Origin of the sequence: Rhodanobacter sp. FW102-FHT14D06, assembly GCF_043950705.1 — a bacterium.
GTDB lineage: Bacteria > Pseudomonadota > Gammaproteobacteria > Xanthomonadales > Rhodanobacteraceae > Rhodanobacter.
Map to the genome: position 1 here is coordinate 276,941 of NZ_CP170722.1, position 109,586 is coordinate 386,526.

Below are 109,586 nucleotides of genomic sequence, written 5' to 3' on the forward strand. Positions count from 1 at the left end.
CGCGCCCGGGGAGCCTTTTGCGCGCGGCCATGTCCGCAACCTCAAACCGTCCAGATCCACCCATCGAGGGATATCCATGACCAAGCAGTACCTGAAGCCCCTGGCCCTTGCGGTCAGCCTGGCCCTGACCGTGAGCGCCTGCGGCAAGCAGGATGCCACCCCGGCCGATGCACCGGCGCCGACCGCCAGCACCGCACCGGCCGCCGCGGGCAGCACCGCGGCCGTCGACAGCAAGAGCATCTTCGACGTCAGCGAGCTGGGTGCGCCGGCCGAGGCGTGCACGGACTTCGACCAGTTCGTCAATGCCAAGTGGGTCGCCGCCAACCCGATCCCGAACGACCGCACCCGCTGGGGCGCGTTCGACAAGCTGGCCGAGGACAGCCTCAACACCCAGCACACGATCGTCGAGAACGCCGCCAAGGGCGCCGACCAGGCTGCCGCCGGCTCGATCGAGCAGAAGATCGGCAACCTGTACAAGTCGGGCATGGACGAAGCCGCCATCGACAAGGCCGGCTTCGACCCGATCAAGCCCAAGCTGGCCGAGATCGATCAGCTGAAGAACGGCAACGACGTGGCCGCCTTCCTCGACAAGAGCTTCGCCCAGGGCGACATGCTGGTGTTCCAGTTCGGCGCCGGCGCCGACTTCAAGCACGCCGAAACGCAGATCGGCTACACCTTCCAGGATGGCCTGGGCCTGCCCACCAAGGACTACTACACCGACCCGAAGCATGCCGACCTGCGCAAGGCCTACCTCGACTACATCGCCAAGACGCTGGAGCTGACCGGCGTGTCCGCCGCCGACGCCAAGAAGCAGGCCGATGAAGTGATGGCATTCGAGACCAGCCTGGCCGCCGCCTCGCTGGCGCCGGTCGAGCTGCGCACGCCGGAAAACCAGTACCACTTCGTGAGCGTGGCCGAAGCGGACAAGATCACCCCGCACTTCAGCTGGGAGAACTTCTTCAAGGCCCAGGGCGTGACCATCGACAAGGGCTTCTCGCTGTCGCAGCCGAAGTTCTTCGCCGAGTTCGACAAGCTGCTGGCCAGCGCGCCGGCCAGCCAGTGGCAGGCGTACCTGCGCTTCCACACCATCGACGGCGCCGCCGATGCGCTGAGCAAGCCGTTCCGCGACAACCGCTTCGCCTTCTACGGCAAGACCCTCTCCGGCCAGCCGGAGCAGAAGCCGCGCTGGAAGCAGGTGCTGAATGCGGTCAACAGCTCGATGGGCATGGCGCTGGGCGAGCTGTACGTCAAGCAGGAGTTCACCCCCGAGGCCAAGCAGCGCGCCGAGGAACTGGTCACCAACATCCGCAACGCGCTGAAGGCGCGCATCCAGAACCTCGACTGGATGAGCGACGAAACCAAGGCCAAGGCGATCGCCAAGTGGGACACCTTCCTGCCCAAGATCGGCTACCCGGACAAGTTCCGCAGCTGGGACGGCCTGACCATCGTGCCGGACAACTACTACGCCAACCTCGAAGCAGCGTCGAAGTTCAACTACGACTACGACATCGCCAAGATCGGCAAGCCGACCGACCGCAAGGAATGGGGCATGACGCCGCAGACGGTCAACGCGTACTACAACCCCACCGACAACACGATCAACTTCCCGGCCGCGATCCTGCAGCCGCCGTTCTTCGATGCCAAGGCCGACGACGCGATCAATTACGGCGGCATCGGCGCGGTGATCGGTCACGAAGCCAGCCACGGCTTCGACGACGAAGGCAGCCAGTTCGACGGCGCCGGCAACAACGTGAACTGGTGGAGCAAGGCCGACCGCGCCAAGTTCGACGCCCGCACGGCCAAGCTGGTGCAGCAGTTCAACGACTACACGCCGATCAAGGACAAACCCGACGCGCACGTCAACGGCAAGCTGACCCTGGGCGAGAACATCGCCGACCTGGGCGGCCTCAACGTCGCCTACGACGCCTTGCAGGTGGCGCTGAAGCAGCACCCGGCCGAAGCCACGCAGAAGATCGACGGCTACACCCAGGACCAGCGCTTCTTCCTCAACTGGGCGCGCGTGTGGCGCGGCAACATCCGCGAGCAGCAGGCGCTGCTGCGGCTGAACACCGACCCGCACGCCCCGGCCCCGCTGCGCGCGATCGGTGCGCCGTCCAACATGCCGGCGTTCGCGGCGGCGTTCCAGTGCAAGCCGGGCGACGCGATGGTGCGTCCGGCCGACAAGCAGGTGAAGATCTGGTAACCGCGCTCGTCGCAGCCGTTTGAGAACCGGGGCCCCGCATGCGAATGCGGGGCCCTTTTGCATGCCGGCCCCTGACCTTTGACACTGTTTGACCCATGACGTTTGGCCTAGCGTGAATCGGCATGGCCACGGCCTTGCCGGCCGTCGAACACCGGCCATCCGGACACCCACGCAACGCCTGCGGGCGAACCATCCATGGAGGCAATCCGCATGACCAAGACCCTTCTGAAACCGCTCGCGCTCGCCGTCAGCGCCGCGCTGGCGCTCACCGCGTGCGGCAAGCAGGAACCTGCCAGCACGCCGGCGACTCCGGCCGACGCAGCCAGCGCGGCCCCCGCATCCAGCAGCGCCGTCACGGCGGCAGCACCCAGCGTGTTCGACATCAGCGAGCTGGGCCAGGCCGCCGAGGCGTGCGCCGACTTCAACCAGTTCGTCAACGCCAAGTGGATCGCCGCCAACCCGATCCCGGCCGACCAGACCGTGTGGGGCTCGTTCAACCTGCTGCGCGAGAAGAGCCTGTCCGACCAGCACGCGCTGGTCGACGCGGCCGACAAGAACGCCGACAGCGCCGCGCCCGGTTCGATCGAGCAGAAGATCGGCTGGCTGTACCGCTCCAGCATGAACATGGACGCGCGCAACAAGGCCGGCTTCGAGCCGCTCAAGCCCTACCTGGCGAAGATCGACGCGCTGAAGTCGAACAAGGACATCCCCGCCTGGCTCAACCAGTCCTTCGCCAAGGGCGACAGCGCGGTGTTCCGCTTCGGCGCGCGCGCGGATTACAAGAACGCCAGCATGCAGATCGCCTACGCGGTGCAGGGCGGCCTGGGCCTGCCCACCCCGGACTACTACACCGATGCCAAGTACAAGGACGTGCGCGCCGAGTACGTGAAATACCTGGCCAAGCTGTTCGAGCTCACCGGCACGCCGGCCAAGGACGCGGCCAACCAGGCCGACCTGGCCATGAAGTTCGAGACCGAGCTGGCCAGGCACTCCATCCCGCGGGTGGAGATGCGCAAGCCGGAGAACCAGTACCACTTCGTCACCGTGGCCGAGGCGAACAAGGTCACTCCGCATTTCGACTGGAACGATTTCTTCAAGGCGCAGGGCGTCACCATCGACAAGGGCTTCTCGCTTTCGCAGCCGAAGTTCTTCGCCGAAATGGACAAGCTGCTGGCCAGCGCGCCATTGGCCCAGTGGAAGGCCTATCTGACCGCCCACACGATCTCCGGCGCGGCCGACGTGTTGTCCGAGCCGTTCGTCGACGCCCGTTTCGATTTCTACGACAAGACCCTGCGCGGCCAGCCCGAGCAGAAACCGCAGTGGAAGCGCTCGCTGAGCGCGGTCAACGATGCCATGGGGCAGGCGCTGGGCCAGTTGTACGTGGCCAAGTATTTCCCGCCGGAAGCCAAGCAGCGTGCCGAGGAACTGGTCACCAACATCCGCAACGCGTTGAAGGCGCGCATCCAGAACCTCGACTGGATGAGCGACGAAACCAAGGCCAAGGCGATCGCCAAGTGGGAAACCTTCCTGCCCAAGATCGGCTATCCCGAAAAGTGGCGCAGCTGGGACGGCCTGAAGATCACCGCGGACAACTACTTCGCCAACATGGAGGCGGCGCAGCAGTTCGACCATGACTACGACATCGCCAAGATCGGCCAGCCGACCGACCGCCAGGAATGGTTCATGACGCCGCAGACGGTCAACGCGTACTACAACCCCACCGACAACACGATCAACTTCCCGGCCGCGATCCTGCAGCCGCCGTTCTTCTATGCCAAGGGCGACGACGCGATCAACTACGGCGGCATCGGCGCGGTGATCGGCCACGAGGCCAGCCACGGCTTCGACGACCAGGGCAGCCAGTTCGACGGCAGCGGCAACCTGGACAACTGGTGGACGGACGCCGACAAGAAGCAGTTCGACGAGCGCGCGCAGAAGCTGGTCGACCAGTTCGACAACTACGCGCCACTGCCCGACCACCCGGACCTGCACGTCAACGGCAAGCTGACCCTGGGCGAGAACATCGCCGACCTGGGTGGCCTCAACATCGCCTACGACGCGCTGCAGACCGCGCTGAAGAATCAGCCGGCCGAGGCCACGCAGAAGATCGACGGCTACACCGAGGATCAGCGCTTCTTCCTCAACTGGGCGCGCGTGTGGCGTGGCAGCATCCGCGACAAGGCGCAGATGGTCTACCTCAACGCCGATCCGCACTCGCCGATGAAGTTCCGCGCGATCGGCGCGCCGTCCAACATGCCGGCGTTCGCCCAGGCGTTCCAGTGCAAGACCGGCGACGCGATGGTTCGCCCGGCCGACAAGCAGGTGAAGATCTGGTAACCGCCGGCGCGGCGGCAGGCGCAACGCCTCGCCGCCGCAGCCGAACATCGACAAGCAGGAAACACGAGGCCCCGCACGCTGCTGCGGGGCCTCTTGCTGTGTGATGCCTGTCGTTGGCGAATGGGCCTTGTTGCCTCGATGAGTTATTGCAAATCATTCTCATTGGCAATATCGTGTGCGCCTTCACGGCCATCGCCGTCACTCCATTCGATCGACGGCGATGGCTGTCGCGCGTGCGGGACGGGGACCGGCCTGATTCCACACGACGCACAGGACCCCGCATGAGCCCGATCAAGAGCAGGAAACACCCCACCCGCCGCGCCCTCCCCGCGATGGCGCCCGGGTTGCTGACCACCGCCCTCCTCGGCAGCCTGGCCCTCGCCCCCGCGCATGCCGCCACGCCCGCCGACGCGGCTGCCGCGGACGCCCCGCTGGTCGCGCAGGCGCGCAACCTGCCGCGCGTGCAGGTGCGAGGCAGCGCCGGCGTCGACTACCGCATCGACGAGCTCTCATCGCACAAGTTCACCCAGCCGCTGCTGGACACCACGCAGACCATCAGCGTCATCGGCCGCGACCTGATCCAGCAGTAAGGCGCCACCACGCTTTCCGAGGCGTTGCGCAACAGCCCCGGCGTGGGCACCTTCTACGCCGGCGAAAACGGCGCCACCAGCACCGGCGACACGATGTACATGCGCGGCTTCGACAGCTCAGGGAGCATCTTCGTCGACGGCGTGCGTGACCTCGGCTCGGTCTCGCGCGACGTGTTCAACATCGAGCAGATCGAAGTCACCAAGGGCCCGGACGGAACCGAATACGGCCGCACCGCGCCGACCGGCGCGATCAACATGGTCAGCAAGCGCCCGCAGCTGGACAACGCCATCTCCGGCTCGCTGGGTTACGGCAGCGCCAGCCAGCAACGTGCCACCGCGGACTGGAACCAGGCGATCGGCGAAGACGCTGCCTTCCGCCTCAACGTGATGGGCCAGGACAGCGGCGTGCCGGGGCGCGACCGGGTGCAGAACAACCGCTGGGGCGTGGCGCCGTCGCTGGGCCTCGGCCTGGGCAGCGCCACCCGGATCTATCTCGACTACCTGCACGTGAAGCACGACAACGTGCCCGATGGCGGCGTCTCCACCATCGGCCTGCCCGGCTACGCCAGTCCCGATCCGACGCGGCCGTTCCTGTCCGACGCCGCTGCGGTCGACCCGCACAACTTCTACGGCACCCGGCAGGACCACGATGACGTGCAGGTCGACATGTTCACCGCGATCGTCGAACACGATTTCTCCGACCACCTCGCCGTGCACGACACCTTGCGCTGGGGCCGCACGCACCAGGATTACCTGCTCACCTCGTTCACGGCCACCGCGGCGCACCTGTCGACGCCGGACCCGGATGACCCCTCGACCTGGACGGTGGCGCGCAGCAACCCGACCTTCAAGCACCAGACCAACCGCATCCTCACCAACCAGACCAACCTCACCGCCAGCTTCGACACCGGCGCGGTCGGCCACGACCTCAGCGCCGGCATCGAGCTCAGCCGCGAGCAAGCCGCGACGCAGGGCATTGCCCCGCTCTCCGGCAGCACCTGGCCCCCGGCGAACCTGTACCGGCCCGACCCCGACCAGGGCGGCCTGGCCTACGCCCGCAACGGCGCCCACGGCAACGGCAAGACCGATACCGTCGCGGCCTACCTGTTCGACACGCTCAAATTCGGCGAGCGCTGGCAACTCAACGCCGGCGCGCGGCTGGACCATTACCGCACCCGGTTTGTCAGCACCGACGTCTGCGGCGGCCGGCGCGGCCCGGCCTGCGGCAGTCACCCGGCCGGCACGGTGCTGCCCAGCGTGGACGCGCGCCTCTCCGGCAACCTGCCCAATTACAAACTCGGCGTGCTGTTCAAGCCCGTCGCCGCCGGCAGCATCTACGCCAACTTCGCCATGTCGCAGGAGCCACCGGGCGGCAACACGCTTACCCTCAGCAACGCGTCGAACAGTGCCGACAATCCCGACCTCGACCCCCAGCGCGCGCGCACCGTCGAGCTGGGCACGAAGTGGAGCGTGCTGGGCGACAGGCTGCTGCTGACCGGTGCGCTGTACCGCACCACGGTCAGCAACGACCTGGTGCAGGACCCGACCGATGGCCTGTACTACCAGGTCGGCAGGAAGCGCGTGCAAGGCGTGGAGATCGGCGCGGTCGGCAGGATCACCGACCGCTGGGCGGTGAGCACCGGCTATACCCGCATGGACGCCAAGGTCATCCGCGGCAGCGCGGTGACCAGCGACGGCTCCGCCGACCTGCCGTACACGCCGACCAGCGCGTTCACCGCGTGGACCACATACCGGCTGCCGTTCAACCTCACCCTCGGCGGCGGCGCACGCCATGCCGGCGGGATGAAGCGCGGCAGCGACGGCGCGGTCGGCACGCCGGCCTTCACCCGCGGCTACTGGGTATTCGACGCGATGGCCAGCCTCGAGGTGAACACGCACCTCGACCTGCAGCTCAATGTCTACAATGTCTTCGACAAGCACTACATCGCGGCGATCAACAAGAGCGGCTACCGCTACACGCCGGCCATGCCGCGCTCGGCGATGCTCACCGCGCAGTTGCGCTTTTGACCCGCCGACCCACGCCACCACTTCCCGCGGGTGACCCATGCTGCTGCACATTCCCGGTGTACTGAGCGCCGAACAGATCAGGCGGATGCGCGAGTCGCTCGACGCGGCGCCGTGGGTCGACGGCCGCGAAACGGTGGGTGCGCAGGGCGCGCGGGTCAAGCACAACCAGCAACTGCCTGACGCCTCGCCGCTGCGTCGGCAACTGGGCGAAACGGTGCTGGCGGCGCTGGCCGCGCAACCGCTGTTCCACGCCGCCACGCTGCCGCTGCGCATCCTGCCGCCACGCTTCAACCGCTATGCCGACGGCGGCCAGTACGGCTTCCACGTCGACGGCGCGGTGATGGCCCTCCCCGATGGCGGCGGGCAAATGCGCAGCGACGTCTCGTGCACGCTGTTCCTCGGCGAACCGGACGAGTACGAGGGCGGCGAACTGATCGTCAGCGACACCTACGGCGAGCACGAGGTGAAACTGCCGGCCGGCGACCTGATCGTCTACCCGTCCAGCAGCCTGCACCGGGTGGCCCCGGTGACTCGCGGCGCGCGGGTGGCCTCGTTCTTCTGGGTGCAAAGCCTGGTGCGTGACGACAGCCAGCGCCGGCTGTTGTTCGAGCTGGACACCTCGGTCCAGGCATTGACCCGCACCGGCGCCGACCACGCCGCCGTGCTGCAACTCACCGGCGTCTACCACAACCTGCTGCGGCAGTGGTCCGTCACCTGATCGTCGCAGCGGTTCCCTCGGCGCGGCGCACGGCGGATAATCGTCGACCCCCGACGCCGATGGCTGCACGATGTTCGTACCCGGTCAACGCTGGATCTCCTCCGCCGAACCCGAGCTTGGCCTCGGCACCGTGCTGCGCGTCGAAGGACGCGGCGTGCAGGTGCTGTTCGCCAAGGCCGGCGTGCTGCGCCCTTACGCGATCGACTCGGCGCCGCTGCTGCGCGCCGAGTTCCGCGCCGGCCAGCGCGTCGCCGGCAAGGGCATCGCGTTCCTGGTCGAGCGCGTCGAGATCAAGGACGAGCTGCTGATCTACCGCGGCGAAGGCCGCGAACTGCACGAAGGCCAGCTCGACGACGAACAGAGCGTGAGCCAGGCCGACGACCGCCTGATCGGTGGGCGCACCGACAGCGTGGCGCAGTTCGAGCTGCGCCTGGAGGGTCTGAAGCGGCGCGCCGAGGCGCGCCGTTCGCCGATGTGGGGCCTGGGTGCCGCGCGCATCGGACTGGTGCCGCACCAGCTGCGCGTGGCCGGCATCGCCTCGGCGCGCCGCCCGCCGCGCGTGCTGCTGGCCGACGAAGTGGGACTGGGCAAGACCATCGAGGCGGGCATGATCGTCGCGCGCCAGCTCGCCACCGGCCGCGCCTCGCGCGTGCTGCTGCTGTTGCCCGACACGCTGGTCTACCAGTGGTTCGTCGAGATGCTGCGCCGCTTCAACTTGAGCTTCGCGATCTACGACGAGGAACGCTGCGAAGCCCTGGAGCAATCCGGCGACGCCGGCAACCCGTTCGAGGACGAGCAACTGGTGATCGCCGACTTCGGCTTCCTGGAAAGCTCGCCGAAATACACGCAGCAACTGCTGGACGCGCCGTGGGACCTGCTGGTGGTGGACGAAGCGCATCACCTGGCCTGGTCGCCGGAAGCCGCCAGCCCGCGCTACACCATGGTGGAGCAACTGGCCGCGGCGATCCCCGGCGTCATCCTTCTCACCGCCACCCCGGAACAGCTCGGACGCAGCGGCCACTTCGCCCGCCTGCGCCTGCTCGATCCGCAGCGCTACCACGATCTGGACGGCTATCTGGCCGAGGCCGACACCTATCAGGCGCTATCGAAGATCGCCGACCGCCTGCTCGACGGCCAGCCGTTGGATGCCGGCCAGCACGCCGCGCTCACCGAGGCCTTCCACGGCGATGCGACGCTCACCGCACTGCTGGCCGATTCCACCAGGCCGGCCCATGCGCGCGAACTGCTGGCCGCGCTGATCGACCGCCATGGCACCGGTCGCGTGATGTTCCGCAACAACCGCGCCGGCGTCGGCGGCTTTCCCAAACGCCTGCCCGAATGGCACCTGCTGGACGCCGACACGGTCGACGACAGCACACGGCAGGCGCTGCTGGCCGAGTTCCACGCCGACATCCAGCAGCCGCCGGCGCTGATCGAGGTCGACTACGCCACCGACCCGCGCATCGATACCCTGATCGCCCTGCTGGAGAAACATCCGCAGGACAAGTTCCTGCTGATCTGCCGCAGCCAGGCCAAGGTGCTGGCGCTGGAAGAAGCGCTGCGCACGAAGAGCGGCGTCGGCGTGGCGCGTTTCCACGAAGGTCTCAGCATCGTGCAGCGCGACCGCAACGCCGCCTATTTCGCCCAGCCCGACGGCGCGCGTTTGCTGCTGTGCTCGGAGATCGGTTCGGAAGGCCGCAACTTTCAGTTTGCGCACCGGCTGGTGCTGTGGGATCTGCCGCTGGATCCGGACCTGCTCGAACAGCGCATCGGTCGGCTCGACCGCATCGGCCAGAAGCACGACATCGCCATCCACATCCTCGCCGTGGCCGACAGCGCCCAGCACGTGCTGGCGCGCTGGTACGACGAAGGCGTCGACGCGTTCCGCCTCAGCCCGGCCGACGGCCGCGAACTGTTGCGCCGCTACGGCGAGCCGCTGACCCGCCTGGCGGACGAGCACGCCCGCGGCGACGACAACCGCGATCAGGAACTCGACGCCCTGCTCGCCGAAACCCGCGCCAGCCACGAGCAGATGGCGGCACTCATCCGCGGCGGCCGCGACCACCTGCTGGAACTCGCTTCCAGCCGCGACCCGCACGCCGACGAATTGCAGCAGGCCTTCCGCCGCGACGACCATGATCCGGGCCGCGACGCCTTCGTGCAGCGCCTGCTGGAGGCATTCGGCATCCACGCCGAGGAGCTCGGCGCGCAAGTGCTGCTGCTCGACCCGCAATACCTCTCCACCGACGCCCTGCCCGGCTTCGCCGAAGGCCCGCAGTCGGTCACGTTCTCGCGTGAGGTGGCGCTGTCGCGCGAGGAGCTGCCGCTGCTGCGGCTGGACCTCCCGCTGGTAGCCGGTGCGCTGGATCTGGCGCTGTCCGGCGAACAGGGCAATGCCGCCTTCATGGTCGACGACGTGCTGGCTCCGCGGACCGCACTGCTGCAGGCGGTTTACGTGCTCGAATGCGTGGCCGATCGCCGGCTCGACGCCGAGCGTTTCCTGCCGCCCTCGCCGCTGGTGGTGACCGTGGACACCCGCCTGGTCGAACGCGCCGACTTCACGCCCAGCGACACGGCGCTGCGCAAGGCCAACGACCGCCACATCGAGGTGGCACGCTACCGCAAGTTCCTCGGCAAGCTGGTGCCGCCGATGCTGGAACGCGCCGAAGCGCTGGCCAGTACGCGCGCGCAAGCGCACATCGACGACGCCGTGGCCGCCGCCACCGAATCGCTGGACAACGAACTCTCGCGGCTGCTCGCCCTGCGCACAGTGAACCCATCGATCAGCGACACCGAAATCGCCGCCGTCACCGACGAGCGCCACGCCCTGCTCGGTGCACTGCCGCAAGCGCGGCTGCGACTGGACGCCGTGCGTTTCGTCGTCAGCGCCGACTTCCTCGCCCTGCGCTGACCCGCCTGCGACGCCGGGCGGGCACCGCCAGCCCGGCGCGTCCGCCTTTGCGATCCCCGATTCCCGGATCTACAGCATCAGCCGCCGCTGCGGCTTGATCGGCAGCTTGCCACGCCAGTACTGGATCAGCACGATGCCGCCGACCATGCCGCCGAGATGGGCGAAATGGGCCACGCCGGCCTGGGTGCCGGTCACGCCCAGCACCAGCTCCACCGCCGCATAGCCGATCACGAAGATCCATGCGGGGATCGGCACCGGCAGGAAGATCAGCATCATCTTCTCGTGCGGATACAGCATGCCGAAGGCCAGCAACAGGCCGAAAATCGCGCCCGACGCGCCCAGCGTGGGATAGAAGCCATGGGTGAACCAGTGCACCACGATCAGCTGGGCCACCGCCGCCACGACTGCGCAGACAAAGTAGTAGATGATGAAATTGCGCGCGCCGAAGGTGCGCTCGATGGTGCCGCCGAACATGAACAGCGCGAACATGTTGAACGCGATGTGGGTCAGGCCGCCGTGCATGAAGGCGTAGGTCACCAGCTGCCACGGGCGAAAGCCGATCGAGGCCAGGCCCTGCGTGGTCTGGAACACCTGGTCGCCCCCCCACGGCCACAGCGCGAAATACTGCAGAAAGACCTCGCCGAAGAACTGTTGCAGCAGGTAGACGACGATGTTGGCGATCAGCAGGTTGCGCGTGACCGGCGGCAGATCAAGAGGCATCAGGCGGTTCCGGGGGAAGGGGCTCGACCCCAAGCGTAACGGCGCGCGCGCCCGGCCGCCATGCAGGCGATGTCGCGGGGGTCCGATCGGCCCATGGCGCCGGCCATAAAAAAGCCGCCTTGCGGCGGCTGCAGAACGCACCTGTGCAGGTACTCAACCCTTGTTGTTGGCAGCCAGCGCCATCGCCTCCGGCCGCTTGGCACCGGCGAAACGCTTGGCCCAGTAACCGTCGTCCAGGCTGGAGATTTCCACCGACTTGCCGGCGCTCGGCGAATGGATGAAACGTCCGCCGGAAATGTAGATGCCCACATGCGAGATGCGGTGACGGCCATGGGTGCGGAAGAACACCAAGTCGCCCGGCTTGATGTCGGCGCGATTGATCTTGACCCCGGCCAGGAACTGGCTGGCGGAGGTGCTCGGCAACTGCAGGCCGATCGCGTGCGAGAACACGTAGCGCACGAAGCCGCTGCAATCGAAACCGGTGGCCGGATTGCGGCCGCCGCGCACGTAGCGGATGTCGCGCAGACCCATCGCCGCGGCCAGCAATGCCTTGCGCAGGTCGGTGATGTTCTGCGTGGCGACGCGGGCTTCCGGAGTCCGGGCAGTCGTGATCGCCGGCTCGGCCGCAGCCGCCTGCGTGTCCGCCGCCTGGGGCAGCAGGTCGCTGGCGTTGTCGGGCAGTACCGACTGGCTCAGGCGAACGGCCGGGCTGAAGCTGGGGAGCGGCTGCAGCAGCGGCGCGGCCACGCTAACGGAAGCCGATGCGCTGAAGGCAGTGTCGAGATTGGCGGCGCGAAGGGTTCCGGAAAACAGCAGCGCAGGCACAAGCGCAGCAAGCACGATCAATCGCTGGGTTGGCATGCAGGAAAATCCCGGATATTCACGGAGTTGGCCATCACCGCAAAGCGGCAACGACGTGACTGAGCCGTGAAAATACCAAGCCGGGGCCCCTCGTATGTTGGATTGAGGTTAAGTGAACCCTGCCGTTTCGGTATTTCGGGACGCACCGCACATTTGACACAAGTTACTGATAATAAAAGGATTTACTTGCCATCTGACGACTCGGGCCAGTAGTGCGAGTCCGGATAGGGTCGCCGGCCGAAGATCGCGGTGCCGATCCGCACCTCGGTCGCTCCCTCGGCGATGGCGAGCGGAAAATCACCGCTCATGCCCATGGAAAGTTTTGGCAAATCATGCCCTTGCAAAACCGCCTGGTCGCGCAGCTCGCGCAACCGACGAAAGCAGCCGCGCACCTCGACCGGATCGGTGGAGTGGATCGCCAGGGTCATCAGGCCGCGTACGCGCAAGGTGGCGTAGCCGCGCAGGGTGTCAAGGAAGCCGGGCAGCTGTTCAGGCGGCAGTCCGTATTTGCTGGGCTCGGTGGAGGTCTTCACCTGCACCAGCACGTCGATCGCCCGACCCTCGTGCTGCAGGCGGCGATCCAGCGCCTCGGCCAGTTCCAGGCGATCCAGCGACTGCACTTCGCTGGCCAGCCGCGCCACGTCTTTTGCCTTGTTGGTCTGCAGGTGGCCGATCATCACCCAGGCGATGCCGCAGTCGACCAGCAGCGGTGCCTTGTCGCGGATCTCCTGCATCTTGTTCTCGCCGAAGCGATGCATGCCCAGCGCCACGCCCTCGCGGATCAGCTCCGGACCGAAGGTCTTGCTGACCGGCAGGATGGATACCTCGGCCGGGTCGCGGCCGGCGGCCCGGCAGGCCTCGTCCACCCGGCGCCGGATATCGGACCAGTTGGCGGCGAGGTGGGAAGGGGTGGTCATCTTGCGGACTCCGCGGGAGAAATAAGGAGTGAGAAATGAGGAGTGAGAGATGAGCGGACGCGTGCGATGCGGCTATCTCTCACTCCTCACTCCTCACTACTCACTACTCACTCCTCGCCCTCAGCCTTGCGCGAAGTGCTTCGCCACCACCTCGGCCACCACCATGCTGACCTTCTTGCCGGTGGGGATGTGCAGGAACTCGTTCGGGCCGTGCGCGTTGGAATGCGGACCGAGCACGCCGGTGATCAGGAACTGCGCCTTGGGGAATTTCTCGCCCAGCATGCCCATGAACGGGATGCTGCCGCCTTCGCCCATGTAGGTGGCCGGCGCGCCGAAGTAGTGCTGCGAGGCATCGCTGACCGCCTGCTCCAGCCACGGCGACAGTGCGGGCGCGTTCCAGCCCGAGCCGTCCTTTTCCAGGGTGAACGTGACCTTGGCGCCGTACGGCGGGTCCTTCTCCAGCAACTGCTTGACGAACTCGCCGGCCTTGGCGCCGTTGAGCGTGGGCGGCACGCGCAGGCTCAGCTTCACCGCGGTGAACGGGCGCAGCACGTTGCCGGCGCTTTCCAGCGGCGGAATGCCGCCGATGCCGGTCACCGCCAGCTGCGGGCGCCAGGTGCGGTTGAGCACCAGCTCGGCAAGGTTCTTGGTGACCGGCTGCATGCCCTCGGCCCACGGGAACTTGCTGTAGATGTCCTCGCCCAGCACCTCGGCCGACAGTTTGGCCTGGTCGATGCGCTGCGCCGGAATGTCGACGTACAGCTCCTTCGGCTTGATCGTGCCGGTGACCGGGTCCTCCAGCCGCGACAGCAGCTCGCGCAGGATGCGGAAGCTCGACGGCACCACGCCGGACGCATCGCCCGAATGCACGCCCTCTTCCAGCACCTGCACGGTGAGGTTGCCGCCGGTCATGCCGCGCAGGGACGTGGTCAGCCACAGCTGGTCGTAGTTGCCGCAGCCCGAATCCAGGCACACCACCAGCGACGGGCTGCCGATGCGCGCAGCCAGGTGGTCGACATAGAACGGCAGGTCGTAGCTGCCCGATTCCTCGCAGGCCTCGATCATCACCACGCAGCGCGCATGCGGAATGCCCTGCTCGTGCAGCGCCAGCAGCGCGGCCAGCGAGCCGAAAATCGCATAGCCGTCGTCGGCGCCGCCACGGCCGTACAGCTTGTCGCCCTTGAGCACCGGCGTCCACGGACCGAGGCCGTCGGCCCAGCCGGTCATCTCCGGCTGCTTGTCCAGGTGGCCGTACAGCATGACGGTGTCGTCGCCCTGGCCGGGAACTTCGATGTAGATGAGCGGCGTGCGCCCTTCCAGCCGCACCACTTCCAGCGAGGCACCCGGCAACTGGCTGAGCTTGGAGCGCGCCCAGGTTTCCATCAGCTTCACGGCCGCATCCATGTAGCCGTGCGCCACCCAGTCCTTGTCAAACATCGGCGACTTGTTGGGAATGCGGATGTATTCGACCAGTTGCGGCACGATCTCCGCATCCCACAAATCGCTGACGAAACGGGACAGGCGGCTGGTATCCATGGGCAACTCCAACGTGGCGAACAATCGCTCATTGTAGCAGCGCACCCGCGGCGGCACCGACGTCGCGGGCGGCCGTCGCCCACACGAGCGGGGGCGCAAGCCGCACGTCGGGGCAACCCGGGGTCCGGCTGCGCGGCCATGCGGTGGCGCGCATGGTGAGGGCGCGGCGTCGACCGCCGCGACCCACCCGCCAACCCGCCATTTCACGGAGGAAAGACCATGTTCCACAAGCTCGCCGCCATCGCCCTCGCGCTGGGCCTCGCCGCCCCGGGGCTGCTGTTCGCCGCCACGCCGGTCAACATCAACAAGGCCGATGCCAAGGTCATCGCCAAATCGCTCGACGGGATCGGCGCGACCCGCGCCGAGGCCATCGTGGCCTGGCGCGAGGCGCACGGCCCGTTCAAGAAGGCCGACGACCTGAAACATGTCAAGGGCATCGGCAAGGCCACGATCGAGCGCAACCGCAGCGCGATCCTGTTCGCCGACGACGGCGCCGCCGGCAGCGACACCGCCGCCGTACCCAAGCCGCGACGCGGCAAGACGGCCGCCAGCGAGTAATCCCGGCGGCGACGGGCGCAAGCGGTGCGCGCCCTGCACCGCTTGCGCTACACTCGCGCGCCGCATCCGCCGCCACGCCGACATGATCCTCCCGCGTTACCACATTGCCGCCTCCGCCATCGCCGGTGCCGGCAAGGGTCTGTTCCTCGACGAGGCGGTGGCCGCGGGCCGCATCCTTACAGCACCTGACGGCATCGAACAGACCTACCGGCAGGCCGACATCGCGGCCTCCGACGCGCTGCGCAGCTTGTGGCACGCCAGCGCACGCTGGTTCGAGGACCGCTACACGCTGTCGCCGGAATGGCCCGACGAGTGCTTCATCAACCACAGCTTCACGCCGAACGGACTGTGGCACCTGGGTTTCGTGTTCGCCTTGGCGGACCTGCCCGCCGGCAGCGAAATCACCGTGGATTACCGCCACGTGCTGCCTCCCGGCCAGGCCGAGGACTTTGTCGATGCGGCCACGGGTGAGACAATAACGGGGTTGTCCTGGCAAGAGAGCCTCGTCAGCAGTACCCGCGCCCTGGCCGAACTGCTGGCTCCCGCTCGATCCGGGTCGTGATGGTTGATGGTGATGGTTGAGATTCCTACCCTTGAGACGCCGCGGTTGCGCCTGACCGCGTTGAGCGAACGACACTTCAACGACTACGCCGCGATGCTGGCCGATCCGGAGAGCACCCGCTGGGTGGGCGACGGCCAACCGCTGGACCGCACCAACGCCTGGCGCTCGCTGGCGATGCTGTTGGGCCACTGGCAGTTGCGGGGTTTCGGCATGTGGGCGCTGGAGCTGAAGGAGACCGGCGAGTTCGTCGGCCGCGCCGGCCTGATGTATCCGGACGGCTGGCCGGACCTGGAGCTTGGCTGGATGCTCAAGCCGACGCATCGCCACCAAGGCTATGCCACCGAGGCGGGCAATGCGACGCTGGATTTCGCCTGGACCCAGTTGCGCGCGCCGCGCGTGATCAGCCTGGTGCGCATCGGCAACGAGGCCTCCGACCGGCTGGCCGAGCGGCTCGGCGGCGAACACATCGAGAACATCGACTTCTACGGCAGCAACAGCCACGTGTTCGCCTACTACCCGCCGCATCGCGAACGCCACCGCGCCTACGCCTGAGCGGACGTCAGTAGACGTCGCGGCGATAACGCCCCTGCTCACGCAACTGCGCGACCTGTCCCGCCCCCAGCACGTCGCACAACGCCGCATCGACGCCGGGGGCCAGCCCGTCGAGGCTGCCGCAGACGTAGATCGCCGCCCCCTCGTCGACCCAGCGCCGCAGCTCGTCGCCGGCTTCGCGCAGACGCTGCTGCACATGGATGCGCTCGCCCTGGTCGCGCGACCAGGCAAAATCGGCGCGCTCGACGGCGCCTTCGCCGATCCAGCGCTCGATGTCTTCCCGGTGGAGGAAGTCGTGCGCACGATGACGCTCGCCGAACAGCAGCCAGTTGCGCGTCCGGCCGACGGCGATGCGCTGCTTGAGCAGGGCGCGCAAGGCGGCCAGGCCCGTGCCATTGCCGATCAGCACCAGCGGGCGCGCATCGCGAGGCGCATGGAAGTTGACGTTGCTGCGCACGCGCAGCGCGATCTCCGCGCCGATCGGCGCGTGCTCGGTAAGCCAGCCCGAGCCCAATCCGGGATAGCCACCACGCGCACGCATCCGGCGCACGATCAACTGCAGCGCGCCGTCCTGCGGCAGCGTGGCGATCGAGTACGCGCGATGCGGCAGCTGTTGCAATATCGCGGCGACGCCTTCCTCGTCCAGGCCGTCGACCTCGCCCGGCTCGGGCAGGCGACAGCGCGCCAGCAAGGTCGCCAATGGCAGCCGCTCCCGGTGCCCGAACGGCACCACGACGCGGCCATCCAGCCCCCGCGCCGCCAGCCATGCCGCCACCGCTTCGGCAGCATGGCAAGGACCGATCTCGGCCAGGTCGCCGGCCTGCCAATCGGCACGACCTTCCAGCGGCTTCATCGCCAGATGGAAGCAGGGTTCACCCACGCTGCCCGGATTGAGCAGGCGGCGCTCGACCAGTTGCCAGCGCTGGTATTTCGGCGCCTGCCAGTCCGGCAGATCAGGCGCGCCGCCGAGCATGGCCAGGTGATGCTGCCAGTGGCGCAGGCTGGCGTCGTCCTCGCTGTCCACCTCCACCGGATCGAACAGCGCCTGCGCGCCGCTGGCCTGCAGCCAGCGTTGGAGCTGGCGGCCGAAGCCGCAGAAGTCCTCGTAGTCGCTGTCGCCCAGGGCCAGCAGGCCGTAATGCAGGCCGGCCAGTGACGCCGGCTGTTGCATCAGCTTGCGGCTGAACATCTGTGCCATGTCCGGTGGCTCGCCATCGCCGGTGGTGCTGACCACGAACAGCACGCGGCCGGCCTGGCGCAGGTCGTCCAGTGCCAGATCGCCGATGCCGATCATGCGAGTGGGCAGACCGGCCAGTTGCAGGCTCTGCGAGGTCTGCCGCGCCAGTTGTTCGGCAAAACCGGTCTGGCTGGCGTACACCACGCGCAACACCGCGTCCGCGGGCCGAGCCTCGATGCTGCGGATGTCGCCCGCATCGCGCGTGGCGGGCGACTCTGAGGCCGCCATGTCCTTCACGGCGACCGGCCGGCGTGGCGCGGCATGGCGCCGAAAGCGCAACAGGCCGAACAGATCCAGCGCCGAATTGATCCAGTGCCACGGGTACAACTGGCGCGTGCAGAAGGTACCGCGCTGCAGTTGTGCGTTACCGACGGAAGAGGTGGGTTGATTCATGGCGATCCGTGTTCCGCGCGCCAGCCCTTCCCGCGGCAACTTGCGTGGGCGCGAAAGACGGAACCGGCGCGGTGCCGGGCAAATGATCCGGTCGCATCATTAGACAGTAAACAAGAATCAATCGCAATACGGCACGTCAGGGAACGCGGCATTCCCCATGGGCAAAATGGCTGCCCCGACCGATGAGCAATGCACCACGGACGCGGCGCCACACACGCCAGCGCTATCGTCCGGCGAGGTACAAACGGGTACCGCGCGCCCCCTCGCAACCGCCGAGCCCGCGCCGGCAGTCAGCTCAACCCGATCTGCTTCATCGCCTTGCTCTTGATGCCCGCGAAGAAACCCTTCTTCGCATGCGTCCCCTTGTTGCTGCTCAGCCCCTCCAACTGCAGGCGGGAACCCATGATGTTCTTGTTGGCGATCTTCAGCAGCGGGTCCATCTGCTTCTTCTTCATCAGCTCGACCTTGTCCATCCAGCCCGGCAGGCCGATGTCGGCGACGAACATGTTGGCGACCGCCGAGGTGTCGGCGCAGGTGAGCAGGTAGCAGCCGAGGATCGGGCACTCGCCGAACACCGTGAGATCCAGCGTGTTGGGCGCCGCCAACCGCTTGTTGCCGGCACGCATGTCCTTGATGTCCAGGCCCAGCGAGAACAGTTGGAGGCCCAGGCTGGCCAGCGTGTTGGCCACGCCGATCGCCGCGGTAGTGGCCGTGCCGAAGTCGGCGAACAGACCGCCGATCTTCGCTCCCGTCGCCACCGTCTGCTGGCCCAGTTTCACCGAGTGCTGGGCCAGGTCGCGCTTGATGATCGCCTGGATCGCTTCGGCCGCCGCACTCGGGTCGCCCATGCGGAAGCCATTCTTGTATTCGTCGCTCTTGTAGAGGTTGTAGCCGTCCTGCGCCACCGCCTTGCCCGCCTTGGCCAGCTTCACCGTGCTGGTGACCACGCCGAGGTAGGGCGTCACCTCCGACACCAGTTCGTGCAGCACCTCGCCGCCGATCGCCTCGATCACGTCGTGGATGTTCTCCACGTCGGCGCATTCCACCATGAAGTTCTCGAACGCCTCCTTCATGCCCGGCACGCTGGCGACCTTGCTTGCCGTGCTGCCGCCCTTGGCAAGCTTGTCGACGCCCGACTTCAGCTTCTTGCCGGACGACAGCAGCGACTTGCCCGACGACAGCATGCTGGCACTGCCGAACTTGAGCTTGGTGCCCCCGAACATGTTGACGACGAGCTGGCGGCGTGCCTTGGCGAGCTCGCCCATGGCGATGAATTCGGCGCGGCTCAAAGGTGTGGAAGGCATGATCGCTGTCCCCTCAAGTAATGTCTCATGACTCGTGGCGCCCCGTGCTTCTCCGTGCCCATCGAACAGGCGGAGATGCCACCGGCATCAAAAAAAGCGTGAACCCGGCCCCGCGATTGCTTATTCAGCAAGGCGAACCTGATCCCGTTACTGACCACAGAACCAAACTAGATCAACCCCCCACGATAGAGCTCCGTATTCACCGCCACGCCACCCGTAGCCCCATACCGATTCGTGATGACTAGTTGAGACCCGCTGAAGTCGTAAATGAGCTTTCCATAATTGGAGGTCTGATTTCTGTCGGGAAACAGATTCATCATCCATTGCGCGCGTACCGGTGAATATGGAATATAACGAAGCGCAAAACGCTCCACCTCGTTGGTGGGAGCGGCATTAGGATTGTTTGCAAACTTCATCATTACGTTGTTTCCAAAGTCCGCGTTGCTCATTTTCAGTCTCTGGAGCAGCGCCGCCTTTTCAATCTCAATCTGCTGCTTTTGCGGGCTGTTCTGCAACGCTGCCACCTCCTGCTTCTTGTCGACGTACAGCACTTGATCCTCGTTTTCGCATGTGTGCTTGAGGTCGCCATCGTTGGAAACCGCCCCGGTCCAAGCCACCATCCGAATGTTTCTTGCGCCACACAATTCGCGGAAGAACTTGTAAGCAAAGCTGCTGGCCAACTCGCCGGAGGGAATCATGCCTTCATGATTCAGACGGACGTTCCTACAACGCGCGCCGTAGCACATCACGAGGCTGATTCTGTATTTCTCGTCTCGTATTGGCATGAGAAGCTTGGCCAGGCGCCCGAGTTGCTTGAACGTACAGACAGAACCCCCGCTTGTGGAAAACCCTTCATCGGTGTCATCCGGCTTGCCGTGCAACACGAAAACGACCGTCCGCGACTTCTCGATATGCTTGCGGATGTCCTTGACGTCATCCTTGGATAAGGTGCCAGCCGCGTCCCTTGCAATGAGTTCCTGGCATGGATAGAAGACCATCCTTGCTCGCCCTTTTGTAACCTCTCGCTTGGCATAGACCTGCGCCGTGCCCGCGGCAGCCGCACCTGCACCAAACTTGGAAGGATCTCGCCCCCCTTTCACCTTGCCAGTCGTCACTTGCGGACTGCTGTCTTCGAAATTGAGAATCGTGTAGTAATTCATGATGGCTGAATCCCTCTAAACATTGGCTGCCTTCCGCAAGTCGAGAGGTGGGGCGCAGGTCGGTCCCATGCAGATGTTCGATCAGTGCGAGCGAGATGAGTTCTGGCCAGTCGGGCACTTTTACCCAAACCCGTAAGAGAACTCCCCATCCGTCACACCGACCTGCACTTTCGCCACTTCCTCGCCCGCAATCATCCTGGTGAGAAACGCCCGCGAGATATCCGGCAACATGGAGTTGGTCAAGATCGCATCGATCATGCGGCCGCCCGACTCGGTCTCGGTGCAGCGCTCGACCACCAGCTTCACCACGTCCTCGCTGTACTCGAACGGGATCTTGTAGCGGGCCTCGACGCGCTTCTTGATGCGGTTGATCTGCAGCTTGACGATCTTGCCCAGCATCTCCGGGCTCAGCGGGTAGTAAGGGATCGTCACCAGGCGGCCCAGCAGCGCTGGCGGGAAGATCTTCAGCAGCGGCTCGCGCAGCGCCTTGGCCATGCCCTCGTGATCGGGCATCAGCTCCGGGTCCTTGCACAAGCCGGCGATCATGTCGGTGCCGGCGTTGGTGGTGAGCAGGATCAGGGTGTTCTTGAAGTCGATCTGGCGGCCCTCGCCGTCTTCCATCACGCCCTTGTCGAACACCTGGAAGAAGATTTCATGGACGTCCGGATGGGCCTTTTCCACCTCGTCCAGCAACACTACCGAATACGGCTTTCGACGCACCGCTTCGGTAAGCACGCCACCCTCGCCATAACCGACATAGCCCGGAGGCGCGCCCTTGAGCGTGGAGACGGTGTGCGCCTCCTGGAACTCGCTCATGTTGATGGTGATGATGTTCTGCTCGCCGCCGTACAGCGCCTCGGCCAGCGCGAGCGCGGTTTCGGTCTTGCCCACGCCGGAGGTGCCGGCGAGCATGAACACGCCGATCGGCTTGTTCGGGTCGACCAGGCCGGCACGCGAGGTCTGGATGCGCTTGGCGATCATCTCCATCGCGTGGTCCTGGCCGATGACGCGCTGGCCCATCAGCTTGGCCAGGTTCATCACGGTCTCGACTTCGCTCTTGACCATGCGACCGACCGGGATGCCGGTCCAGTCCGAGACCACCGAACCCACCGCCTGCTGGTCGACCGAGGCCAGGATCAGCGGATGCTCGCCCTGCAGCTCGGCCAGCTGGCCCTGCAACTCCTGCAGTTCCTTCAATGCAGCAGCGCGATCGTCGCCCGCAAGGGCAGCCTCTCCCGCCGATGCCTCCTTTGCTTCGGCAACCTGGTTGGCCGACTCTTCCAGCGCACTGCCGGTGCCTTCTACCGGCGCCGAAGAACCGCGCAACTTCGAGCGGATGTCGAGGATCTTCTCGACCAGATCCTTCTCCTTGATCCAGTTCGCCTCCAGCGTTTCCAGTCGTGCCTTCTGCGTGGCCAGCTTCTCGTTGGCGGCTTCTTCGCGGGCGGTGACGTTCACGCCGACGTTCTTTTCGCGGGCGATGATGCCCAGCTCGGTCTCCAGTGCCTGGATGCGCTTGCGGGTGTCGTCCACCTCGGCCGGCACGGCGTGCTGGCTGATCGCCACGCGGGCGCAGGCGGTATCGAGCAGGCTGACCGACTTGTCCGGCAGCTGCCGCGCGGGGATATAGCGGTGTGACAGCTTCACCGCTGCCTCCAGCGCCTCGTCGAGGATCTGCACCTTGTGGTGCTTCTCCATCACGCTGGCGACGCCGCGCATCATCAGGATCGCCTTCTCCTCGCTGGGCTCGTCGATCTGCACGGTCTGGAAGCGGCGGGTCAGCGCGGGGTCTTTCTCGATGTGCTTCTTGTACTCCGCCCAGGTGGTGGCGCCGATCGTGCGCAGGTTGCCGCGCGCCAGTGCGGGCTTGAGCAGGTTCGCCGCGTCGCCGGTGCCGGCCGCACCGCCGGCGCCGACCAGGGTGTGCGCCTCGTCGATGAACAGGATGATCGGCTTGGTGGACGACTGCACCTCCTCGATCACCTGCTTCAGGCGGTTCTCGAACTCGCCCTTCATGCTGGCGCCGGCCTGCAGCAGACCCACGTCGAGCACGCGCAGTTGCACGTCCTTCAGCGGCGGCGGCACGTCGCCGATGGCGATGCGCATGGCAAAGCCCTCGATCACCGCGGTCTTGCCCACGCCGGCTTCGCCGACCAGCATCGGGTTGTTCTGGCGACGGCGCATGAGGATGTCGACCAGCTGGCGGATCTCGTCGTCGCGACCGACGATCGGGTCCATCTTGCCGTCGCGCGCCTGCGCGGTGAGGTCGATGGTGAACTGTGCCAGCGCCTCCTGCTTGCCCATCTGTGCCGGCGACATCGCACCGCTGGCCTCGCCGGGCGCGCTGCCGCCGCCCATCCTGAAGCCGTCGTTGGCGCTCTGCCCGTCCTCGGGCGAGCCGCCGACCACCTCGGCGAACTTCTCCACCAATGCCTCGGGCTTGATCTTGTCGAACTCGGCCGAGATGTTGACCAGCGCGTTGCGCAGATTGCGCGTGCGCAGGCAGCCGACGATCAGGTAACCGGTGCGCACCTGCGCCTCGCCGAACATCAGCGTGGCGAACACCCAGCCGCGCTCGACCGCTTCCTCGACGTTGCTGGACAGATCGGAGATGGACGAGGAGCCACGCGGCAGCCGGTCCAGCGCATCGGTGATGTCGCGCGCCAGGTTCGACGGGTTGAGGTTGAACTGCTTGACGATGCGGTGCAGGTCCGAATCCTGCAATTGCAGGATCTGGTGGATCCAGTGCACCAGTTCCACGTACGGATTGCCGCGCAGCTTGCAGAACACCGTCGCGCTTTCGATGCACCGGAAAGCGAGCTTGTTGAGTTTCCCGAACAGCGCGCCGCGACTGATCTCGGCCATGTCATTGATCCTCTGAGTTGATTGCCAATCCCATCATGTCTGTTGCCACGTCGACCCGGCCGCCAGCGGCTATCCCACCGGTTGCAGCACGACCTCGTCGACGTCGTCGTCGTGCCGGGGCGAACCCATCCACGTCGTCAGGCCCATCCGTCCTTCGCGCCCCAGGCGCGTCACCGGGACGTCGGCCTTCTTCAGTACCAACTGCACATCCCAGGCTTTTTCCTCGCCGACGTAGGTTTTCACCGCGGCCACCAGTTGCCGCAGCGCTTCGCCGCCGGGCAGGAAGTTGTTGAACTGGGCGCGGGTGAGCGGCCCCAGGCGCAGGCGGAAACGCTGCTGGCTGCCGCGCACGTATTCGCCGGTGACCGTGGTCAGGCCCAGTGCTGCAACCTCGCGCGAGGCGCCCAGGCGCAGCTGCGAGGCGGACGGCAGGCGCATCCATTCGGCGATGAACTCGACGACGCCCACCGGCACGCGGAAGAAGCGCTCCAGCATGCCCTGCAGGCCTTCGGCATTGCGCGCCTGCTGCAGCAGGCGTGCGGCGAAGAACCGCTTGAACTGGTCCGGCAAGGCGTCGCGATCGCCCAGATCCGGCGTGGCCAGGCCGACCAGCGCGCCCATGTACAGCTGGAAACGATCCTCCTCGGGACGATCCAGCTGCACCGTGGGCTGGGCGTCGGCCCAGCTGCGGTAGAACAGGCTCATCATGCGATGGTGGAAGATGTCGGCGAACGCGCGGAAGGTGGAATCCCGCGCGTTGATCTCGCGGTCCATCGCGTATTCGGTCAGGTGCAGCGGCAACGGCCCGTTCGGGCCGAACAGGCCGAAGAACAGGCCACGCATGCGCGCCGGGCGGCCGCCGCCACCGGGCTGGTAGCTGTCCACGGTGCGTGGCGCAAAGGCCAGCGAAGGGGTCTGGCCCAGGCGCACGAAGTCGTCGCTGACCTTGGTCGACTGGCCCAGCCGCGGACGCTCCGGGAATGCGCACTCCAACCGCCGGAGCGCTTCGAAGAACTCGAAGGACTCGGGATGGTCGCGCAGCGCGTTCTCCAGCGCTACAGCGTCTGCCGTGTTCCCAGCCGGGCGGGCCATCGGGCGACCTCGTTGCGTTCCAGCGTGCGCAGAACGGTTTCAGTGAAGGAGTTGATCGATACGTAACGGGTAAAGAACTGCTGCATCACCGCGCCCAGCAGGAACGCTCCGGTGCCCTCGAAGGCGCCGTCGTCGCAGGTCAGGGTGATCTCCAGGCCGCGGCCGAAGGTGATCGGCCCCGGCAACGGGATGCGTCGCACGATGGATTGCGAACTCACCGCCTTGAGCCCCTCGATCTGGCGCAGTGCGCTGGAGTCGAACTCGTCGCAGTACAGGGTCAGCATCTCGCGCAGTGCCGCGGCGCCTTCGCCCGCGTTGTTTTCCAGCAGCGACACGTAGTTGAGCTGCAGGTGGCTGAGCAGGCGCCACGCGGTCTCGCCGGTGGCGACCGAGGCACGCGGCTTGGTCGGACCGGCGACGCAGCGGATCGATTCCACCGGCGCGCCCGTCTCCAGGGTGAAGTCGGTGTGCGACTTGCCGACCGGCATCTGCAGCGGCAGGTCGCGGTTGGTGCACATCAGCTGCATGCCGATCTGGCGCAGCTCGGTGGAGTACGGCGCCTCGCTGGAGTCGACCAGCGAGATGAACATCTCGTTGCCGATGTAGCTGGAGCGCGCACCCTGGCGCTTCTGCCGGGAGGACAACAGCCGCGGCTCGCGGCGGATCGTGTAGTAGGCCGAGTGCCGTGCGTGCCAGGTGCGCTCGTCGCAGCCGTAGAACGGCAGGAAGCGCTGCTCCGGCTCCTGCCGGTCGCCGAACCCCTCGACGTTGCCGATGCTGTGGATTTCGAAATCCATCGGCCGGGTGCGATCGGCGAGGATGTGGTATTCGCTGGTGCCCTGCGTCAGGTGGATGCGATCGGCACGCCGCGGGAACAGGTTGATCGCCGGCGTGCAGAACAGCCGGAAGTTGCTGACGTCGACGGCGTTGTGCAGGCTGGCCACGCTGCGGTCGAACAACACCACGATCTCGAACTCGTTGCCCTTGGCCCGCGCCAGCAGCGACCGCAGGCCGGTGAACTCGGCGAACAGGAAGCGCTCGGGGCAGGCGAAATACTCCTGCAGCAGCCGGTAGCCGCTGAACGAGCGCCCGGAGTACGGGATCAGCGCCTCGTCGTCGTCGTAGCCGCGACGCTCGATGTGGCTGGCGTCGTGGTTCTCGTTGATCGCCCCCGACGCGCCCTGCGCGCGGACCTGGTAGCCGACCGCATTGCCGAGCAATTGCTCGTACAGGCGCTTGGGCAGTTCATCGGCACCGGCAAGGAATATCGGCAGCCGGTCCAGCGCCAGCATGTTGGCCTGGGCACCGGCGGTGACGCGGAACTTCAGGCGCAGGCCGGCGCGTACGGTCTTGCCGGCCGGCAGCACCACCCCGGCGGCGGCGATCGCGGCGGGGGTCTCGAAATACTTCGCCTCGGCCAGCTCCAGCGGCCACAGGGTGACCTCGTGGGCGGTGCGGTATTCGCAGGCGGTGCGGTCGTCCTTGCCGATCATGCTGCGCAATGCCGTGTGCCGGGCCACCTTGTGGCCGGCCAGCAGGCCGCTTTCCTTGAGGTCCGGGTGCATCTGCACCACGGCCATCGAGGGCACCGGCGCCAGGTAATGCGGATAGATCATCTCCAGCAGGTGCTGGGTGAACACCGGATACTGCGCGTCGAGTTTGAGCTGCACGCGCGCGGCCATGAAGGCAAAGCCTTCCAGCAGGCGTTCCACGTAGGGGTCGGCGCACTCGAAGCCTTCCAGGCCTAGGCGGCCGGCGATCTTCGGATACTCGCGGGCAAACTCGCCGCCCATTTCGCGTACGTGTTGCAGTTCCCGGTTGTAGTAGCGCAGCAGTCTCGGGTCCATGGGCGATCAGCCGAAGCCCTCCGACACCTTGAAGTTGCCGGTCTCCAGGTCGACTTCGGTCTTCAGGTACAGGTTCAACGGAATCGGCTGCGCCCACATTTCCGATTCGATGTTGAAAATCAGCGCCTGGCGATCCATGCGCTTGGTCAACGCGTTGACGTTGACGCGCAGGGTGTTGGCGGTCAGCCGCGGCTCGTAGGCCACGATGGCATCGCGCACACGACGCTGCAGCGCTTCGGCGTTGATTCCCGACAGCGCCGCACCGGTAAGGTCGGGAATGCCGAAGTTGAGCACCGAGCGGGAAACCTCGGGATATTCCTCGAGCTCGACATTCGCCTCCAGGCTCACGCAATTCAGCAGCCAGGAGATATCGCGGGTGACGCATTCGCGCAGTCGGGACACCGAGATCACGCGCTTCTCGCGGCTTTCCTCCAGCTTGCCCGGCTCGTCGTCGGTCAGGCGATCGAGCAGCGAAGGCTGAAGTCGTTCCTGGGTGGTGAGCTCAGCCATGGAAAGTCGGCACTCCGGCTCAGGCGACGTCGAAGGTGATCAGTCGCGCGTCGAGCAGCGGATAGTCGGCCACGTCGGTGGCCAGCATGCGCTGTCCCAGACCGATCTGGTCGCTGCCCTGCTCCACCCAGTCGGTCTTGCGCCCGAGCACGATGTCCTGGTCCTCGGACCGTTCGCTGCCGGCGTAACGCCCCGGAATGAAGCCGATGGCCTGGCCGCCATTGCTCCATGTCACCTGGGTGGGCACCCAGATCTTGTCGCGCAGGTCACTGGGGGCCTCGAATTTCAGCTCGCGCAGGCGCGAGAACGGTACCCAGGAGTAGCCGCCGTTGACGATGATCTCCAGGCACGGCCCGATGCGGGGGTCGGCATCGGCGATCCACTCGAACGCGGCGCCGTCGATGTTGCCCGCCACCGCGGGAGCCTGTTCCAGTGCCTGCTCGCGCAGCGTCGCGGCCTGCTCGTGCCTGCCTTCGGCGCCGAGCTTGAGCGATTGCAGCAGCCACGCCAGCCAGGGTTCCGGCTCGCCGATGATCACCGGCATGCGTTTGCCGGCGAAGACGTCGGCGCGCACCAGTTCGCCCTTCAGCGCCTCCGAATAGGCACCGACCATCATGGCGTTGAGCGGGTCGAGTTCGCCGCAGACGCTGAGCTGGTTCTGTGCCCGCTCCCATTGTCCGAGCAGCGCCAGCAACTGGAATAAAAAAACCCGGCGCTTGGCATCTGCCGGGTTGTTGCGTACTTCCGCCGTGAGCAGTTGCAACGCTTCGTCCGGCCGGCCTTCTTTGAGCTTGCTTTCGGGTGTCATGTCGTCTCTCGATGCCGGCGCCCCGTCGGCAGCGGGGCCGCGGGTGCGGGAAGGTCGCCGTCACCCCGACCGGACGATCCCGGGTGCAGGCGGACAAACGCCGCTGGTCGCACCCGGAAGTCCGGGGTGCGACAAGCCGTTGCATTCGTCCCCTGCACCTGGACCGCCGGACAGCAGGTTCCGGCGAAGCCTGGTCAGGCGCCAGCTCAGCTCGCCGCGACTTCCTCGACGCTGTACCCGACCGTGCCGGCCGAAGCCACCACGCCCTTGTCGTTCTGGGCGAAGTACTCGACGTCGAACTTGGCGAAGCTGATCGAGATGTTCTCCGTCAGCATGTCCTCACCGCCCGAGCCGCCGGTGGAATAGCTGGTCACCATCGCGCTGGTCAGCTTGATGGTGAAGTAGTCCTCCTGCTTGCCGCCGGCCTTGGACACGAACAAGGTCGCGGTGCCGATGTGCGCGCCGGTGACCAGCGCCTTGATGAAGGACGTGGTGCTCTTGTCGAGGTACTTGGTGAAGCTGATGTCCTGCACGTTGGCCTTGCCCGCGCCGCCGCCGGTGCCATGGCCGAAGGAACCGCTCTGCGACATCCCCCAGGACCAGGCCAGCAGCTGGATCTGGTCCTTGTGCTTGGTGTGCTTGGATTCGCCGGTGAAGGTGACGTCGCCGCCCTCCAGCTTCAGGTGCATGTCTAGTGCCATGAGAATTCTCCTTGTCTGTTGAAATCAGGTGAACCGGACAGTTCTCGCTCGGAGGAAGCTGCTCGGCGATTGACTGGTACTGCCAGTTGAAACCGTGGAACGAACCTGCGAGAAACTTCCGGGTCAGCTCTTGGCCGCCGAAGGAAGACGGGACACCAGCCTCAGGGAAACGGTCAGGCCCTCCAACTGATAATGCGGCTTGAGGAAAAACTTCGACGTGTAATACCCAGGTGCTCCTTCCACCTCTTCCACCACCACCTCCGCGGCCGACAAGGGTTTGCGGGCCTTGGTCTCTTCGCTGGAGTTGGCCGGGTCGCCGTCGACGTACTGGTTGATCCAGGACGCCAGCCAGCGCTCCATCGCCGTACGATCCTTGAAGGAGCCGATCTTGTCGCGCACGATGCACTTCAGGTAATGCGCGAAGCGGCAGCAGGCGAACATGTACGGCAAGCGCGCGCCCAGCGCCGCGTTGGCGGTGGCGTCCGGATCGTCGTACTCCTCCGGCTTGCTCAGCGACTGGGCACTGATGAACGCGGCCATGTCCGAGTTCTTGCGATGCACCAGCGGCATCATGCCCATCTTGTCCAGCTCGGCCGAGCGGCGATCGGTGATCGCGATCTCGGTCGGGCACTTCATGTCCACGCCGCCGTCGTCGGTCGGGAAGGTGTGTGCGGGCAGGCCTTCCACCGCGCCGCCGGACTCGATGCCGCGGATGCGCGAGCACCAGCCATATTCCTTGAACGAGCGGTTGATATTCACCGCCATCGCGTAAGCCGCGTTCTGCCAGGTGTACTTGGACGAGTCCGCGCCGGCAGTGTCTTCCTCGAAGTTGAACTCCTCCACCGGATCGGTGTTGGCGCCATACGGCAGGCGGGCCAGGGTGCGCGGCATGGTCAGGCCGATGTACTTGGCATCGTCCGACTCGCGCAGCGAGCGCCACGCGGCATAGTCCGGCGTGGAGAACACCTTGGCCAGGTCGCGCGGGTTGGCAAGCTCGTTCCAGCTGTCCATGCCCATCAGGGTGGAAGCCGCGGCCGAGATGAACGGCGCGTGTGCCGCCGCAGCAACCTGCGCGATGCCCGAGAGCAGCTCGACGTCGGGCGGGCTGTGGTCGAAGTAGTAGTCGCCGACCAGGCAGCCATAGGGCTCGCCGCCCAGTTGGCCGTACTCTTCCTCATACAGCTTCTTGAAGATCGGGCTCTGGTCCCAGGCCGTGCCCTTGTAGCGTTTCAGGGTCTTGCCCAGCTCCTTCTTGGAGATGTTCATCACGCGGATCTTCAGCAGCTGATCCGTCTCCGTGTTGTTGACCAGGTGATGCAGGCCGCGCCACGCGCTTTCCAGCTTCTGGAAATCGGGGTGGTGCATGATCAGGTTGATCTGCTCGCTGAGCTTGCGGTCGATCTCGGCGATGTAGGCGTTGATGGTCTGGGCGACGTCGTCGGAAACGATGTCGGCCTTGTTCAGCACCTGCTCGGCCAGGGTGCGCACGGCCGATTCGACCTCTTCCTTGGCGCGGTCGCTCTTGGGTTTGAACTCCTTGCTCAGCAACGCAGCGAAGTCGCCGGCGTCGAGAGTCTGTACGGCGCCTTCCTGTTCGGCTAGCTTTTCGGTGGCCATGCGTGCTTACTCCCCGTCTTTGTTGGTGTCGTCGGCGGGCTTGGGCGCCGAAACCAGCGACTGCAGCAGCGCCGGGTCCTTGAGTGCCTGGGCAATCAGGTTTTCAGCGCCTGCCTTGCCGTCCATGTAGGTATCCAGGTTGGCAAGCTGCGTGCGCGCCTCGAGCAGTTTCGCCACGGCGCCCACCTTGCGGGCGACCGCCGCTGGCGAGAAGTCGTCCATGCTCTCGAAGGTGATGTCCACCGCCAGGCTGCCTTCGCCGGTGAGCGTGTTCGGCACCGCGAAGGTCACCCGCGGCTTCATCGAATTCAGGCGGCTGTCGAAATTGTCGACGTCGATCTCCAGCGCCTTGCGATCCTCGATCGGCGGCAGCTCGCCCGCATTGGCACCGGACAGGTCCGACATCACGCCCATCACGAACGGTACCTGCACCTTCTTCTGTGCGCCGTAGACCTCGACGTCGTACTCGATCTGCACGCGGGGCGCACGATTGCGCGCGATGAATTTCTGACTACTTTGCTTGGCCATGCGACTCTCCCGGTGGGCATGCTTGGGTTTTCGAGATGCAGCATTCATCCGCCCCGGCGCGGCCGGGACCTGCCCGGCGGCAACGGAACGAAAAGTCATTGAAGGCAGGTGCGCAGACGCGGCGGCGACCTTGCACGGTCGTGACCGAGACATCGTGCGCGCGGCATTGGCGATCGGCAGAAAGATCGGGCGACACGGCAACGCGCCCGCGCGAACCGCGTCGACGTACGGGAGCAAGGCACGATTCCGATGGCGACTGTGCACGCAAGTCCATACGTCCCCTTCGTTCCCCCCGGCGGTTCGGCAGTGGCGGCATGACATGCGCCGCGACGGATGCAACGTCTCGGCACACCATCCGACTTTACTGAAGCACCACATCCCGCCGTCGCACGTCGAAACCGATGACCACCCCACCTCGGCGTTGGACTTGGCGTAGCTGCGTGCCCGATCTCCTCGTCGCCTCACGGCGCGCCCGGACCCGAAGATCGCTGGCAGCCGGAGTACGATCGACCGTCCGGGCAATCTACATCCGTGAAGAGATTGCTGCAAGCTGAATCGACGGAATTCCGCCGATCCGCGAGGGAGCGGCGAGAGGGCATCGAATCGCGCGGCTGGCGAGGGCACGCGCAGCGGACGCGAACGTGTTCGGCGAACGAATCAGATGGCCGCGCAGCCAGCGACGAGCGCGCCGTCGCCCCACGAAAAAGGGGAACCCTGGCCGGATTCCCCTCTCGGTTCCACTCGATCGGTGGATCATGGAATTGGTGGGCGGTACAAGGATCGAACTTGTGACCCCTACCATGTCAAGGTGCGGGAAGATCACGAAATACAATGCGTTGCGGTTTCACGGCGGCGTTTTGAATCACACAGGAATGCGGGCTGAAGCGCCATTGCGTTCCAGTTGCGTGTTAGGAGGTGAGGATGACCAGAGCAACGACTGGCGTAACGACCGCGCTCTACCGCCATTTCGATGCGGGCGGCGATCTGTTGTACGTCGGCATATCGCTGAGTCCATTTCACCGGTTGGCCAAGCACAAAGAGCAGTCCGCGTGGTTCGGCCAGGTCGCGCGCATCACGATCGCATGGCTCCCTGATCGAAAGTCTGCCCGCGCAGCGGAGCATGCCGCGATCATTGCAGAGCGGCCGAAGTTCAACAACCAGCACAACCCGGTGAGACCCTTGTCGAAAGCATTCCTGAAGCAGTTGCGCACATCCCCATGCGTGCGCGAGATGGCCGCCAAGGAAAAGGCGCTGGAGCGTTTGGGCCAGTTGCTTGGGCTGCTTCCGGAATTGCCCCGGCCATCGGCCCGCGCCTGATCGCACGTCGCCCGCTTCCTGCTGGACAGACTATCGCCGGATGAGGCCTGACGGCCGGGGCGATTGGAAAGTTATCGCGTCGGATTGTAAAGCGATGTCGGCGCTCGCTGACAATGCGCGTCAGGCAATCGACTTCGTTTGCGCTTCTCACCCGCCGCTGTAGTAGCTCACTCCATCCAGACTGATGTAACTGGCGCTAGTCGCACCGTACACCAGCAGATCACCAGTAGTGCCGATCTGGACAAGGCACGACGTGTATTGGGGTGTTGATGGCTGGTTCATCATCACGGTGAAGCGCAGCGTAGCTGTTGGTCTCAGGTGCTCAGGCAGCGTAAAAATGGCGGTACCATCGGTCGCTGTCCCCGGTGTAGCGACGCCTGACAGGGTTACTTTGCCATCCGGCGTCACTGCGTAACTGATGCGCGATCCCGCAGTGGCATCCGTCCAGGCATTTAGCATGACAGGATTGAGCTGCTGGAATACTGTCGATCGGTCAGCGGCCGACACCAGCGAGCCAAGAATGCGGCGCGCGATGGCGGTTCCGATCAATCGGTAGCTGTAGGCGGTCGGGTGGATGTTGTCGCGCACCATCGAGTCGGCGCCATTCACTCCTAGCGTCTGCGTCAGAAAGCGCACGTCGATGGGACCAGTGACCATCGTCAGGTCAACACACGCGACGCTGTGCACGGCGCAGTAACGCAGCAGCACCGAGCGGATGGCCATGCCGCCGGCCGAGTTGCCCGAGGCCTGCCCATTGCCCGCGCCCGCTTCGGTCTGCGTGTACCACAGCGGCGGAATCCAGATGATCGGAATGCATCCAGCGGTGTTGCAGATCGCCACCATCGCGTCGATATTGCTGATCGTGGTCGTAGGGCCGAACCCCTGCTGAATGTCGTTGGTGCCGATACCGATGACGCAGAAACTGAATCCAGCCACGCCAACGCTTTGCATGAGCGACAGCGCCTGTGTCGAGTTGTAGCCGGAGACCGCATTGTTGACCACGCGCATCACGCGGCACCCGTTGCTGCCGTCCAGCGCCTCGCGCATGGCATAGGGCCAGCCGCCGTGGGCGTCGGCGGTAAGACTGTCACCGTAGAGGGTGATGCTCACCGGCTGTTTGCCGGCATTGGGGGCGCACTGACTCTTGGTCCAACCGATCACCGACATGGTGGTCGCGCCGCTCGCAACAGGCATGACGCCGAAACCTGCGCGGTAAATGTCGCCAGCCGTATTCACGAATAGCGCGGATACGCCGTTGAGCAAAACCTCGAAGTGCCGCCGATCAAGGATGCGGATGGTCCACACGCAGTTTTCCGGGTAATACTGCGGCTGGGTCGTGAATTGTGTGCCCGACCCCACCGTGACGGTCGTGGAAGCCTGGCCGGTCAGCTTCGTGATGTACTGCGGCGCGGCTCCGCTGCCACCAGCATAAAGGCCGTAATAGCCCGCCGTGGTGCGGATGACCGCAAGACGGTTGTAACTCCCACCCGTGTCGAACGCCGCTGAAATATCGTCGCCACCGCGCACCGGCAACGTGGAGGCGTACCAGGTGCTAGCCGTTAGGCTGTTCCAGTTGACGAACGGATAGGGCTCGGTGGTGCTGATGCCGGGGGTGGCACTGGCCCAGCTATCGCTGGATGGCCACGAAATGGATTCGTTGTTCAGACCGGCCAGGTTAAGGCCGATCATCACTGGATTGACGGCATCGGCATCGTTGAGCCAGATCGACTTGTGGTCGAACGGCTTGCCCATCTCCGATGACAACTGATAGTCGTAGTTGAGGTCGGTGTTGTGCAGCTTGATGTTTTTGGTCGTGCGGATGCTTGAGGTCATGCCGAAGGAGACGGCAGCCGACGAGGCATGGATGGCAACGCCGGCATCGGGATCGAGAACAACGCCCGATAGGTCGGTACTGGCGGTGGTAAAGACGTACTTGCCTTGGTCCTTGAACGGCAGCTTGACCGTGCCGCCGACCAGCAGCGTTTTGGCGCTGGTGAAGGCCGCGTTGTTCGTCGTCAGGCCATCATCGGTGCCGCCGAAGTCCTGCAATGAGACGCGCTCGCGGACTTTGTCCTGCGACACGCGCGCGACAGCGCCCGTGCCGGCTTGCAGGAAGCCGACGAGGGCGGCGCCCTTGCCGGCACCGGTGGCCGCCAGGTTGACCCGCAAAAGCATGTCGCCCGTGAGCGCCGTGCTGCCCGCCTCCACGCCCGTGCCAGCGGCGTTGATGACCAGAGGCGCCAGCGGGATCATCACCGGCACCTGCCCGTCGATGTCGGCAAGGCCTGCGGGCAGCCGAATGGCGCGATCGTTCTCGTCGGCGAGCTGCTGGATCTGCATCTCCAGCCGATCCATGGCGTCCTCGTGCATCGTGGGGAAGAACGAGCCTTGGTTGGTGAAGTCGGTCGGTTGCGTGTAGGGCAGCACGCGGCGCACGTACAGGCTGGTCCCGGTGGCGACAGGCAATGATGTGGCCACGGTGAATCCGTCCTGGTTGCCGGCGCCTCCGATGGTGTAGTCCGTGTCCAGCACCAGCGGCGTGTCGACGCCCGTACTCTGGTCGACCAGCGACACCAGCACGTCGGTGTCGTTGAAGATGCGCCACGCGCAGCTGAACCCGGTGGCGACGTTGTTGCCCGGGAAGACGTCCGAGGCCTTGGTGGTGGAAACGGTCACGGTGCAGACCTCCAAAAAAAGGGCCGCACGAGGCGGCCTGGGGAGAAACGAAAAGCCCGCCGGGTGGCGGGCTACTGGGCGATGGTGTCGGGGTTCGGTGCCCGGCTCGGCAGGGGCTCGTCAACCTCCCACCAGCTCGGTCGCTTCTGCTGGCGTGCCTTGGCCTTCATGCGGTTGAGGTAGCCGGGGGAGAAGTAGTCGGAGAGCTGGTTGAAGATCAGGCGGTCCATCGCGGCGCGGGTGTACCAGAGCGACGCGCCCGGGACGTAGGATTTCAGCGTGCGGACTGCGGCGGCGCCGGTCGGACGCATCTTGCGGGCCAGGTCGGCGTCAGGGTCGGTACCTTGCGCCACGGTCTGCTGAAACAGGTTCAACACCGTGCCGATGTCCTGCACCATCGGGCCGGCGGCGGTCTCGGACAGGCTGCCCCCGCGGCTGCTGTACGTGTTGATCAGGAAGTCGCCGTAGATGCTCAGGCCGCCGCCGGTGATCAGCGCGGCCAGCCAGTTCTTGCGGCCCTCCTCGGACGTGACATTGAGCGTGCGAGGGTCGCGACCGAACACGATGTCGCGAATGCCGTTGGCCACCGCGCCCAGCACGGTCGACGAGGCGATCAGCGCGGCCATGTACGCCGCCGAGCCTTGCTTCGTCTCGAAGCCGTGCAGTGCGCGCTTGATGTGCGACTCGATCATCTCGAAGCTGAAGGAGCGAAAGGTCGTGAAGCTGTGCATCAGGAAGCCCTTGATGCTGTCGTCGTTGACGTCGGCGCCGGCGTGCAGGCGGGACTTCGCATGCGGCTCGATCACCGCGCGGTCCTGCTCGCCGTAGACGAAGGCCATCAGGTTGGCCGCCGCCCTGTCGCGTGCCAGGTCGGGGTGCTCGTTCGTGACCCTGGCGACCTCGGCGTCGGGGATGCGGTAGATTTCCTCGGGAGTGATCAGGGTGTGGTTGCCGGCGAAGTCGTCCGGCTGCGCCAGGCGCATCAGCTGCCAGTCGGCCTCGGTGATGCCGGAGTGTTTCAGGAACCGCTGGTCGGCGTCATTGAGCGCGGCCAGGGTCGGGTGATCGCGCAGCGCCTTGCCGACCTGATCCATCATGCCGTAGCTGAAGGCGCGCCGCCGCGCCTCAGTGAAGTACGGCAGCAGCGTGACCTTCATGAAGGTGTTGGTCAGCTTCGAGGACCAGCCGTGGCCGCCCACGTCACTACCGTAGCGCGCCAGCTGCTGGGCGTAGGTGCGCACCATCAGCCCCGCCGCCTCGGCGCGCTCGCGATCAGCTTTCAGGAATGGGTGGCCGTAGGTGGTGCGCAGGTTGTTGAGGAACAATTTGAACTTCGGGATGCCGTTGACGTGCGCGGTCAGGTGCATGGTGGCGTGATCGCCGAACGACGAGATCAGCGCGGACCCCAGTTTCAGCACCTGCAGGCGACGGTACACGGTCGCGGCCTTGCCGAGCATCGTTTCCGGCGGCGGCGCGCCGTTGCCGGCGATGAAGTTGTACAGGCGCTCGACGAATCGACCGCGCTTGTCGGCCGTGCCCTTCTTGGCCGGGTCGGCGTCGATGAGCTTGGCCGTCTCCTGTTCCAGGAAATGCGCGAACTGGCGATCCGCGTTCGGGCCGAACTGCTCCACCAAGGCAATGTCCCGCGCCATGCGGTGCACGTGCCCCATCATGGCGTCCAGCACGCCGCGCTCGGAGAACTGGCCCATCGCCTCCATGTAGGCCTGCGCGTCCCGCAGGTGGATCTGGCGCTCGGCGCTGTTGCGGTTGGCCTTGATGCCGCCGCCGACGTGCCCGCCCTTGCCGATGACCTTGTTCGCGCCCTCGGTCACCACCGAACGCCAAGCCTCGCCGAGGAAGTCGCGCAGTTCGGCGTCCGTGTAGGCGCGACCGTCCTCGTGCACGTACTTGCTGCGGTCGAGTCGCGGCAGCATGGCATCCGTCCAGGCCTGCCTGCCGAGTTTGATCAGCCGCATCCGCGACCAGCTGTGCGGCATGCCCCAGTTCTCCAGCCGCCCCACGTCGCCGCCGGCCGCGTTGAAGCGCTGGCGCAGGCGTTCGGCGATCACATGGAAGTCATCGGCGGCCCGCTTGAACGCTGCCGGCACGCTGGTGTCGCCGTGCAGTGCCCGGACCAGCACGCCCTCGGCCACGCGGTCACTCAGCAGTTTGAGGAACTTGCCGCCGGCCACGTTCCAACTGCGCGTCATGAAGGTACTGGCAGCCGCTTCGATGCCTTGCGCGGCACCCTCCACGCTGACGATGTTGTTTTTGCCATCCGACTCGCTGGTGAGCATGCGTGAGAGTGACGCAACCCCGTCCTTGTCGATGCCAGCGGACACCTGCGCGTCGATGTAGGCGCGCATCTTGTCGTGCGTCAGGATGCCCATGGCCACGCGGTGGCGGCGCTTGGCGGCCTCGTGCAACAGGTCGGCCGCGGCGTCCTCGCCGGCCAGCCTGATCTGCTCATCCGCCGGCAGCGTCTGCCAGCGCTGCGGATCGGCTTCGGCCAGCTTGCGACGCGACAGCCGAATCCGGTTCTCGATGTCGCGGGTTTCGCCCTGGTTTGGCGTGCGGCCGAGCGCCCGCCCCACCGCCTGGATGCAGTCTGCCCTCATGCTGCCTCACTCCCAAAACGCAGGAAGCAGGCGACCGCGGCCGCGATGGCCTCGCCTTGCGTCTGCGCCTGTTCAACGTCGTGGTCTGCCGAGCGCAAGGCATCGGCGGCGGTGGCACCGTCAGCTAGAACGGCATCCGGATGCGCGGCTGCGGCGGCTCGCGCGCGGTCGACTTCTCCAGCTCGCGCCGGATCGAGGCCAGCTCCTGGCTGGCCCGCTGCATCTGATCGAGAAGTTCCTTGCTGCGCTGGTTCAGCGCCTGCTCGCGCGGCGTCAGTTCCCGGAGTGGGCGCTTCGGCGGCATCGCGGGGGGTTACTCGCCCCGGTTGACCAGTTCGAGCTTCACCGGGCGTTTGCCCTCGGCGATCCACTGGCGCACCGTCTCGCCCACGGTCGGCAGATCGTCGCTCGGATTCGCGACGGTCGGTGCGGAGTCCGGCGTCTTTGCGTCGCTGCTTGTCAGCGTACTGAGCTTTTTCCGCAGTTTTGACATCAGGCCCGTGTCCATAGCTCAATCCTACGCCCGTTTGCCGGGCCTCGCTACCGTCCTCGAAGGTTGCTTTGAGATCCATCTTGGCCAGCCGGTCCCGCACGCGCTCCATCGCCGCAGTCACCTCCGCCTCGGTTCGTCCTTGCGCCACAAACTCGTCGCCGCCGCGGTGGAACACGTTGCCCTCGCCCAGCTCCCTGGCCATCAGGGCGCCGATCTGGCGGATCACCACGTCGCCGGTCTCGTGGCCCAGGTTGTCGTTCAAGTCCTTGAAGTTGTCGGCGTCGGCGAACACCTGCACCGGCAGCAGGTTGCCGGCGCGTTCCGCCTCGGCACGGCCGGCCATGTTCTGCACGCCGGCGATGGGCTGGCCGGCGACCTTGGCCTGGCGCGCATCCTGCTCCTGCAGGTCCAGTAATTCGCCCTGCTCGGTCGGCGTCAGTTCCACACCCTGCCGGCGGCGATCGCGCAGCTCGGTCAGCCGAGCCTCGTAGGGCGCCGGCTCGATGCCGGGCAACTCGACCGATTCCGGCGGGCGTGGCGCGCCGGTATCCAGTTGCTCGGCCGGCACGCCCGCCTCGGCCAAGGCGTCGCGCAAGTTCTGTCGTGCCGCAATCTCCGGCGTGCTCTCTGGAGCGATCTGCTGGGCGATGTCGCGAAGCTCTGGATCCGTGTCCGTCCGGCTCAACTTCTTGCGCAGGTTCGCGGCCTTCGATTCGGCCGCCATGCCTTGCTTGTGCTGCTCAAGCTGTTGGCGAATCGTCTGCAGGCGATCTTCTGCGAAGCTCACCTCGGCTGGGGTGAGCATGCTATCTGCCGACTGCATCACGTTGTTCTCGCGCGCACGGTACTGCTCTCGCAGCAGGTCCTCCAGTTCGCCGCCTTCCTTCGCCATTGACTTCACCGCATCCGGCATCATGCGCTGCTTTGCCTGATCGTCGAGTGCGGCGAGGTGGTTGTCGATGATGCTGCCCACCTCGGGCATCGTGCGTTCCGGCGGCGCCGTCTCCCGCGGCACAAACGTGGCCTCGCGCACGATCGGCTCGACCTCCACCGGCTGGCCATCCAGCAGTTGCGCCTGGGCGGTGTCCAGCGCCGTGACGTGGGCCGAGGCCGACTTCGGGTCAGCCGGCACGCCAGGCGCGCTGTCGGTGACGCCCTGTGTGGCCTTGGCGGCCAGAGCGGCATCCACCGTGTCGGCCGGCGGTTTGGCCGGCACGCCTTCGCCACGGCTGGGCAGCAGGTGGAAGGCACCGCCGATGATGATGTCCGCCGCCAGCGCCGCGCCATCGTTCCAGCGCTGCTGATCGGCTTGGGCGGTGTAGCCGGCGGCAGCCAGGATGGACGAATCAAGCGCCCGGGTGCCGGCGCCGAACCCCGCGTTCAGCAGGGCGCCGCTGACCACCTTGGCCGTGACGGTCTTGCCCAGCGAGGAAATGCCGCCACCGGCCAGCAGCGAGACGCCGGTCAGCGCGCCGGAAGCCTGCGCGGTGGCTGCGTCCACGTCCTGCGCCTCCAGGTCCTGCGTGCGCTCGACACCGGTGGTGCCGGCCGCCAGCGCCAGCCCACTGCCGGGGGCGACCAGGTTGCCCAGTCCGACGCGGGTCAGCACGTCAGCCGCGCCGAACAGGGTGTTGCCGACGAAGCCGGTGGTCTGCGGGTCGGGCCGGTAGAACTCCGAGGCGGACTGGCGCAGGTTCTCGATCGACTGGTGAATCTGCCCTTGCGGCGTGCTGATGAAATAGTCGTTCTCGGACTTGCGCAGGTCGGTGAGATCGGCATCGCTGAGGTTGAGGCCGGCACGGTAGCCGCTGCCGAGAATGGCGCTGTCGGTCGGGTCCACCACGTTCGTCGCCGCACTGGCGATCGACAGCGGCACGCCGGCCAGGCCGGACGGAATGCCGGCCAGGCCCTTGTAGGCGCCGGTGAAGATGCCCGGGCCTTCCGGTGCGGCCGCCGATGGCGCGCTGCCGTAGAGTGCCGCGAAGGTCGCCGCCTCGTCCGGGGTCAGGGTGTCGGTCATCGCATGCTCGCCAGCTGGTCGGGGGTTGGCGCAGTGATCGGGCCGCCCTGCTCCGGCTCTCCGCCGACGCGCAGAGTTCCGTTCGGCTTGAACGGCTCGACCTTCGGCGCAGCTGCGGGCGGAGCGATACGCAGGATCACCGGCTGGCCTTTGTTGTCGCGCACCGGCGCGTTGCCGTCGCTGACGGCATACGTGCCCTCGCCCAGCCGATCGAGGTCGTAGCCGTCCAGATCCTGCTCGGCGAAACCGGGCGTGTTGGTGCGCACCGCCTGCCACTGCTTGTCGGCGGCATCCTTGAAGGCGTTGAAATCCATGCCGTAGGGTGGGATCACGGCCTTGCCGTTCCAGTCGCCCACGTTGCCGATCACCGCGCGCGCAGCCTTGTCGGCGAGCTGCGGGTCCAGGATGCCGTCGTTCTTGCCCGCCTGCGACGCCAATCCGGCATACATGGCGCGGAACGCCTGATAGGCCTGCGCCTCGTCCTCGCCGTGACCGCGGTAGGCATCGCCCACCACGTCGGCCCACTGCGCGCGCAAGCCGCTGGTGGCGCTGTCGCTTGGCATGGCGAACTTGGCCGCGCCGGCGCTTTCCTTGTCGGCCGCGGTGGGGTTCAGCAACGCATCGCCACGAAGCATGGTCTGCGCGATATCGGCGGCGTCCATGCTGACGGGCGACTTCCACCACAGCGAGCCGACCGTGCCCACCTCGGCCGCGCGCCCGTTTCCCATGATCCGGCCGGCGATGGCCACGGTCGGCGACTTGTCCTTGATCGCATTGATGACCTGAGCGTACTCGGCCGCCGGCAGCTGCTGCGCCAGCGCGCCCAGCGCCTTCGCCTTGTTGCCGGCGTCGAAGGCGTTGAAGGACGCGCCAAGCGCCTTGGCCTCGTCGGTGCTGAGCAGCTTGTAGGGCGTGCCCAGGCTGTCGCGCAGCGCGCGGGAGGGACCGATGCGGGCAGCGATGGAGCCGGCCAGCTTGTCGGGGCCGTCCAGGTCCAGCGGCTGGAAGTCGCCCACGCCAGCCTGCCGCGCCCACGCCACCGGATCGGCCTGCCGCGCCTTGAGGGTCTGCTGCATGGCCGATTGCAGGGCGGTGAAGTCCTGCTGCTTGACGGCGAAGTTCTCGCCCGGCGCCGGCGCGCGTGCGGCGAGCAGGTCGTGCATCTGCTGCGGGTCGAGCGTGGCCACTGTCTGCAGGTCGTGCCCGAGTTGCTGGTCGGCCTGATAGGCTCCGAAGCGCTGCATGCCCTCGCGATCGCCGTAGGCGCGGGTGTAGTCGGCCAGGGTCAGCGGCTGGGCCACGCCCTGCCCGGCACGAAAGGCGGCGGTGTCGTCGCGCTCGCGCTGCTCGATACTGCCGCGCATGCTGACCTGCCCGCGGTTCACCTCGGCCCGGGCGCGGTTGTACAGATCGACCACGCTGCCAGTGTCGAGCGCGTCGATCGTCGGGTTGCCGGACTTGCCGAGCTGGCCGATCGGTGCTGCGCCTTCGCCGGTGCCGGGCACGATCAGGCCGCTGCCGTTGGCGGTCACGGCCGGGTGCGACTCCGGCAGCTTGGCCGTGCCCAGCGCCGCCGACACGCCGGCCTGAACCTGTTCTGGCTTGTACGGGTTGGCGCCGTTCTCGTGTGCGATCACCGCGTTCGTGAAGGCGGTCAACGTGGCCGGGTCTTGCAGGTTCACGTTGGCAGTCGGGCTGACGCCCATCGCCTGCGACACGGCATCAATGTAGGCCTGCGTCTTGGCTTCGCCGTTCTCGCTGGCCGGCGCCCACTGGCCGATCAGGGCCGCCACCGATTGCGCACCGTTGGCCTGCAGGTGTTGGGCGTTGAGCGCCAGCGCGCGGATACCCGCCTCCGGCGTGGTGAACGACTCGTAGCGCGGATCGGCCGAGGCGGTCTTGCCCTCCCACTGCACGTCCGACTGCTGCAGGTTGCCCGGGTTGTTGTTGCGGATGCCGCGCGGGGCGTTCGGGTCGCCGGCGTAGGACTGGCCGGCGGCACTGTAGCGGCCCAACCCCAGACGCGCGGAGAAGTCTTGCAGCGCCGCCTCGGGGTTCTGCACGATGTAGGCCTCGACGTTGGCCTTGTTGGCCGACTCGAAACCGGCCTGCACCGACTTGGTGAACTTCTCGATCTTGAACGACGTCAGGTCGGCGGCCTCGCCATGCGCCTGCCCGTACTGCTTGATGGTGGCGATGCCGTCGTTCAGGGCGAGGTTGGCGCCGTCCATGTCGCCGGCGGCGGCCTTGCTGGTGGCCGCAGACAACGCGCTGCCGACCGCGCCCTCGAACGCGCCCTGCTGATAGCGGTCATTCTCGCCCAGCGCGTAGCGGTTGGTCTTGTCCTGCACCTGCAACCGGTGGTCGGCGTAGAGCTGGTCGAACTGCGCCACCTGCCGCGGGTTGGTCAGGTTGGCCCGGTACTGGGTGGCGAAGTCGTCGAACTGTTTCAGCGCCGCGCCGGGAGCCTTGAGCGCGTCTGCCCCCTGGAAGCTGTGCACGCCCTGCGGATTGTTCGGGTCGAACAGGTCCACTTCCTGCTGCGCCAGCGCCACGCGCGCGGCGTTGGCCTGCGCGGCGTCGGCCTTTTCCTGCTCGCGCTGCTGGATCGCGAAGAAGCGGTCAGCCGCACCGGACAGCGCCTCGCTCACGCCGCCATTCAACCCCTCGGCGGTGACGCGCGGGCTGCCACCGCCGGGCATGCCGAAGCTCTGCGGGGCAACGCTGCCTTCGCTGACACGCGGGACGATGACGGCCATCAGTTCCACCTCGTGCCGGACCAGAAACTGCTGTCCATCGTTGTCCCCTTTCCGCTACCACTGCCCAGCAGCGTGCCACCGCCACCACCACCACCGCCGCCATAGGCATATCCGGCCGCCTGCGAGGCGCCCTGCAGGAACTGGCCGAACTGCTGCGATCGACCCGCCCAACCCGCGTAGGCCTTGCGACCTTGAGCCTCCAGCGACTGCACCTGGAACCCATAGGCCTTCATCGACGCATTGATGCGCGCCTGCCGCTGATCCTGCTCGGAGAACATCGCGGTGTCGCCGAGGATGTCCGCCGCGCTGCCGGTGCTGAAATCGACGTTGTTGGCGGCGAAGGCGGCCAGCTGTTGCCCGCGTTGCAGGTTGCCGCGGATGCGCGCCTGGTCGGCGGCATAGCTGCCCTCGGCATTGGCGTTGATCGCCGCCTGGTCGGCCAGCTTCTTGTCCTGCTTGGCCACGTCCTGCTGGTAGTGCTGGGCCTGATTCGTCGTGTACATGCTGTAGGCCGTGCCCACAGCGGCGACGATGTACGGGATCGCGGCTACATAGCACACAGGAGGAACCTCGCGTAGGGAGCGTGCACGTGGAAGTCGGCCCCCAGCCATGCCAGCCAGCGCATGCACAGGGTGTTGTCGGTCAGCAGTACGTTGGAGAGCGCGCGGTAGCGGGTCAGCAGCTCGCGCACCACCGGCTTGGATGCCCGTGCGAAGGCACGCCAGTCGCGCTGCAGACGGTCGGTGCCAAGCAGCCAGGCCGCGCCAATGCCGCCGCCGATCAGCGTGTCCTGCGTGACGCCGAACAGGGCCACCGGCTCGCCGTCGAACAAGGCGGTCCAGTGCGGACCCGGACAGGCCACGCTCTGCTCAAGCGCGGCCAACGGTTCCACGCCGCCGATTTCGCGGCATTCGCGCACGTCGACCGCGCGCATGCGCTCGGCGATGTAGGGCAGGTGCCAGGCCTCCACCGGCACGATCGCGACCTCAACCACCGGCCACACTCACGTCGGCGATCAGGCCGAGGATGGTCAGCGGCAGCGGATCGTCCTGGCGCACGAACACGCGACCTTTGGTGTCCCAATCAGCGTCGATGTACGCCTCGATCAGGTCGTTCTGCAGCGAGTTGGGGTTGTAGTAGCCGTCCGAGACGCGCCGCGACTTGGCCTCGCGCAGGTGGTCGGCATCCTTGCCGATCTTGGCGCCGCGCGACTGCGTGACGATCAGCGACACCTTGGTGATCGCCTTGCGCCGGTCGCGCACGCTTTCCTGCCCCAGCGCGTTCACCTCCAGCGTCTCGAAGTCCGCCTGAATCGGCAGGCCGATGTGCACCACGGCCGCCGGCGCGTCCAGCGTGATCTGCCCGCTCGTCACCGTCTGGCGCGGCTTCACGTTGCCATCGGCCAGACAGGCCACGCTCTGGCCTTCGAGGTGGTCCAGCCCGGAGAACGTCAGCGGGCAGAAATCCCACGCCGTGAGCGCGGTATTGCGCAACGCGGTGTCGATCAACCCCACGGGACGCACGGTGACCACGGTGGCGCTGGTGTAGGCGGTGATCTTGACCGGCTTCATCACCGTTTGCGGCGAGCCGTTGGCGTCCACCGTGTCGGCGTAGAGCTTCACCCAGTTGCCGAGATTGCTGGCCGCGAAGATGGCTGTGCTGCAGGTGAGCGTCAGATCCTCGTCGCCCATCCATGTGATGCCGCCGGTCAGCGTCATGGTGGCGCCCGGCGCCAGGGCGGTGCTGCGCCCGTCATAGGACAGGCCGGCGTCAACGAAGAACCCGTCGCGCTGGTCGGCGAAGAATCGCGTTTCCAGCCGCTCGACGTAGCGCACGGTGGTGCCGTTGATGACGCGCCGCACAATCAGGTAGACCGCATCCTCCGTCCCTTCGGAGACCGAGCACACCGATTCGACGAACCCGTTGATGGTGTCGCAGTGGAACCAGCCCATCACTTGCTGCTCGCGCATGTAGGCCAGGCCGAGCAGCACGCCGTCATCGCGCACCGCCCAGACCACCGAGAACGGGGTTTGCTGATAGGCCCAGTCGACGATGGTGTGTCCCTGCACCAGGTGCGAGGCAAACACCGTCAGGTCGTTGCCCGTGTAGCTGTCCACCGCGAACTGGTAGCCGATGTCTCGCACGTAGGCGCCGCGGCCCTGCACGAACAGGCCGCTGTCGCCCACCACCAGCCCGGGAAGGCTGGACGCGCCGTAGTTGGATTGCGGCGAGAAGCTGACCGTCGAGGGCGTGATGACGTTGTTCGAGCCACCGGCGATCTTCCACTCCGCGCCCGTGGTGAGCATCACCAGGTCTTTCAGCGGCAACAGGTCGGTGATCGCGTTGACCTGCTTGGCCGAGAGCGTGGCGGTGATCGCGTCGTCATCGGCGGTCGGCACGCTCTTGCCGAAGCTGGAGTAGTTGCTGATCTTGCTCGTCCACGCCGTCTGTGGACGATCATCGGTGCCAGCGAACCAGAGCCGGCCGGCGAAGTATTCGACCTCGCCCGGATACCCGGTGTGGGGTCCCCATGCGCCAAGCGCCCACACGGCGGTCGCGTTGATGCCGCCCTGCGCGTACTGCTTGACGGAGATCGCCGCACCGTTCGCCGGCGGCTGATAGAAGGTGATGGTGTGCGCGGTCGCGTCGACCGTCCAGCCTTGATCTGCCATGGTCAGCGCTTCGCCACCGAGGTGTTGTGGGTGCTGATGTACCGCCCGGGTTCACCGCCGGCAGCGTAGTTGCGGTCACCGGCGTAGATCTTCGCCACCAGCTGCTCGCCGGCATCCTCCACGCGCACGATGCGCTCCCAGTGGAAGGCGAGGTCATCGCCAGCGACCGGCAGCGACAAACCTTCGATCGCATCGCCGTAGACATAGCCGCGCTCGCGCGTCTCGCATCGGGTGCACTTGGAAATGACCACCCAGGCGCCGCTCTCGCTTTCCAGGCGCCAGCAGGGCTGCAGGCTCAACATGGCGATGCGCGCGGTGTGCCATGCCACCGTGAGCGCAGCGTGATCCACGCAAGCGATCGCCTGCCCGTCGCAGTCCTGCGCCAGCATGCCGCCCGGAAGGTGGCTCATCGCCGCCACGCACGCCTCGACCGGGCCTTTCGGGTACGGCTGCGCGTTGGGGTCGGCGACCACTTCGGTGCCGCCCACGGTCACGACGTAGCGATCCGTCGACACCGCCGTATTGCCGGCGATCGTGAAGGTTGTCGTGGTGCCGTCGCCGGTGAGCGACCACGTCAACTCGGGCGAGCCTGCACCACCAAGCACGCCGGACGGCAACTGCTTGGTGACGACGCCGGTCATCTGCGAATCGGACACATACGCCGACAGCTTGACGATGCCGTATCCCGAATCGAGGTATTCCCACAACACGCCGACGGAATAATTGGCGGTGCCGTCGCTGCGCACGTCACCCGGGCCGTCCCACTGCGCTCCCTGATCGTGCTGGGGCGCGTTGCCACCGGCCAGCACGTAGGTGCCGCCGGTGCTGAGCTGGGCCGCCCGGTAGGTTTTGCCGGCGTTGCGGCGAATGGTCCCCACCGTGATGCCCTTCTCGCCCGAGGTCCACGGCTTCATGAGCGAGAGATTGCTGTCTTCGAGGTAGACCAGCATGCCGACCATGTCCGCGCTGAACACGCCGGCGGTGTTCGAGCTCACGGTCACGTTGCCACTGGACATGGACGCGGCCAGCTTGATCGCCAGGTTCGGGTTGACCGGTTGGAACGGACCCTCGTAGACCACGTATTCGCCCACGCTGAACGATGACGCGCTCAGGCGCTTCAAGGTCTGCGGCGGGTATTTGCGGTGCACCAACTGCATCACGTCGGCCGACTGCGTGAGGCGCACGCCCCAGATGTCGTCTTCGGTATACGGCGTGGTGACCGCCACCGGCGCGCCGCCACCGTCGACCACCTGCGCACCGTTGGCGTAGAAACGCGCGTACAGATGGCCCAGCTCGATCACATAGCTCTGCTGGCTGCTGAACTGGAACGGGATCAGCCGGCTCTTCTTGCTGCCGCTGTCCTTGGTGGCCTTGAGGAAGCGCGTGCCGGGCCGGTTGTAGCAGCCGCCATAGGCCGACACGATCATGTTGCGGCAGGTTTTCAGGCTGTTCGCGTAGCGCGCCAGGTCGGTGCGCGCGTACAGGCTCGGGCTGATCTCTCCGCCCGTGAAGGAGGGCTGTACCAGCTTCATGCGCGCGCCTGGATGGCGACCGAATCCGGCCGCGGGTCGTCGGCGGACTCGTTGAGCGTCTGCGCCTTGGCGCGCACCAGCGCGGCCAGGTACTGCTGCTTCGCGTTGGCCGCTACCTGCGGGCCGGTCGGCGCACCGAGGAATGGCGCGGCAATCTCCTGCGCGATGCGCCACGACAACGCATCGCTGAATCCGGGGTCGAACTGGTTGGGGTCGGTGATCTTGGCCGTGTAGAACAGATAGGCCAGCGGGAGGTCGGTGACGATGATGCGCCGGCGTGCGGTCGCGTTGGCGGCCTCGCTCATCACCTGGAACGGCACGGCCGGACGCGCCAGCGTGAAGCTGTAGCAATCCCAGTCGCGCAGCACATTGGCCGATAGATTGCGCACGCCCGAGCTGTCCGCCAATTGGCGCGCGGCGTGGCAATCGAGCGGGTACGCGTATTTGTAGGTCCAGCCCGGCGGCGGGTCGCCATCGACCAGCGCCAGCGCCACCACGCTGCTGGCGAAGTTCCACGGGAAATCGCGCAGCACCATGTCCACGCACGCGGCGTACCAGAGGCGATAAAAGTCGCCCGCCTTGCTCTGCTCGGCCGGGTCACCGATGAAGTCGGAGACACCGATGCGCGAGAGCGCGTGGTTGTAGATCTGGATGGCGGATGCCATGGTCTACCCTCGAAAAAGAGAGGGGCTCCACAAGGAGCCCCTCGAACGACCGCTGCTGGGGGTTACTTCTTGGCGTCTTCCGCCGGCTTCTTGTTCTCGATCAACCGCAGGTGCTTGCCGGGCTTGACGCCCTTCGGCAGCCTGACCACGGAGCCCGCGTGCTGCAGCGAGCCGTTGATGAACGACGTCTGCGTGACGCAGTACTGCTCGTCACTGGCTTCCACCGCCTTCTCGCGGGGCGCCGCCTTGCTCGGTCCATTGCTCATCGGTCAGCCCTCCCTCAGGCGTTGCCGGCGATCGGCTGGCGATCGGCGTAGGCGCGGTACAGCTGGGCATCCTTCGTGAGGAAGACATTGATCTTGCCAGCCGTCATCGGGCCGGTGGCGACCGTGTACTGGATGCCCAAGTACTGCTCGTAGTTGCCCGGCGGCAGATGCATGGCTGCCGTGTACCCGGCCACCAGCGAGGCCACCGGGATGGCCGCCAGCGGCGTGGCGTGCGTGGTGGCGGAGGTGGCCAGGTTGGCGGTGGAGTCGGACACCAGCGCCGCCGTCAGCGTGGCCGCACCAGCGGCGGTGAAGGCGGTGTCCACCGAGAGCACCAGATACACCGGCTCGCCGGTGCCGATGTCGCGGGTGACGTTGTCGGTGACGGGGCCCAAGTCGACCACGTTGGTCGAGATGGCGGTCGCGGTGACCGCCTGGGCGTCGGAGAACTCAAGGTTCGCGTCGAGAATCATGGTTTGGTTCCTCTGCAATCAGGATGGGATGAGCAGCGAGCCGGCGGACCGGCTCACCGCATGAGGCGTCAGACCACGCGCGCCTCGGAGTTGAGCAGCGCGTCGGTGCGGCGGCACGGCACCTCGGACGCCATCAGCACCCGCTTGCCGAACAGTTCCTCGACCGAAAGGGTCGAGTTCTTCACGGCGTTCACCTGCTGCTGGCGCAGGATCGAGCGGATGGTGCGGTTCATGTAGAACGCCGGGCGCACGCCGTTGAGCGAGTGAATCCGCTCCAGCGCCTGGGTCATCAGGTTGATCAGCTTGGCGCCGGTGGCGGCGTCGGCGGTCAGGTCGGACACATCGATGTTCGCGATGCGCACGACGTAGCGCCAGTCACGCAGGGCCAGGCCGCACTTCCACTGGTAGTGGTCGCGGTACGCGCGGTACGGATTGCCGTTGCTGTCCAGCACCGTATCGAGACCCAGGTCCTCGTGGAACAGGCCGGCACGCGAGGCCTTCGGGTAGATGCCGTGCACGGTCTTGGGACCCCAGCCGATCAGCCAGATCGAGGTGTTGTCCGTGCCGGTGCCGCCGGCGTCGATCACGTTGTCCTTGTTCTCGGCGCCGCCGGAGGTGGTCGGCACGTCGTCGAAGCGCGGGGCCATGCCCAGGAACGACTCGGGCGCGGTCACGCTGTTGCCGTAGAAGATGGTGCTGGCCATCTTCTGATTGATCGACTCGATGAAAGCCGAGGACTCGGTCAGGCGGAAATCGGACTCCAGGCCGTTGAGCTCGGCCAGATCCTTGTCCACGTCGGACCACGCTTCGAGCATCGCGCAGGCCTCGTCGATCTGCGCGACGGTGCTCTTGGAGCGCGGCACGCCCTGGTTGAGCTTGCGCCAGGCGGCATCGGGCAGGCCGGTGCGCACGGTGACGCGGTGACCGGTGGGCAGGTTGCCCTCCAGCCACGGCATGTCGTCGAGAATTTCGTTGTCCTGCGAGAGCATTTCCGCGACCTGCGCGGCCTTGCCATCGGGATCGATGCGCTTGGCGACATCGAGCAGGGTATAGCTGTTGGTACCAAGGGTTGCCATGGGTCGTTACCTCTGGATTTGGGATGACGGGTGGTCGAACAACACGGATGCGGCGGACTTCTGCGAGCCGCCAGCGGAGGGCGCCTGCACGAACGTGTCGTCCGAGATCGCAGTGCCGATGCGGTGGAACAGCCGGACGATCTCGGGGTGATTCCCGAGGCCGGTCTGGTCCATGAGGGTTTTCAGCTCCGCGGTGGCGAAGCGGTCGCGGGCCTTGAGGGCGACAGCGAGGGAGGCGTCGAACTTGTCGCCGCCGATCTCCTTGTCGGCCTTGGTGTCCTCGGCCCACTGCGCGACCTGCTGCTGGTGCGCTTCGGTTTGCTTGGCCTGGATCTTCTGGGCCAGCTGCGCGCCGAGCGGGATCAGCTTGTTGGCCTGGTCGTTGGTCAGGTTCAGCTCGCGGGCCACGCCCTCGAAGGCCGTGGTGGTTTCCGGTTCGAGCTCGAAACCGTCGGGGGCGGCCAGCTCGTACTTCTCCGGGGCACCTTGGGCGGCTTCGGTGGTGTCGGTCTTGCCGGCGTCATCCTTGCCTTGCTCGGTGGCCGCGGCCGTCGTGGTCGCATCGGCGGTGGTTGCAGTGGTGGTCTCGCTGGTCGCCGTGGTGGCGGCAGCGGCTTGGGTCGTTGCATCGACGACGGCGGCCGTATCCGTGGGGGTGGCGGCGGCGGTGGCTTGCTCGGACATGGGGAACCTCGGGCATGAAAAAGCCGCCCGGAGGCGGCTGGTGGTAAGGTGGCGGCCATGAAGACCGCTACCGGGAAAGTTCGTCGAACCTCACTGGCCGACAGGTTTTGTGACCTGCTGGATTCGCGTTCGACGTGGGTTGCGCTCATGGTGGCCGCGGCGGTGTGGTCTGCCGTAGGCCATCACTGGTTCTGGTTATGCGTGTGGTCGGTCCACGCGTGGGCGTTCTGGCCTCGACGCCTCGACCGTTAATCGTTCTCGTCCGCCTCCTCGGCGGGAATCAATTCGTCGTGCAGTGGCTCGGCCATCAGCTCGGCGAAGCGCGCTGGTGCGGCCAGGTGAAACTCGCCGAACATCGTCGTGCCGATCGAGCGCTGGCCCTCGCGGAAGAACGTCTCGCTGTTGCCGGTGAACGTGGTCTGGAACACGTGCGTCAAGCCGAGGTAGCGGCGCAGGTAGCGACGAAACGCCGGAAGGTCCAGCAGTTCGCGGATGTCGGCATGCTCGGCCTTTTCGATGCGCTCGGCGCGAAGCTTCTCTGCTTCGATCTGTGCCGGTGACTTGCGACCGCTCATCGAACCACCGCCAGCCGCGTGCGATGCTGCGGCCACAACCGCGCGACAATCTCGTGCTCAGGCATGCCCTCGGCCAGCCACACGCCGGCCAGCACCGCCAGCCCGCAGTCGTTGCCGTACCGCCGCGCCAGATCAACCAGCCGCCGCATCGCGCGCGACCGGTCAAGGTCAGCCGGCGATACCGTCACGCCCAGCTCGCGCGCCACATCGTGAATCTCGGCGATCATCCGCCGGCCCCGGCGTTGACCGCGGCACCGGCTGCGCCCAGCAGCGAACCCGGCGACGCCACCGCGCCGCCCGCATCCTTCGCCGCCTTGGCGTACTGCGCGATCGCCGGGGCCATGGCCGCCATCTGCTGCGCCTGCTGCGCCTGCTGCTTGGCCTCGCGCAACTGCGCCACCTGGTCGTCGCTGCGCACGATCGCCGGCGGCACGCCGATGTCGTTGGCGAACTCGTCCACGGTCTGGTCAAAGTCCACCTTGTCGACCACGCTGGCATCCATCGCCGCAATCCCGCCCACGAACTGCAGGAACTGGCCGATGCTCCCGGTCATCAGGAACTTCTGCGCCTGCGCGAGGATGGAGATGTACTGGATGTTCAGCGCCTGCCCCTGCAGCTCCGGCGGCGGCGGCGGAATCAATCCTGCTTCCAGCATGACCTGGAACGTCATCTCGATCGTCGGATCGAGCAACTCGTTGTTCAGGCGCTGCAGCACCGGCCCCAACATCAGCAGGCGTTCCTGGTCGATCTTGCCGACCTCGTAGGCCGTTTTACGCGGGTCGTCGGCCTGCCCGCTGATCAGCAGGAACAGGCTGGCGTAATAGGTGTCGCGCACGCGCTGGATGATGTCCTGCTTGTCCATCAACGCGCCCTGGTAGTCGGGCTGCACCTGATAGATCGGGGCCGCGCCTACCCTGCCCTCGTCGGCGCTGACGAATGTCACCTGTCCCGGCAGCCGGCCGACACCGCGGTTCTGCAGCGACGGATGCGCGGTCAGCGGCGGGTCGATGTGCTTGTCCACCGCCAGCGCGAACTGCTTCTCGCGCACCTGCAGCATCTTGGCGTCGCCCAACGCGTCCATGCCGGGGCTCGATCCGTAGATGTCCTCGCCCAGCACGTCCCAGCGCGGAGCCATGAAGCGCTTGCTGTCGAAGCCCGACTCGCGCAGGAACTTGTCCTCGTTGCAGCCGATCTCCCAATAGCAGCTCGACCAGGCCTTGTTCTTGCCGTCCATCTTGCCCGGCTCGCGGTCAGCATTCGGACAGACCATGTGCGCGACCTGCACGGTCTGCTCGTATCGGCACATGTTGTAGGCCTCGCGCACGCGGTCGGAACACTGTTCCGGCCCGAACTTCTCCACCACCTGCCGCACGGTCATCTGCAACTCGCGGTAGAGCGTGTCGACCTCGCGCCGGTGGTCGGTGGCGAGCCAGTAGCTGCCCACCGTCAGCGGGTAGAAGCGGATCACGTCGCGATCGTCCGGCTCGCACCAGATCGGCGCGGTGCCGTAGTCGCCCAGCTCGCGGTAGGCGGTTGGCAGGGCGTTGTACAGGTTCGAGCGTGCCAGCGTGTCGCGCATGCGCGATTCGACGATCCACAGCCACTGCTTGACCGCGGCCACTTCCATCAGGCCAGGGTCGGCGGTCAGCAGCCGGAACCACGGCTTGGCCGGGTTGGTCAGGCCCGAGGACAGGCCAGCGGCCAGCGCCTTGCTCGCCTGCGTCGGCGCGCTGTTGATGATGCGCTGGTGCTTCTTGCCGCCGCGGTTGGTCTCGGCCAGGCAGAAGCGGCCTGAGCGCGGCGAGATGAAGGTCTGGATTTCGCGCCAGTGCGGCTCCCAGTTTTCGCGGTCCTGCTTGAGCGCGGCGGCGCGCTTCTTGTAGCGCTGCAGCTTCGTTTCCATCGGCGCGCGCGCGGGCTGCAGTTGGGCCATGGGATCAGTTCCCGATCAGGGTCTTGCTGGCGGTCGTCGGCGCCTGCGGGGCACCGCTGCCGCCGGTCAGGATGGTCGACTGCTGCCCGGCATAGGCCTGCAGCCGGCGCTTCTCCGCCGCGGCGCTCATCTGCGCCTGGTCGTCGATGGCCTGCGAGGGCTGGATCACCGGCGTGATGGCAGCAGTCTTGGGTGCGCGAGGAGATCCACCAAGGCACATGATTCAGCCCTCCAATCGGGCGTAGGGGTCATAGGCGGCAGTGCCGCCCGCCGGGTCATAGCTGCCCGCCACGGCCGCCTCCAGCCCCGCAAAGCGAGGCCTGGGCGACACCGGGTAGGCGAAAGTCAGGGCCAGCGCGTCGGCAAGGTCGGGCGAGCGGCCTAACCGCTTCTTGATCTGCTCCTTCGGCTCGATCAGGAACTGGTCGCCCTTGAAGCTGTAGGTCGGCGTGGTCAGCTCGGCGATCAGGTTCGGCTCGTTCGGCAGCGCGCCGCCGGCCTTGACCCACTCCGCCATCGCAAACCACATCTCGGCGCGCTTGTTCGCGTAGCGCTTGTCGCCCGCCTTCGCCGCGAAGTGCACGCCGATAGGCGCTCGGCCCAGCAGGTAGAGGTTGTCGATCCAGCCGCCACCGAAGCCGCCGGTGTTGTCGATGAACACCGCATCGGCGCCCCACTCCCGTTCCTTGTGGGCGACGAATCCGGCGCCGTCCGTCGTGCGCACGTTGCGCATCACCTTGGGCGCGAAGGCGGCGATGCCTTGCCGCGGGAACATCACACTTGCGTCGTCGCCCTCGCGCGCCACGTCCACGCCCAGGACCTTGGCCGCGAAGTCGTAGTCGCTCTCGCGGTGGTGGCGCTCCATCGCCGCGGTCACGTCCTCGATGCCCAGCAGCGAGCGGAAGCCGCCCGGCGGGAACAGACCGAGAATCGTGGCCATCACCCACGGGTTGTCGCGCCCGTAGGTGGCGATCATCTCCCGCGCGTGGTCGATGCTGACGCGTGGCGTGCGCTTGGCGTCGTCCGGGTCGGCGGTGATCGTGATGACCACGCGCCCGGCAGTCCGGTTGACGCAGGTGTCGTACAGCAGTCCGTCGATGCTGGTCGGGTTGCCCGCCTGGATGATCGCCGCGTCCTGCGGCAGGCCGGTGAAGATCTGCTGCGCCGCCTTGCCCACGGCCACCGGCATGTCGCCGGTCTCGTCCAGCAGCACGAACGGGAATTGGCTGTGCAGGCCCGACAGCGCGCGGCCGATGGCCTCGGCGTTTGCGTCCTTGGCGAAGGACCGCGCCGAGAGGAACCACGTCTCCGGATGGTCGAAGGCGTAGATCTTCTCCTTCGTCCAGTTGAACGCGGCCTGCAGGAACGGCGAGCGGGTCTGCCACTTCGCCAGCTCCGACCACAAGTTGTCCTTGAGGTTGTCGCCGGTGATCGACAGCGCCGCGCCCTTCGGGTGTTCACCCGTGGCCGCGAAGCACGCCAGCCGATGCCAGCCCGCCCAGGCCAGCGTCGCCGACTTGCCCGGGCCGGTACAGGCTTTCAGCGCCAGCTCGCGCTTCGGATTCATCTCGCCGCCGAGCGCGGTCAGCGCATCATGCTGCCACGCGTCCGGCTCCACGCCGAAGTTGTCGCGCACGAAGCTGACCGGATCAGCGCGCCATTGCCTGATCCGGTCGTGAGCTGCCAGCCGGTTCACTCCGGCCTCTCACCACCGGCAACGATGGCCTCCAGCGACAGCGTTCCCGTGTGATCGAGTTGTTGTGTCGGCTTGCCCCATCCGCGATCAAGCAACGCCGTAGCCGCCGCGGCGCGTGCGGTGTGGTTCGCCTTCTTGTCACGCATGATCTCGGCCAGCGTCTCGATCGCCTCGACGGTGTAGACGCGGGCCAGGTTGCGCGCCGGGCCGGACGTCTTCGGCCGACCGCCTGGGTTTCCTGACTGGCCCTTGACGAACTTCGCCATCACACATCACTCCGCCGCGGGAGCCTGTCACGCGGCGTCGTCACCTCGTACCGCGCCTGGTCGCGCTTGTCCGCCCGCAGCTCGACGATCAGCCATACGATCGCGGATGCAATGGCAATCACCATCGCGATGCACAGCAGCTTGAAGGTCATGGCTTGCGCTCGGCGTTCAACAGGGCCTGCAACGCCGTCACTTGTGCACCGAGCTGGCGCTCGCGGGCATCGGCTTGCTCGCCGGCTCGAACAGCAGCGACTGCAGCTTCGACGCGGTCCGCAAGGGCTTGGGTGGCGGCTGCATCACGCTCGCGGGAAGCGGCGGAAGCTCCGGGCACGTCACCGCTACGGGTTGCGGGGCAGTTGTTGCGCAGCTGCACAGCGCCAGCAGCAACGGCAGCAGGAAGGGTGTCAGCGATCGACGGGTAGTCATGGGTCGTGGCCTGCAGGTAGCTCGATGCGATGACGGCGAAGTCGGTGGCTTGCTGGTGCTCCTTGACGCGCGCTGCCGCGTCAGCCTTGGCGGCGACCGTGGCCTGCGCCTTGCTGGCGGCATCCCATCGCGCCTGCACCTTGGCCGCGCCGATGCCGCGCTCGTGCGCACCGAACCAGGCGATGGCGCCGGCCATGGCGATCAGCAGCACGCCGGCCGCGATCAGCTTGACCTGCAGTCCCGTGAACATCAGCGGGTCACCGCGCAGGCGATGGCGACGAAGGCCAGCCAGAAAACGACGGAGAACGCGCAGGCGATCACGATGCCGCGGGCCGGGTCCAGATCGTCACGCACCGGCTTTGTCCGTGTCGTCGGCAGGCGGCTTCGGTGCCTGCTTGCGGATGCGCAGCAGGAAGCCCAGCGCACCGACGAATGGGGCAATGTGGCTGACCACGGCCGGCGGCAGAAGCGCCTGCAGGTCGGTGGAATGCAGCCAGATTTCCGGGAAGGCGATGATCGCGGCGAACACGTATGTCGTGTGCCAGCGCCACCATTTGCGGACGTCGTCGACCAGTTTCATTTACTTCCCCGCCACATCGTCAGGATCACCCAGATGGCCGCGCCGGCCGTGGCCAACTGACCCAGAACCTTCACGAATCGCACCACGCCGCGCGCGGTATTCCACGCCTCGACCAGGTCGCGGACGTTGCCGGAAAGCTCGGCCACCTCGCGGCGCAGGTGGTGCACCTCCCGGCTCAAGGCTTCGGTACTCACTTCGGCCGGGTCCGTCATGCGACCGCTGCCACGGCAGCCGCGTGATTCGCCGCCCAGTCGTCGGGCCGCGGCCTGCCCGGCCGCCAGTTGCGCTGGTAGTAGGCCCAGGCCCCGGCCGCGTCCTCGATCGCCGGCAGCGGCGCCGCGTCAGTCCACAGCAGCAGACGAGCGAAGGCACAGGCCAGCTGGTCGTCGCTCAGGAACGCGGCATAGACGTCGCTGGACACCGGCGCTACCGCCTGCAGGGCACAGACGGCGCGGGCGTACTGGCGCGACGACGGGTGTTCCAGCACGCCACGGATGCCGCCGCCCTGCTCGAACTGCCACAAGCTGCGCGCGGGACCGCCGTCCTGCCTACGGGTGCGAAGGCCTGACTCCTGCATCGCGATCGCCAGCAGTTGCACGCGCGCCGGCTTGCTGTCGAACTTGCCCGGCAGCAGATGCTGGAACGTAGGCACGATGACCTGCGCCAGAACCTGCGCTGGCGTGGCGGGGAGCTGGAGCATCGTGGTTCCTGAAGGAATGCTGCGGCAGGCCATCGGCACGAAGCCCTTACCCTGCATATCCCGGTGAAATGCGCAGCAAGAGGGAGGTGGTCAGTCGGCCGGCGTGATGTCGAAGTAGTACGCCTTGCCGAGTTCGAACTGAGCGTTCGCGACAGGGTTGGTGCACAGCATCTCGAAGGTGCCGCTCGGAGTCGCTTCCTGGAAACGCTGGTCTTCCGGGATGCTGGTGTCGTACTGCGCGCTGAACTTCAGGGTTCGCGCGCCGGCATGCCAGCTATGCGTGGAAATGGTGTCGAGGCGGAACTTGGCGCGGACGGACATGGCGGTCTCCGGAAACAAAAAAGCCCCGCCGGTGAGGGCGAGGCTTCGGATGGGGGTAACTGTGCTTGTGGCGGAAACTACGCGATTGCCCCCTTGACGTCAAGTGGTTCGCTGTCGGCGTGGCGGGCGAACTCCGCGCGGTCGATCGCGTTCTCGCACTTGATCCACAACCAGCCGGCGCCGATGTTGACCAGCGCCAGATAGTCGACGGGGCGAGTCCTGGGCCGCTGCGGCTCGACGCCGTGAATCGCGAGCCGGTAGGCGTCCAGCGCGGCGATCATCAGTCGGTTGGCGTTGCGCTTGCCCAGCACACCGGTGCCCGCGGCCAGCTTGCGCGCAAGCCACGTCACGATGTCCCGCTGCCGATCGTCGATCTGCAGGGCGATGCTGTAGACGATCCACGGCCCGACGTCGCCCGGGTGCGTCTGTGCGAGCTTGAGCGCCAGCAGCATTTCGGCCTCGGCGGTCAGCTTGCGGGAGCTGAAGGGCGATCCTCCGCCGGATTCGGGCGTCTTGAAGGTGGTTGAACCGAGCAGTCGGCCCAGCCGTTCCATCAGCATCGGGCGGTCCTTGCCGAAGAGTTCGCTGGTCGTCATGAGGCCCCCTTGAGCGTGTCGTGATCGGGTTCGAACTGCAACCCCGGCGTGCGGGTGCAGCGTGGAAAGGTGCGGCCTAAGGTGGGGCAGAAGGCCTTGCCAAACGCGACCTGGCGATGCACGCAATGCGCACAGGGATCGCGGTAGACCTCGGCCAGATGCCGGCGCGCAATGGCGAACTCGGCGGAGCGTTCGGGGCGGGAGTACGGCTCATCCATGCGCGGCTTTCTCGGCCCGCGCTTCCCGCTTCAGCTTTCGCCGAAGCTCGGCCAGCTTCCCCTGCATCGCCCGGACGTGCTTGTCGGCCACGTCCAGCGGCATCAGCTTGTAATCGGCACCCATGAACACGGCGAGCTTGTCGCCGATGATGCAGACCTCGGGCTTGATCGACGGCATCAGAACAACCCCAGCGCGATCGCCGCCCATGTGAGCTTGCAGGCGACGTGGATGGCCTGATCGGTGTTGATGCCGATCCGGCTCTCGCACTTCAGGTGATCGGTGACTGCATGGATCGCCACCTCCAGTGCGCCAAGCCACCACACGCCAGTTATGACGGCAACAAAGCCGCCGTGGATGAATGCATGAGCGAGTAACGCTTGCCACCACGGCACGTAGTTCGGGCCGGTGCGCGCCTTGTTGGCTGCAAGGAAGTCTCCTTGCAGTGGGTAATCGGCCAGCGCGTGCGCAGCAATCAGCAGGAAAAGGATCATGGGAATAGCTCCGGTGCGATCGCTTCGCGCACGATCGGCGAGATCGTCACCACCACGCGGGCGCCGTGCTCGTCGGGCTCCATGCGGTCCTTCACGATCCGGTGGTGCTGCTTGTCGTCCGCCCAGGCGATGCCGTTGAGCGCGTCGCTCAGCACTTTTTCGCAGTTGCCCAGGTCGATGCACTGCACCGTGTCGGCCCAGTAGTCGGGATCCTTGCGCGCACGCTTCGCCCAGTCGAGCGGACGGTGCGGGTACAGCTGCAGCTCGATGCAGACGCGGCCAGCCAGCGGACGCACGCCGGCGGCGATCGCGAGCTTCGCGCAGTCCTCGCGGTACTGCTTCGCCTCCGGTGTGACGTACGTGAGCGCCATCTGCCGACGCGAGCCCTTCGGCGTGATGATGCGCGTCGCCCAGTAGCGGTTCGCGCTGATCGGGTACGGCAGAACGAGTGTGACGCTTTGGGGCCGCAGAATCTCGTCGCGCGCGAAGCTGGCGGAAACCTGCTCGGTCCTGATCTGAGGCGCGTTCATGCCGCGTCGCTCCGCAGCTCCGCAGCCCGCTCCTGCAGATCGGCCAGAATCACGCCCCGCTCCATGCCGGTCGCGTACGTCCCGACCATCCAGCCGGGCTGCTTGCGCTCGACCTCGCAGGCCCGGATGCCACACGGATCGAGCGCGTAGGTCTCGCCGGTATCCGCGACAACGACCAGCACGGCGGCATGCTCGATCAGCAGATCCACGATCTTGCGCGCCGCCATCGCGCAGCCGTTGCCGCGGCGGGACAGCCAGCCGATGGGCACGTTTTCGGCGTGGGGGCGGTGGTGTTTCGGGCCGGTCATATCAGTCCTCGTATCCGTTCCAGCCGCCAGCGTTCGCGCGTTTGCCGAATCCGCGGAAACCCTGACTTGGACGCGCCGGCTCCATGGGTTCATCAATCTCGGTGAATCGCTGGTGGCGGTAGTTCGCGTGCAGGTGAATGTCGCCCGTTTCGCCGTCGCGTTGCTTTTCGACGATCAGGACCAGGTGCTCGCGCTTCTCGGGGTTGGGCCGGTGCAGGAAGATCACCACGTCGGCGTCCTGCTCGATCGCGCCGGAGTCGCGCAGGGCCTTGAGCGTCGGACGATGGCCCTCGCCGTCGCGGTTGAGCTGGCTCAGCAGGATCACCGGCAGGTTCAGCTCCTTGGCCAGCGCCTTGAGCGCCCGCGTGATGATCTGCAGTGCATCGGCCGTGGAAAGGTTCTTGCCGCTCGGCGGCGTCATCTGTGTGAGGTAGTCGATGGCGATCAGGTCGAGATGCTGCGTCGCGTGCAACTGCCGGGCTCGCGCGCAGAGCGCTTCGACGGTGATGCCGGGGGTCTCGTCGATGTGCAGGGACATCTCGGCGATTTCTGCGCCGGCGTTGAGTAGCGCGCCGAAGTCGGCGTTGTCGAACAACTCAGGTCGCTTCATGCCGGCGAGGTTGACCTGCGCGACGTGGGCCTGGGCACGGTCCGCGACCTTTACCCCGGTCATCTCCAGCGAGTCGAACAGCACGTGCTTGCCGTGGCGGCAGGCGTTGATCAGCGACTGGATCACGAGAGCGGTCTTGCCCACGGACGGGCGAGCGGCCAGCACGATCAGGTCGCCGTCCTGCCAGCCGCTGGTGAGGTCGTCCAGGCCCTTGATGCTGGTCGGGATGCCGGTCATCGCGCCGTTGGCGTCCGCGCGACGCTGCAGCTCCATCACCGACGCGCGGATGTACTCGCGGATGTGCTTCACCTGGCCGATGTGCCGCGGCAGGCAGGCGCCCATGAGCTGCTGCGCCTGGCCGAGTACGTCGGGGCCGTCAAGCCGTGCGATCTGCTGCCCGGCGAGCTTCACGCGACGTGCGACAGCGGCACTGGCCACGCGGTCGGCGTAGGCGCGGACGTTCGCCGTTCGCCAACCGTCACCGGTGGCCAGGTCGAGGGCCAGCGCGCCGAGCTGCGGCACGAGGTCGCCGATGGTCACCGCGTCGAACGGGGATTCCTCGCGGGCCAGCTTCGTGATCAGCGCGTAGAGCTTCCGGTGGCCGGTGCCGGCGAAGTCGTCCGGCGTGAGCAGATCGGCGACGCGCCAGTAGGCGTCAGCGCTGCAGAGACAGGCGCCCAGTACGGCGCCCTCGGCGTGTGTGGCGTCGCTCACGCGTCACCTCGCATCGCACCGATAGCCTGGTCCATCACCTTCGCGAACCTGTCCTCCTCAAGCAGCACGTCGATGTTCTGCTTCCAGGTTGAATTATTCGGGTTCTTCTTGCGGCCGGCGAGCCAATCGTCACCGCTGCACTCGGTCCAGTACGCGGTCCAGAAACCCTCAGGGGTGTACGGCCAGCCCTGCTGTCGGCAGACCTTCCGGGCGAGCTTGCAGACGGCCAGAATGCGCTTGCGGCGCTTCGGGTTCAGGACCTGGACGGACTGGCAGTCGGGCAGCGTGGCGTTGTACGTCGCCACCACGATCCCGACCTCGTCCGTCAGTTCGCCGCCGCCATCCTCGCCGCCGAGCAGGTCACCCGGCGAATGGTTCCCCTCACACTCCTCTCCCTTCCCTTCCTCTCCCCTCCTCTCCTCTCCTCTCCTCTCCGGGGTCGAGGAGTCGTCGACCGTTCGACGAGGCATCGCTGAATTTTCGGGACGGTATGGCGGATGTTTGAACGTCGGCTTGTCGATACGCTGGTGTTGCCAGCCAGTGACGTGCAGAAAGTCCTTGTTTTCACTGGAATAAAAAACGATCAATCCATTCGACGACAACTCGTCGAGCATTCCGCGAATACTCGACGAGTCGATATCGTCTCCAGGGAAGATTTCGGCCTTGATCGTGCGGACGCTCAGCGAGTGATTCCCGGCGTCATCACAGAAATTCCAGAGCCCGATGAAAAGTAGCCGAGCGGTCGGCGAGCACTCCATCACCTGCTCGGATGACCAGAACTCGGGCTTGATCGATCGAATGCGGGCCATCAGCAGGCCCTCCTGTCCACAAGGACCGATTTGCGCGCGTTGCACGACTGACAGAGGCACTGGAGGTTGTCGGGGTGGTGGCTACCACCGTTCCGGCGCGAAAGAATGTGATCGGCGACCAGGCGACGCACGTCAGTTGATCCGCAATCGCGGCACTTCCCGCTGTCGCGATGAATGACAAACTCACGCAGCGCGGCGTGCCCTGGGCACTTGCCAGGCTTCAGTCGACCAAGAATCTGAGGAACAACCCAGCGCTTGCCGTGGTGATCCGTCCAGTAGTCACGCATTGCGGATGCGCTCCATGATGTGGCGATCCATCCGTTCGATCTGCCTTGCCGACCGCGTGTTGATTGCGTCGACCATCAGCCGCCAGTAGAAGCGCGCAAGGATCCGATCACCGGCCGCGTGGGCCGCCTTGAGCTTGTCCGCCAGGCGCCGGATGCGCCGCTCGTTCTGCCAGTCACGGAATCGCTGCATCGGGTTCATGCCGCACCGCCCTGTTTGTGCTCGTCCCGCCGCCGCTGCTGCAGCCGGTCGCGTGTGTTGAGGTAGTAGCGCTGTTCGGCGATCGCGTGCTTGCACTGGTCTGCGATCGCACGGTCCGATTCGGACAGCTCGAAGGGGATCGGATCGTCGTGGCCGTGGTCGATGATGTTCATTCGCCCCTCCTCTCGCCGCGTGGCCGAGTCACCGCGACACGCGCGAGCGTGCGCAGCGCCTCGTACTCCTCGCGCGGCACAGTGATCATTTCGTTGTCGTTGGTGTCGACGACGGCCAGGCCCAGCTCAGCCAGCACCGCGGCCACGATCGGCAGGTGCAAGCCACCCCCGTTGCCGTCGTCCTTCTTCCAGCGCGAAAGCCGCGTTGTGGTCAATCCGGAGCCTTCGGCGGTCTCCCGCTGCCCGCGCTCCGCAAGCGCCCGCAATATCGTCGTCTCGATGTTGCGGGCCGTATCGGTCGTCATGCTGCAGCCTCGACGGGATGGACATTCACGGCGTGAAAGGCGAAGCCCGCCCGGCGGTAAGCTGGAGCTGCCAAGCAACCAGACTCACCACCGGAGGGCTTCATGGAAAACGAGAAATGGCTACGCGACCACGACACGCTGCACGCGATCGCCGCGGCGCGACTGGATGCCATCGAGCATGTACTGGAGGCGCTCATACAGACGCATCCGGCGCCGGATCTGGCGCGCGGGGTATGGGAGCGCATCCACCTGTTGCCGGTGGATCAGGCTTTCGAGGGTCCCCCGACATTTCCGGAGTACCAGACGATTCTGGCGGGTCGAATGGCCCGCTGGTCCCGCGCCTTCCGCGTGGCAACAGGCGATCCCAGTCAATAGGTGCGGAATCAGCCGCCATGAAGGCTTTCAGCGCCTTGCGGAACACGTCCCGTTCGGCGCGCTCCTCCGCCGTGGGCGCGTTGAGCCAATCGCGCAGACGTGTGCGGAGGCCCACGTCAGGCCACCTCTTGGGCGTCGCCCTGCTCTGTCGGCCTGGCCTGTGGCTCGCCGAAAACATCGGGCCGCAGCTCGTAGCGCGTGACGGCGCCGTCAGTGGCTTGCTCGATCGCGATGCAGCGCTCGGCGGGTACGCGCGGCCTGTCGCCACGCTTGCGCCAGTTGCTTACGGCGGACTGGCGGACGCCGAGCTGTTCGGCCAACGCCGTGACGCCGCCCACATGGGTGATTGCTTTATCGAGAGGGTTCATGGGGTCCGATCATCACGTTTTGTGTTTCACGAGTCAACACCAATCGTGTTAGACGGCGGCGCGCCGCGGTGAATCAATGCGGCATGACCTTCGCTCAGAACCTGAAAAGACTCCGGATCGCCGCCGGCCTGACCCAGGAGCAGCTGGCGCATGCGTGCGGCTACTCGGGCCAGAGCCGAATCGGGAATTACGAATCCAGCCAACCCAAGGCGCGGCAGCCCAAGCCTGACGAACTTCCGATGATCGCCAGCGCTTTGGGCGTGAGCGTCGGCCAGCTGTTCGGGGAATCGCAGACACTGCGACTCAACCCAACAATGATCGCCGAAACGGTCTCGGCGCTACGCATCGTCTATGCCAGGCGCGGTGTCATTTTCGACGCCGCCGGCGAAGCGGACGCAACCATCTTCATCGCGGCCTACCGCATTCGAGAGCGAATGCCCCGAGCCATAAGCCAAGCCGATCTCGTCGAGAGAGTGGCGGACGTGGTCTCAATCAAGGGGGCAGAAGATGGACGAAGCGATGGTGTGCAGGTTGGTGGCGTTGATCGAGGATCGACTCGGAAGCGCGCCGGTAAAAGCTAACATTCGGGCTGTCGGAGACAGCAAGGGGAAAACTCATGAGATGGGCGCTTTTGGCGTTGATGTTCGTTCTGTGCAGCCAGGCGACTGCGCAGCAAGCGGACCACCAGCACGCTGCGCAGTTGTACCAATCCGTGGCGACCGGGCAACGAAGCATGGAGAGCCTCACGCCCCAGGAGCGGCAACAGGTGCTGCTGATCGCGCGCGCCATCCGCTCAAGCTGCAGCAGTAATTCGCACAAGTGCCAGGCCGTGTGCGATGCCGCCAACGAGCTCGAGTCCTCGTCGAGGGATCTCGCTCAATGCGCATCGCAACACGACTACAGCGACAGCTGCGACACCCAATTCAGCGAAGTGCGTGATGCGCACGATGAGTTAGAAACCGCGGTCTCCGACGCTGATGGCGACTGCGAATAACAGGGGGAATACCAGATGAAACGGACATTTTTCGTTGCACTCGCGGCCTGCGCTGCCCTTGCGACAACAACCGCGTCGATCGCTCGGAACAGCTATCGCGCGCCCAGGGTGCACACGTACACGCCGAAGGCCTACAAGGCACCAAAGCTGGGGCCGGTCTACCATCGCGGCTACGTCAACAAGTCCGGCCGCTACGTGTTGCCGCACATGCAGACCGCGCCAAACCGGACGCGGGTCGACAACTGGACGAGCAGGCCCAACGTCAATCCGTACAACGGCAAGGCGGGCACGAAAGACCCATATGCCAGCCCGGAACGTGGGCATTGATCGGTTGGCGTGGGCGCTCGGAGTCTCGTGGCTGGCATCGAGCGCCCTCGCCGCTCCTGCATTGACCGACGCCCAGGTGCGGCAAACGATCATCGAGCAGTCGATCGCGCGCTACCCCGGGGTGTGCGCCTGCCCCTACAGCACGATGCGCAGTGGCCGCCGATGCGGTGGCCGAAGCGCCTACAGCAAGCCGGGAGGGGCGGCACCGAAGTGCTTCCCGGCCGACGTAAGCGACGACGAAGTACGAGCCTGGCGAAAGTCGCACCGATGATCCCCCAGCCCGCTCCGGCGGGCTTTTTGTGGCTCTGCGAAAATAAATCACAATTTGTGTTGACAAGATAAAACACGATATGTGATGCTCTCCCCAAGCCACCAGGCCACGGGAGACAACGATGGACGTCACGTTCGTAGCAACACAGGTAGGCCGCGACTTTCGCGGTGAAGTCGTCGACCTGCGCACGCAAGAGTGCTTGATGCGCACCGGGTTCTATGCCGGCGCAGAGACCGCGGTATCGGCCGCCGCGTCGATGTGGCGCGCGAGCATGGCCAAGCGCGCGGCTGATGCTGCCGATCCGGTCGAGGTGGCGGCATGAGCACCCCGCACCCCGTCCAGACCCTCGCTCAGCGCCGCGCGATCGCCGCCTACACGTCCGCCCAGCGCGGAGCCGATGCCGCCCGGAAGGCGCAGATCGAGCTGGAGCGGCTGCTCGCGGCGAAGCGCGCCGCCGAGGAAGCCCGTGCCGCCCGCTATCAGGCGCGTCGCGAATATGCCGCCCGGTGCGCCGAGCGTGCGAGCTTCGAGCGCCGGCACAGCAACGTCACGCCGCCCCCGCTGACCCGCCGCCAGCTGCTGCTGATCGGTCTCGCATGGTGCGCCGTCATGGGCGCGACGCTGTGGCTGTGCACGGATGCCGGGATGCGGTTTCTCGCGGCGATCTGGGGGGCGAAATGAGCGCGCCGGTGAATGTGCTGGCGGTGCTTCAGTACCACGCTATCGGCTTGCGTGACGCGCCGTGGTTGACGCGGAAGCAGGCCGGTCAAGTGGCTGATGAGCTTGCGAAGGCGAGCGCGGCCGTGGCCGAGCTGATCGAGGCGGCGACCCTCGGGCTGCAATACGTCAACGATTTCAACTCGGCCTACGGCTCCACGGAACTGGACGATGTTGCGGGCCGAATCCGAACCGCACTCGCCAACGTCGGCGGTGCCGCATGACCCGCGCCGACTACTACCAGCGCCGCCACGACGCGCGCCGCGCCATTCGCGCCCGCGACCTGCTGCCACGCGACCCGTACACCACGTGGCAGGACCGTGAGCGCGCGCAGCAATGGGTGCAGGCGTGCGTCGCCCGACTCCCCGGACACGCCTACGCGCGCCCGTACGGCTTCATCGACCGGCAGACGCGGATGATGCTCTGCGCGGAGTTCCCGCGCTGGACTATGCGTCGCACCGACCTGTGGCACAAGCGCCAGCGCGAAGCCATGCGCGCGCGGATCGCCGCGATCGTCGAGCCGCTGGGCCCGTCCATCGTCGAGCAGAACATCGCTGCCGCCGAAGCGCGGAGAGTCGCGTGATGGCCGGTTATTCGGACCTCGCCTGCTACGAATCCGAAGCGGAACGCAGCGCCGTCTGCGCCGAACTGGCGCGCATGTTGCGCATCGTCCCGCTCACCCCTTCGCCTGCCCCGGCCAGCCCGTCGAGAGACGCGCTGCTGATTCCATCCCCTGGTCTTGCCGGGGCCGGCGATCCTTCTTCGGAGGTCGCGCCATGTTCCTGATCCACGCCACGCAAGCGGCAGAGTCGATCCGCGTCCCCACGAATGACGAGCGCGTCGCCGCATGGGCGGCCAAGTACTTCGGTGCCGGCTATCACCGCCGGCCGAGCAAGCCGCGCATCCGTGCCACGTCCGATCCCACTACCCACGCGCTACCTCCCGAGCGCGCGCCAGCCAGCGATTCCCCCTAGTCGCCGGCTCAACACCGAGCGCAGCGGCTGTCTGCGCACCTATTCACGCAAGGAATCGAAATGGACACCACCGAAAAGACCGCCGGTAGCAACCTGACGCAGATCGCGGAGTACAGCGAGACCGCCGCCGCCCTGGCCGACCTTCGCCAGCGTCACCAGGGCGTCGTCTACGACGTCGCGAAGCCGAAGGAGATGAAGGCCGCGAAGGAGGCCCGCGCCGAGCTGCGCACGCTGCGCACGTCGCTGGAGAAGACCCGCAAGGAGATCAAGGCGCCGGCGCTGGAGCGCTGCCGGTTGATCGACGACGAGGCCAAGCGGATCACTGCCGAGCTGGTCGCGCTGGAGGAGCCGATCGACGTGCAGATCAAGGCCGAGGAGGCGCGGGCGGAAGCCGAACGGCTGGCGAAGCTCGAAGCCGAGCGCCTGCGCGTCGAAGCGATCCAGAAGAAGATCCAGGCCATCCGCGACGTGCCGGCCTCACTGGTCGGCAAGCCGTCCGTGATCATCGCGGGCCAGCTCGCGAAGCTGCGCGAGACCACGCTGGACGAGGCCGAGCTGGGCGCCGACTACCTCACGGCTACCGATGCCCTCACCGCCGCCGTGGCGCGCGTGCAGGACTTGCTGGCGGCGCAGCAGGAGGCTGACGCGGAGAAGAAGCGCCAGGCCGAGCGCGACGCCGAGATGGAAGCCATGCGCGTGAAGATGGCCGAGCAGCAGCGGCTGATCGACGAGGCCGAGGCCGAGCGCGTCGAGCGTGAGCGCAAGGCTGCCGCCGAGGAAGCTGGCCGGATCGCGCGGGAGGCTGCCGAAAAGCGCCAGCGGGAGATCGAGGCACAGGCCGAGCTGGATCGTGTTGCCCGTGCCGAGCGCGAGGAAGCTGACCGCATCGAGCGCGAGGAACAGGATCGCATCCGCGCCGAGCAGGCCGAGGCTGATCGTATCCAGCGTGAGCAGGATGAAGCCGTCCTGCACGCCGAGCGCGAGCGCCAGGCCGCCGAGCAGCGCAAGCTGGATGAGCAGGCCGCACAGCTCAAGCGCGAGCGCGAGGCGGCGGCGAAGAAGGCCGAGGCGGATCGGCTGGCGAACCTTGGGCTGCGGGAAGCGGCGCAGGCGGTTGTCGATTACGAGGTCACCGACGCCACGCCGATCGGGGGGCTTTGGAATCTGATCGACGACCTCCGCGTCGCGCTGTCGAACGACGAGAACCGCACCGCCAAGGCTGTGACGGTGAATCGCACGAAGCGGGAGGCTCGGGTATGAACACGCTGCGCGACGATTTCGCAAAAGCCGCGATGCACGCCGAACTAATCACTTGCGGCGTTCCCGGCGAACCTTGCGACGCGTTGATTGAAGCGGCGGAACAGGCTGGCCGAAGCGTCGAAGGACAGGTCGCGTGGAATGCTTACCGCATGGCCGACGCCATGCTCGCCGAAAGGGAAGATTCCGAGGAAGAGCATCCCGGCGAAGAAGTGGCTCGCCAGTCGATGGAGCGTGCTCACGGGGTTATTGGCACATGAACGCCCAGCTCGCCCCGCTTTCGGAAACCCGCGGCTACATCGGCGGCGGCAACATCGCCGGCATCCTCGGCCTGTCGCCGTTCCGCACGCCGCTCGACGAATACCTGCTGATAGTCAATGAGCTGCAGGACGAGCTGACGCCGGAGAAGGCCGAGTTCTTCGAGGACCGCCGCGACCTGGAGCCGTGGCTGGCCAAGAAGTTCACGCGTCGCACCGGCCTACAGGTGGTTCGCACGAATGTCCGCTATCAGGATGCCGAGTTCGAGTGGGCGCGGGCCGAGATCGACTTCGAGCCCGAAGACGGCAGCAACGGGGAAACGAAGAGTGTGCACCCGAACGCGGTCGGCGCGTGGGGCGATCCCGATGCCGGCGAAGAGCCGCCGCTGTACGTCACCGCGCAGGCGATGTGGGGTATGGGCGTCAAGCCGGCTCCGCAATGCTACGTGCAGGCCATGGTCGGCTTCGACAAGCACCTGGTGTACCGCGTGGAGCGCGACGACGAACTGATCGCCGAGATTCGCGCCCAGGCCGAGCGGTTCTGGAAGTACCACGTCCTGCCGCGCCGCCCGCCGCCGCCGACCAATGTCGAGGATCTGCTGCGCCTGTACCCGCGCGGCACCGGCCGAGCCGTCGAGGCCGACACCGAGACGCAACTGGCCATGACCGAGCTGCACGCCCTTCGCCAGCGCATCAAGTTGCTGGAGGCGCAGAAGGCCGTGGAGGAATTCAAGGTCAAGGGCTTCATGCGCGACGCCACGACCCTCACCGCCGGCGGCATCGCTATCGCCACCTGGAAGCCTCGCAGCGACGGCGTGCGCGTTTTCAACCTCAAAAAATAACCCGATCTATAACCGGAGCACCACCACATGGCACAGACACTCAAGCAAGCCGTACAAGGCCAGTCCACCGGCACCGCCGTCGCTACCAATGACCCCAGCCACAAGACCCTCGCCCACCTGCTCACTGATCCGAAGATCAAGGCACAGATGGCGCTCGCCTTGCCCAAGCACATGACGGCCGACCGGCTGGCGCGCATCGCACTGACCGAGATTCGCAAGGTGCCGAAGCTGGCACAGTGCGACCAGACCAGCTTTCTCGGCGCGATCATGCAGGTGGCGGCGCTGGGCCTGGAGCCGGGCGGCGCGCTGGGCCACGCCTACCTGATCCCGTTCGACAAGCGCGGCAAGGTCGGCGGCGAGTGGCGCGTGATCGGCACCGAGGTGCAACTGATCATCGGCTACCGCGGCATGATCGACCTCGCCCGCCGCTCCGGCCAAATCGTCAGCCTGTCGGCGCGCATCGTCTATGCGAAGGACAAATTCAGCTACACGTTCGGTCTGGACGAGACGCTGGAGCATGTCCCGTACGAAGGCACCGACCCCGGCGAGATGACCCATGTCTATGCCGTCGCCAAGCTGGTCGGCGGCGGCGTGCAGTTCGAGGTCATGAGCCGGGCGAAGGTCGAGCAGACCCGCGACGGCAGCCAGGGCTATCAGGCCGCAGTGAAGTCGGCGGAGAAGTACAAGAAGGCGGTCGATAGCCCGTGGTCGAACCACTTCGACGAGATGGCGAAGAAGACCGTCATCCGCCAGTTGTTCAAGTACCTGCCGGTCTCGATCGAGATCCAGCGCGCCGTGGGCCTGGACGAGCAAGCCGATGCCGGCCTGTCGCAGCACAACGCGCTGGTCATCGACGGCGACTACCGCGTCGAGACGCACGACGAGCAGCCCACCGGCGACGAGCCGCAGCGCGTCGAAACCGGCCCCGACATCTCCGCGCAGGAGATCCACGACGCCATCGCGAACGCCACCGACAAGGACGCGCTCGATGCCGCGGTCGATCTGATCAGTCTGTTGCCGGAGAGCGAGCGCAAGCCGCTGTATGACCTGGGCGTGGTCGCGTCCGGGAAGTTCAGCGAGTAACCGAACCCTGAAGCGGCGAACGGCTGCTCTGCCCCTGCGGAACCATTCCCGGCCTTGTCCGGGTAGCCGCAGGGATCCACCAGCGCCGGATGACGTAACCGGCACCCATCCCAACACGCCCGGCCGGCGTAACCGGCCACCCTTTCCCACTGGAGCGCCACCCATGACCGGCCCCATCCCGAACTGCCCGCAACCCGAAACGCCGATCCGCGAACGGGCGTGGAGTGATGCGCAGATCACCCGTGCCGCCCGCGCGCTTTGCAAAGACGCATCGGACGTCTGCGGAGTGGATAACGAGGATAACTGGAAGTTCTACAGCGAGGACTTCCGCAAACAGGCCGTGATCGCATTGACGGCTGCCGGAGCCGCGCCATGACCCAGAAATTCACCGCCGAGGAAGTGCGGAAAATAGCCACGAATTTGGATGAGCTGGTGGCCCCAATTACGCTCGAAGAAAATATTGTTCTGAATCGTGCAGCTGCGGCGTTGCGCGCCTACGCCGACACCCTGAGCAAGCCAGCCGACAGCGGGCGGGTGGGGGATGAGATGGTGGAGCGAGCGTGTCTCGCGTACATCGCCGCAGACCTTCACCTGCTTGCCGGCGCGGTCGATCTCATGCGCGAGCCGATGCGCGTCGCCCTATCTGCCGCCCTCGCCGCGCAGGATGAGGTGAAACCCGAGCGCTGCACAGCATGCGGACGGGCAGCCGACGCCGTGTGTGATGGACTAGACGACAACGGGTTGGGTTGCACGAATGCCCTCGCCGCGCAGGGCCAGGGTGAGGCGGTGGCGACGTTGGCGCAGATGGCTGATGACCTGCAGGCAATCATCGACGGCGAGCGCCCGCGCCTCAACAAGACGGAAATGCGGGACTACGTGCTGGACTTGCGGACAGTGCAGGGCAAGGCTGGTGGGTACGCGCCACTGTCACCCGCCGGGGTGCCGGATGGATGCATACCCGTACCGCGTTCATTGGTCGAACGGTGGGCCAACGTCGATGCGTTCAATGCGCCCGTAGGTGCGGCGATGGAGCTGAAAGTTATCGCCGTCCAACAACCCACCCAGCCCGAGGGAGAGTGACCATGCAACCCAAGCCATGCGCCCGGTGCGCGCAGATGCCCTACATCAGCCCCGGTTTCATCTGTCACACCGAGGGATGCCGATGGGCGATCACGGCCGAAATGATCCGTCAGCCGAAGGAGAGTGACATGGCCGAGAAGATGACGCTTGAGCAGGTACGGGACTGGCATCGCAAAATGGAGGTGCTGTTAGCAAAAGCGGGCTCACTCTCGGCGGGAGCGGCTCGTCACAAAGCGGCCGCCGACGCCATCGACGCCCACCTCGCCCAGCCAGCGCAGGCGGTGGATGCCTTGCAAGACGCCATATTCCAGATCGCCGAACGCTTAGGCGAAGTTCGCGATCCAGACATGGACGACATGTCATGGCATACACAGCTGATTGCACGAGCGCAGTATTTAGTAGATGCGCAGGCGGTGGATGTAGGGGCGATCCGGGAGGTAATTGCGCAACTGCAATGCACAGATGAAACGGGACTAGATGCAGAGCCCTGTTATCAACTCGGAGAGAAGCTCACCCGCGCCATCGGCAACGCGCAGGCGGAGGGGTGGACTCGCGTTGGCACGCTCACGCTGCAGCGGTGGAAGGGCATTGATTCGATGCTCAACACGGACTTCGATTACGCGGGCGACTTGCCGGACGGAGATTACCAAGTGTTTGTGCAGACCCCGCCCCAGCCCGAGGAATGACGATGGACGAGAACGTGAGTAAGGCGGTGGCGGATTCAAGGTCGCCGTGTGTGGATGCCCTGATTGAACAGGTGATGCAGGCGCACCCCGGTTTTAGCACCAGCGCCCAAGCCGGGTATTACGAAGCCGTACACCAAAAGCTTGCGCCGCTCGCCCGTGACCAAGAGTCAGAACTAACGACCATCCGCGCCCGCCTGGGCGAGCTGGAGGCGGAGAACGAGAGGTTGCAAGCGCAACTAGACGCCGGCACCGAAGCGGGATGGCATGCGCTGCGGAATGAGCGCGACGAGCTGCAATCCCGGCTCGCTGCGGCGGATGCGCTGCTGCGGGGGTGCTACGCCTTCATGCAGTCGCAAAGCGTTGACCAGCTTTCATGGGGCGAGGCGCTTTCGCTTGGCGAGAAGATCGCCGCCTACCTGCACAACAGCGCGCGGGAGGATGGAAGCCATGATTGAAGCAGAGTTTCGCGGTGACTACGACTTCGGTATCTACAAGGATGCCTTAGTCGTCTCGGACGACAGTGGACAGCGCATTGCGCTCTTCCTGGATGCGCGAAGAGGTGACCGCGACATCGTAAGTGTTGCAGTGGATATGCCTAACTCTTCCGGGACGCGCTGCTACGCCATCGACTTCGCTTGGCTGCTGGATCATTTGCGCACGCTTGATCCGACGCGTGTGGACATGCACAACAGCGCGCGGGAGGATGGGGAATGATCGCGTACAGAATCGACGCCATCGGCGACCTCGTAAAGATTCCACCCGATCGCGTGGAGGCGTGCCTGCGAGACATCGCGTATGCGGTCGCAGTGCACCATCTTTCCTTCGGGACGGGATCGGAATCCGTGCCATTTGGAGCGGTGGAGTGGACCGACGACGACAACCACAGCGTTCGCGTCTATGACGCTCGCGGGGCGAAGTTCCTTGAACTGAGGGTCGAGGACGAGCGGGAGGATGGGGAATGAGACTCAGGACGTATGTAGCACGCGAAGATGACGGAACAGTTCTGCCGGGAGTCGCTTATCACCCGGCGACACAGGGAGAGGATTATCTTGCCCGTTCGCTGGATCACGACACCTTGTGCGCCAACGCGCTGATGCAGGCGATAGGAGAGGTGCGCGGCTACTACCCAGAAAGCGTGTTCCCGGAAAGTGGGAATTCGCTTGATTGCAAGTCGGCGAGTATGGCACGGCAGACGTGCGACAACATCACGAATCGCGCATCCGAACTCATGACCGAATGGGGCTTCGATAGCGGGGAGGTGGAGGAATGAAGCCCTTCACACGCCGCATGCCCCATAACCGCAACCGCTTCTGCTGGGCGCGCATCCCGCAGGACTCAGGCAGCGTTCTGTACCGGCTGTACCGGCGCGATCAACGCGGAGCCGTGCACGCGGTGCTGCGCAACTTCCCGGGCGATGCTGGCCGGGCGGAGATTGCCGACGAGCTGAACATTGCGCGGCACCAGTTGCGCAACAGCGTGGACGACGTGGATCTGGCGTTGATGGGGGTGGTGTGAGCGACCGCGCCTTCAAACTCCACTTGGCCCGCGTCTACCTCGCACAAGCCCGCGTTTGTCGGCTCCGTGCTGCCACGCTCCCGTGGTACTGGCACAGCTTCTGGGATTACCTGGACTGGGCGGCGAAGTACCGGCGCGAGGCGGCGGCGATGCGGGAGACGACGCAAGGGGAGTTGTTCGCATGATCGAGGTCGGCGACAAGGTGCGCCATTGGAGCCGCGGATACATGAGCCGCCCTGACGAGGACTGGATGATGTTCGGCGGCGGCATTGGCCCGATGACCGTCGTCCGTGTCATCGAGTTGGACGACGAGGACTGGGCGCAAGAAAAGGGCCCGCCCTATGTCCACGTCGCTTGCGCCCTGCCGCCACCGTACCAGCAGGAAGCGCACTACCACTATTTCACCCTGCGCAGCACGTGCAGACCTTGGCAGTACCGCTCTAACGGGGACGCCTTGCACATCGTGGCGAAGGCTCCGCGCGAGCCGCAAGGCGACCTGTTCGAGTCACTGAGGAGCGTTGCATGAGCCCAAATCCGCACATCGTGGACGCGGAGGAACGGTTCACCGAAGCCGAGGCTGCAGTACGCTTGGGAATCAGCAAGGCGTCACTGATGCGCGAGCGAGTGGCTGGCCGCATCCACCCCTACCGCATCGGGCAGCGCATCATCCGCTATACCGACGCGATCTTGAATGAGTATCTGGAGTCATGCAGGAACGTACCGGCGAAATCGGCGACTACTGGCTCACCAAGCGGCCAGGCTCCGCGCAGTGGTGCCGCACGTGGTACGACGCCAACACTCGGCAGACGCGACGCGCATCGCTTGGCACAGACGATCTTCAAGCCGCAAAATTAAAGCTGTGGGAGTGGTTCGCCAAGTATGGGCGGGTAGGCAAACAGGAGGCGCACGACACGGCGCTGGAGCTTGTCTTGGTCCGCTATTACCAGCAGCACGCCGAAGCATCGGCATCGGCTGAAATGGCCCGCATTGCGCTGGCCTACTGGTCGGATTTCTTCTGCGGCGCCACCGTGGCGGAAGTGACGCCGGCAAGGCAGCGCGAGTTCGCCGAGTGGCTCAAAGCCAAGCGCAAGCCGCCGCTGTCCGATGGGTACGTGAAGCGCGTCCTGACCGTGGGCAAGTCGGCGCTGAACCGCGCCTACCGCGAGGGCGAGATTGATACCGTCCCGTTCATCATCCCGTGGCAGGACGGTGAAGCCCGCGAGCAGACGCTATCCGTCGAGGAATCCGCGGCCTTGTGGGGTGCCGCCGAATCGCCGCATGAACGGATGTACCTCGCGCTCGCCTACGGCACGCTGGCCCGCCCGGAGGCGATCCTGGGCATGCACCGATCGTTCGCCGACCTGGACCGGCGTCTACTGATCCAGAATCCGCCCGGCCGGCGCCAGACCAAGAAGTACCGTCCCACGGTGCCCATCTGCGACTTCCTGTTGCCGTGGATCGAGCAGGCGAGCGACGGTCCGCTGGTGCAGTGGCGCGGCAGAGAGATTGCCAGCTTCAAGACCGCCTGGCGCAAAATGCGGACCGCTGCGGGCCTCCCGCCCGGAACCGTGCCCAAGGTCATCCGACACACGATGGCGACGCACCTGCGCGCGTCTGGCGTGCCAGAGGCGGAGATACAGGGGTTTCTCGGGCACAAGGCGTACAGCGGCAAGACGGAAGTCTATGCGCGGTATCGGCCCGACTACCTAGGCCAAGCCGCGGCAGCCATCGACGGATACATGACCGCGCTGCGTGTTAGTTGCGTGCTAGAAAGCAAAAAGACCACCCATTGAAGGTGGCCTAAGTGCTTGATATAATTGGTGGGCGGTACAAGGATCGAACTTGTGACCCCTACCATGTCAAGGTAGTGCTCTACCGCTGAGCTAACCGCCCGTCGCCACGGCCAGGCCGTGCGAGCCGCGCAGTATACGGGAGCCGACGGCGCCCGACAATATCCCGCCGCCCGGCTCAGCGCAGGGCCTGCTCGCGCAACTGGTGGATCTGGTCGCGCAGCCGGGCGGCGTCCTCGAACTCCAGGTTCTGGGCGTGCTTGTACATCTGCGCCTCCAGCTTCTTCAGCAGGGCAGCCGCCTGCGCCGCGCCGAGACCGGCGTAATCGGCGCCCTGCTCGGCCACCGCGCGGTCGCGGGTGCGCGTCTTGCCGCCACGCCGGTTGCCGACCTCGCTGCGCGCGCCCTCCATGATGTCGGCGATGCGCCGCACCACGGTTTTCGGGGTGATGCCGTGCACCTCGTTGAAGACGATCTGCTTCTCGCGGCGGCGGGCGGTCTCGTCCATCGCCGCCTGCATCGAGCGGGTGACGTTGTCGGCGTACAGGATCGCCTTGCCGCGCACGTTGCGGGCAGCGCGGCCGATGGTCTGGATCAGCGAGCCGGTGGAACGCAGGAAGCCCTCCTTGTCCGCGTCGAGGATCGCCACCAGTGATACCTCGGGCATGTCCAGGCCCTCGCGCAGCAGGTTGATGCCGACCAGCACGTCGAACTCGCCCAGGCGCAGGTCGCGGATGATCTCGCTGCGCTCCACCGTCTCGATGTCCGAGTGCAGGTAACGCACCTTCACGTCGTGCTCGGACAGGTACTCGGTGAGGTTCTCGGCCATGCGCTTGGTCAGCGTGGTGACCAGTACGCGGTCGCCCATCGCCACGCGCTTGTGCACCTCGCTGAGCAGGTCGTCGACCTGGGTGCGCACCGGGCGCACCTCGACTTCCGGGTCGACCAGGCCGGTCGGGCGCACCACCAGCTCGGTCACCGCATCGCCGGATTTGTGCAGTTCGTAATCGCGCGGCGTGGCGGAGACGTAGATCGCCCGCGGCACGCGCTCCTCCCATTCCTCGAAGCGCAGCGGCCGGTTGTCCATCGCCGAGGGCAGGCGGAAACCGAACTCCACCAGGGTCTCCTTGCGTGAGCGGTCGCCCTTGTACATCGCGCCCAGCTGCGGCACGGTGACGTGCGACTCGTCCACCACCAGCAGGCCGTCGGCCGGCAGGTAGTCGAACAGGGTCGGCGGCGGCTCGCCCGGCGCGCGGCGGGTCAGGTGGCGCGAGTAGTTCTCGATGCCCTGGCAGTAGCCGACCTCGGCCATCATCTCCAGGTCGAAGCGGGTGCGCTGCTCCAGTCGCTGCGCCTCGACCAGCTTGTTCTCCCTGTACAGATATTCCAGCCGGTCCTTCAGTTCGACCTTGATCGTCTCGATCGCGTTGAGCACGCTCTCGCGCGTGCTGGCGTAGTGCGTGCGCGGGTAGACGGTATAGCGCTGCACCTTGCGGATCGTCTCGCCGGTGAGCGGATCGAACAGCGCCATCTTCTCCACTTCGCCATCGAACAGCTCGATGCGCAGCGCCTCGGTCTCCGACTCGGCCGGGAACACGTCGACGATCTCGCCGCGCACGCGATAGGTGCCGCGGCGCAGCTCCGTTTCGTTGCGGGTGTACTGCAGCTCGGTCAGCTGGTGGATCAGCTTGCGCTGGTCGATGCGCTCGCCGGTGGCCAGGATCAGGCGCAGTGACAGGTAGTCCTCCGGATTGCCCAGGCCGTAGATCGCCGAGACGGTGGCCACGATGATCGAATCGCGGCGCGACAGCAGCGCCTTGGTCGCCGACAGCCGCATCTGCTCGATGTGCTCGTTGATCGAGGCATCCTTCTCGATGAAGGTGTCCGACGCCACCACATAGGCTTCCGGCTGGTAGTAGTCGTAGTAGCTGACGAAGTACTCCACCGCATTGTGCGGGAAGAACTCCCTGAACTCGCCGTACAGCTGCGCGGCCAGCGTCTTGTTCGGCGCCATCACGATGGTCGGGCGCTGGATGCGCTCGATCACGTTCGCGATGGTGTAGGTCTTGCCCGAGCCGGTCACGCCGAGCAGGGTCTGCGCGGCCAGGCCGGCCTCGAAACCCTCGGCCAGGCGCTGGATCGCCTGCGGCTGGTCGCCGGCGGGCTGGTAGGGGGCGGCGAGTTGGAAGCGGTCGGTCATCAGCTGCAGATGTGGGCGGGACGGCACATTTTAAATCCGGCCTGCTGACATGCCGCGTCAGCAGAGTCCGACGCCGCGGGCGGCATCGGGCTGCTGGCTGGCACGGGCCATCGTCCTAGCATGCCGGTTCCGGCACAGCGCAGGATGCGAGATGACGACGACGCCATGGAAAGCGAACCGCGGTTTCAGCCTGATCGAACAAGTGATGGTACTGGCCATCGCCGGCATTCTGACCGGCATCGCGTTGCCGCCGCTGCACCATGTGTTGAGCCGCAATCGACTGCAGGCGGCGCAAAGCGACTTCATCGCCGCCTTGCGACACACGCGCAGCACCGCGGCGATCACCGGCAAACGCACGCTGTTCTGCCCCAGTGCGGATGGCAGCCGATGCAGCGAAGACAACCGCTGGGAACATGGCTGGCTGCTCGGACAGGACCTCGACGGCGATCACCAGCCCGATGGCCAACCCGCCCGCACCGGGACGGCCTACGATCTGGGTCTGCGCATCACCAGCAGCAATGGCCGCCACGAGGTGCGTTTCCAGCCTGACGGCAGTGCCGGCGGCAGCAACCTGACCTTGCTGTTCTGCGAGCCGGGGCGGGACAACCAGGCGCTCAGCGTGGTGGTGTCCAATGCCGGCCGGGTGCGCGGGGCGCCGGCCACAGCCGCACAGGCCGCGCGCTGCCAACAAGGCGGCTGACGCGCGAAGTCAGCGGTCGTCGCGCGTCCAGATCGCGCCGTCTTCCTCGCGCACCGGAAAGCTGGCGATCGGAACATACGCCGGCGGCCTGGTCACCGCACCGGTGCGCAGGTCGAAGCGCGCGCCGTGGCGCGGGCATTCCACCTCGAATCCGAACACTTCGCCGCCAGCCAGTTCGCCGCCATCGTGGGTGCAGGTGTCCTCGACCGCATACAGCGCGCCGTCGATGTTGTACACGGCGATCGACGTGTCGCCGTCCCACACCACCTTGTATTCGCCGGGCAGGAAATCGCTGCGCGTGCCGACCCTGATCCATCCGTTCATGCAAGCACCTCGGTGAACTCCTTGACCAGCACCTCGAAACACAGGTCGGCGCGACGCGGAATGCCGAAACGCTCGTTGCCGTACGGGAACGGCTGCCGTTCGCCGGTGCGCCGGTAGCCGCGCCGGCCATACCAGGCGATCAGCTCTTCGCGCTGCACGATCACCGTCATGCGCATCGCGCTGCAATGCCACTGTTCGCGCGCGATGCGTTCGGCCTGGGCCAGCACCTGCTTGCCCAGGCCGTGGCCCTGCTCCGCCGGGTCAACCGCGAACATGCCGAAATAGCCGGCCGCAGCTTGCCGCTCGACGTGGCAGCTCGCCACCAGCGCACCGTCGCGGAGCGCCAGCAGCACGCAGCTGTCCGGCCGCGCGATCAACGCCTCGACATCGGCCGCGTCGGTGCGCTGGCCGTCGAGCAGGTGGGATTCGGTGGTCCAGCCGCGCAAGCCCGATTCGCCGCGATAAGCCGATTCGACCAGCGCGACGATGGCAGGGACGTCCGCCGCGCGGGCGGTGCGAAATGCGACGGGGGCGCGTGGCTCTGTCATCCGCGCATGGTAATGCGCGACGTGCCGGCCGGCCATGATCTGCAGCAAGCGCGCACGCCGGATCGACTCATGCCGACGGGGTGGCCAGCCGACGGACCTCGTAGACCTTGAGGTGCGCATGGACGAGTTCCAGCATCGTGGCCGGCAACTGCGCCTGCCGCGCGCGCGCAAGCATGTCGCCCACCACGTGGTCGGCCTCGATCGGATGGCCCTGGCGCAGGTCGCGCAGCATGGAGGCTTCGAGGCGCGAACCCGGCTCGGTCAGCATGCCGCGCGCCCGTTCCAGCACACGCTCGTCCGGCGCATGACCGGCCGCTGCCGCCGTCGCGCGGCATTCCTCCAGCAGGGCGAGCGCCGCCGCGCGACCGCCGGGTGCGGCCTCGATCTCGCCGATCGCCCCGCGCATCAGGCAGGTGATGCCGGCCAGCGAGGTCAGGAAAAACCATTTGTCCCACATCTCCTGCACGATCGCGTCGCTGGGTCGCGCGTCGAAACCGGCCTGGCCCAGCATTTCGGTGATCGCCTGCATGCGCGCGGACGCGCTGCCGTCGCGCTCGCCGAAGGTGAGGCTGTGAAGCCGGTTGAGATGCTGCACGGCTCCTTGCGCGTCGAGCGTGGCGGAAATGGCGCATTGGCCGCCAAAGACGCGCTCGGCACCGAAGCGGTGATCCAGCAGGTCGAGATGGCGCATGCCGTTGAGCAATGGCAGCACGGTGGTGCGCTCGCCCACGGCCGGAGCGATGTCGGCCATCGCCTGCTCCAGGCCGTAGGCCTTGCAGCTGAGCAGAATCAGGTCGAACGGCTCGCACAGTGCACTTGCCAGCACGGTCGGCGGTGCGGGCAGGTCGACGTCGCCGGCCGCGCTGCGGATGACCAGGCCGTGCTGCGCCAGCTGCCGCGCGCGACCCTCACGCACCAGGAAGGTCACATCGCGCCCGTGCTGCAGCAGGCGACCGCCAAAATAGCCGCCGGTAGCCCCGGCGCCCACGACCAGCACACGCATTTCAGTCTCCTCTCGATCCGGCATCGGGCGACAGCTGCATGCGCGCCGCCTGGGCGTCCTTCTCGTGCCACAAGTCGTTCATCCATGCCTTGACCCGGCCGCGGAATGCCGCATCCTCGTCGTAGCTGCCGATCAGCTCGCGACCGATCGGGCGTTCACGCACATGCACGCGAATTTCGCGCACGCGACCGGCGATCAGGTCGGCAATGGTGCATGGGCCATGCGGATAGACGATGGTGACGTCGAGGATCGCGTGCAGCGCCTCGCCCATCGCATCGAGCACGAAGGCCACGCCGCCGGCTTTCGGCCGCAGCAGGTAGCGAAACGGCGAATGCTGCGCGTCGTGCTTGGCCGGCGTGAAGCGCGTGCCTTCGGCGAAGTTCATCACCGACACCGGCATGTGGCGGAACTTCTCGCAGGCGCGGCGGGTCGCCTCGCGGTCCTTGCCCTGCAGCTCGGGGTGGCGCAGCAGGGTCTGCCGCGAATAGCGCTTCATGAAGGGGAAATCCAGCGCCCACCATGCCAGGCCGAGCAAGGGCACCCAGATCAGTTCCTGCTTGAGGAAAAAGCGCAGGAACGGGATGCGCCGGTTGAACACCTTCTGCAGCACCGGGATATCCACCCAGCTCTGGTGGTTGCACAGCACCAGGTAGTTGCCGTCGCGACGCAGCCCGGCCAGCCCCTCGACCTGCCAGCGCACACGGGCGAACACGCCGAACAGGACATTGTTGACGCCGATCCAGCTTTCCGCGATGGCGACCAGGGCTCGTGAGCAGGCCTGCCGGATCGCGTGCACCGGCAGCAGCAGCTTGAGCAAGGTGAACGCGAAAATGAAAGCCACGTGCAACAGGATGTTGAGTGCAAGCGCAAGCAGCGCCAGCGGCACGCGGATGAACGATGGCAACGAGGCAAGCATGGGGATGATCGATGGGAACTCCGCCGCACATGATGCCCGACCGTGGCGGCGGCAGGAAAGCCGCCGCCGTTTCAGCGCAGCAGGCGGCGCACCTTGAGCAGGGCGACGACGAAACTGTCGATCTCCTCGCGCGTGTTGTAGAACGCCAGCGACGCACGCAGCGTGGCGGGCACGCCGAAGAACTGCATCAACGGATGCGCGCAGTGGTGGCCGGAGCGCACGGCGACGCCTTCGAGGTCGAGCAGGGTCGCCAGATCGGTGGCCTGCGCACCTTCCAGCAGGAACGAGACCACCGGCTCCTTCTCGGCCGCCTCGCCGATGATGCGCAGGCCGGGAATCTCGCGCAGGCGTTCCGTGGCGTAATGCAGCAGTTGCTGCTCCCATGCCTCGATCGCCGCGAAGCCGACCGACTCGTAGTAGTCGATTGCCGCCGCCAGGCCGACGAAGCCGGCGATGTTCGGCGTACCGGCCTCGAACTTGTGCGGAGGCGCAGCGAAGGTGGTGCCGGAGAACTTCACCTCGCGGATCATCTCGCCGCCGCCGAAAAACGGCGGCATCGCCTCCAGGTGTTCGCGCTTCGCCCACAGCGCGCCGGTGCCGGTGGGGCCGAGCATCTTGTGCCCGGTCAGCGCGTAGAAATCGCAGCCCAGCGCCTGCACGTCCACCCGCCGGTGCGGCACCGCCTGCGAGCCGTCGACCAGCAGCGGGATGCCGCGCTTGCGGCATTCGCGCGCGATCTCGCGCACCGGGTTGACCGTGCCCAGCACATTGGAAACGTGGGTGACGCAGGCCAGCTTCACCTCCGGCGTCAGCATCTCGACGTACTTCTCCACGATCAGCTCGCCGCGCTCGTCGATCGGCGCGGCCTTCACCGTGGCGCCACGGCGCGCGGCAACCAGCTGCCACGGCACGATGTTGGCGTGGTGCTCCATCACCGTGGTGAGGATGCTGTCGCCCGCCTTCAGTTGCGGCAGCACATGGCTGTAGGCGACCAGGTTGGTGGCCTGGGTGGTGCCGGAGGTGAGGATGACCTCATCGCGCGAACCGGCATGGATGAACCGCGCGAGCTTGTCGCGCGCGCCTTCATACGCCGCCGTGGCCTCCTCGCCCAGCTGATGCACCGCGCGCGACACGTTGGCGTTGTGTTCGCGATAGTGGGTGTTCACCGCCTCGATCACCGACACCGGCTTCTGGCTGGTGTTGGCGCTGTCGAAGTACACCAGCGGCTTGCCGTGCACCGTGCGCGACAGCAACGGGAAGTCCGCGCGGATGCGCTGGACGTCGAAGACGGTCGGTGTGCTGGCTTGTGCGTTCATTCGGAGAATCCGGTTGGGACTCCCTCCCCTGCTCGCAGGGGAGGGTTGGGCTGGGGTTCGCTCTTGATCTTCAGGCCAGGAGCCTCGCCCCTCCCGGCCTGCCCCTGCGGGCAGGCGCAGGAGCTGGAGCGTCAAGCGGGAAGCTGTGCGACCAGCAAGGTGGATAGATGCTCGCGCAGGGCCACGTTCGGCAGGTCGTCCAGCACCGCGCGGCAGAATGCGGCAGTCAGCAGTGCGCGTGCCTCGGCGAGCGGAATGCCGCGCGAGCGCAGGTAGAACAGCGAACGCTCGTCGAGCTGGCCCACCGTGGCGCCATGCGCGGCCTGCACTTCGTCGGCATAGATTTCCAGCTCCGGCTTGGTGTCGATCTCGGCGCTCGGCGACAGCAGCAGGTTCTTGTTGGTGAGGTTGGCGTCGCTGCCGTCGGCACCGGGCGCCACCACGATCGCGCCGCGGAACACGCCGCGCGCGCGGTCGTTGGCGACGCCGCGCCAGTGCGAGGTGGAGGTGGTGTCCAGCGCCTGGTGGCGGATCGCCAGCTGGGTGTCGATGTGCTGGCGACCATGCGGCATGAACACGCCGCGGGTGTGCACCTGTGCGCCGTCGCCGATCAGCTCGGCACGCAGGTCGTGGCGTACCAACGCGCCACCCAGTTCCAGCACGTGCAGGGCAGCCTGCGCGCGCGCATGCAGGCGCAAGCTGCTGCGTCGAATCAGATTGGTGCCGGCCGCCGCATCCTGCAGCATGACGTGATGCAGCTGCGCACCGTCGCGCAGTTCGATGTCGCTGACCACGGTGGCCAACTGCGCGGCGTCGCCACGGCTTGCATGCTGTTCGACCAGGCTCAGCTCGGCGCCCTCGCCCAGCTCGATCACATTGCGCACATGCCAGGCCAGTTCGGCCTCGGCGCCGACGAACACCAGCTGCACCGGCTGGTCGATCCTGGCGTGGGCGGCTACGCGCAGTACCACGCCATCACCGGCACTGGCGGCATTGATCTGTGCGAAGGCGTCGCCGATGTCGCGGTAGTGGCGCGACAGCGCGAAGCGCAGCGGTTCGACGTCGCCCCGCAAGGCCTGCGACAGCGGTTGCAGCGAAAGTCCGGCGGGCAGCGAATCCACCGCCGACAGATCGGCGCGGAACGCCCCGTTGACGAAGACCAGGCGAACGCCCGAGACACCGGGCAATGCCAGAGTCGATGCCTCCACCGCGCGCGTCTGCGCCGCGGCGTCGCCCTGGGTAAAGCGGCGCTGGCCGAGCCCGCGCAGTGCGGTGTACTTCCATGCCTCCACCCGCGTGTCGGGCAGACCGCCGATGGCGAACGCCGCGCGGTTTTCCTGCCGCGCCGCATCCAGCCAGGCGATGCCGCTGGGCGGCAGCGGGGCATCCAGCAGCGAGGCGACCAACGGCAGCGATGCCGGCTGGTTCATGCCTGCGCTCCCGCCTGGTGCGGGACTGCCGGATGGCTGGCGCCGATCCCGGCGTAGCCATGCGCTTCCAGCTTCAACGCCAGCGACCTGTCACCGCTCTCGACGATGCGGCCACCGGCGAGCACGTGCACGAAGTCCGGCACCACGTAGTCGAGCAGGCGCTGGTAATGGGTGATCATCAGGAACGCGCGCTCGGGCGAACGCAGCGTGTTGACGCCCTGCGCCACCTGCTTCAGCGCGTCGATGTCGAGGCCGGAGTCGGTCTCGTCGAGGATCGCCAGCTGCGGCTCCAGCACCGCCATCTGGAAGATCTCGTTGCGCTTCTTCTCGCCGCCGGAAAAGCCCTCGTTGACGGCCCGGTGCAGCAGCTCGTCGGAGATCTGCATCACCTTGAGTTTCTCGCGCACCAGCTTGAGGAACTGCATCGAGTCGAGCTCCTTCTCGCCACGCACCTTGCGCTGTGCATTCAGCGCCGCGCGCAGGAAATAGGTGTTGTTGACGCCGGGGATCTCCACCGGGTACTGGAACGCCAGGAACACCCCGGCCGCCGCGCGCGCCTCCGGCGCCAGCGCCAGCAGATCGATGCCGTTGTAGGTCACGCTGCCGGCGGTCACCTCGTAGCCGTCACGGCCGGACAACACGTTGCCCAGCGTCGACTTGCCGGCGCCGTTCGGCCCCATGATCGCGTGCACCTCGCCCGCGTTCACTTCCAGGCTGAGCCCCTTGAGGATTTCCTTGCCCTCGACGCGGGCATGCAGGTTTTCGATTTTGAGCATGAGGATTCCTGATCTTGAGCCCCTCTCCCACCGGGAGAGGGGTTGGGGTGAGGGTTCGGGGCTTGCGGAAAAATCCGTGCGGGCCCGTACCCTCATCCGCCCTTCGGGCACCTTCTCCCGGAAGGAGAAGGAAAAAGCATCAACCCACCGCACCTTCGAGGCTCACCTCAAGCAGCTTCTTCGCCTCCACCGCGAACTCCATCGGCAGTTCGCGGAACACCTGCTTGCAGAAGCCGTCGACGATCATCGACACGGCATCCTCTTCCGGGATGCCGCGCGCGCGGCAGTAGAACATCTGGTCGTCGGAGATCTTGGACGTGGTCGCCTCGTGCTCGACGATCGCGGTGGGGTTCTTCACTTCCATGTACGGGAAGGTGTGCGCGCCGCACTGCTTGCCGATCAGCAGGCTGTCGCACTGGGTGTAGTTGCGCGCGCCCTCGGCGCCCTTCTCCATCTTCACCAGGCCGCGGTAGCTGTTGGAGCTGCGCCCGGCGCTGATGCCCTTGGAGACGATCTTCGACTTGGTGTGCTTGCCGAGGTGGATCATCTTGGTGCCGGTGTCGGCCTGCTGGAAATGGTGGGTCAGCGCCACCGAGTAGAACTCGCCCACCGAGCGGTCGCCGCGCAGCACCACGGACGGGTACTTCCAGGTGATCGCCGAGCCGGTCTCGACCTGGGTCCAGCAGATCTTCGAGTCGTCGCCGCGGCAGTCGCCGCGCTTGGTCACGAAGTTGTAGATGCCGCCCACGCCGTTCTCGTCGCCGGGATACCAGTTCTGCACGGTGGAGTACTTGATCTGCGCGCCTTCCAGCGCCACCAGCTCGACCACCGCCGCATGCAGCTGGTTCTCGTCGCGCTTCGGCGCGGTGCAGCCTTCGAGGTAGGAGACGTGGGCGCGCTCCTCGGCCACGATCAGGGTGCGCTCGAACTGGCCGGTGTTCTGCGCGTTGATGCGGAAGTACGTGCTCAGCTCCATCGGGCAGCGCACGCCTTTCGGGATGAACACGAAGCTGCCGTCGGAGAACACCGCCGAGTTCAGCGCGGCGAAGAAATTGTCGCCGGTGGGCACCACGCTGCCCAGGTATTTCTTCACGATCTCGGGGTATTCGCGGATCGCCTCGCTCATCGAGCAGAACAGCACGCCGGCGTCGGCCAGCTGCTTGCGGAAGGTGGTGCCGACCGAGACCGAGTCGAATACCGCATCCACCGCCACGCCGGCCAGCGCAGCGCGCTCGTGCAGCGGTACACCGAGCTTCTCGTAGGTTTCCAGCAGGGCCGGATCGACTTCGTCCAGCGACTTGGGCTGCTTCTTCGGCGCGGCGTAATAGCTGATCGCCTGGTAGTCGATCGGGTCGATGTTGAGCTTGGCCCAGTCCGGTTTCGGCATGGTCAACCAGTGGCGATAGGCCTGCAGCCGCCACTCGGTCATCCATTCCGGCTCGTGCTTGACGGCGGAGATGGCGCGGATGGTGCCCTCGTCCAGGCCCGGCGGCAGGCCGGTCATCTCGATCTCGGTGATGAAACCGGCCGAGTAGCTGCGACCGAGCGCCTCGGCGACGTCGGCGTTGTCGCGCAGTGCGGTGGCGCTGCTGCTGTCGTTGATCATGCTGTTCATTCGGTGATGGCCTCGCCGGTTTTCACGGTGACGGCGATTTTTCGTTTCGCGGGCGGCGGCTTGAGCATGTCGGCCAGGCTGACCGCGCGCAGGGTCTGGTCCAGCACGCTGTTGATGCGTTGCCAGCTGCCGCGCACGCCGCACTGCGCCTCGCGTTCGCACTGGCCTTCGCCCACGCCGCACTCGGTCATGCCGATCGGCCCTTCCAGCGCCTCGACGATTTCCGCCAGCGATATCTCGCTGGCCGGGCGGGCCAGCCGGTAGCCGCCGTTGACGCCGCGGAAGGACTCGACCAGTTCGGCGTGGCCCAGCGCCTTGAGCAGCTTGCTGACCGTGGGCAGCTCGAGCCGCGTCTCGTCGGCGATCTGCGCGGTGCTCAGCACGTCAGCCGGGTGCGCGGCGATGCAGGTCATCACCACGGTGGCGTAATCGGTGAGGCGGCTGACGCGAAGCATGGCAGGCGGAATCGGCCGGGCTTGAATCGGGACCAAAATGGTACTGATTAAGCCGGCCGCGGTCAACGTGACCGCCGCCACCGGCGCAGGGCGGCCATACCCACCCCTTTCACCTCGTCGTGTGCGCAGGCCTGCCTGTGTCTGCCGCGCCCACGCATGCACGGGGTCCGGGCTGAAGCGATCCAGCGAGGCCTTGTCGCCATGCCGTGGCGGCCTCGCTAAGCTGGCGGCCATGACTTCGCACGATCGCGCCGCTGCCCGCCTCGCCTGGGCCCGCAAAACCCTGAACGCCCCCACGCTGACGCTGGACAGCGCCTCGGCCGATGCCAGCTTTCGCAGTTACTGGCGCACCATGCAAGGCGGGCAAAGCTGGATCGTGATGGATTCGCCGCCCGATCGCGAAGACCCGCGCCCGTGGCTGGCCATTGGCGAGCGCCTGGCCGCCGCCGGCCTGCACGTGCCGCAAGTGCATGCACGCGACCTCGACCAGGGCTTCCTGCTGATCGAGGACCTGGGCTCGCGGCTGTACCTCGATGCATTGAACGACACCAGCGCCGACCACCTGTACGGCGATGCGATGGACGCCCTGCTGAAGATGCAGACGCGGGTGGCCGCCGACGACCTGCCGCCGTTCGGCCATCAGGCGCTGGTGAGCGGACTGGAGGTGATGCCCGAATGGTTCCTGCAGCGCCACCTCGGCCACACGCCGGCCTGCGGGGAATGGGACGTGCTGGAGGCGGCGTTTGACCTGATCGTCCACAACGCGCTGGAGCAACCGCGCTGTTTCGTGCACCGCGACTTCCACAGCCGCAACCTGCTGCTGACGGAGGCGAACAACCCGGGCATCGTCGATTTCCAGGGCGCGCTGCACGGGCCGGTCACCTATGACCTCGCCTCGCTGCTGCGCGATGCCTACATCGCCTGGCCGGGCGATCGCGTGGAGGCGTGGGTGGAGTCGTACCGGCAGCGACTGCTGCGCGCAGGCGTGATCGACGCGGCAGTGGACGCCGCGCGTTTCCTGCGCTGGTTCGATCTCACCGGCCTGCATCGCCACGTGCGCGTGCTGGGCCAGTTCTATCGGCTGTGGTATCGCGACGGCAAGAGCGGCTATCTCAAGGACGTGCCGCAGGTGTACCGCTACGTGATCGAGGTGGCGCGCCGCTATCCCGAGCTGGCCGATTTCGCCGACCTGCTGGAGCGCCACGCGCAGGGCCGCGACCTGACCCGGGCGGCGGCATGAGGCACGCACTGATCTTCGCCGCCGGCCGCGGCGAGCGCATGCGCCCGCTGACCGACCGCACGCCCAAGCCACTGCTTTGCGTGGGCGGCAAACCGCTGATCGTCTGGCACCTCGAACGTCTCGCCGCCGCCGGCGTGCACTACGTGGTGATCAATACCTCGCACCTGGCCGAGCAGTTTCCGGCGGTGCTGGGCGACGGTTCCCGCTGGGGCCTGCGCATCCGCTACGCCTACGAAGGCCCCGTGCCGCTGGAAACCGGCGGTGGCATGCTGAACGCGCTGCCGTTGCTGGGCACCGGGCCGTTCCTCGCCATCAGCGGGGATGTCTGGTGCGATGCCGATTTCGGCACGCTGCCCGCCGAGCCGGCGGGGCTGGCGCACCTGCTGCTGGTCGACAACCCGCCGCACCACCCCGAAGGCGATTTCGCGCTGGACGGGCAAGGTCTGGTGCAGGCGAGCGGCGAACCGCGGCTCACCTTCAGCGGCATTGGCGTGTTCCGCCGGGAGCTGCTGGACGGCTGGCGGGAACTTGCCGGCACGGCCGCCGACGAAGCTGCAGCGCCCACCTTCAAGCTGCGCCAGTTGCTGCTGGGCGCGATGGCTCGGCAAGCCGTCAGCGGCACCCATCACCACGGCGTGTGGACGGACGTGGGCACGCCCGAGCGCCTCGCACAGCTCGACGCCGAACGCGGCGACGCAGCGATGTCGCACGGCGATCAGCGCGACGAGGGTTTCGCCGAGAACTGAGTCGCGCCCGTTCCCGGCGTCGCCGCGCTCTCGGGGTGGACGATCACCGGCGGCACCGGCAGACGCGCCAGCGCGGGCGTCGTGGCGACAATCGAAGCGGCCAGTGGTGCCGGTTTTGGAGTCGGCATCGGCGAAGGCTGCGTCGCACCGCCATCGGCCACTTCCATCGAACGCGCCGCCTTGGCGGCCTGGTCGGTCATCACGATGATGCTGATGCGGCGATTGACCGGATCGGCGGGGTTCTGCTTGTCGAACGGCACGGATGCGGCCAGGCCCACCACGCGCGAGATCTTGTCCGCCTCGAGTCCGCCGGCGATCAGCGCACGACGGGCGGCGTTGCCGCGATCGGCCGACAACTCCCAGTTGCTGTAGTCGTGCCCGCTGTTGTACGGCGCATCGTCGGTGTGGCCGGAGATGCTGATCTGGTTCGGCACGTCGTCGATCGAGCGGCCCAGTTCGCGCAGGATCTGCACCGTGTACGGCTTGAGCCGCGCGCTGCCGGTGTCGAACATCGGCCGGTTGAGCTTGTCGACGATCTGGATGCGCAGGCCTTCGGAGGTGATGTCCAGCAGCAGCTGATCCTTGAATGGCGCCAGCGCCTGGCTGCTCTGGATCGAGGCATTCAGCCGCTTCATCAGCTCCTCCAGACGCGACTTGTCGGCCTGGCGCGCCAGTTTGATCGCGTCCTCGACGTTGTGCTTGACCTGCGGCGCACCGCGCTTTTCCGCGCCCGGGCCGCGCGGCAGGTCCATCGTCCCGCCAAGCTTGATCATGCTGTCGCTGGCGCCGCCGGGGCCGGCCTGGCCAGGCGGCGCGATCGTGGCGGCGCCCGGAGTCATGCTCGGGTTCTTGAAGTACTCGGAGATCGCGGCCTTCTGCTCGCGGGTGCCCACGCCGATCAGCCACATCACCAGGAAGAACGCCATCATCGCGGTGACGAAATCCGCATAGGCCACCTTCCACGCACCGCCGTGATGGCCGTGCTTCCGGCGCTGCACGCGCCGGATGATGATCGGCTGGTCGAACTCCTCGCTCACGCCCCGGCTCCGACGCGCGCGCCCTTGAGATGCCCCTCCAGCTCCATGAAGCTGGGCCGCACCTGCGCGACCAGCGATTTGCGCGCGAACTCCACCGACACCATCGGGTTGTAGCCGCGCAGGTTGGCCATCAGCGCGACTTTCACGCATTCAAACGCCTTGCCGTCCTCCTGCGCGCGGTTCTCCATCGCCGAGGCCAGCGGCCCGGCGAAGCCATAGCACAGCAGGATGCCGAGAAAGGTGCCGACCAGCGCGCCGGCGATGTGCTCGCCGATGCGCGAGGTATCTCCGCTCAGCTGCGACATCGTGGTGACGATGCCGAGCACCGCCGCCACGATGCCGAAACCGGGCAGCGCGTCGGCGGATTTCATCAGGGCCATCGCCGGCGCCTCGGCTTCCTGGTGGTGGACTTCCAGCTCCATCTCCAGGAGCTGTTCCAGCTCGTGCGGGTTCATGCTGCCGCCCACGATCAGGCGCAGGCAGTCGGTGATGAACTCGATCAGGTGGTGCTCGGCGAGCAGGCGCGGATAGGCCGAGAACACGCTGCTGGTGGCCGGCTCCTCGATGTGCGATTCGAGGCTGAGCAGGCCGTTCTTGCGCATCAGGCTGAAGATGTCGTAGAGCAGCGAAAGCAGGTCGAGATAATCCTGTGTCCGGTACTTCGGGCCTTTCAGCAGCCCCATGATGTCGCGGAAGGTGGCCTTGACGATCTTGGTCGGATTGGCGGTCAGGTAGGCCCCCGCAGCGCCGCCGCCGATGATCAGCAGTTCGTAGGGCTGCCACAACGCCAGCAGCTGCCCGTGGGACAGCAGGTAGCCGCCCACGACGCTGACGAGCACAACCAGGGTTCCGACCAGGACAAGCATGCAGGTTCCAGCGCGCGGTTCGACAACGAGTTATCGGCCCGCCGCGGGAAAGATGTAGCCCGGATTTGCCGCAAGGCCGCCGGCGTCGCGAACGGCGGGTATCCCGAAAAAGGAAAGGCCCGGGCATGGCCGGGCCTCTCGTCTGGTTCGTGCCGCGCGGTCGGTCAGGGGCGGCGCGCCAGCTCCGGGTTGTCGCGGGTGACCGGCATCAGGTCCTTCTTCGACACGCCCAGCCACAGCAGGATCGGGCTGGCCACGAAGATCGAGGACAGCGTGCCGACCACGATGCCGATCAGCATGGTGATGGCGAAGCCGTGCACGGCCGGGCCGCCCAGCAGCCACATCGCGCCCATGGTGATGCCGGTGAACAGCGAGGTGATGATGGTTCGCGACAGGGTGTTGTTGATCGAGCGGTTGAGGATCTCCTCCGGCTCGGCCTTGCGCGCGAGGCGGAACAACTCGCGGATGCGGTCGAACACCACGACCTTGTCGTTGATCGAGTAGCCGATCACCGCCAGCACCGAGGCCAGCACGGTCATGTCGAATTCGCGCTGCACCAGCGCGATGACGCCCAGCGTGACCAGCGTGTCGTGGATTTCGGTCGCCACCGCGGCGATCGCGAAGCGGCGCTCGAAGCGGATCCACAGGTAGGCCATGATGCCCAGGATCACCAGCAAGGCCGCCCAGGTACCGTCCGATTTCAGCTCCGCGCCGACCTGCGCGCTGACGAAGTCGCGGCTCTTCAGCTTGGCGTCCGGTCGCGCCGCATGGAGCTTCGCCATCACGTCGGCGGAAACACGGTCGAGGTTGACCGTGCCGTTGGCCAGGATCGCCTCCGGATCATCCTTGGCCTGGAACCGGATCGACACCTCGCGGGTGCCGCCCAGGCTCTGCACCACGGCGTCCTCGAAGCCGCCCTTGGCCAGCGCGCCGCGCACGTCGGCGATCTCCACCGGCTGGTCGTAGTTGACCAGCATCGACACGCCGCCGGTGAAATCCAGCCCGTAGTTGAGCCCGCGGGTGGCGATCAGCACGATCGAGCCGATCATCAGCAGGATCGCCAGGCCGACCGTGTACTTGCGCATCCCCAGGAAGTGGATGTTGCTGTCGTGATTGAAGATTTCCATGGCAATTCTCTGTGTGGACGTTCCGTTCCGGTCAAGCGGCCCTCATGGCCGCACGATCAATTCAGGGAATCCCTTTCCGGCGAAAGCGGCCGTCCGGGGCCGCACTGTTCGACGCGACGCCTAGACCGACAGGGTCTTGAGCTTGCGGTGGCCGTGGATCGCCGCAGTGAACGCATGGGTCAGCGTCACCGAGGTGAACAGCGAGGTCAGGATGCCGATCATCAGCGTGACGCCGAAGCCCTTGATCGCGCCGGTGCCCATCGTGGTCAGCGCCAGCGCCGCGATCAGGTGGGTGACGTTGGCGTCCAGAATGGTCGACCAGGCCTTCTCGTAGCCGGCGTAGATCGCCGCGTGCGGCGTGGAGCCGTTGCGCAGCTCCTCGCGCACGCGTTCGCAGATCAGCACGTTGGCGTCGATCGCCATGCCCAGGGTGAGCACGATGCCGGCGATGCCGGGCATGGTCAGGGTCACCCCGATCAGCGACATCACCGCCACCAGGATCACCAGGTTGAAGAACAGCGCGATGTCCGCGACCAGGCCGAACAGCTTGTAGTAGACCGCGGCGGCCAGCAGCACCAGGGCCAGGCCCAGCATCACCGACTTGAAGCCCTTGTCGATGTTGTCCGCACCCATGCTGGAACCGATCACGCCTTCCTCGATGATGTCCACCGGAGCAGCGAACGCGCCACCCTTGAGCAGCAGCGCCAGGTCGGATGCTTCCTTCGGGCTGCCCAGGCCGGTGGTCTGGAATTGCCGGCCGAACGGGCTGGCGATGTTGGCGTCGTTGATCACCGACTCGGTGACCTTCGGAACGCGCACTTCCTTGCCGTCGATCATCTTGGTCTCGGTCACGCGCTCGACGTAGACCACCGCCATCGGCTTGCCGACGTTCGCGTTGGTGAAATCGCTCATCTTGCGCGCGCCGGCGGCATTGAGCGTGACGTCGACCTTGGGCGTGCCGCTCTGCTGGTCGATGCCCGAGGAGGCGTCGACCAGCTCCTTGCCGGTCACGATCACCTTCTTGCTGACCAGCACCGGCAGGCCGGTGCCGCGCATGTGGTAGAGGTTGGCGTCCGGCGGGATGTTGCCGGTCTTCTCCGCCTCGCGCGCCTGCGGATCGCCGGGGTGGCCGATGCCGGGGCGGTATTCCAGGGTGGCCACGGTGCCGATCAGCTTCTTCGCCTCGGCCGGGTCCTGCACGCCGGCGAGGTCGACCACGATGTGGTTCTCGCCCTGCTGCTGGATCAGCGGCTCGGACACGCCCAGCGCGTTGATGCGGTTGCGCAGCGTCTGCAGGTTCTGGGTGATCGCGCCGCGGCCGATGTCGCGCAGCTTGTCGGGCTTGATCACCGCATTGAGCACGAAACGGTCGCCGGTGCTGGGACCGTTGGACACCAGCAAGTCGGTGTACTCGTTGGCGATCGCGTCTGCGGCCTTGGCGCGGTCGTCCTCCGAGCGCAACACCACGGCGACGCCCTTGCCGCGCACGGAATTGCGCGCCACCGATTCATAGCGGATCTTCTTGTCGCGCAGCAGGCTGCGGATGTCGTCGGCGTAGCTGCTCTCCTGCTTGTCGATGACGTCGTTCTGGTCGACCTGCATCAGGAAGTGCACGCCGCCCTGCAGGTCCAGGCCCAGCGGCATGGAACGGGCACCGATCATGCCCAGCCACTCCGGCACGGTGGACTGCAGCTTGAACGCCACCGTGTACTTGTCGCCGAGCAGCGCCTTGATCGCGTCCGAGCCGCTCTTCTGCACGTCGGTGTCGGCGAAGGTGGCAAGCAGGCTGTCGCCTTCCACCACGACCTCGCCGAAGGCGATGCGCTTCTGGGTCAGCGTGTCGATGACCTTCTGGCGTACGGCCTGGTCGATTGCCGGCGCACCGCGATTGGCGCTCACCTGAACGGCGGGCACGGGAACAAAGGCGTTCGGCAGCGCGTAGATCACGCCGAACACCATCACCAGCGCGACCAGCGCGTATTTCCAGCGGGGAAAATCAGTCATGATCCGGTCCTTTGCGATCATCCATGATCGCGAACGTCAACAAGCGGCCATCCATGGCCGCACTATTGGAGAAAGTCCCGCGTCCGGACATCCCGCGACTCATGCAGACTTCAGCGAGCCCTTGGGCAGCACCTGCTGCACGGCACCCTTCTGCAGCTTCACCTTCACGTTCGGCGCGATCTCGACCGTGACGAAGGTGTCGCCCACTTCTTCCACGCGCCCGGCCAGGCCGCCGTTGGTGACCACTTCGTCGCCCTTGGCCAGCGCGGCGATCAGGGCGCGGTGCTCCTTCTGCCGCTTCATCTGCGGCCGGATCATCATGAAATACATCAGGCCGAACAGCACCACCATCATGATGATCATGGACATGCCGCCGCCCTGCTGCGGCGTGGCTTGGGCAATCACGGGGGAAAGCGGAAAACTCATCTTCGCGTCTCGCAAGTTGTGGCGCCAGCAGCGATTTCCGCCGAACGCCCGATAAAAGATTCTCGATTATGCCTTGCAGGAGGGGTCAGCGTCACCCTTGGAGGGGGTCAGGGTCACCTTTCGCTTGCCAAAGGTGACCCTGACCCCGGTTCCGGCCCCGGCTCCGCGCCGCGCCGGGCATGAAATTCGGCGACGAAGGCGTCCAGGCGGCGCGCGGCGATCGCCTCGCGCAAGCCTGCCATCAGCCGCTGGTAGTAGCGCAGGTTGTGCATGGTGGCGAGCTGGCTGCCGAGGATCTCGTTGCAGCGGTCGAGGTGGCGCAGGTAGGCGCGGCTGAACCCGTGGCCGCAGGCGTAGCAGTCGCAGCCTTCCTCGATCACCGCGGTGTCGCTGGCGTACTTCGCATTGCGGATGCGCAGCGTGCCCGCGGCGGTGAACAGGAAGCCGTTGCGCGCGTTGCGGGTAGGCATTACGCAGTCGAACATGTCGATGCCGCGGCGCACTGCTTCCACGATGTCCTCCGGCCGGCCCACGCCCATCAGGTAGCGCGGCTTGTCCGCCGGCAGCAGGGGTACGGTGAAGTCCAGCGCGTGGTTGCGCTCGGCCTCCGGTTCGCCCACCGCCAGGCCGCCGATCGCGTAGCCGTCGAAGCCGAGCTTCACCAGGCCTTCCGCGGAGCGTCGGCGCAGGGTTTCGTAGACGCTGCCCTGCACGATGCCGAACAGCGAGTTCGGATTCTGCAAATCGTCGAACGCGCGGCGCGAGCGCTCGGCCCAGCGCAGGCTGAGCTCCATCGAATCGGCCGCCACCTTTTCCGTCGCCGGGTACGGCGTGCACTCGTCGAAGATCATCGCGATGTCCGAATCCAGCGTCGTCTGGATCCGCATCGACACTTCCGGCGACAGGAACACCTTCGAGCCGTCCACCGGCGAGGCGAAGGTCACGCCTTCCTCGGTGATCTTGCGCTTGTGCGCCAGCGAGAACACCTGGAAGCCGCCCGAATCGGTGAGGATGGGCTTGTCCCAGCCGATGAAGCGGTGCAGCCCGCCGAACTTCTCCACGATCTCCAGCCCGGGTCGCAGGAACAGGTGGAACGTGTTGCCCAGGATGATCTCCGCACCGGTATCGGCGACATCGCGCGGCGTCATCGCCTTGACCGAGCCATAGGTGCCCACCGGCATGAACGCCGGCGTCTCCACCGTGCCACGGGCAAACGTGAGGCGGCCGCGGCGGGCGGCGCCGTCGGTGGCGTGGAGGTCGAACTGGAGGGAGGTCATCCGGCCATTATCGCGGGTTTGCCCCGTTCCGCCCATCGCCACACCGTGTGTGCAGGAGCCCGCCAGCGGGCTCCTGCAACCATGCAACGTATCGCTCAGGCGCCGTGCGGCAGGATCAGCATGGCGTCGCCGTAGGAGAAGAAGCGGTAGCGCTGCTCGACCGCGTGGCGATACGCGTCCAGCATGAACTCGCGCCCGGCCAGCGCCGACACCAGCATCAGCAGGGTCGACTGCGGCAGGTGGAAGTTGGTGAGCAGGCCGTCGATGCTGCTGAAGCGGTAGCCGGGGAAGATGAAGATCTGCGTCTCGCCGGCGAACGGATGCACCTGGCCATCCTTGCTGGCGCTTTCCAGCGCGCGCACCACCGTGGTGCCGACCGCGATCACCCGCCCTCCGCTGGCGCGCGTGCGTCGGATTTGCTCGACCAGGTGCGCGCCGACATTGAGCCACTCGGTGTGCATGTGGTGATCTTCGAGATTGACCGCGCGCACGGGCTGGAAGGTGCCGGCGCCCACATGCAGGGTGATGTAGCCGAACTCGACGCCGCGCTCGCGCAGCTGGTCCAGGATCGCCTCGTCGAAATGCAGGCCGGCGGTGGGCGCAGCGACCGCGCCGGGCTCGCGCGCGAACACGGTCTGGTAGCGCTCCATGTCGCTGGCGTCGGCGTGCCGCTCGATGTACGGCGGCAACGGCATCTCGCCCAGCTTCAGCAGCAGCTTCTCCAGCGGCTCCGGCGCCTCGAAGCGCAGCCGGAAGAAACCTTCGTCGCGGCCCAACACCACGGCATGGCTGCCGTCGGCCAGTTCGATCCGTGCGCCCTCCTTCGGCTTCTTGCTGACGCCGAGCTGCACCGTGGCCTCGTGCGCGCCGGTAACCCGCTCGATCAGGATCTCCACCGCACCGCCGGTGTCCTTGCGCCCGTACAGCCGCGCCGGCAGCACGCGGGTGTCGTTGAACACCAGCAGGTCGCCCGGACGCAGGAAGTCGGGCAGCTCGCGAAACATGCGGTCCTGCCGCGACTGCGCGGCCACGTCGAGCAGCAACAGGCGACTGGCCGAACGCTCGGGCAACGGGGCCTGCGCGATCAGCTCATGCGGCAGGTCAAAATCGAAATCGGACTTCTTCAAGGCTGCGGCCGGCATCGGAAAACGGGACATTATCCCGCAGCCGGCGCGCCGGGGCACGCGCGAAAAGACGCCGCCCCTCGCGGAGCGGCGCCGGCTTCATCCCTTCACGCACAGCACCTGGCGCAGCGTGTGCACCACGTCGACCAGGTCGGACTGCGCCGCCATAACCGCGTCGATCGACTTGTACGCCGCCGGCGATTCGTCGATCACCGCCGCGTCCTTGCGGCATTCGACATGGGCGGTGGCCTCCCGATGCTGCGCCAGCGTGATCCGCTGGCGCGCCGCGGTACGGCTCATCACCCGGCCCGCGCCGTGGCTGCAGCTGTGGAAACTTTCCGGATTGCCCTTGCCACGCACGATGTAGCTGCACGTACCCATGCTGCCCGGGATGATGCCCAGCTCGCCGACCCGCGCGCTCACCGCACCCTTGCGGGTCACCAGCAAGTCCTCGCCACCGTGCGTTTCCTTCTGCACGTAGTTGTGGTGGCAGTTCACCGCCAGCTTTTCCAACTGGAACTTCGGCAGCCGGTGGCGCATCTCGGCCAACACCCGCGCCATCATCGCCTCGCGGTTGGCCTGGGCGTAGTCCTGCGCCCAGGACACCGCTTCCACGTAGTCATCGAACAATGCTTCGCCTTCCATGAAGAAGGCCAGGTCTCTGTCCAGCAGGTCGAAACCCAGCACGCGCTGCGCCAGCTCCTCGCGCGCCCGCTCGATGAAGTAGCTGCCAATCAGGTTGCCGGTGCCGCGCGAACCCGAGTGCAACATCACCCACACGGCGTCCGATTCGTCGAGGCAGACCTCGATGAAGTGGTTACCACCGCCCAGCGTGCCGATCTGCCGGTCCAGCTTGTCGGTGCGGATCTTGCGATGCTTCGCCTTGATTGCTTCCAGCCGCGCGACCAGCCCGGATTGCGCCAGTTGCGTCTCAATGCTGTCCGGCAGCTTGTGATGGTCGCCACCACGGCCGTTGCCGACCGGCACGCCGCGCTCGATGCTGGAACGCAGCGGGGCCAGGTTGTCCGGCAGGTCGCTGGCGCGCAGCGTGGTGCGTACCGCGGCCATGCCGCAGCCGATGTCCACGCCGACCGCAGCCGGGATGACCGCGCCCCGCGTGGGCACGACTGAACCGACCGTCGCGCCCTTGCCCAGGTGCACGTCGGGCATCACCGCGACCCACGGGCCGACAAACGGCAGCATGGCGATGTTGCGCAGCTGCTGCCTCGCGGCATCTTCCAGCGGCACGCCATGCACCCAGCCCTTGATCGGCGTGGCGCTGCCTTCGGCATGCAGAAACTCGTACTGTTGGTTGCTCATCTCTTCTTTCCTTGAATGGATCGCGGCGAGCGCTTCCGTGCGATCGCCGCGAGGTTACTGCTTGAGGCTCACCAACTGGTTCAGCACGCCGTCCAGGCCGCCGAACACGGTGAGCTTGTCGATCTTCTCGGTGACCTTCTCCAGAGCCTCCAGCTCCTTCAGACGCATCAGCACCGGGCTCTCCTCGATCAGCCGCGCGGTGTTGAGCAGCGAACGGGTGGCGTTCGACTCCTCGCGCCGGCGGATCACGTTGGCCTGGGCCGCCTTCTCCGCCTGCACCACGCTGTTCAGGATGTCCTTCATCTCGCCCGGCAGGATCACGTCCTTGACGCCCACGCCCAGCACTTCCACGCCCAGCTCAACGACACGGCCGCGCACGTAGGCAAAGATGTCCGCGTCCAGCGAAGCCTTGTCGCCCAGCAGCTCGTCCAGCGTCTTGCCGGACACCGCCTTGCGCAAGCCGTATTGCAGCTCGCGATAGACGTAGTCGCCGTACTTGACCACCTTGGTGCGCGCGGCGACCGGATCGGTCACGCGCAGGCTGGCGGCCAGGTTCACCCGCAGGCTCACCTTGTCGCGGGTCAGCAGTTCCTGGCCCGACACCTCCAGCGATTGCACGCGCAGCTCGATCACCTCGGCCGCCACGTTCTTCTGGAAATTCCAGAACGCCCAGGCCCCCGGTGCCAGCGTACGCACCAGCTTGCCGTCGATGAACAGCAGGCCTGCCGACTCCGTCGGCACGTCCACCGTCACCGCGACCTTGCCGAGCACGCCCAGCTGGCGCAGTCGGCTGGCCACGCGCGCATCGACTTCCAGCGTTTCCGCCAGCGACACCGCCTGCACCTCGACCGGCACCAGGCCCTTCCAGTAGAGCTTGCGCGTACCCGGTGCCAGCACGTCCTCCAGCTTGCCGTTCTTGAGCACCAGGCCAACCTGCTGCGTGCCGATGTCGGCCACGTCGAAGCATTCGGCCAGCGCACCATCCATCAGCGCCATCAGCACGTCAGTGTCGGCGCCGGTGTACTCGGGCTTGGCCAGGTTGTGCACGCTGGCCGCGATACGCTTGCACGGGTCGACAAAGTGGTACACGCCCGGCGGCAGTACGCGCTGGAAACGACGGTTGCGATACAGCAAGCCGCGCTCGCCGTCGCCGATCACGATTTGCTTGATCCAGAACATGTTGATACTCCTTCCGTCAATCCTTGTTTCGATCCGTCGGATAAGCCGACTGCGTCGCCGGATCGGTACGACGCATTAACATTGCAGATAATCGGGCCGCAAAAGCCCCTCCCTCGCGGGATAATCGACGTCATGCGCCGATTAAAGCGAATAAGGCGGAAACGCCTCCTGACGATAATGGGGCGAAGCCGACGTGCCTTGGCGGGGAACCGGATATTCCGGCGAATGCCTGCAAGACAATCGCTTCGATATCCGCTTGCCCGCTGTCGGGACGTGGGCCCGGCCCCGCCACCGCCGCCTTGCCTGATCCGCAAACCCTCCGTGGCTTGCAGGCCAGGCGCCGCGCGAGGCGTTTCCTGGTCGGAACTTTCGTTCCTGGTCATGACGTGACAGGTCATGGTTTGGAGCGGGAGTCGAACCCGCGACACTCGGTTTACAAGACCGATGCTCTACCCCTCTGAGCTATCCAGTGGCCGACGTGCCGGAATCGAACCGGCGTTTGCAGGAACGAACCTGCCGCTCTACCGCTGAGCCAACGTCGTCGTTGTGGAACACCGCCCGGCAGACCCCGGCATACGCCGCCGGCAAAGCCGCGCGCACCGGATGGGGCTTGAGCCCATGCCGCTGGAGCCGGTCGGTTCGATGTTCCCGATTGCCGGCTGTCACCAACCGGCAATAGGTGCGGGCATGGTTGCCCGATACGTGGTGATCCGTTTCTCGCACAGCCCGCGCCGAAGCACCGGGACGCAGCGCGCAAGCGCCTTCGCAGCTGCGCCCCTGCCTCGGCCATGGCTGACCGGATGCCTCAGGGCGAAACGGATTCCGCAAACCTTGTTCGATGCATGCGCATCCCCTGCGAACGGCAAAAACAAGACGCCCCCGGGGTTGGCGACCCGAGGGCGTTCGCGTTGCCTCGGGAGATCGGGGTGACCGATCTCCGCAAAGGGATCAGTCGATTATCGGCAGACGATTGCCAAGTCGAGCCATTCGCCGCGCATGAACAGGCCTGCATCGCGGCAATACTGCGACGTGCATGGTGTGCTCATCTGGGTTATGCGGAACGACATGGAAACTCTTTTATCTGATGGTCGCCAAAAGGCGAGGGCTGCGGACGTTACACCTATTAACAACCACGCGCAAGCATTTTTTATCGAATATCGGAAAAACTTACAACCAGCCTTTTTGCCGCGCCAGCCGATACGCCTCGATGCGGTTGCCGACGCCGAGTTTGCCGATCGCTTCGGACAGATAATTGCGCACGGTGCCGTGCGAGAGGTTGAGTTTTGCGGCGATGTCGCCGGCGGATTGGCCCTCGCCGGCGAGGCGCAGCACCTGGCGTTCGCGATCGTTCAGCGGGTCGGCTTCGGACCAGGCTTCCAGCGCCAGCTGCGGGTCGATCGCACGACCACCGCGGTGTACGGTGCGCAACGCCTCGGCGAGGTTCTCGGCGGGAGCGTCCTTCAGCAGGTAGCCCGACACGCCGGCATCCAGCGCGCGACGCAGGAAACCCGGGCGGGCGAAGGTGGTGACGATGATGACCTTCACCGGCAGCTCGTCGTGACGCTGGATGCGCTGGGCCAGCTCCAGCCCGGTGAGGCCGGGCATCTCGATATCGGTGACCAGCACATCGGGCTTCAGGCGCTGCATCTCCCGCCACGCCGCCTCGCCGTCGGGTGCGGAGCCGAGCACCTCCATGTCCGGCTCCAGGCTCAGCAGCGCCGACAGTGCGCCGCGCACCATCGCCTGGTCCTCGGCCAGCAGCACGCGGATCATGCGGCGCCTCGTGGCGATTGCTTCAGCGGCATTGGAAAAGCTCCATCGTGATGGCTTCGATCGTCAGGCGGCCGAATGCCCACCCTGCGCCGCGGGCGCCACGCCGCCGGCAGCGGTCGCTGGCATGGCGACCAGTCGCAGCACCGGCAGCGGCGCGCTGACCAGCATGGTCGTGCCGCCGCGCAACGGCGAGCTGATCTCCAGCGTGCCGCCCAGCGAGCGCACGCGCTCGCGCATGCCGCGCAGGCCGTTGCCGGCGCCGTCGATGCCGCCGCGGCCGTTGTCACGGATACTCATGCGCACGCTGGCAGGCTCGCGCACGAAATCGACGTTCGCGCAACTTGCCGCCGCGTGGCGCGCGATATTGGTCGCCGCCTCGCGCAGGATCAGCGAGAGGCTGCGTTCGGTGTCTTGCGGCAAGTCGGTCGGCGGTGCCGCGTATTCCATGCACACCCCGGAGGATTCCAGCAGCAGCCGCGCCGAGGCCAGCTCGGCCGCCAGGTCGGTGGCGTGGATGCCGCTGACCGCACTGCGCACTTCGGCAAGCGCGTGACGCGCCACCTTCTCCGCCTCTTCCACTTCGCGCCTGGCCGCCGCATGGTCCCGGTCGAACAGCTTGCGTGACAACTCCAGCTTCAGCGTGATCAGCGACAGGGTATGGCCCAGCAGATCGTGCAGGTCGCGGCCGATGCGCTCGCGCTCGGCAGTGGCCGCCAGCCGACGCACTTCTTCGTGCGAGAGCCGCAGCTGCGCGTCCTTCTCCTCGCTGCCATGCTCGGCCTTGATGATGATGCCGATGATGAACGAGGTCAGCGGGATGGAGAACACGGCCTGCCATGGGTAACCGAGCAGCGAGGTCTCGGCCAGCAACACCACATTGAGCCCGGCCAGCCAGCCGAGATAGGCGCGGAAACGACCCACGCTGGTGCAGAGCATCACGCAGCCATAGATGAAATAGGTCAGCCCGCTGGGATACCAGGGCAGCAACGACATGCTCAGCAGCACCAACGCGAGGGCGCCGGCGCGGACCTGCGCACGCGGCCCCGCGATGCACCGGTAATACAGCAGCAGGAACAGCGGATAGCTAACCAGAGTGGTGACGACCCAGCGCGTGCTCCAGCCGTCGTTGTTCCACACCGGCACGACGAAGATCCACGCCGACCACAACAGGTGCACAGCATCCACCCACGGCGATTTGCCGCGATGCATGCTGCGCGCCGCCGCGGAGTCCGGCGCCGGGGTCAGAAACTGGACGATGCGCTGGTGCATGACGCCAGGCTCCCGCAGATTGGTCATGAGGGTGATCCTACTTCAACCGTTCCGGTGCAAACGCCGCGCCGCCAGCCACAGGAAAACCGCAGCGAAACCGGCCAGCGCCAGCACGTGGCCCAGCACAGGGCCATGGTTCAGACCCACCGCCGCCTGGGTCAGCTGGTTGAGGTGATAGCTGGGCCAGACGGGCGCGATCTGTTGCAGCATCCGCGGCAACATCGACAGCGGCAGCCACAGGCCGGACAGGAACGCCATCGGCAGATAGACCAGGTTGAGCAGCCCCGGCGCGCCCTGCCCCTTGAGCAAGGTGCCGACGAACATGCCCAGCGCGCAGAACGGCAGTACGCCGAAAGCACCGGTGGCGACCAGCGCCAGCATCTGGCCCCACGACAGACTGACGTGCGCCAGGAAGATGCCGATCAGCAGCAGCAGCGCGATCACCACGGTGGCCGCGATCATGGCCATCACCATCTTGCCCAGCAGGTAGGCGCCAGGCGGCATCGGCAAGGCACGCTTGAGCGTGAGCAGGCCGCCATCGCGCTCGATCGCCAGCGAGACGCCGAAGCCGAACAGGCCCGGTCCGATGATGCCGAACGCACCATAGCTGGCCAGCAGGTAGCGCGACGCCTCGCCGTGGTTCAGCAACACGCCGAACATCACGTAGAACACCGTCGAGAACAGCGTCATCGGCAGAATGAAACCCGGCGCGCGCAGGTAGCGCAGGCATTCGCTGCGCATCTCGGCCAGGTAGGCGCCCAGCACGCGCCGGCGCGACATCGGCATCGCGGCGGCAAGCGGAATCGACATGGCTTGATCCATCTCAGGCAACCTCGCGGCGTGTTTCGGGCAAGCCCTGTTCGGCCTCGCGGGTGAGTTCGGTGAATGCCTCGGCCAGGCCGGCGCGCTGCACTTCCAGCTCGCTCAGTTGCGGGTCGGCGTCGAGCAGGCGGCGTACCACCGCTTCGGCCGCGTCGGTGGTCACGTGCAGGCGGTCCTGGCGCCGTTCCGCCGCGGTGACCGCAGGCCAGCCGCCGACCACGCCGGCATCCACCGTGCTGACGCAGCGGATGCGCCGGGTCGCGATCCGTGCGCGCAGCGCCTCGACCGTCCCTTCGTGGATCACCCGCCCGCGCGCCATCACGCAGACCCGGTCGGCCAGCACCTCGGCTTCCTCCAGGTAATGCGTGGTCAGCAGCACCGCGCAGCCCTCGGCCCGCAATTGGCTGATCGCCGCCCACAGCCTCTGCCGCGCCTCGATGTCCATGCCCACAGTCGGCTCGTCCAGGAACAGCAGCTCGGGCCGGCCGCACAGCGCCAGCGCGAACTGCACGCGCCGCTGCTGGCCGCCGGACAGCTTCGCGTAGGGGCGAGCCAGCAGGTCGTCGACACCGGCCATGCGGGCGCTCTCCGCCATGCTGCGGGGGGCCGGGTAATAGCTCGCAATCAGACGCAACAGTTCGCCCACCCGCAGCGTGCCGGGCAGTTCGGCGTGCTGCAGCATCACGCCGATGCGCCGGCGTGCGCGGACATCCCCGGGATCGCGCCCGAACAGCTCGACCGTGCCGGCATCGGCGCGCAGCAAGCCCAGCAGCAGGCTGATCGCGGTGGTCTTGCCGGCGCCGTTGGGGCCCAGCAGGGCCAGCAACTCGCCGCGGCGCAGTTGCAAACCGGCATTGTCCAGCGCGACCAGGCGGCCGTAGCGCTTCTCCACGCCCGCCAGCCGGGCCACCACCTGCTCGGAAACAGTCATCGACATGATCCTCCTCGATGCCCGCAGCTTGGGCATTTCGCGGCCGATTGCCCATGCGCCGGCGTCAGTCATCGGGGGTGACAGCCGTCATGCCGGGGGTACCGGAGACCTGCCCGGGCGCGTTATGCTGGGCCAATGATCTTGCGCGACCGGCACGTCCGGGCGCCCCGACGCGGGCTCGCCACGCTGGAATTTGCGCTACGCAAGGATTTCCGGCCCACGACGCCCACGCGCGGATCGAGCGGCCTGCTTCGCGCTGGGTGCGAGGCGCCGACGTCTACGAGGAGAATGTCATGGGTGTGATCAACCAGCTGCGCGAACTGCGCGAATTCGGCGGCAAGCCCCGCACCACCGGCCTGGACGACGCCAGCATCGAGCGCATGGCGGCGAACGATCCGCTGCTGGGCCAGGCAGTCGCCGAGGCCGTCGCGCGCCACCGCGAGCTGCGCGACGAGCTGGGGGATTTCCTCAAGCTCGACGAAGCCGAGCAACTGGCCAAGGCACAGGCGGGTTTCGTCAATTTCTACCCGGACGACGCGATCAACCCGTACCTGCCGGCCGCCGCGCGCGGGCCGTGGATCGTCACGCTGAAGGGCGCCGTGGTGCACGACAACGGCGGCTACGGCATGCTGGGTTTCGGCCACAACGATGCGGCCATCCTGGCGGCGCTGTCGCGCCCGCAGGTGATGGCCAACGTGATGTCGCCCAGCGTGGCGCAGATGCGTTTCACCGCCGCACTGAACAAGGAGCTCGGCCGCAACCGCGGCAAGAATCCGTACGAACATTACCTGTGCCTCAACTCCGGCTCCGAGTCGGTGTCGCTGGCCTGCCGCATCGCGGACGTCAACGCCAAGGCGATGACCGATGCCGGCGCGCGCCATGCGGGCCGCACGATCAAGCGGCTGGCGGTGAAGGGCGCCTTCCACGGCCGCACCGAGGCGCCGGCGCTGTATTCGGACTCCTCGCGCAAGACCTACCAGCAGAACCTGGCCAGCTATCGCCACGAGGAGAGCGTGATCACGGTGGCGCCGTATGACGTGGCGCAACTGAAGGCCGTGTTCGCCGATGCCGACAAGCACGGCTGGTTCATCGAGGCCATGTTCCTGGAACCGGTGATGGGCGAAGGCGACCCGGGCCGGGCGGTGACGCCGGAGTTCTACAGTGCCGCCCGCGAGCTGACCGAAGCGCACGGCACCCTGCTGCTGGTCGATTCCATCCAGGCCGGGCTGCGCGCACACGGCGTGTTGTCGATCACCGACTACCCCGGTTTCGAGAAACTGCCGGCGCCGGACATGGAAACCTTCTCCAAGGCGCTCAACGCCGGCCAGTACCCGCTGTCGGTGCTGGCGGTGGGCAACCGCGCCGCCGGGTTGTACCGCAAGGGCATCTACGGCAACACCATGACTGCCAACCCGCGCGCACTCGACGTGGCGCTGGCCACGCTCGGCGAATTGACCGATGAGGTGCGGCAGAACATCCGCGAGCGCGGCAAGGAGTTCGTCGACAAGCTTGGCGCGCTCAAGCACGAGCTGGGAGGCCTGATCACCAAGGTGCAGGGCACCGGGCTGTTGTTCTCCTGCGAACTGGCCCCGGAGTACAAATGCTTCGGCGCCGATTCGACCGAGGAATTCATGCGCGAGCACGGCATCGGCGTGATCCATGGCGGCGTCAACTCGCTGCGCTTCACCCCGCATTTCAAGGTCACCAGCGCCGAGGTCGACCTGATCGTCGCCCACGTGCGCAAGGCCTTGCTGGAAGGCCCGCGCAAGGCCAAGGCCGAAGCGGCCTGAGCCGCGCGGCCACCCACACCGGCTGCGGCGAAACACGACGTTTCGCCGCAGCTGAATACTTCATGCACGTAAGAACTTGCCGACTGCCCTGACGGTGTCCCCCTGCCTAGACTGATCCGGCCGGCAGCTGCCGGTCACCCAGGGAGGATTCACCATGTCACTGTCACTGCGCCTGCTCGCCATCAGCGCCGCCTTCGCCTTTGCCGGCACCGCCTTCGCAGCCAGCCCGGCGACCCCGGCGGCATCCACCAAGCCGCACACTGCCCAGCAGCAGCGGATGATCGACTGCAACCACCAGGCCACCGGCAAGAAGGGCGCCGAGCGCAAGGCGTTCATGAGCTCCTGCCTGAAAGGCCATGCCTCGGCGCCCGCGGCGGCGTCGACCGACACGGCCCAGCACGCGAAGATGAAGAGCTGCAACGCGGACGCCAAGACCAAGGCGCTCAAGGGTGCCGAGCGCAAGGCGTTCATGAGCTCCTGCCTGAAGGGCGGAGCGGCCGCCACGCCCTGACGCATCGCGGTGCTGTCCATGCCGGCGTGCGTGGACAGCACCGCTTCGCTAAGCTCCCGGACTGTCGCGCCCGGCGCCGCCACCAGACCGTCCACCGATGAAGATCGTCGAAGTCCGCCACCCGCTGATCCAGCACAAACTGGGCCTGATGCGCCGCGCCGGCATCAGCACCAAGGAGTTTCGCGAACTGGCTTCCGAAGTCGCCGCCCTGCTCACCTACGAGGCCACCAAGGATCTGGAGACGGTCGAGGAGGAGATCGAGGGTTGGGCCGGACCGCTGCACGTGCATCGGATCAAGGGCCGCAAGATCACCATCGTGCCGATCCTGCGCGCCGGCCTGGGCATGCTGCCCGGCGTGCTCGACATGATTCCGGCGGCCAAGGTCAGCGTGGTCGGCCTGCAACGCGACGAGCACACGCTCAAGCCCGTCACCTACTACGAGAAACTCACCGACCGCATGGACGAGCGCATCGCGCTGATCGTCGACCCCATGCTGGCCACCGCCGGCACCCTGGTCGCCACCGTGGACATGCTCAAGGCGGCCGGCTGCAAGCGCATCAAGGGGCTGTTCCTGGTCGCCGCGCCGGAAGGGCTCGAACGCATCACCGCGACCCATCCCGATATCGAGATCTACACCGCCTCCATCGACCAGCGGCTCAACGAGAACGGCTACATCCTGCCCGGCCTGGGCGACGCCGGCGACAAGATCTTCGGCACCAAGCAGCTGCCCGCCGGCTGAGCGCCAGATCGCCGCGGAAGCGGCGTGCGCGGTTTCACGGCACGGTCACAAGGCGCCACTAAACTCGGCGCGTTCCGGCTGACCGGACGTCATCGGGGGAGAAACCATGTTCGCAAAGCTCGCGCAACGCGGCCTGTGGCTGCTGCTGGCCGGCATCGCCTCGACGTTCGCCGCACAGGCTGCCGACGTCAGCATCGACCAGTTCCGGGTTCGCGGCCCCGCCGGCGGCAACGACGAGTTCGTCGAACTGTTCAACGCCGGCCCTGCGGCGATTGACTTGTCCGCGTACAAGTTCAACGCCTCCAACGCCAGCGGCACGATCGGCACGCGGCTTACCTTCCCCGCCGGCACGCAACTGGCGTCGGGCTGCCACCTGCTGCTGACCAACAGCGCCAGCGGCGGCTACTCCGGCAGCGTGCCGGGCGATCTCACCTACGCCACCGGCGTTACCGACACCGGCGGCCTGGCCCTGCTCGACGCCGACGGCAACATCGTCGACCAAGTGGGCCTCAGCACCGGTTCGGCCTACAAGGCGGGCACGCCGCTGGCCTCGCTGGGCAGCAGCAACATCGACCAAGGCTACCAGCGGCGGCAGACCGCGGCTGGCCTGCCACAGAACTCCGGCGACAACAGCGCCGATTTCGTCACCGTGAGCCCGACCCAGCCGCACAACAGCGCCAGCACCTGCGTGGCCATGGGCCCGTCGCTGTCGATTGCCGACGCCAGCATCAGCGTGCACGGCGCCAGCGACGTGGCGATGCCGTTCACCATCACCATGAATGAACCGGCGCCGAGCGGCGGCACCAGCGTGCACGTGGCCACCGCCAACGGCAGCGCCACCGCGGGCGTGGAGTACGAAGCGCTCGACACTACCCTCACCATCGCCGCGGGCGAGACCCAGGCCAGCTTCAACGTGGTCGTGCATGGGCGCTCCACGCCGGCCGACGACAAGGACTTCAGCGTCACGCTGAGCGATCCCGGCGACGGCGTGGCGCTGGGCGACGCCACCGCCATCGGCACCATCCACTACGACATCCCGGTGCAGGCGGAGATCTGGCAGATCAACGGCAGCGGGCAGCGGGCGGCCCTGCTCGGCAAGTCGGTGCTGACCTACGGCAACGTGGTCACCGCAGTGGGCCCGCTGGGCTTCACCATGCAGACGCCCGACGCGCGCGCCGACGCCAGCCCGCTGACGTCCAATGGCGTGTATGTGTTCACCAACGCCGCACCGACGGTAAGCGTGGGCGAGGCGGTGGACGTCGCGGCGGTGGTGGACGACTACTACGGCCTCACCGAGTTGAAGAACCCGACGATAAGCGTGGTCGGCCGCCACGTGCGCCTGCCGCGCGCCGTCGTGTTCGACCGGCGCACGCCCTCGCCCGATCCGGACCAGCTCTCCTGCGGCACCACCAATTTCCAGTGCTTCATGAGCATGCGTGTGCGCATCGATCACGGCATGATCAACACCGGCAACAAGCGTTTCAGCAGCGAACCGTATGCGGAGGTCAGCATCACCGCCAATGGCCGGCGCTCGCTGCGCCAGCCCGGCGTGGTGTTCGGCGTGCCGGTGCCTGCGGGCGTGGACCTGCCCAACTGGAGCGGCAACCCGGAAGTGTTCAAGATGAACACTGCCGACTTCGGTGCGGTGCCGCTGAACACGCCGTTCAACGCCGGCAGCACGTTCCGGGCCGAGGGCGTGATCTCCTACGACTTCGGCGCCTACACCTTCATCCCGACGCAGTTCCGGCTGGCGTACGCCGCGCCGATACCACGGCCGGTCTCGCCCACCCCGCTGCTGGCGCTGCGCATCGGCGCGTTCAACATGGAGCGCTTCTGCGACAGCGTGTTCGACACCACCTACACCTGCAGCGGCGGGAGCAAGGAGCCCACGCCGGACGCCGTCGCGCTGAAGACCCGCCGCCTGTCCAGCTATGTCGGCAGCGTGCTGCAGCTGCCCGACGTGCTGTCGGTGGAGGAAGTGGAAACCCGGCCGCTGCTGCAGGGCCTGGCTACGCAGATTCTTGCCGACTATGGCGTGGCGTACGACGCTTACCTGCTGCCCGGCCACGATCCCAGCGGCATCAACGTCGGATTCCTGGTGCGCCGCGACCACGTGCAGGTGCTCTCGGTGCAGCAACTCGCCGCCGGCGAAACCTGGGACGACGACGGCCACACCGCCTTCATCCACGACCACCCGCCGCTGCTGCTCACCGCGCAGGCAGGCCGCACGCGTTTCCACGTGATTGCCGTGCACATGAAGGCGCGCTCGAACGTCGACGACAATACCGCCGCCGCGGAGCGTGATCGGGAAAAGCGTTTCCTGCAGGCAAAATCGCTGGCCAGCCAGGTGCAGGCGCTGCAGCAGGCCGATCCGCGCATGCCGCTGCTGGTGGTGGGCGACTTCAATGCCTACCAGTTCACCGATGGCTGGACCGACGTGGTGAACCTGGTGGCCGGCCGCTACGACGACAACCAGAACCTGCTCAAGCTCGGCCACAATATCGTGCAGCCGGCGCTGTGGAACGCGGTGAACACGGTGCCACCCGACGATCGCTACTCGTTCCTGTACACGCAGAACTTCGGCGAGATCCAGGGTTACACCAGGGCCGGCAGCGGCAACCCCGGGCGCACCGTGCCGACCTTCCAGGTGCTGGACCACGCCCTGCTCAACGTGCCGGCACGGCTGCGCTTCCTGCGCATGCAGTTCGGCCGTGCCGACCTCGACGCGCCGGCGCAGACCGTCGACGACGCCGCCAATGCCAGCGACTGGACGCGGGCGATCGGCGTCTCGGACCATGACGGCTTCGTGGTGGACCTGTTCGTGCCGCTGATCCACCGGCGGCTGCACTGAACACACCCGCGAAGGCCGCCGACCGGCGGCCTTCGCACGTTGACCGGGCTCAGCGACCGAAGCGGTCGGTGGCTTCCAGCAACTGGTGCAGGATGCCCGGCTCGAACGCCGAATGGCCGGCGTCCTGCACGATGTGCAGGTCGGCTTCGGGCCAGGCACGGTGCAGATCCCATGCGCTGCGCAATGGGCACACCACGTCGTAGCGGCCCTGCACGATCACGGCCGGAATATGGCGGATGCGATCCACGTTGCGCAGCAACTGATCGTCGTGTTCGAAGAAGCCGCCGTTGACGAAGTAATGGCATTCGATGCGGGCAAAGGCCAGCGCGAAGTCGTCCGCGGCACTCGATTCGATGTGCGACTTGTCCTGCCACAGGAAGCTGGTGGCGCCTTCCCATACCGACCAGGCGCGCGCGGCCGCGCTGCGCACCGCCGCGTCGTCGCTGGTCAGGCGGCGGTGATAGGCGCTCATCAGGTCACCGCGTTCCACCTCGGGGATTGCAGCCAGATAGGTTTCCCATGCGTCCGGATACAGCGCGTCGCAACCCTTCTGGTAGAACCACTCCAGCTCTTCCCGGCGCAGCATGAAGATGCCGCGCAGCACCAGCTCGGTCACCTTGTCCGGATGGGTCTGCGCGTATGCCAGCGCCAGGGTCGAACCCCACGAACCGCCAAACACCTGCCAGCGGTCGATGCCAAGGTGCTCGCGCACGCGCTCGATGTCGCCGACCAGGTCCCAGGTGGTGTTGTCGGCGAGTTCTGCATGCGGGGTCGACTGGCCGCAGCCACGCTGGTCGAACAGCACGATGCGATAGACCGCCGGATCGAAGAAGCGCCGGCATTTCGGATTCGTGCCGCCGCCCGGGCCACCGTGCAGGAACACCACCGGCTTGCCGTGCGGATTGCCGCTCTGCTCGTAGTACAACGTGTGCAGCGGCGACACCGGCAACATGCCGCGGTCGAACGGCTCGATCTCGGGATACAGCGAACGCAGCGGCGACGACGGCATGACGGCTCCTTCGAATCCACAGACAAGCCGCCAAGGCTAGCACGGGCACGGTTTGCAGGCCCTCAATCGCCAGCAAACAGCTTGCCGGGATTGAGGATGCCGCGTGGGTCGAACACCTTGCGCACGCCGCGCATCAGGTCGATCTCCGCCGCGCTGCGGGTGCTGTCCAGATAGGCCCGCTT

Annotated in this window: 118 protein-coding genes, 3 tRNA genes and 1 pseudogene (1 of these 122 cut by a window edge); 41 read left to right on the forward strand and 81 right to left on the reverse strand. The window is 66.5% G+C overall.

Features of this window, described 5'->3' with window-relative positions:
• Nucleotides 1–76: 76 nt before the first annotated feature.
• From ACFCQI_RS01435 to rapA, 5 genes and pseudogenes are all read left to right on the forward strand, one after another.
• Nucleotides 77–2,203 (forward strand): M13 family metallopeptidase, encoded by a 2,127-nt coding sequence (locus ACFCQI_RS01435; protein ID WP_395119609.1) that lies wholly within the window; start codon nt 77–79, stop codon nt 2,201–2,203.
• A gap of 210 nt (nt 2,204–2,413) precedes the next feature.
• Entirely contained in the window at nt 2,414–4,540 is a 2,127-nt protein-coding gene (locus ACFCQI_RS01440) for a M13 family metallopeptidase (RefSeq protein WP_395119610.1), read from the forward strand.
• Nucleotides 4,541–4,821: 281 nt separating this feature from the next.
• Nucleotides 4,822–7,158 (forward strand): annotated as a pseudogene (locus tag ACFCQI_RS01445) (catecholate siderophore receptor Fiu).
• A gap of 37 nt (nt 7,159–7,195) precedes the next feature.
• Nucleotides 7,196–7,876 carry a Fe2+-dependent dioxygenase gene (locus ACFCQI_RS01450; RefSeq protein ID WP_395119611.1) on the forward strand — a complete coding sequence of 227 codons (681 nt, stop codon included), beginning with the start codon at nt 7,196–7,198 and terminating at the stop codon, nt 7,874–7,876.
• Nucleotides 7,877–7,946: 70 nt separating this feature from the next.
• The gene (gene rapA, locus ACFCQI_RS01455) at nt 7,947–10,787 is read left to right on the forward strand and encodes an RNA polymerase-associated protein RapA (RefSeq protein ID WP_395119612.1); all 2,841 of its coding nucleotides are present in this window, start codon (nt 7,947–7,949) and stop codon (nt 10,785–10,787) included.
• Between the two features lie 69 nt (nt 10,788–10,856).
• Here rapA and ACFCQI_RS01460 read toward each other — a convergent pair whose 3' ends face one another.
• The 4 genes from ACFCQI_RS01460 to ACFCQI_RS01475 form a co-directional block, all read right to left on the reverse strand.
• Complete coding sequence (locus ACFCQI_RS01460; protein ID WP_395119613.1) at nt 10,857–11,507, reverse strand: rhomboid family intramembrane serine protease; 651 nt, start codon at nt 11,505–11,507, stop codon at nt 10,857–10,859.
• A gap of 153 nt (nt 11,508–11,660) precedes the next feature.
• Nucleotides 11,661–12,368 (reverse strand): C40 family peptidase, encoded by a 708-nt coding sequence (locus ACFCQI_RS01465; protein WP_395119614.1) that lies wholly within the window; start codon nt 12,366–12,368, stop codon nt 11,661–11,663.
• Nucleotides 12,369–12,550: 182 nt separating this feature from the next.
• Entirely contained in the window at nt 12,551–13,285 is a 735-nt protein-coding gene (locus tag ACFCQI_RS01470; RefSeq protein ID WP_395119615.1) for a YggS family pyridoxal phosphate-dependent enzyme, read from the reverse strand.
• Between the two features lie 120 nt (nt 13,286–13,405).
• Complete coding sequence (locus tag ACFCQI_RS01475) at nt 13,406–14,821, reverse strand: M20 family metallopeptidase (protein WP_395119616.1); 1,416 nt, start codon at nt 14,819–14,821, stop codon at nt 13,406–13,408.
• A 219-nt stretch (nt 14,822–15,040) separates the two neighbouring features.
• Between ACFCQI_RS01475 and ACFCQI_RS01480 the strand changes: the two genes are divergently transcribed.
• From ACFCQI_RS01480 to ACFCQI_RS01490, 3 genes are all read left to right on the forward strand, one after another.
• The gene (locus tag ACFCQI_RS01480; protein ID WP_395119617.1) at nt 15,041–15,379 is read left to right on the forward strand and encodes a ComEA family DNA-binding protein; all 339 of its coding nucleotides are present in this window, start codon (nt 15,041–15,043) and stop codon (nt 15,377–15,379) included.
• 82 nt (nt 15,380–15,461) lie between these two features.
• Nucleotides 15,462–15,941, forward strand: coding sequence for an SET domain-containing protein-lysine N-methyltransferase (locus ACFCQI_RS01485; RefSeq protein ID WP_395119618.1), 480 nt, complete (start codon nt 15,462–15,464; stop codon nt 15,939–15,941).
• 12 nt (nt 15,942–15,953) lie between these two features.
• A complete protein-coding gene (locus ACFCQI_RS01490; RefSeq protein WP_395119619.1) occupies nt 15,954–16,493 on the forward strand; it encodes a GNAT family N-acetyltransferase in 540 nt (179 codons plus the stop codon).
• Between the two features lie 7 nt (nt 16,494–16,500).
• Here the strand turns inward: ACFCQI_RS01490 and ACFCQI_RS01495 are convergent, their stop codons facing one another.
• The 11 genes from ACFCQI_RS01495 to tssB form a co-directional block, all read right to left on the reverse strand.
• The gene (locus tag ACFCQI_RS01495; RefSeq protein ID WP_395119620.1) at nt 16,501–18,123 is read right to left on the reverse strand and encodes a sulfite reductase subunit alpha; all 1,623 of its coding nucleotides are present in this window, start codon (nt 18,121–18,123) and stop codon (nt 16,501–16,503) included.
• Nucleotides 18,124–18,413: 290 nt separating this feature from the next.
• Nucleotides 18,414–19,427, reverse strand: coding sequence for a hypothetical protein (locus ACFCQI_RS01500; protein ID WP_395119621.1), 1,014 nt, complete (start codon nt 19,425–19,427; stop codon nt 18,414–18,416).
• 167 nt (nt 19,428–19,594) lie between these two features.
• Complete coding sequence (locus ACFCQI_RS01505; RefSeq protein ID WP_395119622.1) at nt 19,595–20,587, reverse strand: hypothetical protein; 993 nt, start codon at nt 20,585–20,587, stop codon at nt 19,595–19,597.
• 120 nt (nt 20,588–20,707) lie between these two features.
• On the reverse strand, nt 20,708–23,452 hold the full coding sequence (gene tssH, locus ACFCQI_RS01510) for a type VI secretion system ATPase TssH (RefSeq protein WP_395119623.1): 2,745 nt from the start codon (nt 23,450–23,452) through the stop codon (nt 20,708–20,710).
• Nucleotides 23,453–23,521: 69 nt separating this feature from the next.
• Nucleotides 23,522–24,544 carry a type VI secretion system baseplate subunit TssG gene (gene tssG, locus ACFCQI_RS01515; protein ID WP_324899059.1) on the reverse strand — a complete coding sequence of 341 codons (1,023 nt, stop codon included), beginning with the start codon at nt 24,542–24,544 and terminating at the stop codon, nt 23,522–23,524.
• Entirely contained in the window at nt 24,508–26,391 is a 1,884-nt protein-coding gene (gene tssF / locus ACFCQI_RS01520; protein ID WP_395119624.1) for a type VI secretion system baseplate subunit TssF, read from the reverse strand. The genes tssG and tssF overlap by 37 nt, the downstream gene beginning before the upstream one ends.
• Before the next feature lie 6 nt (nt 26,392–26,397).
• Complete coding sequence (gene tssE, locus ACFCQI_RS01525; RefSeq protein ID WP_324899055.1) at nt 26,398–26,901, reverse strand: type VI secretion system baseplate subunit TssE; 504 nt, start codon at nt 26,899–26,901, stop codon at nt 26,398–26,400.
• Nucleotides 26,902–26,920: 19 nt separating this feature from the next.
• Entirely contained in the window at nt 26,921–27,709 is a 789-nt protein-coding gene (locus ACFCQI_RS01530) for a type VI secretion system accessory protein TagJ (RefSeq protein ID WP_324899053.1), read from the reverse strand.
• Nucleotides 27,710–27,915: 206 nt separating this feature from the next.
• The gene (locus ACFCQI_RS01535; protein WP_324899050.1) at nt 27,916–28,410 is read right to left on the reverse strand and encodes a type VI secretion system tube protein Hcp; all 495 of its coding nucleotides are present in this window, start codon (nt 28,408–28,410) and stop codon (nt 27,916–27,918) included.
• Between the two features lie 123 nt (nt 28,411–28,533).
• Complete coding sequence (tssC, locus tag ACFCQI_RS01540; protein WP_324899048.1) at nt 28,534–30,027, reverse strand: type VI secretion system contractile sheath large subunit; 1,494 nt, start codon at nt 30,025–30,027, stop codon at nt 28,534–28,536.
• A gap of 6 nt (nt 30,028–30,033) precedes the next feature.
• A complete protein-coding gene (tssB, locus tag ACFCQI_RS01545; protein WP_324899045.1) occupies nt 30,034–30,555 on the reverse strand; it encodes a type VI secretion system contractile sheath small subunit in 522 nt (173 codons plus the stop codon).
• Nucleotides 30,556–31,476: 921 nt separating this feature from the next.
• Here tssB and ACFCQI_RS01550 point away from each other — a divergent pair.
• A complete protein-coding gene (locus tag ACFCQI_RS01550; protein ID WP_395119625.1) occupies nt 31,477–31,872 on the forward strand; it encodes a hypothetical protein in 396 nt (131 codons plus the stop codon).
• Between the two features lie 147 nt (nt 31,873–32,019).
• Here the strand turns inward: ACFCQI_RS01550 and ACFCQI_RS01555 are convergent, their stop codons facing one another.
• From ACFCQI_RS01555 to ACFCQI_RS01735, 37 genes are all read right to left on the reverse strand, one after another.
• Nucleotides 32,020–34,548 carry a GDSL-type esterase/lipase family protein gene (locus ACFCQI_RS01555; protein WP_395119626.1) on the reverse strand — a complete coding sequence of 843 codons (2,529 nt, stop codon included), beginning with the start codon at nt 34,546–34,548 and terminating at the stop codon, nt 32,020–32,022.
• Nucleotides 34,549–34,619: 71 nt separating this feature from the next.
• Nucleotides 34,620–37,166 carry a hypothetical protein gene (locus ACFCQI_RS01560; protein WP_395119627.1) on the reverse strand — a complete coding sequence of 849 codons (2,547 nt, stop codon included), beginning with the start codon at nt 37,164–37,166 and terminating at the stop codon, nt 34,620–34,622.
• Nucleotides 37,163–39,535, reverse strand: coding sequence for a diguanylate cyclase (locus ACFCQI_RS01565; protein ID WP_395119628.1), 2,373 nt, complete (start codon nt 39,533–39,535; stop codon nt 37,163–37,165). The genes ACFCQI_RS01560 and ACFCQI_RS01565 overlap by 4 nt, the downstream gene beginning before the upstream one ends.
• 140 nt (nt 39,536–39,675) lie before the next feature.
• A complete protein-coding gene (locus ACFCQI_RS01570; protein ID WP_395119629.1) occupies nt 39,676–42,438 on the reverse strand; it encodes a hypothetical protein in 2,763 nt (920 codons plus the stop codon).
• The gene (locus ACFCQI_RS01575; protein ID WP_395119630.1) at nt 42,438–42,998 is read right to left on the reverse strand and encodes a hypothetical protein; all 561 of its coding nucleotides are present in this window, start codon (nt 42,996–42,998) and stop codon (nt 42,438–42,440) included. Before ACFCQI_RS01575 ends, ACFCQI_RS01570 begins: the two co-directional genes overlap by 1 nt.
• Entirely contained in the window at nt 42,986–43,432 is a 447-nt protein-coding gene (locus ACFCQI_RS01580; protein ID WP_395119631.1) for a hypothetical protein, read from the reverse strand. Before ACFCQI_RS01580 ends, ACFCQI_RS01575 begins: the two co-directional genes overlap by 13 nt.
• A complete protein-coding gene (locus ACFCQI_RS01585; RefSeq protein ID WP_395119632.1) occupies nt 43,425–45,110 on the reverse strand; it encodes a hypothetical protein in 1,686 nt (561 codons plus the stop codon). The genes ACFCQI_RS01580 and ACFCQI_RS01585 overlap by 8 nt, the downstream gene beginning before the upstream one ends.
• A 2-nt stretch (nt 45,111–45,112) precedes the next feature.
• Complete coding sequence (locus ACFCQI_RS01590; protein WP_395119633.1) at nt 45,113–46,642, reverse strand: hypothetical protein; 1,530 nt, start codon at nt 46,640–46,642, stop codon at nt 45,113–45,115.
• On the reverse strand, nt 46,639–47,307 hold the full coding sequence (locus tag ACFCQI_RS01595; RefSeq protein WP_395119635.1) for a hypothetical protein: 669 nt from the start codon (nt 47,305–47,307) through the stop codon (nt 46,639–46,641). Before ACFCQI_RS01595 ends, ACFCQI_RS01590 begins: the two co-directional genes overlap by 4 nt.
• A 62-nt stretch (nt 47,308–47,369) precedes the next feature.
• Nucleotides 47,370–47,573: a hypothetical protein gene (locus ACFCQI_RS01600; RefSeq protein ID WP_395119636.1), complete on the reverse strand. Its 204-nt coding sequence runs from the start codon at nt 47,571–47,573 to the stop codon at nt 47,370–47,372.
• 14 nt (nt 47,574–47,587) lie between these two features.
• Entirely contained in the window at nt 47,588–48,046 is a 459-nt protein-coding gene (locus ACFCQI_RS01605; protein WP_395119637.1) for a Bbp16 family capsid cement protein, read from the reverse strand.
• 68 nt (nt 48,047–48,114) lie between these two features.
• Entirely contained in the window at nt 48,115–49,122 is a 1,008-nt protein-coding gene (locus ACFCQI_RS01610; RefSeq protein WP_395119638.1) for a major capsid protein, read from the reverse strand.
• Nucleotides 49,123–49,128: 6 nt separating this feature from the next.
• On the reverse strand, nt 49,129–49,806 hold the full coding sequence (locus ACFCQI_RS01615; RefSeq protein ID WP_395119639.1) for a hypothetical protein: 678 nt from the start codon (nt 49,804–49,806) through the stop codon (nt 49,129–49,131).
• A gap of 248 nt (nt 49,807–50,054) precedes the next feature.
• Complete coding sequence (locus tag ACFCQI_RS01620) at nt 50,055–50,381, reverse strand: hypothetical protein (protein WP_395119640.1); 327 nt, start codon at nt 50,379–50,381, stop codon at nt 50,055–50,057.
• Nucleotides 50,378–50,608, reverse strand: coding sequence for a hypothetical protein (locus ACFCQI_RS01625; protein WP_395119641.1), 231 nt, complete (start codon nt 50,606–50,608; stop codon nt 50,378–50,380). Before ACFCQI_RS01625 ends, ACFCQI_RS01620 begins: the two co-directional genes overlap by 4 nt.
• On the reverse strand, nt 50,605–52,314 hold the full coding sequence (locus tag ACFCQI_RS01630) for a portal protein (RefSeq protein ID WP_395119642.1): 1,710 nt from the start codon (nt 52,312–52,314) through the stop codon (nt 50,605–50,607). Before ACFCQI_RS01630 ends, ACFCQI_RS01625 begins: the two co-directional genes overlap by 4 nt.
• Before the next feature lie 4 nt (nt 52,315–52,318).
• A complete protein-coding gene (locus ACFCQI_RS01635) occupies nt 52,319–52,534 on the reverse strand; it encodes a hypothetical protein (protein ID WP_395119643.1) in 216 nt (71 codons plus the stop codon).
• Between the two features lie 3 nt (nt 52,535–52,537).
• On the reverse strand, nt 52,538–54,010 hold the full coding sequence (locus ACFCQI_RS01640) for a hypothetical protein (protein WP_395119644.1): 1,473 nt from the start codon (nt 54,008–54,010) through the stop codon (nt 52,538–52,540).
• Nucleotides 54,007–54,276 (reverse strand): DUF5681 domain-containing protein, encoded by a 270-nt coding sequence (locus ACFCQI_RS01645; RefSeq protein ID WP_395119645.1) that lies wholly within the window; start codon nt 54,274–54,276, stop codon nt 54,007–54,009. Before ACFCQI_RS01645 ends, ACFCQI_RS01640 begins: the two co-directional genes overlap by 4 nt.
• Nucleotides 54,276–54,428 (reverse strand): hypothetical protein, encoded by a 153-nt coding sequence (locus ACFCQI_RS01650; RefSeq protein WP_395119646.1) that lies wholly within the window; start codon nt 54,426–54,428, stop codon nt 54,276–54,278. Before ACFCQI_RS01650 ends, ACFCQI_RS01645 begins: the two co-directional genes overlap by 1 nt.
• A complete protein-coding gene (locus ACFCQI_RS01655; RefSeq protein ID WP_395119647.1) occupies nt 54,425–54,913 on the reverse strand; it encodes a hypothetical protein in 489 nt (162 codons plus the stop codon). Before ACFCQI_RS01655 ends, ACFCQI_RS01650 begins: the two co-directional genes overlap by 4 nt.
• A 135-nt stretch (nt 54,914–55,048) precedes the next feature.
• Nucleotides 55,049–55,282 (reverse strand): hypothetical protein, encoded by a 234-nt coding sequence (locus tag ACFCQI_RS01660; protein WP_395119648.1) that lies wholly within the window; start codon nt 55,280–55,282, stop codon nt 55,049–55,051.
• Nucleotides 55,279–55,494, reverse strand: coding sequence for a hypothetical protein (locus ACFCQI_RS01665; protein WP_395119649.1), 216 nt, complete (start codon nt 55,492–55,494; stop codon nt 55,279–55,281). The genes ACFCQI_RS01660 and ACFCQI_RS01665 overlap by 4 nt, the downstream gene beginning before the upstream one ends.
• Nucleotides 55,491–55,982 (reverse strand): hypothetical protein, encoded by a 492-nt coding sequence (locus tag ACFCQI_RS01670; protein WP_395119650.1) that lies wholly within the window; start codon nt 55,980–55,982, stop codon nt 55,491–55,493. The genes ACFCQI_RS01665 and ACFCQI_RS01670 overlap by 4 nt, the downstream gene beginning before the upstream one ends.
• 90 nt (nt 55,983–56,072) lie before the next feature.
• Nucleotides 56,073–56,303, reverse strand: coding sequence for a hypothetical protein (locus ACFCQI_RS01675; RefSeq protein ID WP_395119651.1), 231 nt, complete (start codon nt 56,301–56,303; stop codon nt 56,073–56,075).
• 77 nt (nt 56,304–56,380) lie between these two features.
• On the reverse strand, nt 56,381–56,899 hold the full coding sequence (locus tag ACFCQI_RS01680) for a hypothetical protein (RefSeq protein WP_395119652.1): 519 nt from the start codon (nt 56,897–56,899) through the stop codon (nt 56,381–56,383).
• A complete protein-coding gene (locus ACFCQI_RS01685; protein ID WP_395119653.1) occupies nt 56,896–57,117 on the reverse strand; it encodes a hypothetical protein in 222 nt (73 codons plus the stop codon). Before ACFCQI_RS01685 ends, ACFCQI_RS01680 begins: the two co-directional genes overlap by 4 nt.
• On the reverse strand, nt 57,110–57,295 hold the full coding sequence (locus ACFCQI_RS01690) for a hypothetical protein (protein WP_395119654.1): 186 nt from the start codon (nt 57,293–57,295) through the stop codon (nt 57,110–57,112). The genes ACFCQI_RS01685 and ACFCQI_RS01690 overlap by 8 nt, the downstream gene beginning before the upstream one ends.
• Nucleotides 57,295–57,609 carry a DUF3307 domain-containing protein gene (locus ACFCQI_RS01695; protein ID WP_395119655.1) on the reverse strand — a complete coding sequence of 105 codons (315 nt, stop codon included), beginning with the start codon at nt 57,607–57,609 and terminating at the stop codon, nt 57,295–57,297. The genes ACFCQI_RS01690 and ACFCQI_RS01695 overlap by 1 nt, the downstream gene beginning before the upstream one ends.
• Entirely contained in the window at nt 57,606–58,139 is a 534-nt protein-coding gene (locus ACFCQI_RS01700; protein ID WP_395119656.1) for a RusA family crossover junction endodeoxyribonuclease, read from the reverse strand. Before ACFCQI_RS01700 ends, ACFCQI_RS01695 begins: the two co-directional genes overlap by 4 nt.
• Nucleotides 58,136–58,447 (reverse strand): hypothetical protein, encoded by a 312-nt coding sequence (locus ACFCQI_RS01705; RefSeq protein ID WP_395119657.1) that lies wholly within the window; start codon nt 58,445–58,447, stop codon nt 58,136–58,138. The genes ACFCQI_RS01700 and ACFCQI_RS01705 overlap by 4 nt, the downstream gene beginning before the upstream one ends.
• Before the next feature lies 1 nt (nt 58,448).
• On the reverse strand, nt 58,449–59,771 hold the full coding sequence (locus tag ACFCQI_RS01710) for a replicative DNA helicase (RefSeq protein ID WP_395119658.1): 1,323 nt from the start codon (nt 59,769–59,771) through the stop codon (nt 58,449–58,451).
• Entirely contained in the window at nt 59,768–60,580 is an 813-nt protein-coding gene (locus tag ACFCQI_RS01715; protein ID WP_395119659.1) for a hypothetical protein, read from the reverse strand. Before ACFCQI_RS01715 ends, ACFCQI_RS01710 begins: the two co-directional genes overlap by 4 nt.
• The gene (locus ACFCQI_RS01720) at nt 60,580–60,867 is read right to left on the reverse strand and encodes an HNH endonuclease (RefSeq protein WP_395119660.1); all 288 of its coding nucleotides are present in this window, start codon (nt 60,865–60,867) and stop codon (nt 60,580–60,582) included. The genes ACFCQI_RS01715 and ACFCQI_RS01720 overlap by 1 nt, the downstream gene beginning before the upstream one ends.
• Nucleotides 60,860–61,057: a hypothetical protein gene (locus ACFCQI_RS01725; RefSeq protein WP_395119661.1), complete on the reverse strand. Its 198-nt coding sequence runs from the start codon at nt 61,055–61,057 to the stop codon at nt 60,860–60,862. Before ACFCQI_RS01725 ends, ACFCQI_RS01720 begins: the two co-directional genes overlap by 8 nt.
• Nucleotides 61,058–61,062: 5 nt before the next feature.
• A complete protein-coding gene (locus ACFCQI_RS01730) occupies nt 61,063–61,239 on the reverse strand; it encodes a hypothetical protein (protein WP_395119662.1) in 177 nt (58 codons plus the stop codon).
• The gene (locus ACFCQI_RS01735; RefSeq protein ID WP_395119663.1) at nt 61,236–61,544 is read right to left on the reverse strand and encodes a CII family transcriptional regulator; all 309 of its coding nucleotides are present in this window, start codon (nt 61,542–61,544) and stop codon (nt 61,236–61,238) included. The genes ACFCQI_RS01730 and ACFCQI_RS01735 overlap by 4 nt, the downstream gene beginning before the upstream one ends.
• A gap of 102 nt (nt 61,545–61,646) precedes the next feature.
• Between ACFCQI_RS01735 and ACFCQI_RS01740 the strand changes: the two genes are divergently transcribed.
• A complete protein-coding gene (locus ACFCQI_RS01740) occupies nt 61,647–61,919 on the forward strand; it encodes a hypothetical protein (protein WP_395119664.1) in 273 nt (90 codons plus the stop codon).
• Between the two features lie 116 nt (nt 61,920–62,035).
• Here ACFCQI_RS01740 and ACFCQI_RS01745 read toward each other — a convergent pair whose 3' ends face one another.
• Entirely contained in the window at nt 62,036–62,287 is a 252-nt protein-coding gene (locus ACFCQI_RS01745; protein WP_395119665.1) for a transcriptional regulator, read from the reverse strand.
• 83 nt (nt 62,288–62,370) lie between these two features.
• Here ACFCQI_RS01745 and ACFCQI_RS01750 point away from each other — a divergent pair, with 83 nt between their 5' ends.
• From ACFCQI_RS01750 to ACFCQI_RS01865, 24 genes are all read left to right on the forward strand, one after another.
• The gene (locus ACFCQI_RS01750; protein ID WP_395119666.1) at nt 62,371–62,868 is read left to right on the forward strand and encodes a helix-turn-helix domain-containing protein; all 498 of its coding nucleotides are present in this window, start codon (nt 62,371–62,373) and stop codon (nt 62,866–62,868) included.
• 35 nt (nt 62,869–62,903) lie between these two features.
• Nucleotides 62,904–63,281 (forward strand): hypothetical protein, encoded by a 378-nt coding sequence (locus ACFCQI_RS01755; RefSeq protein ID WP_395119667.1) that lies wholly within the window; start codon nt 62,904–62,906, stop codon nt 63,279–63,281.
• Nucleotides 63,282–63,296: 15 nt separating this feature from the next.
• Nucleotides 63,297–63,608, forward strand: a complete 312-nt coding sequence (locus tag ACFCQI_RS01760; protein ID WP_395119668.1) for a hypothetical protein — start codon at nt 63,297–63,299, stop codon at nt 63,606–63,608.
• Between the two features lie 392 nt (nt 63,609–64,000).
• A complete protein-coding gene (locus tag ACFCQI_RS01765; protein WP_395119669.1) occupies nt 64,001–64,201 on the forward strand; it encodes a hypothetical protein in 201 nt (66 codons plus the stop codon).
• Nucleotides 64,198–64,560, forward strand: coding sequence for a hypothetical protein (locus tag ACFCQI_RS01770; RefSeq protein ID WP_395119670.1), 363 nt, complete (start codon nt 64,198–64,200; stop codon nt 64,558–64,560). Before ACFCQI_RS01765 ends, ACFCQI_RS01770 begins: the two co-directional genes overlap by 4 nt.
• Nucleotides 64,557–64,820 carry a hypothetical protein gene (locus tag ACFCQI_RS01775; RefSeq protein WP_395119671.1) on the forward strand — a complete coding sequence of 88 codons (264 nt, stop codon included), beginning with the start codon at nt 64,557–64,559 and terminating at the stop codon, nt 64,818–64,820. The genes ACFCQI_RS01770 and ACFCQI_RS01775 overlap by 4 nt, the downstream gene beginning before the upstream one ends.
• A complete protein-coding gene (locus ACFCQI_RS01780) occupies nt 64,817–65,179 on the forward strand; it encodes a hypothetical protein (protein ID WP_395119672.1) in 363 nt (120 codons plus the stop codon). Before ACFCQI_RS01775 ends, ACFCQI_RS01780 begins: the two co-directional genes overlap by 4 nt.
• Nucleotides 65,176–65,382, forward strand: a complete 207-nt coding sequence (locus ACFCQI_RS01785; RefSeq protein WP_395119673.1) for a hypothetical protein — start codon at nt 65,176–65,178, stop codon at nt 65,380–65,382. The genes ACFCQI_RS01780 and ACFCQI_RS01785 overlap by 4 nt, the downstream gene beginning before the upstream one ends.
• Complete coding sequence (locus ACFCQI_RS01790; protein WP_395119674.1) at nt 65,373–65,570, forward strand: hypothetical protein; 198 nt, start codon at nt 65,373–65,375, stop codon at nt 65,568–65,570. The genes ACFCQI_RS01785 and ACFCQI_RS01790 overlap by 10 nt, the downstream gene beginning before the upstream one ends.
• Before the next feature lie 60 nt (nt 65,571–65,630).
• A complete protein-coding gene (locus tag ACFCQI_RS01795; protein ID WP_395119675.1) occupies nt 65,631–66,830 on the forward strand; it encodes a hypothetical protein in 1,200 nt (399 codons plus the stop codon).
• Complete coding sequence (locus ACFCQI_RS01800) at nt 66,827–67,087, forward strand: hypothetical protein (RefSeq protein ID WP_395119676.1); 261 nt, start codon at nt 66,827–66,829, stop codon at nt 67,085–67,087. The genes ACFCQI_RS01795 and ACFCQI_RS01800 overlap by 4 nt, the downstream gene beginning before the upstream one ends.
• The gene (locus ACFCQI_RS01805) at nt 67,084–67,926 is read left to right on the forward strand and encodes a YqaJ viral recombinase family protein (RefSeq protein WP_395119677.1); all 843 of its coding nucleotides are present in this window, start codon (nt 67,084–67,086) and stop codon (nt 67,924–67,926) included. Before ACFCQI_RS01800 ends, ACFCQI_RS01805 begins: the two co-directional genes overlap by 4 nt.
• A gap of 27 nt (nt 67,927–67,953) precedes the next feature.
• On the forward strand, nt 67,954–69,009 hold the full coding sequence (recT, locus tag ACFCQI_RS01810) for a recombination protein RecT (protein ID WP_395119678.1): 1,056 nt from the start codon (nt 67,954–67,956) through the stop codon (nt 69,007–69,009).
• 163 nt (nt 69,010–69,172) lie between these two features.
• Entirely contained in the window at nt 69,173–69,385 is a 213-nt protein-coding gene (locus tag ACFCQI_RS01815; RefSeq protein WP_395119679.1) for a hypothetical protein, read from the forward strand.
• Complete coding sequence (locus ACFCQI_RS01820; protein WP_395119680.1) at nt 69,382–70,089, forward strand: hypothetical protein; 708 nt, start codon at nt 69,382–69,384, stop codon at nt 70,087–70,089. Before ACFCQI_RS01815 ends, ACFCQI_RS01820 begins: the two co-directional genes overlap by 4 nt.
• A 35-nt stretch (nt 70,090–70,124) precedes the next feature.
• Nucleotides 70,125–70,775: a hypothetical protein gene (locus tag ACFCQI_RS01825; protein WP_395119681.1), complete on the forward strand. Its 651-nt coding sequence runs from the start codon at nt 70,125–70,127 to the stop codon at nt 70,773–70,775.
• Between the two features lie 2 nt (nt 70,776–70,777).
• Entirely contained in the window at nt 70,778–71,230 is a 453-nt protein-coding gene (locus ACFCQI_RS01830; RefSeq protein ID WP_395119682.1) for a hypothetical protein, read from the forward strand.
• Nucleotides 71,223–71,489 (forward strand): hypothetical protein, encoded by a 267-nt coding sequence (locus tag ACFCQI_RS01835; RefSeq protein WP_395119683.1) that lies wholly within the window; start codon nt 71,223–71,225, stop codon nt 71,487–71,489. The genes ACFCQI_RS01830 and ACFCQI_RS01835 overlap by 8 nt, the downstream gene beginning before the upstream one ends.
• Nucleotides 71,486–71,737, forward strand: coding sequence for a hypothetical protein (locus ACFCQI_RS01840; RefSeq protein WP_395119684.1), 252 nt, complete (start codon nt 71,486–71,488; stop codon nt 71,735–71,737). The genes ACFCQI_RS01835 and ACFCQI_RS01840 overlap by 4 nt, the downstream gene beginning before the upstream one ends.
• The gene (locus ACFCQI_RS01845) at nt 71,734–72,045 is read left to right on the forward strand and encodes a hypothetical protein (RefSeq protein WP_395119685.1); all 312 of its coding nucleotides are present in this window, start codon (nt 71,734–71,736) and stop codon (nt 72,043–72,045) included. Before ACFCQI_RS01840 ends, ACFCQI_RS01845 begins: the two co-directional genes overlap by 4 nt.
• Nucleotides 72,042–72,290 (forward strand): hypothetical protein, encoded by a 249-nt coding sequence (locus tag ACFCQI_RS01850; RefSeq protein WP_395119686.1) that lies wholly within the window; start codon nt 72,042–72,044, stop codon nt 72,288–72,290. The genes ACFCQI_RS01845 and ACFCQI_RS01850 overlap by 4 nt, the downstream gene beginning before the upstream one ends.
• 181 nt (nt 72,291–72,471) lie before the next feature.
• Complete coding sequence (locus tag ACFCQI_RS01855) at nt 72,472–72,816, forward strand: hypothetical protein (protein WP_395119687.1); 345 nt, start codon at nt 72,472–72,474, stop codon at nt 72,814–72,816.
• Between the two features lie 86 nt (nt 72,817–72,902).
• A complete protein-coding gene (locus ACFCQI_RS01860) occupies nt 72,903–73,145 on the forward strand; it encodes a DNA-binding protein (protein ID WP_395121215.1) in 243 nt (80 codons plus the stop codon).
• A 62-nt stretch (nt 73,146–73,207) separates the two neighbouring features.
• Nucleotides 73,208–74,083, forward strand: coding sequence for a tyrosine-type recombinase/integrase (locus ACFCQI_RS01865; protein WP_395121217.1), 876 nt, complete (start codon nt 73,208–73,210; stop codon nt 74,081–74,083).
• 25 nt (nt 74,084–74,108) lie between these two features.
• Here ACFCQI_RS01865 and ACFCQI_RS01870 read toward each other — a convergent pair.
• Together ACFCQI_RS01870 and uvrB are read right to left on the reverse strand one after the other, a co-directional pair.
• Nucleotides 74,109–74,183, reverse strand: a tRNA-Val gene (locus ACFCQI_RS01870).
• 75 nt (nt 74,184–74,258) lie between these two features.
• Complete coding sequence (gene uvrB / locus ACFCQI_RS01875; protein WP_395119688.1) at nt 74,259–76,280, reverse strand: excinuclease ABC subunit UvrB; 2,022 nt, start codon at nt 76,278–76,280, stop codon at nt 74,259–74,261.
• Nucleotides 76,281–76,431: 151 nt separating this feature from the next.
• On the opposite strand from uvrB, the gene ACFCQI_RS01880 reads away from it, so the two are divergent.
• Nucleotides 76,432–76,980, forward strand: coding sequence for a GspH/FimT family pseudopilin (locus ACFCQI_RS01880; protein ID WP_395119689.1), 549 nt, complete (start codon nt 76,432–76,434; stop codon nt 76,978–76,980).
• A 9-nt stretch (nt 76,981–76,989) separates the two neighbouring features.
• Here the strand turns inward: ACFCQI_RS01880 and ACFCQI_RS01885 are convergent, their stop codons facing one another.
• The 9 genes from ACFCQI_RS01885 to ACFCQI_RS01925 all read right to left on the reverse strand — a co-directional run bounded on the left by ACFCQI_RS01885 (nt 76,990) and on the right by ACFCQI_RS01925 (nt 85,363).
• On the reverse strand, nt 76,990–77,304 hold the full coding sequence (locus tag ACFCQI_RS01885; protein ID WP_395119690.1) for a non-heme iron oxygenase ferredoxin subunit: 315 nt from the start codon (nt 77,302–77,304) through the stop codon (nt 76,990–76,992).
• Entirely contained in the window at nt 77,301–77,852 is a 552-nt protein-coding gene (locus tag ACFCQI_RS01890; protein WP_395119691.1) for a GNAT family N-acetyltransferase, read from the reverse strand. The genes ACFCQI_RS01885 and ACFCQI_RS01890 overlap by 4 nt, the downstream gene beginning before the upstream one ends.
• Before the next feature lie 67 nt (nt 77,853–77,919).
• Nucleotides 77,920–78,855, reverse strand: coding sequence for a 2-dehydropantoate 2-reductase (gene panE, locus ACFCQI_RS01895; protein ID WP_395119692.1), 936 nt, complete (start codon nt 78,853–78,855; stop codon nt 77,920–77,922).
• A gap of 1 nt (nt 78,856) precedes the next feature.
• A complete protein-coding gene (locus tag ACFCQI_RS01900; protein ID WP_395119693.1) occupies nt 78,857–79,771 on the reverse strand; it encodes an acyltransferase in 915 nt (304 codons plus the stop codon).
• A 71-nt stretch (nt 79,772–79,842) separates the two neighbouring features.
• Nucleotides 79,843–81,087, reverse strand: a complete 1,245-nt coding sequence (locus ACFCQI_RS01905; RefSeq protein WP_395119694.1) for an aminotransferase class V-fold PLP-dependent enzyme — start codon at nt 81,085–81,087, stop codon at nt 79,843–79,845.
• A 131-nt stretch (nt 81,088–81,218) separates the two neighbouring features.
• The gene (sufD, locus tag ACFCQI_RS01910) at nt 81,219–82,517 is read right to left on the reverse strand and encodes a Fe-S cluster assembly protein SufD (RefSeq protein WP_395119695.1); all 1,299 of its coding nucleotides are present in this window, start codon (nt 82,515–82,517) and stop codon (nt 81,219–81,221) included.
• Nucleotides 82,514–83,293 carry a Fe-S cluster assembly ATPase SufC gene (gene sufC / locus ACFCQI_RS01915; RefSeq protein ID WP_395119696.1) on the reverse strand — a complete coding sequence of 260 codons (780 nt, stop codon included), beginning with the start codon at nt 83,291–83,293 and terminating at the stop codon, nt 82,514–82,516. The genes sufD and sufC overlap by 4 nt, the downstream gene beginning before the upstream one ends.
• Nucleotides 83,294–83,432: 139 nt before the next feature.
• Nucleotides 83,433–84,899 (reverse strand): Fe-S cluster assembly protein SufB, encoded by a 1,467-nt coding sequence (gene sufB / locus ACFCQI_RS01920; protein WP_395119697.1) that lies wholly within the window; start codon nt 84,897–84,899, stop codon nt 83,433–83,435.
• Nucleotides 84,900–84,904: 5 nt separating this feature from the next.
• Nucleotides 84,905–85,363, reverse strand: a complete 459-nt coding sequence (locus ACFCQI_RS01925; protein WP_395119698.1) for an SUF system Fe-S cluster assembly regulator — start codon at nt 85,361–85,363, stop codon at nt 84,905–84,907.
• A gap of 232 nt (nt 85,364–85,595) precedes the next feature.
• Here ACFCQI_RS01925 and ACFCQI_RS01930 point away from each other — a divergent pair, with 232 nt between their 5' ends.
• Both ACFCQI_RS01930 and murU read left to right on the forward strand, forming a co-directional pair.
• Nucleotides 85,596–86,603: an aminoglycoside phosphotransferase family protein gene (locus ACFCQI_RS01930; protein ID WP_395119699.1), complete on the forward strand. Its 1,008-nt coding sequence runs from the start codon at nt 85,596–85,598 to the stop codon at nt 86,601–86,603.
• Entirely contained in the window at nt 86,600–87,349 is a 750-nt protein-coding gene (gene murU, locus ACFCQI_RS01935) for an N-acetylmuramate alpha-1-phosphate uridylyltransferase MurU (RefSeq protein WP_395119700.1), read from the forward strand. The genes ACFCQI_RS01930 and murU overlap by 4 nt, the downstream gene beginning before the upstream one ends.
• Here the strand turns inward: murU and motB are convergent.
• The 15 genes from motB to ACFCQI_RS02010 all read right to left on the reverse strand — a co-directional run bounded on the left by motB (nt 87,319) and on the right by ACFCQI_RS02010 (nt 102,504).
• Complete coding sequence (gene motB, locus ACFCQI_RS01940) at nt 87,319–88,386, reverse strand: flagellar motor protein MotB (protein WP_395119701.1); 1,068 nt, start codon at nt 88,384–88,386, stop codon at nt 87,319–87,321. The two genes, murU and motB, sit on opposite strands and share 31 nt — an antisense overlap.
• Entirely contained in the window at nt 88,383–89,252 is an 870-nt protein-coding gene (gene motA / locus ACFCQI_RS01945; RefSeq protein ID WP_395119702.1) for a flagellar motor stator protein MotA, read from the reverse strand. Before motA ends, motB begins: the two co-directional genes overlap by 4 nt.
• Nucleotides 89,253–89,416: 164 nt before the next feature.
• The gene (gene secF / locus ACFCQI_RS01950) at nt 89,417–90,379 is read right to left on the reverse strand and encodes a protein translocase subunit SecF (protein WP_395119703.1); all 963 of its coding nucleotides are present in this window, start codon (nt 90,377–90,379) and stop codon (nt 89,417–89,419) included.
• A gap of 120 nt (nt 90,380–90,499) precedes the next feature.
• Nucleotides 90,500–92,383, reverse strand: a complete 1,884-nt coding sequence (gene secD, locus ACFCQI_RS01955) for a protein translocase subunit SecD (protein WP_395119704.1) — start codon at nt 92,381–92,383, stop codon at nt 90,500–90,502.
• Between the two features lie 99 nt (nt 92,384–92,482).
• A complete protein-coding gene (gene yajC / locus ACFCQI_RS01960; protein WP_395119705.1) occupies nt 92,483–92,809 on the reverse strand; it encodes a preprotein translocase subunit YajC in 327 nt (108 codons plus the stop codon).
• 113 nt (nt 92,810–92,922) lie between these two features.
• Entirely contained in the window at nt 92,923–94,086 is a 1,164-nt protein-coding gene (tgt, locus tag ACFCQI_RS01965; RefSeq protein WP_395119706.1) for a tRNA guanosine(34) transglycosylase Tgt, read from the reverse strand.
• 95 nt (nt 94,087–94,181) lie between these two features.
• Nucleotides 94,182–95,213, reverse strand: a complete 1,032-nt coding sequence (gene queA / locus ACFCQI_RS01970; protein ID WP_395121219.1) for a tRNA preQ1(34) S-adenosylmethionine ribosyltransferase-isomerase QueA — start codon at nt 95,211–95,213, stop codon at nt 94,182–94,184.
• A 96-nt stretch (nt 95,214–95,309) separates the two neighbouring features.
• Nucleotides 95,310–96,530 carry an RtcB family protein gene (locus tag ACFCQI_RS01975; RefSeq protein WP_395119707.1) on the reverse strand — a complete coding sequence of 407 codons (1,221 nt, stop codon included), beginning with the start codon at nt 96,528–96,530 and terminating at the stop codon, nt 95,310–95,312.
• Nucleotides 96,531–96,584: 54 nt separating this feature from the next.
• The gene (locus ACFCQI_RS01980; RefSeq protein ID WP_395119708.1) at nt 96,585–97,709 is read right to left on the reverse strand and encodes a slipin family protein; all 1,125 of its coding nucleotides are present in this window, start codon (nt 97,707–97,709) and stop codon (nt 96,585–96,587) included.
• 397 nt (nt 97,710–98,106) lie between these two features.
• Nucleotides 98,107–98,179: transfer RNA gene (locus tag ACFCQI_RS01985), tRNA-Thr, on the reverse strand.
• Nucleotides 98,180–98,250 (reverse strand) — tRNA-OTHER (locus ACFCQI_RS01990). It lies immediately after the preceding tRNA gene.
• Nucleotides 98,251–98,876: 626 nt separating this feature from the next.
• Nucleotides 98,877–99,482, reverse strand: a complete 606-nt coding sequence (locus ACFCQI_RS01995) for a response regulator transcription factor (protein WP_395119709.1) — start codon at nt 99,480–99,482, stop codon at nt 98,877–98,879.
• A 63-nt stretch (nt 99,483–99,545) separates the two neighbouring features.
• Nucleotides 99,546–100,778 (reverse strand): sensor histidine kinase, encoded by a 1,233-nt coding sequence (locus ACFCQI_RS02000; RefSeq protein WP_395119710.1) that lies wholly within the window; start codon nt 100,776–100,778, stop codon nt 99,546–99,548.
• Between the two features lie 15 nt (nt 100,779–100,793).
• Nucleotides 100,794–101,573, reverse strand: a complete 780-nt coding sequence (locus tag ACFCQI_RS02005) for an ABC transporter permease (RefSeq protein ID WP_395119711.1) — start codon at nt 101,571–101,573, stop codon at nt 100,794–100,796.
• Nucleotide 101,574: 1 nt separating this feature from the next.
• Entirely contained in the window at nt 101,575–102,504 is a 930-nt protein-coding gene (locus tag ACFCQI_RS02010) for an ABC transporter ATP-binding protein (RefSeq protein WP_395119712.1), read from the reverse strand.
• Nucleotides 102,505–102,797: 293 nt separating this feature from the next.
• Between ACFCQI_RS02010 and ACFCQI_RS02015 the strand changes: the two genes are divergently transcribed.
• The 4 genes from ACFCQI_RS02015 to ACFCQI_RS02030 all read left to right on the forward strand — a co-directional run bounded on the left by ACFCQI_RS02015 (nt 102,798) and on the right by ACFCQI_RS02030 (nt 108,395).
• Nucleotides 102,798–104,294 carry an aminotransferase class III-fold pyridoxal phosphate-dependent enzyme gene (locus ACFCQI_RS02015; RefSeq protein WP_395119713.1) on the forward strand — a complete coding sequence of 499 codons (1,497 nt, stop codon included), beginning with the start codon at nt 102,798–102,800 and terminating at the stop codon, nt 104,292–104,294.
• A gap of 154 nt (nt 104,295–104,448) precedes the next feature.
• A complete protein-coding gene (locus tag ACFCQI_RS02020; RefSeq protein WP_395119714.1) occupies nt 104,449–104,805 on the forward strand; it encodes a PsiF family protein in 357 nt (118 codons plus the stop codon).
• A 97-nt stretch (nt 104,806–104,902) separates the two neighbouring features.
• A complete protein-coding gene (upp, locus tag ACFCQI_RS02025) occupies nt 104,903–105,544 on the forward strand; it encodes a uracil phosphoribosyltransferase (protein ID WP_395119715.1) in 642 nt (213 codons plus the stop codon).
• Nucleotides 105,545–105,650: 106 nt separating this feature from the next.
• Nucleotides 105,651–108,395, forward strand: coding sequence for a lamin tail domain-containing protein (locus ACFCQI_RS02030; RefSeq protein WP_395119716.1), 2,745 nt, complete (start codon nt 105,651–105,653; stop codon nt 108,393–108,395).
• Between the two features lie 49 nt (nt 108,396–108,444).
• On the opposite strand, the gene pip is transcribed toward ACFCQI_RS02030, so the two are convergent.
• Both pip and ACFCQI_RS02040 read right to left on the reverse strand, forming a co-directional pair.
• Nucleotides 108,445–109,404 (reverse strand): prolyl aminopeptidase, encoded by a 960-nt coding sequence (gene pip / locus ACFCQI_RS02035; RefSeq protein ID WP_395119717.1) that lies wholly within the window; start codon nt 109,402–109,404, stop codon nt 108,445–108,447.
• A gap of 62 nt (nt 109,405–109,466) precedes the next feature.
• On the reverse strand, nt 109,467–109,586 hold the 3' portion of the coding sequence (locus ACFCQI_RS02040) for an FAD-binding oxidoreductase (RefSeq protein ID WP_395119718.1). The gene runs 1,272 nt beyond the window's last position; only the last 120 of its 1,392 coding nucleotides appear in the window; its start codon lies beyond the right edge, outside the window; the stop codon is at nt 109,467–109,469.

Bases quoted from the DNA above. Each gene is read 5' to 3' on its own strand.
- ACFCQI_RS01435 (WP_395119609.1), top strand. From the start codon at position 77: ATGACCAAGCAGTACCTGAAGCCCCTGGCCCTTGCGGTCAGCCTGGCC.
- ACFCQI_RS01440 (WP_395119610.1), top strand. From the start codon at position 2,414: ATGACCAAGACCCTTCTGAAACCGCTCGCGCTCGCCGTCAGCGCCGCG.
- ACFCQI_RS01450 (WP_395119611.1), top strand. From the start codon at position 7,196: ATGCTGCTGCACATTCCCGGTGTACTGAGCGCCGAACAGATCAGGCGG.
- rapA (WP_395119612.1), top strand. From the start codon at position 7,947: ATGTTCGTACCCGGTCAACGCTGGATCTCCTCCGCCGAACCCGAGCTT.
- ACFCQI_RS01460 (WP_395119613.1), bottom strand. From the start codon at position 11,507: ATGCCTCTTGATCTGCCGCCGGTCACGCGCAACCTGCTGATCGCCAAC.
- ACFCQI_RS01465 (WP_395119614.1), bottom strand. From the start codon at position 12,368: ATGCCAACCCAGCGATTGATCGTGCTTGCTGCGCTTGTGCCTGCGCTG.
- ACFCQI_RS01470 (WP_395119615.1), bottom strand. From the start codon at position 13,285: ATGACCACCCCTTCCCACCTCGCCGCCAACTGGTCCGATATCCGGCGC.
- ACFCQI_RS01475 (WP_395119616.1), bottom strand. From the start codon at position 14,821: ATGGATACCAGCCGCCTGTCCCGTTTCGTCAGCGATTTGTGGGATGCG.
- ACFCQI_RS01480 (WP_395119617.1), top strand. From the start codon at position 15,041: ATGTTCCACAAGCTCGCCGCCATCGCCCTCGCGCTGGGCCTCGCCGCC.
- ACFCQI_RS01485 (WP_395119618.1), top strand. From the start codon at position 15,462: ATGATCCTCCCGCGTTACCACATTGCCGCCTCCGCCATCGCCGGTGCC.
- ACFCQI_RS01490 (WP_395119619.1), top strand. From the start codon at position 15,954: ATGGTTGAGATTCCTACCCTTGAGACGCCGCGGTTGCGCCTGACCGCG.
- ACFCQI_RS01495 (WP_395119620.1), bottom strand. From the start codon at position 18,123: ATGAATCAACCCACCTCTTCCGTCGGTAACGCACAACTGCAGCGCGGT.
- ACFCQI_RS01500 (WP_395119621.1), bottom strand. From the start codon at position 19,427: ATGCCTTCCACACCTTTGAGCCGCGCCGAATTCATCGCCATGGGCGAG.
- ACFCQI_RS01505 (WP_395119622.1), bottom strand. From the start codon at position 20,587: ATGAATTACTACACGATTCTCAATTTCGAAGACAGCAGTCCGCAAGTG.
- tssH (WP_395119623.1), bottom strand. From the start codon at position 23,452: ATGGCCGAGATCAGTCGCGGCGCGCTGTTCGGGAAACTCAACAAGCTC.
- tssG (WP_324899059.1), bottom strand. From the start codon at position 24,544: ATGGCCCGCCCGGCTGGGAACACGGCAGACGCTGTAGCGCTGGAGAAC.
- tssF (WP_395119624.1), bottom strand. From the start codon at position 26,391: ATGGACCCGAGACTGCTGCGCTACTACAACCGGGAACTGCAACACGTA.
- tssE (WP_324899055.1), bottom strand. From the start codon at position 26,901: ATGGCTGAGCTCACCACCCAGGAACGACTTCAGCCTTCGCTGCTCGAT.
- ACFCQI_RS01530 (WP_324899053.1), bottom strand. From the start codon at position 27,709: ATGACACCCGAAAGCAAGCTCAAAGAAGGCCGGCCGGACGAAGCGTTG.
- ACFCQI_RS01535 (WP_324899050.1), bottom strand. From the start codon at position 28,410: ATGGCACTAGACATGCACCTGAAGCTGGAGGGCGGCGACGTCACCTTC.
- tssC (WP_324899048.1), bottom strand. From the start codon at position 30,027: ATGGCCACCGAAAAGCTAGCCGAACAGGAAGGCGCCGTACAGACTCTC.
- tssB (WP_324899045.1), bottom strand. From the start codon at position 30,555: ATGGCCAAGCAAAGTAGTCAGAAATTCATCGCGCGCAATCGTGCGCCC.
- ACFCQI_RS01550 (WP_395119625.1), top strand. From the start codon at position 31,477: ATGACCAGAGCAACGACTGGCGTAACGACCGCGCTCTACCGCCATTTC.
- ACFCQI_RS01560 (WP_395119627.1), bottom strand. From the start codon at position 37,166: ATGAGGGCAGACTGCATCCAGGCGGTGGGGCGGGCGCTCGGCCGCACG.
- ACFCQI_RS01570 (WP_395119629.1), bottom strand. From the start codon at position 42,438: ATGGCCGTCATCGTCCCGCGTGTCAGCGAAGGCAGCGTTGCCCCGCAG.
- ACFCQI_RS01585 (WP_395119632.1), bottom strand. From the start codon at position 45,110: ATGGCAGATCAAGGCTGGACGGTCGACGCGACCGCGCACACCATCACC.
- ACFCQI_RS01590 (WP_395119633.1), bottom strand. From the start codon at position 46,642: ATGAAGCTGGTACAGCCCTCCTTCACGGGCGGAGAGATCAGCCCGAGC.
- ACFCQI_RS01595 (WP_395119635.1), bottom strand. From the start codon at position 47,307: ATGGCATCCGCCATCCAGATCTACAACCACGCGCTCTCGCGCATCGGT.
- ACFCQI_RS01600 (WP_395119636.1), bottom strand. From the start codon at position 47,573: ATGAGCAATGGACCGAGCAAGGCGGCGCCCCGCGAGAAGGCGGTGGAA.
- ACFCQI_RS01605 (WP_395119637.1), bottom strand. From the start codon at position 48,046: ATGATTCTCGACGCGAACCTTGAGTTCTCCGACGCCCAGGCGGTCACC.
- ACFCQI_RS01610 (WP_395119638.1), bottom strand. From the start codon at position 49,122: ATGGCAACCCTTGGTACCAACAGCTATACCCTGCTCGATGTCGCCAAG.
- ACFCQI_RS01615 (WP_395119639.1), bottom strand. From the start codon at position 49,806: ATGTCCGAGCAAGCCACCGCCGCCGCCACCCCCACGGATACGGCCGCC.
- ACFCQI_RS01620 (WP_395119640.1), bottom strand. From the start codon at position 50,381: ATGAGCGGTCGCAAGTCACCGGCACAGATCGAAGCAGAGAAGCTTCGC.
- ACFCQI_RS01625 (WP_395119641.1), bottom strand. From the start codon at position 50,608: ATGATCGCCGAGATTCACGATGTGGCGCGCGAGCTGGGCGTGACGGTA.
- ACFCQI_RS01630 (WP_395119642.1), bottom strand. From the start codon at position 52,314: ATGGCCCAACTGCAGCCCGCGCGCGCGCCGATGGAAACGAAGCTGCAG.
- ACFCQI_RS01635 (WP_395119643.1), bottom strand. From the start codon at position 52,534: ATGTGCCTTGGTGGATCTCCTCGCGCACCCAAGACTGCTGCCATCACG.
- ACFCQI_RS01645 (WP_395119645.1), bottom strand. From the start codon at position 54,276: ATGGCGAAGTTCGTCAAGGGCCAGTCAGGAAACCCAGGCGGTCGGCCG.
- ACFCQI_RS01650 (WP_395119646.1), bottom strand. From the start codon at position 54,428: ATGACCTTCAAGCTGCTGTGCATCGCGATGGTGATTGCCATTGCATCC.
- ACFCQI_RS01660 (WP_395119648.1), bottom strand. From the start codon at position 55,282: ATGAAACTGGTCGACGACGTCCGCAAATGGTGGCGCTGGCACACGACA.
- ACFCQI_RS01665 (WP_395119649.1), bottom strand. From the start codon at position 55,494: ATGACGGACCCGGCCGAAGTGAGTACCGAAGCCTTGAGCCGGGAGGTG.
- ACFCQI_RS01670 (WP_395119650.1), bottom strand. From the start codon at position 55,982: ATGCTCCAGCTCCCCGCCACGCCAGCGCAGGTTCTGGCGCAGGTCATC.
- ACFCQI_RS01675 (WP_395119651.1), bottom strand. From the start codon at position 56,303: ATGTCCGTCCGCGCCAAGTTCCGCCTCGACACCATTTCCACGCATAGC.
- ACFCQI_RS01680 (WP_395119652.1), bottom strand. From the start codon at position 56,899: ATGACGACCAGCGAACTCTTCGGCAAGGACCGCCCGATGCTGATGGAA.
- ACFCQI_RS01685 (WP_395119653.1), bottom strand. From the start codon at position 57,117: ATGGATGAGCCGTACTCCCGCCCCGAACGCTCCGCCGAGTTCGCCATT.
- ACFCQI_RS01690 (WP_395119654.1), bottom strand. From the start codon at position 57,295: ATGCCGTCGATCAAGCCCGAGGTCTGCATCATCGGCGACAAGCTCGCC.
- ACFCQI_RS01695 (WP_395119655.1), bottom strand. From the start codon at position 57,609: ATGATCCTTTTCCTGCTGATTGCTGCGCACGCGCTGGCCGATTACCCA.
- ACFCQI_RS01700 (WP_395119656.1), bottom strand. From the start codon at position 58,139: ATGAACGCGCCTCAGATCAGGACCGAGCAGGTTTCCGCCAGCTTCGCG.
- ACFCQI_RS01705 (WP_395119657.1), bottom strand. From the start codon at position 58,447: ATGACCGGCCCGAAACACCACCGCCCCCACGCCGAAAACGTGCCCATC.
- ACFCQI_RS01715 (WP_395119659.1), bottom strand. From the start codon at position 60,580: ATGGCCCGCATTCGATCGATCAAGCCCGAGTTCTGGTCATCCGAGCAG.
- ACFCQI_RS01720 (WP_395119660.1), bottom strand. From the start codon at position 60,867: ATGCGTGACTACTGGACGGATCACCACGGCAAGCGCTGGGTTGTTCCT.
- ACFCQI_RS01725 (WP_395119661.1), bottom strand. From the start codon at position 61,057: ATGCAGCGATTCCGTGACTGGCAGAACGAGCGGCGCATCCGGCGCCTG.
- ACFCQI_RS01730 (WP_395119662.1), bottom strand. From the start codon at position 61,239: ATGAACATCATCGACCACGGCCACGACGATCCGATCCCCTTCGAGCTG.
- ACFCQI_RS01735 (WP_395119663.1), bottom strand. From the start codon at position 61,544: ATGACGACCGATACGGCCCGCAACATCGAGACGACGATATTGCGGGCG.
- ACFCQI_RS01740 (WP_395119664.1), top strand. From the start codon at position 61,647: ATGGAAAACGAGAAATGGCTACGCGACCACGACACGCTGCACGCGATC.
- ACFCQI_RS01745 (WP_395119665.1), bottom strand. From the start codon at position 62,287: ATGAACCCTCTCGATAAAGCAATCACCCATGTGGGCGGCGTCACGGCG.
- ACFCQI_RS01750 (WP_395119666.1), top strand. From the start codon at position 62,371: ATGACCTTCGCTCAGAACCTGAAAAGACTCCGGATCGCCGCCGGCCTG.
- ACFCQI_RS01755 (WP_395119667.1), top strand. From the start codon at position 62,904: ATGAGATGGGCGCTTTTGGCGTTGATGTTCGTTCTGTGCAGCCAGGCG.
- ACFCQI_RS01760 (WP_395119668.1), top strand. From the start codon at position 63,297: ATGAAACGGACATTTTTCGTTGCACTCGCGGCCTGCGCTGCCCTTGCG.
- ACFCQI_RS01765 (WP_395119669.1), top strand. From the start codon at position 64,001: ATGGACGTCACGTTCGTAGCAACACAGGTAGGCCGCGACTTTCGCGGT.
- ACFCQI_RS01770 (WP_395119670.1), top strand. From the start codon at position 64,198: ATGAGCACCCCGCACCCCGTCCAGACCCTCGCTCAGCGCCGCGCGATC.
- ACFCQI_RS01775 (WP_395119671.1), top strand. From the start codon at position 64,557: ATGAGCGCGCCGGTGAATGTGCTGGCGGTGCTTCAGTACCACGCTATC.
- ACFCQI_RS01780 (WP_395119672.1), top strand. From the start codon at position 64,817: ATGACCCGCGCCGACTACTACCAGCGCCGCCACGACGCGCGCCGCGCC.
- ACFCQI_RS01790 (WP_395119674.1), top strand. From the start codon at position 65,373: ATGTTCCTGATCCACGCCACGCAAGCGGCAGAGTCGATCCGCGTCCCC.
- ACFCQI_RS01795 (WP_395119675.1), top strand. From the start codon at position 65,631: ATGGACACCACCGAAAAGACCGCCGGTAGCAACCTGACGCAGATCGCG.
- ACFCQI_RS01800 (WP_395119676.1), top strand. From the start codon at position 66,827: ATGAACACGCTGCGCGACGATTTCGCAAAAGCCGCGATGCACGCCGAA.
- ACFCQI_RS01805 (WP_395119677.1), top strand. From the start codon at position 67,084: ATGAACGCCCAGCTCGCCCCGCTTTCGGAAACCCGCGGCTACATCGGC.
- recT (WP_395119678.1), top strand. From the start codon at position 67,954: ATGGCACAGACACTCAAGCAAGCCGTACAAGGCCAGTCCACCGGCACC.
- ACFCQI_RS01815 (WP_395119679.1), top strand. From the start codon at position 69,173: ATGACCGGCCCCATCCCGAACTGCCCGCAACCCGAAACGCCGATCCGC.
- ACFCQI_RS01820 (WP_395119680.1), top strand. From the start codon at position 69,382: ATGACCCAGAAATTCACCGCCGAGGAAGTGCGGAAAATAGCCACGAAT.
- ACFCQI_RS01825 (WP_395119681.1), top strand. From the start codon at position 70,125: ATGCCCTACATCAGCCCCGGTTTCATCTGTCACACCGAGGGATGCCGA.
- ACFCQI_RS01830 (WP_395119682.1), top strand. From the start codon at position 70,778: ATGGACGAGAACGTGAGTAAGGCGGTGGCGGATTCAAGGTCGCCGTGT.
- ACFCQI_RS01835 (WP_395119683.1), top strand. From the start codon at position 71,223: ATGATTGAAGCAGAGTTTCGCGGTGACTACGACTTCGGTATCTACAAG.
- ACFCQI_RS01840 (WP_395119684.1), top strand. From the start codon at position 71,486: ATGATCGCGTACAGAATCGACGCCATCGGCGACCTCGTAAAGATTCCA.
- ACFCQI_RS01845 (WP_395119685.1), top strand. From the start codon at position 71,734: ATGAGACTCAGGACGTATGTAGCACGCGAAGATGACGGAACAGTTCTG.
- ACFCQI_RS01850 (WP_395119686.1), top strand. From the start codon at position 72,042: ATGAAGCCCTTCACACGCCGCATGCCCCATAACCGCAACCGCTTCTGC.
- ACFCQI_RS01855 (WP_395119687.1), top strand. From the start codon at position 72,472: ATGATCGAGGTCGGCGACAAGGTGCGCCATTGGAGCCGCGGATACATG.
- ACFCQI_RS01860 (WP_395121215.1), top strand. From the start codon at position 72,903: ATGCGCGAGCGAGTGGCTGGCCGCATCCACCCCTACCGCATCGGGCAG.
- uvrB (WP_395119688.1), bottom strand. From the start codon at position 76,280: ATGACCGACCGCTTCCAACTCGCCGCCCCCTACCAGCCCGCCGGCGAC.
- ACFCQI_RS01880 (WP_395119689.1), top strand. From the start codon at position 76,432: ATGACGACGACGCCATGGAAAGCGAACCGCGGTTTCAGCCTGATCGAA.
- ACFCQI_RS01885 (WP_395119690.1), bottom strand. From the start codon at position 77,304: ATGAACGGATGGATCAGGGTCGGCACGCGCAGCGATTTCCTGCCCGGC.
- ACFCQI_RS01890 (WP_395119691.1), bottom strand. From the start codon at position 77,852: ATGACAGAGCCACGCGCCCCCGTCGCATTTCGCACCGCCCGCGCGGCG.
- panE (WP_395119692.1), bottom strand. From the start codon at position 78,855: ATGCGTGTGCTGGTCGTGGGCGCCGGGGCTACCGGCGGCTATTTTGGC.
- ACFCQI_RS01900 (WP_395119693.1), bottom strand. From the start codon at position 79,771: ATGCTTGCCTCGTTGCCATCGTTCATCCGCGTGCCGCTGGCGCTGCTT.
- ACFCQI_RS01905 (WP_395119694.1), bottom strand. From the start codon at position 81,087: ATGAACGCACAAGCCAGCACACCGACCGTCTTCGACGTCCAGCGCATC.
- sufD (WP_395119695.1), bottom strand. From the start codon at position 82,517: ATGAACCAGCCGGCATCGCTGCCGTTGGTCGCCTCGCTGCTGGATGCC.
- sufC (WP_395119696.1), bottom strand. From the start codon at position 83,293: ATGCTCAAAATCGAAAACCTGCATGCCCGCGTCGAGGGCAAGGAAATC.
- sufB (WP_395119697.1), bottom strand. From the start codon at position 84,899: ATGATCAACGACAGCAGCAGCGCCACCGCACTGCGCGACAACGCCGAC.
- ACFCQI_RS01925 (WP_395119698.1), bottom strand. From the start codon at position 85,363: ATGCTTCGCGTCAGCCGCCTCACCGATTACGCCACCGTGGTGATGACC.
- ACFCQI_RS01930 (WP_395119699.1), top strand. From the start codon at position 85,596: ATGACTTCGCACGATCGCGCCGCTGCCCGCCTCGCCTGGGCCCGCAAA.
- murU (WP_395119700.1), top strand. From the start codon at position 86,600: ATGAGGCACGCACTGATCTTCGCCGCCGGCCGCGGCGAGCGCATGCGC.
- motA (WP_395119702.1), bottom strand. From the start codon at position 89,252: ATGCTTGTCCTGGTCGGAACCCTGGTTGTGCTCGTCAGCGTCGTGGGC.
- secF (WP_395119703.1), bottom strand. From the start codon at position 90,379: ATGGAAATCTTCAATCACGACAGCAACATCCACTTCCTGGGGATGCGC.
- secD (WP_395119704.1), bottom strand. From the start codon at position 92,383: ATGACTGATTTTCCCCGCTGGAAATACGCGCTGGTCGCGCTGGTGATG.
- yajC (WP_395119705.1), bottom strand. From the start codon at position 92,809: ATGAGTTTTCCGCTTTCCCCCGTGATTGCCCAAGCCACGCCGCAGCAG.
- tgt (WP_395119706.1), bottom strand. From the start codon at position 94,086: ATGACCTCCCTCCAGTTCGACCTCCACGCCACCGACGGCGCCGCCCGC.
- ACFCQI_RS01975 (WP_395119707.1), bottom strand. From the start codon at position 96,530: ATGAGCAACCAACAGTACGAGTTTCTGCATGCCGAAGGCAGCGCCACG.
- ACFCQI_RS01980 (WP_395119708.1), bottom strand. From the start codon at position 97,709: ATGTTCTGGATCAAGCAAATCGTGATCGGCGACGGCGAGCGCGGCTTG.
- ACFCQI_RS01995 (WP_395119709.1), bottom strand. From the start codon at position 99,482: ATGATCCGCGTGCTGCTGGCCGAGGACCAGGCGATGGTGCGCGGCGCA.
- ACFCQI_RS02000 (WP_395119710.1), bottom strand. From the start codon at position 100,778: ATGACCAATCTGCGGGAGCCTGGCGTCATGCACCAGCGCATCGTCCAG.
- ACFCQI_RS02005 (WP_395119711.1), bottom strand. From the start codon at position 101,573: ATGGATCAAGCCATGTCGATTCCGCTTGCCGCCGCGATGCCGATGTCG.
- ACFCQI_RS02010 (WP_395119712.1), bottom strand. From the start codon at position 102,504: ATGACTGTTTCCGAGCAGGTGGTGGCCCGGCTGGCGGGCGTGGAGAAG.
- ACFCQI_RS02015 (WP_395119713.1), top strand. From the start codon at position 102,798: ATGGGTGTGATCAACCAGCTGCGCGAACTGCGCGAATTCGGCGGCAAG.
- ACFCQI_RS02020 (WP_395119714.1), top strand. From the start codon at position 104,449: ATGTCACTGTCACTGCGCCTGCTCGCCATCAGCGCCGCCTTCGCCTTT.
- upp (WP_395119715.1), top strand. From the start codon at position 104,903: ATGAAGATCGTCGAAGTCCGCCACCCGCTGATCCAGCACAAACTGGGC.
- ACFCQI_RS02030 (WP_395119716.1), top strand. From the start codon at position 105,651: ATGTTCGCAAAGCTCGCGCAACGCGGCCTGTGGCTGCTGCTGGCCGGC.
- pip (WP_395119717.1), bottom strand. From the start codon at position 109,404: ATGCCGTCGTCGCCGCTGCGTTCGCTGTATCCCGAGATCGAGCCGTTC.